The following is a 115343-nucleotide window of genomic DNA, read 5'->3' as shown; positions in this document are numbered from 1 at the left end:
ACTGTTTTTATTTCATCCGCAGAGGTAGCCGACTATGAGTTAGTGGGTAAAAATAGTATTATTGTTTATGCCAAAACAGAGGGCACTGCAGAATTAATATTATTAAACGATGAAAATAAAGAAATCACAAAGAGAACCGTTGTTGTAAACAGCATCATCAATGCTGTAAATAAAAGAATAAATATTGAGTACCCTAATAGTAAAGTTGAAATTGATAAAATAGAGACTAGCTACGTTCTAACTGGAGAAGTTGCGTCCGAAGAGGCTAAAGATACTATCGTCAGTATTGTGGGGGAAGCGATTGGTAGCAAGAAAGAAACGATCGGTAAGGAACAATATTTTAGCACGCCCGATTATTCTCGTCTGATTAATAAGATAAGCGTTACACAATCTAATCAAGTGAATGTCAAGCTGACCATTGCTGAGGTCACCAAAGACTTCACTGAGAATATCGGCATAGATTGGAATACGGTAGGAGATGCCATTGGTTCATTCCAGTTTATAAAATTCAATGCCAATGGGATTAGCACACTCGTTCACGCCATCAATGATGAATCAATTGCACGGATTTTAGCTGAGCCCAATCTCTCCGTCTTATCGGGCGAAAGCGCGTCATTTTTGGTTGGCGGTGAAATACCAATTGTCTTATCAACAGAAAATAGCCAAACAGTCACTTATAAAGAATTTGGCATCAAACTCAATGTTGGTGCAAAAGTCAATGAAAGCAAACGTATACGTATCCTTCTAAATGAAGAGGTCAGCAGCATTGACAAGCTATTTGATGCTAAGGGTGGGGATTCTTATCCTTCATTGAGAACACGCAAAGCCGCGACTACATTAGAGCTGGGGGACGGAGAAAGTTTTATTTTGGGTGGCCTTATCAGCAACACAGAAAGAGAATCGCTCAAAAAAATACCCTTTATAGGCGATATACCGATACTAGGTGCATTCTTCCGTAATGCGCATACCGAACAAAGACAAACTGAATTAGTCGTGATCGCGACAGTAAACCTGGTAAAACCAGTATCAAAGCAAGAAGTGGAACTACCCGGTTTCATGCAAACATCTACCCTCGAACGTCTCTTTAATTTCACCCATATTATGGAGATTAAAAGAGAAAAAATGGCAAAAGAATTTATGCGTAAAGGTGGTTTTATAAAATGAAATTATTAATAATGATTGGAGTACTGCTCAGCTCCAATTTATCTCAAGCAAAAATAATAATAAATCCGGTTGAAGACGACTATTCCTTTACTTTAAAAAAGGGAAAAAACACTGTTAAAAGTAAGACAGCGTGTAAAGGAAAAAAAGGATATAAGCCCTGTACTTATCAACATAATGACTATCGTTCAGTAAAAAATAGTGCATTCGGGTGTGCTGTTAACAACAACAAGAAAAACGCTAGTGACAATGGTGATGTATGCAATTAATTCTTAACAAGGATCTGATCAGTAGAAAAGAGCGCAAGGTAAAGGATAGCATCACGATTATTTCTAATAGGCATTGGCTCATTGAGGTAGTTTCCGAACAAATTCGGCTTGCCGACATGAATAATATTAATGAGATCAACAAAGATATTTTCAATGTACCGTCTGTTAGTTTATCGGATCAAACCAGCGGTGTTATTGTTGACATCGGTGATAATAGTAATGTTGATGAACTATTGGCTTTAGCAAATAACTATATCTCGCGTCACTGCTGGTGTGTATTAGTAGGTGATGTTGACTCAATCTCTATCGCGCAACAGCTAACTGAACGGGGGGTTTTATACTTAAATATACAGTCACAATCAGCGGAGCTAACACAACTTTTACTTAAAGGTATTCAGGTAGAAAAAGATAGAAAAGCATTCTTTATCAGCGTGCTTGGCTGTAAAGGAGGAATAGGCACGACCCTACTTAGTTATCATTTAGCACATGAGGTCGTTCAAATAAAAAAATTACCCACTTTATTATTGCAAGGTAATAACGGTTCACAAGATCTTGACCTTATCACAGAAAAGAAAATAGCAAGTGATTTAACTGAGTATCAGAAAAACTTTGACCTCATGCAAAGTAAAGATAAAAATCTAAATGACATTAGCACTAAAGAAAGTCATAAGTATAACTTTGTCGTATTTGATCAACCAATTCATAATTCGACAAAAGAAAAACTGACTGATTATGTTGAATATTCCAACTGCATTATTATTCTACTGGATAATAGTATGACATCAGTTCGCACTGCTAAAGAATTCATCGACATTCACTCAAGATTCAAGAGGGATAACAAACGTGGCATTAAATTAATTATTTGCTTAAATGAAAGTAGAGTCGTCACAAAAGATATGCTAGATACATCTGACATACCGTCTTTATTAGGTCGGAAAATTGATATCAAGATCCCTTATATAAGCAAAGAAAATAGCTCAATCAGTGACAAAAAATATTTTGGTCGTCGAAAAAAACTAATCACTGAATTAACCAAACAAACACTAGGCATGCGAACTGACACATCCAAGTGTAACATTGCATGGATTAATAGCTTCACAAAAACATTAGCAATAAAAAGGTAAATAATGAAAATATCATTAACCACACAGGAAATTATTCGAGAAAAAATGTTGGCCAACATTGATATTGATAAAGTAGAATATCTTATTAATGACTATGCCAAGCTTAACAACCTAATCTCACAAACTTTTTATGAAATATTTAATGATAACGAGCATCAGTTAACCACCCAAGATCAGAAAAATATTATCGTAATGATTACAGATGAAATAACGGGGTTCGGGCCGCTAAGAGAATTGATGGAAGATGATTCTATTAGCGATATTATGGTCAATGGACCTGACAAAGTATTTATTGAACGTTTTGGCTTAATCAGTTTAAGTCATCAGCGCTTTATTAATAACAAGCAACTAACAGATATTACCAAACGCTTAATGCAACGGGTAAACCGCCGTATAGACGAAGGTAGACCTCTTGCTGATGCTCGGCTTATTGACGGGAGCCGAATCAATGCCGTAATAAATCCCATTGCTTTAGATGGTACTGCTCTTTCTATCCGAAAATTTAGTAATAATAAAAGAAAGTTAGAAGACTTAGTCGATATGGGCGCAATGAGCAGTGATATGGCAAATTTCCTCATTATTGCAGCCAGTTGCCGAATAAATATTGTTATCTCTGGCGGAACAGGATCGGGCAAAACGACTTTACTCAACGCATTATCAAAGTATATCTCTGAAAATGAAAGAGTGATTACATTGGAAGATGCAGCAGAGCTAAATCTTGAACAACCTCATGTTGTACGGATGGAAACACGCTTAGCTGGCCTGGAGAATACTGGGCAAATTTCTATGAGAGATTTGGTTGTTAACTCCTTACGTATGCGGCCTGATAGGATAATTATTGGAGAGTGCAGAGGCGAGGAAACATTTGAAATGCTCCAGGCCATGAACACGGGCCATAATGGCTCGATGTCAACACTGCATGCAAACTCACCTCGTGATGCGATTACTCGATTGGAAAGTATGATCATGATGGGGCCAGTTAACATGCCTATATTAACTATTCGACGTAATATCGCATCTGCGATAAATCTTATTGTTCAAGTTTCCCGGATGAATGACGGCTCGCGCAAGATATGCTATATCAGTGAAATTATGGGAATGGAAGGTGAGAATGTCGTTCTACAGGATATATTTACATTCAAAGCCAATAAAGAACGTGATGAGGAAGGCAAGATTCAAGGAAAATTTACTAATCATGGTTTATTGAGTCGTTCTTCAGTAAGAAGAAATGCTGATATTTTCAATTTATCAAATGAGCTTATCAGTATATTCCCCTTGGTGAAATAATGACTTATTACATATTGCTTTTTTCTGGCATTATTTTATTCGCACTAACTAACTTAAAATGGATAAAAATAAAAAAATTCATTAGTAATGCTGAATTCAAACCCTCAAAAGATAAAGTGCATTTTCTTTCATTTTACAGAAGGATATTATCAGAATGGACCAGTTACATATCAAATATTATCATCGAAAGAAACAACAAGCATATAATCGCTCCGGTTATATATTCAACTTTAGTTTTCATTTCTAACTTATATTGGTTTCATATAGATAATATTTTTGTTTTTATCTTCACCATTAGCAGCATCGTATTCTTTCAATTGAAGATTTCAAGAAAGATTCATCGGTCTCATTTTAACAATGACTTTCCTGAGGTCCTATTGATGATTAATATGGCCGCCAGCAGTGGTGCGAGCATTAATCAAGTATTAGAGCGCTGTGGCAATGAAATAAAAGGGCCATTAGGCAATGAACTCAATTTAATTTGCCGAAAACTGAATGTAGGAGAATCCCCAGAGTCTGTTTTATATGACTCCTATAAGCGATTTAACTACCCAGAGTTCTTTTTTCTTATCACTATAATCTTACTGAATCTTCAACAAGGTGGGCAATTGAGGGAACTGACAAGCCGGCTGTCCTCGGTGACCACAAAAAATAAAACAGCCGAACAGAAAAAAGCTGTGATGACTGCACAAACTCGGATGTCTGTGAACATAATATCACTTATGCCAATATTATTTTCATTACTTCTTTATTTTATTGACCCAGCCACAATGAATTCAATGTGGGACCACCCTATTGGTCGGATGATTTTTTATTACGTAATCGCCAGTGAAATTGCTGGGCTAGTAATAATAAGAAAAATGCTGAGGAAAACATTATGAAAATAGCGTTAATTATTATAATATTATTTTTCATCAGTCTGTTTTTCACAAAAAAAGCAAAATCAAATAAGATTTCAGTTTATTATAAAATAATTAGCCGAGAAAAAATTGACAATGAAAAAGAGCATAAGCACCAAGAAAAGAAGTTATCAAACTTCATCAACCTCCCATTCATTTTGCATAATATCACTTATTTTAAGATATTAATAATTGCAACAGCTATAGTAATATCGATTTTATTTATCGCTACAGATATTATATCCATAAACCTCAATACATTGATGATTATCGGTCTTATTACTGTTGCAATGATGATTACTCTTCCAAAGATAATTATAAGTAACTACATTAATAAAAGAACGACGTCTATCCTTCGAACACTCCCTTTCTTTATCGATATTACAGCAGCTTGTGTTCAATCGGGGATGACGATAGACAGCTCACTAAGCTATACAGCAAAAAAATTTCAAGTAATAAACACCGATTTAAGCTCTATCATTTCCAATATGAATAAGCGTGCGGAAATTAATGGGTTAGACAGCGCCATTAAAGAATTACACCAAAGTTCAACTGCAACAGAAATAAGAATGCTTTGCAGTACATTACAATATAGCATTAGTTTTGGCTCTACCGTTTACGACCAGCTTATTCAGTTATCCCAAGACATCCGAGAAATGCAGTTATTAATTACAGAGGAAAAAATTAGTAAGTTATCGACAAAACTAACAATACCATTATTCATTTTCATCCTAATCCCTTTTGTTGTTCTCGTTATATCACCAAGTGTATTGGAGTTAATCACATATGTTCAAAACAATTAAGTCCACCATGGCAATTTCTATTTTCATCTTTCTAATTAATGGTTGTACATCTAATACTTTTAATCAAAAAGAATTTACTTACCGTGAAAGCCTTTTACTTAAAGCTAATAACCATGGTGGACTCATCAATTTATATCGGGAAAAGTTAAAAACAAGAGAGGATGATACCGTTAGAATAAAATTGGCAAATGCATATTACCTTGCTGGAGATAGCAAGTCATCATTATATTACTTACAATCAGTCACTGATAAAAAAACCGAATATTTTCATCTTATAAAAACCAAAAATCTTATCAATCAAAATGAAACTATTGCCGCAGAAATTGCAGTCAAAGAGCTACTGACTATCGCACCTAATAATGCCGAAGCCCATAACTTGAATGGTATTGTATTGGCTGATAGTGGTGATATGCAAAAATCTGAAAAAGCCTTTGAACAAGCCAGAGCTTTATTTATTAACGATGAAATAGCAATGAATAATATCGCTGTCGTGGCAATGCTTGATAATCGTTATACCGACGCAGTGAGAATACTGTTACCGGACTATTTGGCCGGCAATAGAAATTCGCAAATTTTACATAACTTAGTATTTTCACTTATTAAATTAGGTGACACACAATATGCCAAAAAGATAGTAATTGCTGAAAAAATGGCAACCGAACCTGATGAGTTGTTATTAGCATTGAGACAAGTAGAGCATCTTCACCAAATAGAAATTAGCGATAAAGGTATATGATGTGTAAAAAAAAATGGCTATTTTATCGTTCAAATACCGGTTCTGTTACTATTGAATTTAGTATAGTCTTCGTTCTATTTATATTCACTTTATTATTCTCAGCAGAAATATCACGTCTTATCTATATATCTGCCAGCCTCGATCTGGCAGTTTCAGAAGCAGCAAAAACAGCTAAGAACAAGGAAATAAATAGTGAGTCATATCAGTCGATATTTAATAGCAAGATCATCGAACAGCAAGGTATGTTCGGAAAATTCATTAGCCCAGACAACACTGTCGCAACAGTAGAATTTGCCAATAGCATCGCAGATATTACTTCAAAAAAAATGACCACACATCACTCTACTCAGAAGTTAGCACGTTATAGCGTACGTTATGAATATAAGCCCATATTGTTTCCAATCCCCTCAATTTGGGCTAATAGCTTATTATCTCGCGAGGTGATCTTTGTACAAGAAAATGAGTAATAGCAAATTTATAGTTAACTGTCATGGAACTGTTATCGTTGAATTCGTTTTTGTTGTTTTCATTATTACATTACTAATAAAGCTAATGATTTCAGTCGCCGCATATCAATCTACGGTGGGTAAATTAGACCGTATCTCATACTCTATTGCCGGGATAGTCAGAGAACGGGGGAGTTTATACGCTGATGATATTCAATTGACGCAAAATCAGGTTAGCGAGTTGAAAGTTCTCTCCGAAGAAATGCTACTTCGCTCAGGCTTGCAAAGAAACGATATAGCAATGACAGTAGAGACATTGCATTTTCATGCCACACCTCCTGAGATTAAAAGTATTGATAATAATAAAACGTTGTCATTTAGCATGGGTGCCTGCCAACCCACTCAACCTCTGCATAAAATGATAGCATTATCACCCTATACCAATACAGGTCGCTGGTTACCATTATATCAAGTGACATTATGCTTATCTGCCTCACCTTGGTATACCACGCTATTCAGTGTTGGAGCGGGGGGGAGTACCGCTATTTCCATAAAATCATCTGCGGTGACGATTGAACGCTAGTTCTTATTTTATAGGGATATCATAATGAAATTAAAAAAAATACTTATGCTTTATAAGAAGTATATTGCTCATAAATATAAGTCAATTTTTCTATTTATAACCAACAAACAAGGTTCGATTTTATTGCCTTTTATTCTTATTCTCCCCTTTTTTATTGGCTTAATATTTTTATCTTTTGAGGTTTCACATTATTTACAAAAAAAAGCAAAACTATCTGATGCTATAGAGCAAGCCACACTCGCGCTAACCGTCGAGAATGATGATATTCCAGATGCCGGTCAAGAAAGTAAAAATCGGGACTTGGTGAGCCAGTATATTCATGCGTACTTGCCATTAGAAAATTTCTCGACACCAGAGATTGAGATAAATAATTATTGTGGCCAGCTTGTTTATAAGGCGAAAATGTTTATGAATTACTCAGCAAAATTTTTAGCTAAGACTCCTATCACTAATAAAATAAAAACGATAGATATAGTAGATACTGCTGTGGCAAAAAAAACAATAATACATGACCATAATGAAAAAACTGATGTCATCTTTGTTGTAGATTATTCTGAATCAATGGAGAAAAAGTTTAAGAACAATATTTCTAGCATTAAAAAAATAGATGTTCTAAGAGAGATATTTATCAGGGTAAATAATACTATCTTACGAAATGCAGATATTCAAACCATTGGTTTTATACCCTACTCATGGGGGACCAAAAGGAAAACAATTGAAAATAATCAGACACAAGAATATTGTCATTTTCCTTTTATCGCTAAAGAATATAGCAAAAAAAATGATTACTTTAGGAAATATATTGCATCTAAACTACGTGAAATATCAGGCCTTGAGAACATAGAAAAAGTTTATGATATTAAATATGCGGACATTGACTTATTTGATGAAAGACACTCATACTTTTACGATCGGATAAGAACCTTACCAGTTGATTATAAAAGTGAGGCAGAACAACTCTATAATAAAATTCGTTATATTTATACTGCTTTAACCCAAATTAAAATCATAGGTGAAACTATAGATTATGATGCAACGATTAAGTCAATAAACTCAGATGCTAAATATATCGACATTCCAATAAAAGATATAATAAACGATGAGATTTGTCTAAATTTATCAGATGCATATTCGTTAGAGGACTATCAAGACACCAATATTATTAATTCGATGTTAGATATGACACCTATTGGTGGAACACTTACTAGTTCAGGTATTCTCTATGCAAATAATTTATTCAGAAATAACAATGATGATGACAAAGAGAAATTAATGATAATAATCTCTGACGGGGTCGAGAGTTATGATGAAAAATATAGAGAAAACCCAGGGTTTTATATTACTAAAAAACTGATCGATAAAGGTATGTGTGAAAAGATCAAAGATAATAATATAAAGATGATTTTTATTGCTATTGACTATGATCCGGAGAAGATTCAGGACCCCAGAAGATATATTGATTGGAAAAAGTGCGTTGGCGAAGACAATTATTACGAGGCAGATAATGCCCATCAGTTAGAAGTCGAGCTGATGGGGGCTCTAGGGGTTCAATCCTCCAACGAAGTTGGCCGCAACACACCTAAATAACGATAAGCAGGTGCGGTGTATTAGCCACCGCACCGGTTGCAAACTATTTAGCGCTGCCAGCAGCTTCCATGCCAACGAGCCCAACTTTGAGATAGCCTGATTTGCGTAACGCATCCATCACGCTCATTAAGGTTTCATAATCCACCACTTTGTCTGCTTGGAAGAAGATCGTGGTTTCTTTATTGGATTGGGTCACTTTATCCAGCGCTGCTGCTAACGTATCGCGGTCAACTTGCTGATCACCGACATAAAGCTGGTTATCCGCCTTAACCGTCAGGAATATCGGTTTCTCCGGCCGTGGTTGTGGTACTGCTGACGATGCAGGCAGATCGACTTTTATATCAACAGTTGCCAATGGTGCTGCAACCATGAAGATGATCAGTAATACCAACATGACATCAATGAAGGGGGTCACGTTAATTTCGTGTAATTCACCGCTTTCATCGAGGTTATCATTCATCCGCATCGCCATAAATCACCCCGCACGCAATTGGTGAGGCTGCTTAGATGACTTTGCTTCTGCGCTGCTGTTCAGGTCAAGGTCACGGCTTAACAGCAATAACACCTGTGCTGCAACATCACCGACTTGTGCACGATAAGAACCAATCAAGCGAGCAAAGATATTGTAGATAACCACCGCAGGGATTGCCGCGACTAAGCCTAATGCTGTCGCCAACAGAGCTTCAGCAATACCGGGGGCGACAACGGCCAAATTCGTGGTCTGGGAATGTGCAATACCAATAAAGCTGTTCATGATGCCCCATACCGTGCCAAACAACCCAACAAAGGGTGAGATTGCACCGATAGTGGCAAGGAAACCGTTGCCTTTACCCATTTGGCGGCCAATAGCAGCAACTCGACGCTCTAAACGAAAAGCCGTACGTTCTTTGATGCCGTTGTTGTCGCTCGATTCCGCCGATAGCAAACGTTCATTCTGAGCTTCACGCAGTAATTGGCTGCTGATGCTATCTGCGGCAAACACTTCCGCTCGTTCGGATGCAGTGTCCAAATCAGTCACTGCGCCAATAACTTCATGTTCTTGTCGTAAACGGCGACGTGCGCGATATAGCTCAGTCCCTTTAGAGAACAAGATGGTCCAAGTGACAATTGACGCTAATACCAAGCCAATCATGACACCTTTAACCACCACATCGGCATGCTGATACATACCCCAAACAGATAAATCCATCGCCAAACCTTGTGGAGCAGGCGCAGTCAAAGGCTGGACCATCGGTGTAGGGCTAACATTTGTATTGATTGCGGCTTCAGCGGCGGGGGTAATTTCAGGTGCCGGAAGCGGGGTCGATGTTGCTGTTGTTGCTTCTGTTGAGGTTGCTGACGCAACAGATGAAGCAACGGCGCTACCGTTACTTGGTGCAGCCTGCACATGACCTGCTAAACCGGCCACCAGCAATAATGCCACCACCCCTGTCATCACTCGACCTTTGGCGAATGACTTTTCATTAATTTCTTTGCCAGCTGTTTTCACGCTGTGCCTCCACCCAATATGCATTTCAATTTAAGGACGAAATCTAGGTGCCGATCATATCAAACAAATGAGGGATTGATAGTAATTATCATTAGTGTTTACGCCGTTTTTTTGAGAAAAAAAAAGAATTCGCCAAATATCAGGGACTACGTTACTTAACGAGCAGGCTTCAATTGTTGGCTGTACAGCGCAAGTGACACTAATCGTAAACAGAGGTCATTAATTGATTTAACACGGTGATATATTGGCAACATCGAACGTCATTGCTTATAGCCCTCTAATAAATATCCTATTTCGTCACATACACAGCATTTTCCCATGATAAAACCACAGAATATAGCGGGTCACCCTCTTGAGTTTTTTTCATGCTAAAAGCTACGTCCACGCACCATTCATCATGTTAACGTACTAAATAACGTCCCCTATACATGCTCGCCAATGAAGCTTGGGCATCGCTGATAAAAAGGTCATAAGGAAATCATGTCTGCAAACAAACCAACCTCAGAAAAACTTGAAACACACCTGGTCAGCGCGGGCAGGCGTAAAAAATTCACCCAAGGCTCGGTCAATACCGTGATTCAACGGGCATCATCTTTAGTTTTCGACACCGTTAAAGCAAAAAAACATGCCACTATCAATCGGGGAAATGGTGAACTCTTCTATGGCCGTAGAGGCACTCTTACTCATTTCTCCTTGCAGGAGGCGATGACTGAGCTGGAAGGGGGCGCAGGTTGCGTCCTATATCCTTGTGGCGCAGCTGCAATCAGCAATGCGATTTTGTCCTTTGTTTCCGCAGGTGACCATGTACTGATGACGGGTTCGGCCTATGAACCTGCACAAAGTTTCTGCGATAAAATTTTGACGCGCATGAATGTCACCACCACCTATTTTGACCCGATGATTGGTGCCGGTATAGCTGACCTCATCACACCAGAAACCAGAGTCGTGTTCCTGGAGTCTCCCGGCTCCATCACCATGGAAATACAAGATATTCCAGCAATGGTTCGCGCAATTCGTGCCGTTTCGCCGAATATGGTCATTATGATGGACAATACTTGGGCTGCAGGTGTGCTCTTTAGAGCGCTGGATTTCGATATTGATATCTCCATCCAATCAGGAACTAAATATATTATTGGTCATTCCGACGCGATGTTGGGGATCGCAGTTGCCAATGCCCGCTGTTGGGAGCAACTACGGGAAGATTCATATCTGATGGGGCAAATGGTCGATGCTGATACGGCCTATCTGGCAAGCCGTGGGCTGCGCACACTGAGTGTTCGTTTAAAGCAGCATGAAAAAAACAGTATTGAGATTGCCAACTGGTTAGCTCAACGCCCAGAGGTCGCGGCGGTCTATCACCCTGCACTGCCGAGCTGCAAAGGACATGAATTTTATCTACGCGACTTCACTGGCTGTAACGGTTTATTCTCTTTTGAATTAAAAGAACAGTTATCCCAAGAGCAGTTAGAAACCTATCTCGACCATTTCACCCATTTCAGCATGGCTTACTCATGGGGCGGTTTTGAATCCCTCATTCTGGGTTATCAGCCGAAAGATATCCGTGCAATCCGCCGATATGAAGGTGAAGAGCTTAAAGGGACCTTGTTCCGTCTGCACATTGGCTTAGAGAATGTTCAAGATTTGCAGGACGACTTGACGGCAGGGTTTGAGCGCATTAAAACAGTGTAGTAAACCACCTCCTTCATCATGATGTGTCAATGCGCGGTGACAGCACCCGCGCATTAATTCTCTCTTACAAAAATAATATCAATAGCACGTAGATAGACACTCAAAATTCATTTATTGAGGATAAGATCAATGTGGATAAGCGCCAATGCGGATACACTATATTGCCCTTATAAACATAAGTCGTTAAGGTCCTCATCGTGACTGGCATTAGCACTTAAAGATAATATCCTCACACGATAGGCGAACAGGAATAGAAATGGATGTATTACACGAAATCCTAAATGCCTTATGGCAGCAGGATTTTAGTAAACTTGCTGATCCAAATGTGATTTGGGTCATTTATGGCATTCTCTTTACCACCCTATTTTTAGAAAACGGTCTGCTGCCAGCTTCTTTCTTACCCGGTGATAGCTTATTGCTATTGGCAGGGGCCTTAATCGCCAAGGGCGTCATGGGGTTCTTACCCACCCTTATCATTCTGACCTTGGCGGCCAGCCTCGGTTGTTGGCTAAGTTACTTGCAGGGATTATGGTTAGGCGATACCAAAGTCGTCAAAAGGTGGCTGCTACAATTACCGGTTCATTATCGTCAACGTGCCCATACCTTGTTTGTTCGCCATGGTTTGGCAGCCCTGATTATTGGCCGTTTTCTCGCTTTTGTGCGTACCCTGTTGCCCACACTTGCCGGTATTTCTGGCCTGAACAGTGCGCGTTTTCAATTCTTTAACTGGCTCAGTGGGCTGTTATGGGTTGGCAGCGTCGTGGGGCTGGGCTTCGCGCTGAGCCACATCCCGTTAGTTAAGCATTATGAAAATCAGGTCATGACCGCACTGATGATTTTACCGATTGTTTTGTTATTGGTCGGTTTGGTCGGCACACTGGTGCTGGTGTGGTGTAAACGTAAAAGCGCGACGGAATAACGCAACCGTCATACTCAGTTGGTGCGCAACTTGGCAACCTCTTCGCTGGGGGTGTGGCCGAAGTAACGTTTAAATTCACGACTGAACTGTGACGCACTTTCATACCCCACTTTGTTTGCGGCGGTGCTGGCCTTTAGGCCGTCGTGTAACATCATCATCCGCGCACGATGCAACCGATAAGATTTCAGATATTGCAAAGGAGAAGTATTGGTTACCGCTTTAAAGTTGTGATGGAATGCAGAAACACTCATATTCACATCGGCGGCTAATTGCTCCACATTAAGATTATCTGCAAACTGATGTTCAATCCGCCGTAATGTCTTTGTAATTTGATTAAAGTGCCCGTGTCGATTCACTAACGCCTGCAATGCCCCACCGCACTGACCACAAAGCACATAATAGAGAATTTCACGCACAATTTGTGGCCCTAAGACTCTGGCATCACGGGGTTGGGACATCACATCTAGCAACCGTTCGGTAGCACACAGCATTTCATCTGTGAGCGCAGATGAGTTAACGCCTGACGCATTACCGAAGGGTTTGTCCAGCTCATCATCACCAATATCGATGAGTAAATCCTGTAGCATTTGGCTATCGATATGAATTGAAATGCCCGCCAGTGGTATTTCTGGGCTAGCAAAAGTTTCACATTCAAACGGCAATGGCACTGTCAAAATCAGGTAGTTTTTCGGGTCATAACGAAACACTTTACTGCCCAAATAACCGACTTTATGCCCCTGGAATATAATCACCACACTGGGGGTGTACATGACCGGTGTACGCGGCTGATGAACGGTGGAGTACAGGATTTTCACCTTCGGTACTGCGGAAAGTGTTAAGCCATTACCCTTTGCCAAACGGGTAATCTTCTCCGCCATCTGCGCTTGAATATCATTCACCTCTGTCATTATGCTTTCACCTGCTTCTGCTATCTAAGGCAATCTATCATCGGAAACGATCTGACATAAATTGTGCCGTATTTATCGTGTTTTCTACAGCGCTTTGGAGAAATAGGCAAGAGCAAGGCAGAAATGTGCATTGAGGTATCACGCTAAGTTGCCGACAATGGCTGACAATAAAACTGACAACACAGGAAGACAAATTATGCAAAACTTTACCCTTCATACCCCGACTAAGGTGCTGTTTGGTACTGGCCAGATAGCGCAGTTGAGCAAAGAAATTCCTGCTGATGCCCGTATTTTGATCACCTATGGTGGCGGCAGCATTAAGCAAAATGGCGTGTTAGACCAAGTCCATGATGCACTGAAAGGCTTTGATTTCTTGGAGTTTGGCGGTATTGAACCTAACCCGACCTATGAAACATTGATGAAAGCAGTTGAGCTTATCCGCGCAGAAAAGATCAACTTCCTGTTAGCTGTGGGTGGAGGCTCAGTTCTTGATGGCACCAAATTCATTGCTGCGGCCGTCAACTATCCGCAGGATCCCTGGCACATTCTAGAAACGACAGGCAGCGCTATCACTGAAGCATTGCCGATGGGGTCAGTATTGACCTTACCCGCGACGGGATCTGAAACCAACAGCGGCGCAGTTATCAGCCGTCGTAGCACTGGTGACAAACAACACTTCTTCTCACCACATGTACAACCACTGTTTGCCATATTGGACCCTGTGGTCACCTATAGCCTGCCACCGCGTCAGGTCGCTAATGGGGTAGTCGATGCATTTGTTCATACCATTGAGCAATACCTGACTTACCCCGTTGATGCAAAAGTACAAGACCGTTTTGCTGAAGGTCTGCTATTAACCTTGATTGAGGATGGTCCTAAAGCGCTGACCGACCCAGAAAATTACGCTGTACGCGCCAATATTATGTGGAGCGCAACCATGGCATTAAATGGGCTGATTGGTGCTGGTGTGCCGCAAGATTGGGCAACCCATATGCTCGGCCATGAACTCACCGCTCGCCATGGCCTCGATCATGCACAAACACTGGCCGTGGTATTGCCTGCACTGTTGGTGGCGAAAAAAGAGCAGAAACGCACCAAACTGCTGCAATATGCCGAGCGTGTATGGGGTCTGCGTGAGGGAACTGAAGATCAACGCATTGATGCCGCGATTGAAGCCACTCGTCATTTCTTTGAAAGCATGGGTGTCGCGACTCGCCTATCTGCCTACAAACTCGATGGTAGTTCCATTCCTGACTTGATCAAGAAATTGGAAGAGCATGGAATGACTCAACTGGGTGAACACGGTGATATCACGCTAGCAGAGAGTAAACGTATCTACGAAGCTGCTGTCTAAAATGATGTAATGGGAGCCGCGTAGGCTGGCCCCAGATCATGGCTGAAGGCATTGCGCAGATGTCATGTTTTCAGCCAACCAGTGATTCATTATTTTCGCCTTCCATAGTGGGCGAAATTATTATTTACTGCTAGGCTTTGGATTATTGCCGCACATTACGCTCCTCCTATCTCAGTGGCAGGCCAGTGCCAATGATAGACCTGTTAACGTTGATAATTTCCCACACGCGATAAATACCAACCAAGCTAATAATTATGATGATCACGACTAAACTTACACTATCGGTCACCGGGCTGGAGTAGCCCAGTCTGTAAGCTAAGGAGATAAACATGTCGACGCAACCCATTATCAAATTGCACGATGGCAATCTGATGCCACAACTTGGCCTTGGCGTTTGGCAGGCAAGTATTGAAGAAACGCAGCTTGCTGTCAGCAAGGCTTTAGAGGTGGGCTATCGGTCGGTGGATACCGCGGCTATTTATAAAAATGAAGAAGGCGTCGGCAAGGCAATAAAAGAGGCAAACGTCGCCCGGGAAGAGCTATTTGTGACCACTAAACTGTGGAATGATAGCCAACGTAACCCAAAACAGGGGCTCGAAGAGAGCCTGCAAAAACTTCAGCTCGATTATGTCGATCTCTATCTCATCCATTGGCCGGTTCCCGCACAGGATCATTATGTCAGTGCTTGGCGTGAACTTATCGCCTTAAAAGCACAAGGTTTGATCCGCAGTATTGGCGTCTGTAACTTCAATATCCCGCATCTACAACGATTGATTGATGAAACGGGGGTTGCGCCTACGCTCAATCAGATTGAACTGCATCCACTGCTACAACAGCGCCAGATCCATGCTTGGAATGCCACTCATCATATTGCAACTGAGTCTTGGAGCCCCTTAGCGCAAGGAGGCCAGGGTGTTTTTGATCAAGAGATTATTCGCCAGTTAGCGCAAAAATACAGCAAAACGCCGGCACAAATTGTGATCCGATGGCATCTTGATTGCGGGCTGATTGTGATTCCAAAATCAGTCACACCAGCGCGTATTAAGGAAAATTTCGACGTGTTTGACTTCAAACTGCACAAAGATGAGTTGACGGCAATTTCGAAGTTAGATTGTGGTAAACGATTAGGGCCAGACCCGGCTGTCTTCGGGTCTGACGGCTGATTCAGATGTGATTTTCAGCTCAATGAGGTTTTGTTTTGCCTTTGCTCGTCCCTGACGGCTTATTCACCGGCGCTCTATTTGCGCCGGTTTTACTACCTGCTGATTTAGGTGCTGTTGCGCCACTAGCTGAAGGCGGTTTTTTCCCCGCTGGCACGGCATGTGTTCGACCACCAGGCTGACGCTGACGAGTGATTGACGTATGTTTAGTGAGCGCTGGCGTATGATGGCGCAGCGCACGGCGAGCTTCACGTTGCTCTTCAATCGTCGCTGCGGGTACCAAGCACTCACGGCGGCTACCAATCAGGTGCTGCATCCCCATATCGCTTAATGCATCGCGAATCATTGGCCAGTTAGCTGGATCATGATAGCGCAACAATGCTTTATGTAACCGCCGCTGGCGATCGCCTTTTGGCACCACGACATCTTCACTTTTATAACCAACTTTCGACAGCGGGTTTTTACCGGTGTAATACATGGTGGTGGAGTTCGCCAATGGCGAAGGATAGAAGTTCTGCACCTGATCCAAACGGAATCGGTTTTTCTTCAACCACAGCGCCAAATTAACCATGTCCTTATCTTCCGTCCCCGGATGGGCAGAGATGAAGTAAGGGATCAAATACTGCTCTTTACCCGCTTGCTTAGAGTAGGTATCAAATAGCTCTTTAAAGCGTTGATAGCTGCCCATGCCCGGTTTCATCATTTTGGAAAGTGGCCCTTCCTCCGTGTGTTCCGGCGCTATTTTCAAATAACCGCCCACATGGTGGCTGGCTAATTCTTTGATATAACGTGGGTCTTCAACTGCAATATCGTAACGTACCCCTGAGGCAATCAGGATCTTTTTGATCCCTTTCAAATCACGCGCCCGCCGATAGAGGGAAATGGTCGGCTCGTGGTTGGTGTCCATGTGCTGGCAAATATCAGGATAAACGCAAGATGCGCGGCGGCACGTTTGTTCAGCACGCGGTGATTGGCAACGTAACATATACATGTTCGCTGTCGGGCCACCTAGATCGGAAATAATGCCGGTAAAACCAGGCACTTTATCGCGAATCTCTTCGATCTCGCGAATAATGGAATCCTCTGAACGACTCTGAATAATACGCCCTTCATGCTCAGTAATGGAGCAGAATGAACAGCCGCCATAGCATCCGCGCATGATGTTAACCGAGAAGCGAATCATGTCGTACGCTGGGATAGGTGATTTCCCATAAGAAGGATGCGGCACACGCTGATAAGGGAGCCCGAAAACGCTGTCCATCTCGTCTGTGCTCAGCGGAATGGCTGGCGGATTGATCCAAATATAGCGGTCGCCATGTTTTTGCATCAATGCACGAGCGCAACCGGGGTTCGTTTCATGATGCAAAATCCGCGATGTATGCGCATATAACACTTTGTCTGCTTTCACTTTTTCATAGGAAGGCAGCAAGACATAGGTTTTCTCCCATGGCTTGGGCTTGGCGGCACGCACAGTAACAGGTTTAGCTTCCGGCTCAGGGATCTCATTCGTTGCGCAGGGTAAATCTTCGCCATATGGATTGGGGATAGCTTCAATACGGCCGGGGTTATCTATACGGGTAGAATCTACCCCACTCCAGCCTGGTAGCGCCGTTTTGCGCATCACGACCGTGTTACGAACATCTTGAATGTCGGCGATTTTCTCACCGGCTGCCAGACGATGCGCAACTTCAACCAGTGGCCGCTCGCCATTACCGTAGACCAACATATCTGCTTTCGCATCCACGATAACCGAACGGCGTACTGTGTCTGACCAATAATCGTAATGGGCAATGCGCCGCAAGCTGGCCTCAATACCGCCGAGCAAGACAGGCACATGGCTATAGGCTTCTTTGCAGCGCTGGCTATAGACCAATGTGGCACGGTCTGGTCGCTTACCGCTTTCATTATCGGGCGTATAGGCATCGTCATGACGCAACTTTCGGTCAGCCGTGTAACGGTTGATCATCGAGTCCATGTTTCCGGCGGTCACACCAAAAAACAGATTCGGCTCACCAAGGCGCATGAAATCATTTTTATTGGTCCAATCTGGCTGAGCGATAATGCCCACGCGGAAGCCTTGGGCCTCTAGCATCCGACCAATGATAGCCATTCCGAAACTTGGGTGATCAACATAAGCATCACCAGTGATGACAATAATATCGCAGCTGTCCCAGCCTAGTACGTCCATTTCCTCCCGTGACATCGGCAAGAATGGCGCAGTGCCGTAGCATTCAGCCCAATATGGCTGATAGGAGAATAGGTCACGTTCTGGTTGGATCAGGCTGGTACTCATGGCAACACTCTTCGAATTGGGGAAAGTTGAGGTGGTTCGGGTTAAGAAATCATCACCGGGCGGGGATTATACGCATTTATCCATTAGAAGAGGAAGGATAATGGTGGTTTTGGTTTCAATTTCAATGAGGGTTGGATCTAGTTTCGGTTGAAGACCGGATCTGGTTTCGGTTGCTATTCGTTCGGTGATCACTTTGCCTGTGTCGCCTCAACCGAGTCGGGCCGCAGGGCGGCGGCCCAACACCTGCGCCTTTGCGCGAAATATTGTGGCTTCGCCATCCCCTCCTGCAGCTTGCCGGCTTATCGAACCGGTGCTGACTCGCTCCCAGCTCGACAGCCCCTTTCGCCGCGTCCATGCGGCTCATTCGGCCTGCAAGCTTTGTCGGCAATTTTTCTGATTGCGCTTAAGGTCAAGACCCAAGACCTAAAAATCATGGTGTTGACCTTGAAGTTTAAAAGCACATTTGAGCTGCCGAATGAAGAGTGAAGGCAAGGAAAACGGGCAGGACGCCCGTTTTAGGCGCCATGAGCAGGGATGCGAATAAAGCCGTCCGTCAGCCGAAACGATGAGTGAGGGAACCTGCGAAGCAGGCAAGCGATACGTGCGCAAGCGCGGGTTTCCAAAGGGGCCACGCTCATGGCCCATTTGGCGATTAAGGTGCGTATTCTTTCTACGGTGCTGCCGCCGTCACCAACTGCCCCGCTGAACCGCGATCCGCCATCTCAAGCGTTTGGCTGTGGAACAAGAACGGGAAGTGTTCAGAAGACACTTGATTGAAATACACCAGCAGCTCCACATCACCATCAACCCAGACAGTATCTTTCCAACCGCGATCTTCGGCCATTGCAGATGCGCCGTTTACTTTCTTCACTAAGAAAGAGACGCCTTGGATATGGAATGCTTGTGGCATATCAGCGTGTAACGTCCAACGTTCCCAAGTCCCTTGCTGTGCCTGAGCATCAACGCGCCCCATATCCCAGATAACGCCATTGATACCCGGCAAATCATCCCCCAACCTGAACTCGCGTGAACGAACCACGCTGCCATCTAGAATCTGATCAGCGAGTAAGCGCATAGGGAGATTATCAGTCACTAATGGCAGCAAGCCCGTCGGTTTTAAGGTCAAAACCAAGGTAGAAATCAAAATACTGGATGGCTCAAATAAACCGCGCAGGCGATCCATAATGCCAGCGGAATCGCCCGCAGTGATGGAGACTTCACTGCCTTGCGACATATCGATGACAACTTCACGCCGCTCGCCTGGGGCCAGCGAAAGTTGCTGCACGGCGACTGGCGCGGGCAGGAACCCTTGGTCACTGGCAACAACATGGAGTGGGCGACCATCACTAAGTTGTAAGGTATAACGGCGTGAGTTAGAGGCATTAAGTAAACGTAAGCGCACCCAACCACGAGAAACTTCTACAAACGGGCTTTGCACTCCGTTAACCAGCAACGTATCACCGACAAATCCCCCTTTAGCAGGTGGGTCGTATTCCGGTACGCCAAAGTTATCTAGCCGCTTATCCTGAATAATAATCGGGAAATCATCAACGCCGTAATGGTTCGGCAAAGGCATCCCTTTGCTAGTGGCATCTTCCACCAGCCACATACCCGCCAGCCCGTTATAAACATGCGGAGCCATGCGGTTGGGTGTATTAGCATGATACCAAAGGGTCGCCGCCGCTTGCCTTATAGGTAATACCGGCGACCAATCGGAACCAGGAGAAATCATACGGGCCGCGCCCCCCATTAACGTACCTGGGACTTGCAGCCCACTTATCGTCATGGATACCGGCTCAGTCAAACGATTGCTGTAAATGAGTTTGACGTCATCGCCACTGAAAACCCTGACGGTCGGCCCCAAATACATGCCGTTAATGCCCCAAACAGCCGCTTTCTGACCACCACTAAATGCCCAGTGCGCTCGCTGTAAGGTCAAAAACAACGGTTGACCGCGACGGGACTCCAGCAAAGGGGGAACTGGTAGCGAGGGTTGTTTGGTGCTATTAGCCTGTGCCCTCAATGGCAACGAGCCAGCACCTAGCGCTAAGCCCGTGGCCTGAATGAACTGGCGACGACTGAGTGACATATCTTCTCCGTGAAAACCACAATCAAATCTACTGCAATATTTTGCCTGACTGCGAATAACGCTGAAGCACGGCAAAACGCTCACGGCCGAGGCCGCTTAAATGAAAACCCAAATTTCACTTCAACCAAAATTCGCTTGAATCAAGGCCAATTTCAATCTTATAGCGAGGCGTACTCACTGACCCGCCGCAACTAATAGACTACTTTTCAATCGCCGCCTGTTGTGACTCTTGGGCAATTTCCGCATCGAGTTGCTCAATTTTAGCCAGCATTAAATTGCGACAATGCTCTGACAACTCGCGCACTCGCTCTTTGCCATAACCTGAGGTATCTACTGGCGGCATGATTTCTACAATCACTTTGCCGTTGGACCAACGATTGAGGTTGATGTGGTTTGTGCTCGAGACACAAATCGGCACAATCGGCACACCCGCAGCTATAGCGGCATGAAAAGCGCCGGTCTTAAATGGCAATAACCCGCGGCCACGGCTACGAGTACCTTCTGGGAACATCCAGATAGAGACATTTCTTTTTTGTACCTGCTCAACAACCTGAGCGATAGTGCCGTGCGCTTTAGCGCGATTATCGCGATCGATGAGCAAATTTCCGGTCAACCAGTAAAGTGGGCCAAATAATGGCACCCATAATAAACTCTTTTTACCCACGGTCACCGTACCGGATTGAACCACATTCGACATGGTGACCATATCGTAATTATTTTGATGGTTAGCGATATAAATACAGGTGCCGTAATCAGCAGCCTCTTTGGGTATGCGTTGTTCAACCGTAATGCCAAACAGCACAGACATCCGGCCAAATAGATGGGCAAACGTGGCGAGATTACGCGGATTACGCGGCCTAAATAGGCAATAAATAGAACCAAACACACACACCAGAACACAATATAAAACAGCCAGTACCGTGCGCAAAATTAATAACATAACACCCTCTTAAACACTGACTCTTAGACACCTAATCGACGCTAGTATAACGGCTTAGCAACAAAAAACCGCGCTGATTGCTTGCCATTATCATGTTACGCGACAACGCGCGCAAAATGCGCGCGCCGCCTGTTACATTTACCCGCTAGTACCTTTTTACCCGCTAGTCCCTTTCTGAGATTCCAGTCACTTAGGATATTAGGCATCACCCTCTGCTGGTGCTGCCGGCGCTGGTGCATCAATATCTACACGATCAATACGTTGCAGCCCTCGAGGCAACGGTGAACCTTTACGGCCTCGTTCAGCACGGAATTTCTGCAAATCTTCAGGTCGTAGCGTTAATTTACGTTTCCCAAAGTGCAGTGTCACTGAAGTTTGCGGCGGCAACACAAATAGCCACGCCAGACGATCTTCACCTGCGGCCGCTTGCGCGCCAGGAATTGATACAATCTTATTCCCTTTACCTTTTGATAATTCAGGTAAATCAGCAACAGGGAACATTAACATACGCCCAGCAGCCGTGATGGATAACAACATATCATCTGGGCCATGAATTTCTAATGGCGGCAGTGCCTTAGCATTCTCCGGCAACGTGATCATTGTTTTACCGGCTCGGTTTTTAGCAACCAAATCATTGAAAGTGCAAACAAAGCCATAGCCCGCATCCGAAGCCATTAATAATTTCTGGTCATCCGGAGCCATTAAGACCTGCTCAATGGTCGCGCCCGGCGGTGGCGTCAATTTACCGGTCAGCGGTTCCCCTTGCCCACGAGCAGAAGGTAACGTCAGCGGATCTAACGCATAACTACGACCCGTTGAATCAATAAACACCACGGGCTGGTTACTCATGCCACGAGCGGCTGCACGGAAGCTGTCACCCGCTTTATAACTTAGCCCGCTCGGGTCAATATCATGGCCTTTGGCACTGCGCACCCAGCCCATTTCAGACAATACGATGGTCACCGGTTCAGAAGGCACAATGTCATGATCACTCATGGCTTTCGCTTCAGCGCGTTCAGTCAATGGCGAACGACGTTCATCGCCATAGGCCTCGGCATCAGCTTGAATCTCTTTTTTGATCAGAGTATTAAGTTTGCGTTCTGATGCTAACAATGCCTGCAATTGATCACGTTCTTTAGCCAGTTCATCCTGCTCACCACGAATCTTCATCTCTTCCAGTTTGGCTAAATGGCGGAGTTTCAGTTCGAGGATCGCTTCAGCCTGCGTCTCAGAGATACCAAAATGCTGCATCAGCAACGGTTTCGGTTCATCTTCAGTGCGGATGATACGAATAACTTCATCAATGTTTAGGAAGGCAATCAATAAACCTTCTAAAATATGCAACCGCTTCAGTACCTTTTCCAAACGGTAGTTCAATCGGTTACGCACAGTTTGACGACGGAAGACCAGCCACTCGGTGAGGATCTCCAACAGCCCTTTGACTGATGGACGATGATCCAAACCGATCATATTCATATTGATGCGGTAGCTTCTTTCCAGATCTGTCGTGGCGAACAGATGGTGCATCACTTGATCCAGATCGACTCGGTTAGTACGCGGAACAATAACTAGGCGAGTCGGGTTTTCATGGTCAGATTCATCACGCAAATCTTCGACCATCGGCAATTTCTTAGCGCGCATCTGGCTGGCAATTTGTTCCAACACTTTGGCACCGGAAACCTGATGCGGCAATGCGGTAATAACCGCACTACCGTCTTCTTTCTTCCACAATGCCCGCATACGTACAGAGCCACGGCCATTCTCGTAAATTTTACGAATTTCATTACGAGGCGTAATGATCTCAGCTTCCGTTGGGAAATCTGGCCCTTGCACGAATTCCAGCAATTCTTCGAGCGACGTCGCAGGTTTATCGATAAGTGCGATCACCGCCTGAGCAACTTCACGTACGTTATGAGGTGGAATATCGGTTGCCATCCCGACAGCAATACCTGTGGTGCCGTTGAGCAAAATGTTCGGCAGGCGTGCAGGCAGCATTTTCGGCTCCTGCATGGTGCCGTCGAAGTTTGGCACCCAATCAACCGTACCTTGGCCTAGCTCGCTCAACAAAACTTCGGCGTATTTTGACAGACGTGATTCGGTGTAACGCATCGCCGCAAAAGACTTAGGATCATCTGGTGCCCCCCAGTTCCCTTGCCCATCCACCAGCGGATAGCGGTAAGAGAATGGCTGCGCCATCAGGACCATCGCCTCATAACAAGCGCTGTCGCCATGAGGATGATATTTACCCAGCACGTCACCCACAGTACGAGCAGATTTTTTGAATTTCGCGCTATTGCTTAGCCCCAGTTCAGACATCGCATAAACAATGCGCCGCTGGACGGGTTTCAAACCATCGCCGATAAATGGCAACGCCCGATCCATGATGACGTACATGGAATAGTTCAGATAGGCGTTTTCAGTAAAGGTGTGCAGCGGTAAGCGTTCTGCACCGTCATGAGTCAAATCACTCATTACTCAAATATCCTCAGACTCTGGAATGGCGATCACTGGGCGTCAGCGGATCGGCACCGCAAGTTTATTGTCGAATTCTGCCCGCGATAGTACCTCATCTGCAGGGTGACTGTCACAATCCGCAGAGAATCTCAATCTTTCCCCTTCAACAGAGTAAATTTCCCCACTGTCGAACTCACTAAAGAAACGAAACAGCCTTAATACATCGCTTTTGTTGCTAAATGAGCAAGAGTGTTATGCATAATTGTACATTTTTCTCTGGTCATGTACCCATTAGCATACTCACTATTCCGAGCCATATATTTATCTGCGCTATCGGTTCCTAGCTATACAAGGATTATCCCAATGAGTAACGTATTAATTATTAACGCAATGAAAGAATTTGCGCACTCCAAAGGCGCGCTTAATCTCACTCTCACTAATGTAGCCGCCGACTTTTTGCAGGAAAGTGGTCATCAGGTTAAAGTCACTACAGTTGACCAAGGTTATGATATTGAAAGTGAAATTGAAAATTACCTGTGGGCTGATACTGTCATTTACCAGATGCCCGCTTGGTGGATGGGTGAGCCATGGATTTTGAAAAAATACATTGATGAAGTCTTTACCTTTGGTCATGGCCGTTTGTATCAAAGTGATGGCCGTACCCGCTCCGATGTGACTAAAGGCTACGGCTCTGGTGGTTTGATTCAAGGTAAAAAGTACATGCTTTCAGTAACCTGGAATGCACCAATTGAAGCCTTTACCGATCCTACACAGTTTTTTGAGGGCGTCGGGGTAGATGGCGTGTATCTGCATTTCCATAAAGCCAACCAATTCCTTGGCATGGAGCCATTACCAACATTTATGTGTAATGACGTCATGAAACAACCTGATATTGAAGGGGATATTCGTCGTTATCATCAGCATTTGGCTGAGCATTTTAACGGTCAGACCGCTTAAATTCTTACCATTAGGTCATTTGAGGCAGCAATGATTACTGTTTTTGCAGAAATAAAAGTTAAACCGGGGCGTCGTGAGGCCGTATTGCAGGCCATTGGGAAGCTTCTCCCTTCAGTGTTAGCAGAAGACGGTTGTGGCGCTTACCGCCCGATGGTGGATGTATCGACTCAGCTCGATTGGCAAAAGAAATCGCCGGATTCTATTTTCATGTTAGAGAAGTGGCAAAGCGTCCACCATTTGGAGTTGCATTTACAGACGCAACATATGCAGCAGCATCATGAAGTCACCAAAGATGATGTGCTGGGTGTGAATATTCATATTCTGGATAATGCGTAACGCCTCACCCCAACGCCATTGGCCTTGCAGCTAGGCAGCAAGCGAGTAAATCCCGATGAGCTGACTCAAGTCAGTGATTCGGGTGCGCGAGTGCCGCTAACAACGCTGCGGCGTCAAGGGCGAAGGGGTATCCCCAAAGCCATTGGCGTTGCAGCTAGGCAGCAAACGAGTAAATCCCGATGAGCTGACTCAAGTCAGTGATTCGGGTGCGCGAGTGCCGCTAACAACGCTGCTGCGTCAAGGGCGAAGGGGATCTTTGAGCCAATCACGCCCCCGCAACCGAATCTGCTCACTCACATAATCCAGAAAACACATAATCCGCGCCGCAAGCTGCGTATTACGATAATAAACAGCGTTGATGGGTTGCCAAGTTTCCAAAATTTTGTCGGGCATGACTTCAACTAAACGCCCTGCTCGCTGATCCTCTCGGGTCATAAAATCAGATAACTCAACGATCCCTTCCCCTTGCAAAGCTAGTAAACGCAGAGTTTCACCACTGGAGGCAGCTAGATTGGGGATGATTGAGGTTCGTCCTGTCGGCAAATGGGGCAATGACCACTGATTGAGAGATTCAGGTTGCGTGAACCCCAACAAGCTATGGTTTGCTAAGTCGTCGATATTGTGTGGTGTACCGTGGCGTTCGAGATAATCAGGGCTGGCGAGGATACGTACTCGACTGGCTCCGAGCAAGCGAGCATGGATCGTCGAGTCACGCAACGCGCCGATACGGATCGCAATATCGGTGCGTTGTTCAAGGAGATCGATATTAAGATCATCGGTATTTAATTCGAGAAGGATTTGCGGGTATAACGCACGAAATCCAGTGACCATCGGCACAATCACGTGTTGCATAAACGGAGCGGCTGCATTCACCCGCAGCCGTCCCGCTGGCTGTAATCGACGCAGCGCAATTTGCTCTTCAGCATCATCTACCGCAGCAATAATCTGCCGCGCATGGCTGAGGAATAACTCACCTTCTTCGGTCAACTCCAAGCGCCGAGTAGTGCGACGCAGCAGCGTAGTGGCCAGTTTTTTCTCCAGCCGGCTTAAAGCACGGCTGATACCCGATGTCGTCTGATTACGCTGCTCTGCAGCTGCCGTAATCGAGCCACAGTCGATCACCGAGGTGAAAGCCTGTAACTCTTCTAACGTCACTTTCATCGATCACACCTCGATTTCAGCGGTATCCCCTTTCTCTTGCAGCCAATTGCGGCGATCTTCGGAGCGCTTCTTCGCCAACAGCATATCCATCATTGCCATGGTCTTATCAATATCATCGTCACCAATGGTCAATTGCACCAAGCGGCGAGTATTCGGGTCGAGAGTGGTTTCCCGTAACTGCAATGGATTCATCTCACCCAACCCTTTGAATCGCTGAACGTTAGGCTTACCGCGTTTACGTTTCAGTTGATCCAACACACCCGCTTTTTCTTCTTCATCCAAGGCATAGAATACTTCTTTGCCTAAATCGATACGGTACAACGGCGGCATCGCCACATAAACGTGGCCATTGCGTACTAACGTGCGGAAATGGCGGACAAACAACGCACACAGCAAGGTGGCGATATGCAAACCATCGGAGTCCGCATCCGCCAGGATACAAATCTTCCCGTAACGGAGTTGGCTCAGATCATCACTGTCGGGATCAATACCGATCGCCACTGAAATATCATGGACTTCCTGCGAAGCCAGTACTTCATCTGATGAGACTTCCCACGTATTGAGGATCTTACCTTTGAGCGGCATGATCGCCTGATACTCTCTATCACGAGCTTGTTTGGCTGAGCCGCCTGCGGAATCCCCTTCCACCAAAAACAGCTCAGTCATGCTCAAATCTTGCGAAGTACAGTCTGCGAGTTTGCCGGGCAAGGCTGGGCCACTGGTCAGTTTTTTACGCACCACTTTTTTCGCTGCGCGCATCCGGCGTTGTGCACTGGAAATCGCCAGTTCAGCTAGCTGTTCTGCTGCCTGTACGTTTTGATTCAGCCACAAACTAAATGCATCTTTTACGACGCCGGACACAAATGCGGCGCATTGACGTGAGGAGAGTCGCTCTTTCGTCTGACCCGCAAATTGTGGGTCCTGCATTTTGACCGACAACACATAGGCACAGCGTTCCCAGATATCATCCGCTGAGAGTTTGACGCCACGTGGCAGAATATTGCGGTATTCGCAGAAATCACGCATGGCATCAAGTAAGCCCTGACGCAAACCATTAACGTGCGTACCACCCTGCATCGTGGGGATCAGGTTAACGTAGCTTTCAGTCAGCAGTTCGCCGCCTTCAGGTAACCATAATAGCGCCCAATCAATGGCTTCCGTGTCCCCGGCAAAAGAGCCGACAAAAGGTACTTCTGGTAAGGTGATCAGGCCATTTACCGCTTCCATCAGGTAATCAGTCAACCCATCGGCATAGCACCAGCGTTGCTCTGTGTTATTCACCAAATCTTTAAAGATGATTTCCACACCAGGGCACAACACGGCTTTTGCTTTTAGCAAATGAGATAAACGAGAAACGGAGAAACGTGGGCTATCGAAGAAAGAGACATCAGGCCAAAAATGAACGCTCGTACCGGTATTGCGTTTACCACAGGTGCCGATAACCTGTAAATCCTGCACTTTGTCGCCATTCTCAAAGGCAATGCTGTAGATCTGGCTATCGCGGCGCACCGTCACTTCAACACGTTTGGATAAGGCATTCACAACGGAAATACCTACACCATGCAAACCACCCGAGAACTGATAGTTCTTATTAGAGAATTTACCGCCCGCATGTAAACGACATAAGATCAGTTCAACCGCAGGAACACCCTCTTCAGGATGGATATCGACAGGCATACCACGGCCATCATCGATAACTTCCAATGATTGGTCGGCATGCAAAATAACATCAATGCGACGAGCGTGGCCTGCTAACGCTTCATCAACGCTGTTATCAATCACCTCTTGACCAAGGTGGTTTGGCCGCGTGGTGTCCGTGTACATTCCCGGACGACGACGCACTGGTTCTAAACCGCTGAGTACTTCAATGGCATCAGCGTTATAGCTGGATTCAGTCATGGTTTGATTAATATTCGGCTAAGGGTTGGAAGGCTTTAGGCGGTCGCTAGCCCTAAAAACGTTACGATCGGGGAGAAAAAGTGATCAAAACCAATAAAGGCATGATTCCCACCGGATTCGACGGTCTGCCGACAAGGGGTGTAATAGGCCACCGCTTGACGGTAATCGAGGATTTCGTCCCCTGTCTGTTGCAATAACCAGAGTAAATCCGGTGATTCCAACGTTTCAATCTGCATGGCCTTCAGGTCATAAATATGCCGAGACTCTAACACATATTGTTGCCCTGTGTAGGGGTTCTCATTTTCGCCCAAGTAATCATTGAGTAGTTCAAATGGCCGCACGGCTGGGTTGACGAGTACAGCAGGGATACTGAAACGCTGAGAAAGCCAAGTCGCAAAATACCCACCTAAGGAAGAACCAACGATACCAATTGACTGCCCAGCTTTATCCATCACGATGTTTTCTAGCATTTCAGCCGCTTCCGCAGGATAAGGCGGTAGCTGCGGCGTCAGCATCTCAATATGAGGATGGTGTATCTGCAACCAACTTTTGAAGGTCGTTGCTTTCGCCGAGCTGGGGGAGCTATTAAAACCATGGATATATAAAAGGGTGCTCATCAATAACCGTCCGCGTCCATGTCCGGGCTGAACTCATCACTGGCTAACCGACGAACCTCAGTTTCAAGTATTCCATTAGGCAGTAAATCGAGGTAGCGCCATCCCGGGGCCACAGTATCAATAGTGAAATTAGTACAGTGAGGTTTGAACTGTACGCAAGTTGAGGGACTAGCCAGTAGGCGTTTGCCGTACCAATCGAGATCCAAATCTTGATGGATATGACCGCACAATAAAGTGGTCACTCGCGGATAACGAGTCAAAACCGCCGCCAGCATATGCGCATTACGCAAGCTGTGCTGATCAAGCCAAGTACATCCTGATGGCATAGGATGGTGATGCAATAAAATCAGCGTATAACGTTCTGGGTGTGCCACCAGACAACGTTCCATCCATTCCAACTGATAGTCGCTAAGTTCACCATAAGGAACGCCAAAGACCTGACTATCCAATAACAAAATTTGCCAGTTATCACCGACTAGAACTTGCTTTGAAGGTGCAATTCCCGCATCTGCCAGTGCATCCACCATCGCGGGCTGGAAATCGTGATTCCCCGGTAGCCATAAGCAAGGTGCAGGTAAACGCGCAATACCCTTCGCAAAATTCTGATAGGCGGCAACAGAATGGTCCTGAGCCAAATCACCCGTGGCGACAATAAGATCAAATGGATGCTGCTCCGCAATAATCGCATCCAATACCGCGCGATAACTGCGAGATGTATTTACACCCAGTAATGTCTCATGCTCACCCGCAAAGAGGTGGGTATCTGTTATTTGTAAAATTCTGACCTTGGCCCCACTCGCCATAGGCAGTTTAAACAGGCTTTCCAAATGGTGTCCTTGTTTTTGCACCCTTTTCTACCCCGTTCTCACGGATATATATGTTCGGTAGGCAAGGCGATAAGTCTGTCTAACAAACCGGAACTGCCACAGCTCCATGCGCCAAACAATAGCGCAACCAGTCAGCTAGAAACTGGTTAATTTGATGCTTTTCGTCCCGTTGATGCAACTTTTTATTCGGATAATCATAACTTGCTTTGAAGCGAGAGATCTGCTGACTGGCACACACTTCCGCGACCTGTGCATCATGATAAAGCCTCACGACCATCGATGGCAGGCTCCACTGATTAACCGCAGGCTCAGTTTGCACAATCTCTACCACCGAAGTGTAGCGGGTTGACTCAATAATTGTCAGCCGATAACTGACGCCATTAACCTGATAAGCGATATTTTCACCCACTTCATCATTCCGCGGTATCAAACGACGTAATTGTGCGAAATTGGTTTCGCATAGCCGCATCATTTCTGGGAAATCAGGTGTATAGCGTTTTATCATTATTATGCTCACTTTCTCTTTACGACTGCCATTCTGCTCTTAGCGAGTGGTGGTGCAACGCCAGCCATTGTAATGCAATGATTGAGGCTGCGTTATCAATAGCACCTTCCTCAACCCAACGACAAGCCTGTTCGCGGCTCACTACATGTACTCGGATATCTTCATTTTCATCGGCTAGCCCATGAATCCCACTGGCCGTCGTCGCATCAACCTCACCGACCATGATCGATAAACGTTCGCTGGTACCGCCAGGGCTGGCCAAGTAACTGAGCACGGGCTTACAACGCCCAATGTGAATACCCGCTTCTTCTTCTGCTTCGCGGCGGGCGACTTCCTCTACTGTTTCACCGTCTTCAATCATCCCTGCAACCATTTCTAATAACCAAGGCGATGGGCTGGTGTCAATGGCAGCAATCCGTAATTGCTCGACCAATACCACTTCATCACGCACAGGATCATAAGGGAGTAACACTGCAGCATGGCCGCGCTCAAAAATTTCGCGCTTAACTTCGCCACTCATTTCGCCATTAAATAAGCGGTGGCGAAAACGGTATAAATTAAGTGAAAAAAAACCACTGTACAGAGTTTCACGTGCAATAATTTCCACGTCGTGCTTGTCGAAAGTCACCGGTGAAGGGTTGGCAGATGACATAGACTGATTTCCTTACTCAGATTAGCGGTCTAAAAAGACAGTTTGATAAAGATTGTTTGACAAACATACTCTGATACCGATTAGTTGACTGAACACATATGTAGCTTTGTGATAGATTTAAGTAAATTAAGGCGAGATGGCACAATCGGCCACCTTATCCCATTGGCAGACTCTGATAGAATCGGCAACAATTCGTCTATCGACAGCTACCATAGTAATATTGCCGCACAACTGCTGCACAACAAGGACTGCAAATGAAGAAACTGCTCCCCCTTCTTATCGGGCTGAGTCTGGCTGGTTTCAGTACCATGAGCCAGGCAGAAAACTTGCTGCAAGTTTATAAGCAAGCCAGGGATAGTAACCCAGATTTACGCAAATCGGCGGCTGACCGCGATGCTGCATATGAAAAAATTAATGAAGCACGCAGTCCATTATTACCACAACTCGGTTTGGGCGCGGGTTATAGCCATACTAATGGTTTCCGCGATGCCTCTGACAATCCCGATAGCAACGCCACCTCAGGCTCCCTGCAACTGACACAGACCATTTTTGATATGTCCAAATGGCGCGCGTTGACGTTACAGGAAAAAACAGCAGGTATTCAGGATGTCACGTTCCAAACAAGCGAACAATCCTTGATTCTGAATACGGCAACAGCCTATTTCAACGTGCTCAGAGCGATTGATAGCCTGTCTTATACCGAAGCACAGAAACAATCGGTTTATCGCCAGTTAGATCAAACCACTCAGCGTTTTAACGTAGGTTTGGTGGCAATCACTGATGTCCAGAACGCCCGTGCTAGCTACGATACCGTTTTAGCGGATGAAGTCACGGCGCGCAATAATCTGGATAACGCGCTAGAAAATCTGCGTCAGATTACTGGCGTTTATTACCCTGAGTTGGCTTCACTGAATGTTAGCCGCTTGAAGACACAGCGCCCAGAAGCCGTTGCTAACCTATTGAAAGATGCAGAGAAACGTAACCTTTCGTTGCTTTCTGCTCGTTTAACGCAAGATTTAGCTCGTGAGCAAATTAAATCGGCTGAAACAGGCTACATGCCAACCGTTAATTTGACAGCATCCTCCTCGGTAACTAATACCCGTTACAGTGGTGGCACACCGAGCACTCAACAAGTCAATAATGATGCTGGCCAGAACCAAATTGGCGTGCAATTGAGCTTGCCACTTTACAGCGGCGGGGCGACTAATTCTGCTGTGAAACAAGCGCAATATAATTTTGTCGGTGCTAGTGAACAGTTGGAAAGCGCTCATCGCAGTGTCGTGCAGACTGTTCGTTCCTCCTTCAACAATATTTCGGCCTCCATCAGCAGCATTAAAGCTTATGAGCAAGTGGTTATTTCTAACCAAAGCTCATTGGATGCCATGGAAGCAGGCTACCAAGTCGGGACACGTACAATTCTGGACGTGTTAACCGCCACCACTAACTTGTATCAGTCCAAGCAACAATTGGCTGATGCGCGTTATAATTATCTGATTAATCAGCTAACTATCAAGTCTGCACTCGGTACGCTGAATATGAATGACCTGACGGAACTGAATGGGGTGCTGGATAAACCAGTCCCAACTTCAGCCACCGCTTTGGCTCCCGATAATGCGAATCAAAATGCCTACGCTGAGGGTAGTAACACGCAATCTGCACCGCGCGCTACCACTGCCAGCCAGACAACAACCGCCACACCGGCAGCAACACGTAACGGCAATCCATTCCGTAACTAATTCGTCGTTTAGTTAGGCTCTCCGGGTGCAGCATTAGGCTGCATCCGGCTTATTTTCAGTCCCTCTTTTCACCCGCACCAAGCATTTTTCGTCAATGAAAAAAGCGAGGCTACTCGCACCATTTCGTATAGCTTTGTAAAGTCTGTTGCTGACCGGCCCTCGCGCTTTAATTTTATACACGTTTCCCCTATCCTATGGACACTTACTGGGAAAGGGCTTCGAATGCCCGGAAATGAGATTACTAATGATGAAACGGACTCAAAACATCAATCAAGAGACTTTCCGTAAATATTGGCGCAGCTATCGCCTTGCGCCGGTAGCTTTGGCTGTCAGCGCTGTATTTATGCTGGCCGGCTGCGAAAAGACCGATGAAACCGTCTCTTTGTACCAAAATGCCGATGATTGCTCTCAAGCGAACCCGTCTAAGAGTGCGGAATGTACGACTGCTTATAATACTGCTTTGCAGGAAGCGGCTAAGACAGCGCCAAAATATGCGACCCGTGAAGACTGCATTGCAGAATTTGGCGAGTCTCAGTGTACTCAGGCCCCTGCGCAAGCGGGTATGGTGCCAACCTCATCATCGACCAGCGAAACAGCTGCGGCTGCACCACAGCAGAGTGGCGGTATGTGGATGCCACTGATGGCCGGTTATATGATGGGTCGGATGATGGGCGGCGGCGCAAGTCAGCCACTGTTCACCTCTAAAGCACCGAATAGCCCGGCGAATGGCAAGTTTGTTGATGCCACTGGTAAAAACTTTGGTTCAGCGACCACAGGCCGCACCATGACTGTGCCGCGTACCGCGATGGCACCGAAGCCAGCCGTGACCAATACCATCACTCGTGGCGGTTTTGGCGAATCAGTCGCTAAACAGTCCACCATGCAACGTAGCGCCGCGACGTCATCTAAAACCAGCACTCGCAGCATGGGTGGCTAAGGTCTGATTAATGAAACGTTTAGCGATTAGCGAACGCCCAGATTGGCGCGAAAAAGCCACTGAATTTGGTTTCCGTTTTCACACCATGTATGGCGAGCCGTACTGGTGTGAAGATGCTTATTACGAGTTCACGCTAGCGCAAATTGAAGAGTTGGAAGAGACCACGGCAGAGTTGCATCAAATGTGCCTGCAAGTGGTTGAGAAAGTCATCAATAGCGATCAACTGATGGCTAAATTCCGTATTCCAAAGCACTGCTGGGATTTTGTCCGTAGTTCTTGGCGAACCCAGCAACCGTCACTCTATTCTCGCCTTGATCTGGCCTATGATGGCGTCAATCCAGCAAAATTGCTGGAGAACAATGCAGACACGCCAACCTCACTGTATGAAGCTGCCTTTTTCCAATGGTTATGGTTGGAAGATCAGATCAATGCAGGCAATTTGAGCCAAGATTCTGATCAATACAACAGCATGCAAGAGAAGCTGATTGAGCGTTTTGTTGATCTGCGTGAAAACCACGGTTTTAGCTTGCTGCATCTGGCTTGTTGTCAGGACAGCGAAGAGGATCGCGGTACGGTGCAATATCTGCAAGATTGTGCACTGGAAGCGGGCCTGCCGACTGAATTCATGTTTATGGAAGAGATCGGCCTTGGAGAAAAAGGACAATTTACTGACCTTGATAACCAAGTCATCAGTAATTTGTTCAAGCTCTATCCGTGGGAATTTATGTTCCGCGAAATGTTCTCTACCAAACTGGAAGATGCTGGCGTGCGCTGGCTGGAACCCGCTTGGAAAAGTATTATCTCCAACAAAGCCTTGCTCCCTCTGCTCTGGGAGATGTTCCCAAATCACCCTAATCTGTTACCGGCCTATTTTGCTGAAGACGATCATCCTGCAATGGATCATTATGTCACCAAACCGTTATTCTCGCGGGAAGGTGCCAATATCCAGATAGTGGAGAACGGTAAAGAAGTGGCACGGGTTGATGGGCCGTATGGCGAGGAAGGCATGATTGTGCAGCAATTCCATCCGTTGCCTAAATTCGGTGACAGCTATACGTTGATTGGTAGCTGGCTGGTGAATGACCAACCATGCGGTATTGGTTTGCGTGAAGATCGCGAATTGATCACCCAAGATCTGTCGCGTTTTTATCCCCATATCATTCTGGGATAAGTTGCTGCATTGATAAGGGAAGGTCATATGGCCTTCCCTTTTTATTTCTAATTCCTAACTTCTAAACGCTGCTACTGGTGCTTCAGTTAGTTCACCACGACCGACAACATACTCAGCGACCCCATTTCAATCCCATCGGTAGGAATTGAAATCGCCTCTTTGCCATCCCAGCTCCCCAGCACGTAAAGCAGGGGTAAATAGTGTTCAGGTGTTGGGTTAGATAAGGCCGCGCCTTCATGCTGCATAAAGTTAACTAATGGGTGATTATCGCCCTGATAGCTCAAATTATCCCGTACGAACTGATTGAAAGATTCAGCCCAAGGATAGGGATCACTTTCTCCCTGCCATCTCACCATCCGCAAGTTGTGTACCACGTTGCCGCTGGCAACAATCATCACACCTTGATCGCGCAATACTGCCAATTTACGGCCTAACTCATAGTGATACTCTGCCGGTTGAGTGCCATCGATACTCAGTTGCACGACGGGAATATCCGCCTCAGGATACATCTTGATCAAGACTCCCCAGCTACCATGGTCCAAACCCCATTCGCTGGTATCCGCCCGTACAGGGATTGGCGCTAGCAGTTGTTGGACTTGCGCAGCTAGCTCGGGCGAGCCCGGCGCTGGATACTCGGTATCAAACAGCGCTTGCGGGAAGCCACCAAAATCATGGATGGTCCGAGGTTTCGCCATGGCGGTTACCGCAGTTCCACGGGTATACCAGTGGGCGGAAATCGCTAGGATGGCCTTAGGACGCGGTAATGTCTCACCCAACGTACGCCATGCCAGGGTGTGACTGTTTTCTTCCAGCACGTTCATCGGGCTACCGTGGCCGAGAAACAGTGCAGGCATACGTGGAGTGTTCATAGAGAATCCTTACGATTAAATAGAAAAGTGTGCTTAAACCATGAGCAACACATTACGCGCTTTTATTCTATTTCACAGCCGGATAACCATGATGATGATGTTCAATAATTTTGAATGGGAAATTAGCTGGGGTAAAAGACCGATTAAGACACTGTTATAGTGGGAGATTACGGGGATTAAAGTAGAACATCACCGGGTCACTGTCTTTTCAGAAAACGAGAGGTAACCCGGTGTTTAATGCTCAACTTTAGCAGCCAATATGCAATAGCAACCAAACTAAATTATTTTGGCTATCTTCTAGCGAGATTGGCGATACGCCACCAGATCATCAATCGTGACAACAGGCATATTATGCAACTTGGCGAACTCGATCACTTCTGGCGCATGAGCCATGCTGCCATCATCATTGGTCAGCTCACACAGCACACCCGCTGGTTTGTAACCTGCCAAGATAGCCAAATCAATTGACGCTTCGGTGTGGCCACGGCGGGATAAAACGCCGCCTGACTGGCCGCGCAGTGGGAATACATGGCCTGGGCGGTTAAGATCGCTTGGTTTTGCATTATCGGCAATGGCTGCACGGATCGTAGTTAAACGATCTGCCGCAGAAACGCCCGTAGTAACGCCTTCTGCCGCTTCAATTGTCACGGTAAAACCGGTTTGGAACTGGCTAGTATTGTTGGTGACCATCATCGGTAATTCAAGCTTCTGACGGTGTTCATCCGTGATACACAGACACACGATGCCGCTACCGTGACGAATGGTTAGCGCCATTTGTTCAACTGTCATCGCTTCAGCAGCAAAAACGATATCACCTTCGTTTTCACGGCTTTCATCATCCAATACCATTACGCCACGACCATTACGCAAAGCGTCGATAGCACGTTCTACACGCTCGAAAGGCGTGCCAAAATCTGAAAGAAGAGTCTGATTCATGGTAAAAAAAACCTCATTAATATTATGGATTACCAGAATCAGGGCGGTCTTGAGGAGTAACAGGCCATTCTTTTATCTATAAAATCTTATAGATAGAGAAATAGCTGAAATAAGGCAGGTGATCTATACCCGACAGTTTTCAAGCGACTGTGTTAATTGTTTCTTGAAATCTAAAACGTGCATAAAACCAGCAGATACCGTTAATCTCTCCCATCCGGACTATAACCGTCGGCCCCGGAATTACACCGGATCTGCTGACCTCTACCCGACTTTCTTTGATAAGAGAAGCAAGGTGAGCGCTCGCGGGCTTTTGCACCACGACGTTGATACGCCGCAACACAATTTACCGCCGGTGGGGACTTACACCCCGCCCTGAGAATAAGTGTATGACTATAGCGCTATTGATTCTTCGGAGCAATTACCAAAATGTAGATGTGTGGAGGTTTATACAATCTTAATCTGGCATTACACTAGAGGGAGTCACTACACCTCTAATTAGGGAAATATCATGATTGACCCGAAAAAAATTGAACAAATCGCCCGCCAGGTGCATGAGTCTATGCCGAAAGGTATTCGCGAATTCGGGGACGACGTCGAAAAGAAAATCCGGCTGGTGCTACAAGCGCAGTTAACCCGACTGGATTTGGTCAACCGTGAAGAGTTCGACGTGCAAACTCAAGTGTTGCTGCGCACCAGAGAAAAACTGGCCTTACTCGAGCAACGTCTGGGTCAATTGGAGGCTAAATTCAATAGCGCGCCTACTGCGATTGAAAGTCCAACCGATGATAACAACAGAGAGAACAAAGCTGCCGAGTGATGTGAAAAATCATTAAGCGGAGACGTTATTACTCTTCAGGGTGCTCATGTAGCACCCTGATTTTATTGTGCTCTTGAACTTAAGAAGGAGGTACTTAGGGGCATTACACTGACAATAAGTCTACGATGGCAGTACCGCTTTCGGCATTCGAGATATCCCAATCCATAGCAGAACAAACATTAGTAACGCGTATAAACTTTTCCAACCAATCATCACCAGCAATACACAACATAGAATACTGCCAATCATCGACATCACGCGCGAGCGCCCGCTCAATAAACGAATACCTGCCAGCATGCACAACAAGTAAATCAACACGAAAATACCGTTGGCATAAACAATCAGTAAATCCAAAGGTAGCGCCAACCAATAAATCAGTAAGGCGAACACTAAGCAACTACCCACAACGGCCGTTAATGCATAGACGGGAGTTTGACCGGCAGAAAGCTGCGCCAGCTTACTTTGTGGACGAACCTGAGCTTGCGACCACACCATGCGGGCAAAGCTTTGAGTATAAATATTGACGCTAGCAAAGCAGGCTAAATAGCCAATAATGCAGGCAATCCACAGCGCATGTTCCCCAAACAGTTGTACCACAATGCCGGGTAATGAAGCCGCAGCAGCTTGTTCTTCACCGTAGGCATGAAAATGCAGCACAGCCACAGTGCATCCCCAATAAACCGCACCCGCGACCAATAGCCCTACGATTAGCGCTCGAGGGAAATCACGTTCAGGATGACGGAATTCTGTCGCCAGATGCGCGAATGCTTCTAGCCCGACGAAGCACCAGAACATCACGGCAAGTGCATTGAACATATTCGGCGGGGATATATCTTGCGGTGATGGCCAAGGGATTTGGGATGGATGAATCTCTCCTTGCCACCAAATAGCCACCACGAAGGCGATGACCAGTAGTGCAATCAAGGTTTGTACATTGGCACTTGAGCCTGCACTGCGCGTGCCGAGCAACCAAATGACCAATAAGGTCACCAGTTGCACCATCAGCAGTTCGCTATCACGCCAACCAAAGGTTGCTTGCCAAAAACCTGCGGCAATCTGTAAAGCAGCGGGGAGGCCTACAGGGATGACGGACAAGAATAACCAGCCAGTGACTTTGCCTAATTTCGGCCCAAAAGCCATAGTCACGAAGTGAGCGGCACCACCCGCGCTGGGGAAGTGACGCCCCAAAGCAGCAAAGGCAATAGCAATCGGGAAAACCAGCACAATCAGTACCGGCCATGCCCATAGGCTGTCATCGCCCGCGAGCATTGCTGCCAGTGCAGGGACGGCAAAGACACCTGTTCCCAGCAGCGAGGTGGACAACAACCCGACTCCCTGTGCGAGGCTTAACTCCTGTTTGAGTCCACTCATTTTATTCTCTACCCAGATCCATTGGCGTTGCCAGTAGGCGTACCCGATGAGCTTACACTGGTAAGTGATTCGGGCGCATAAGTGCCGCTAACAACGCTGCAGCGCCAAGGACAAAAAAGTAGTAATACCCTAAGTCATTGGTGTTGCAGCTAAGCAGCAAACGAACAAGTCCCGATGAGCTGACTCAAGTCAGTGACTCGGGCGCGTAAGTGCCGCTAACAACGCTGCAGCGCCAAGGGCAGTAAAGTATGCAATACCCTAAGTCATTGGTGTTGCAGCTAGGCAGCAAACGAACAAGTCCCGATGAGCTGACTCAAGTCACTGACTCGGGCGCGTAAGCGCCGCTAACAACGCTGCAGCGCCAAGGACAAAAAAGTAGTAATACCCTAAGTCATTGGTGTTGCAGCTAGGCAGCAAACGAACAAGTCCCGATGAGCTTACATCAGTAAGTGATTCGGGCGCGTGAGTGCCGCTAACAACGCTGCAGCGCCAAGGACGACGGGTATTTAGCCGCGACCATTCTTGATCGACTGAATAATATTCGTCGTAGAAACACCATCCTCAAAGTTCAACACCTTCACGTCACCACCGGCGGCCCAAACTTCGGCACTGCCTGCAATTTCATCGGGTTTGTAATCGCCACCTTTGACCAGCAAATCTGGCAAGATATCGGCGATTAATCGCTGAGGGGTATCTTCTTCAAACGGCACAACCCAGTCGACAGCTTCTAACGCACCTAACACGATCATGCGCTGCTCTAACGGATTCACTGGGCGTTTTTCGCCTTTCAATCGTTTGGTCGAAGCATCACTGTTCACGGCAACGATCAGGCGATCGCCTAATTTACGTGCATTAGCCAAATACGAAACATGGCCAGCATGGAGGATGTCGAAAATACCGTTGGTCATCACCACTTTTTCACCGCGCTGGCGGGCTTGTGCGACGGCTTTTTTCAGTTGCTGCTCATTCATTACACCGAAACCGGTTTCAGCTCGGCCACGAATGGCATTTTCCAACTCAATCGGAGAAACCGTTGACGTACCCAGCTTCCCAACCACCACACCTGCCGCCGCATTCGCGAGGAAGCACGACTCTTCGAGGGTATTACCCGCCGCCAAAGCCGCTGCCAGCACACCAATCACAGTGTCACCGGCACCCGTCACATCAAACACTTCCTGAGCCTGGGTAGGTAAATGTAGTGGTGGCTTGCCCAGTTGCAGCAAGGTCATCCCTTGTTCGGAACGCGTCACCAGCAAGGCAGAAAGATCAAAATCAGCCACCAACTTCATGCCGCGAGTGACCAATTCTTCTTCGTCTTTGCAGTGACCGACGACGGCTTCAAATTCAGACAGGTTAGGTGTCAACAGTGTCGCACCGCGATAACGTTCAAAATCGCTACCTTTAGGATCAATCAGCACCGGTACTTTCGCTTTACGCGCCAGTTGAATCATCGGTTGTACGCTGCTCAATGCCCCTTTAGCGTAATCGGACAGGACCAGCGCACCAATTTGTGGAAGCGCTTGTTGGATGCGCTCGAAAATCGGCTGGGGGTCAACGCCACCAAAACCTTCTTCAAAATCCAAACGAATCAGTTGTTGATTACGGGAAAGAACACGCAGTTTGGTGATAGTCGGATGGGTGGGAACCGAGACAAAATCACAGCGCACCTGAACTTCATTCAGTTTGTTGGTCAAGGCACGCGCCGCATCGTCGATGCCGGTTAAACCCACCAAGCGGGATATTGCGCCCAAGGAAGCAATGTTCATCGCCACGTTCGCGGCACCGCCTGGGCGTTCTTCGATGGTATCAACTTTGACAACAGGAACCGGCGCTTCCGGTGAAATGCGGCTGGTAGGTCCGTACCAGTAACGGTCTAACATGACATCGCCCACGACTAAGACTCCGGCGCGACGAAAATCAGGCAGCGTGACTTTCATACGTTTGCCCCCCAATGTGAGCTGTTATTAACCCCGAAATCACCCATCCTTCGCTCCAATAATATTTTCAATGTAAGGATTATGTTCATTGTAAGGTATCGAATAATATCACAGACATATTCCATACCATTAATCACCATGACTTATGCATCAACAGGCGTTGATACCAGCCATTTATGCCAACTAGCCGTAACCTGTGCTCTCTCGGCGACAAAACAGTCAGCAGCGACCTTACTGGATTGCTCCTGCAAGGCTAAATGATGGATTTCATCCCGCATGGTGACGTAGGCACACGTCAGCGCGGTCGCTTCTTCCTGCGGCATAATGTCATAGTTGGCCATCAGTTCAAAAATGCGCACGTTATCTGACCAACGGGTCAGCCTTGGCTCACTGGCGGCATAACGTAACACCAGATATTGCGCAATAAATTCAATATCAGTGATCCCACCTTCATCGGTTTTGATATCAAAAATGTCGCGTTGCTTGCTGCCGAGGTGGTTGCGCATTTTCTCGCGCATTTCTCGCACTTCTTGCTGCAAGAGCGGGCAGTCACGATGACGGCACAAGATTTGCTGGCGGATAGTATCAAACTGTTGCTGCAAGGCATGATCGCCATACACGATACGGGCGCGCACCAGTGCTTGATGTTCCCAAGTCCAAGCCTCATTTTGCTGATAATCAGCGAAAGCCTCGACCGTACTGACCAGCATACCTGCCTCACCCGATGGCCTCAGCCGAACATCAACCTCATACAAAATGCCCGACGAGGTGCGGGTGCTGAATAAGTGCATGACTCGCTGAGCTAAACGCAAATAGAACTGGCGGCCATCGATACTGCGCTCACCGTCAGTCATGGCGTCCAACGGGCAATCGAGCAGAAACACCAGATCCAAATCCGAGCTATAGCCCAGCTCCCATCCACCCAATTTGCCATAGCCGATGACGGCAAAACCACGACCTTCTTGCTGCGATAGGTGGCTTGGCTGACCATAGCGCGCCACCATTTGGTTCCACGCTTGCTGGATAACCGCATCAATAATGGCTTCTGCCAGATAAGTTAAGTGATCACTCACTTTCATCACAGGCAGTGCTTCGGTGATATCACCGGCGGCAATTCGTAACTGCTGCGCCTGTTTAAACTGGCGCAATGCCTCGAGTTGTTGCTCTTCATCGTCTTCAGGAACGCGCAGCAAATATTGACGCAACTCATCGCGATACGCGCCCGGTTCGAGCGGTTGGTAGAATGATTGCGGATCGAGCAACTCATCCAATAACAGTGGGTAACGGGCTAACTGGCTAGCGACCATTGGCGAGGCTGAACACAGTCGGATAACGTGTTTTAACGCCGCATGGTACTCCACCAGCAGTTCCAAATACGTGGTGCGGGTGAGAATACTCAGCAGCAGTTGAATCAGGCGGCTCAACGCAATATTGGCATCCGGACGTGGGCAAATTTCCGCAAACAATCGCGGCATAAGCTGATCCAGAACTTCACGGCCACGGGGGCCAATGGTGCGTTTATCCACATCACGACGGAAGTCATTGATGGTGGTCAGTAACTGGCGACGAGCGGCTTCATCCAGATGCGGCGTCAGTGGCGCTAAATCACACTCTTCCAGCGCATCCTGCCATAAACTTTTGAACAAACCATGACGGGGATCTTCGCCAATATCAGGGGTATCATCGCCAATCAAGTCATCAAACACGCAACGTACCGCTTGCATATGCTGTTCCAGCGCAGCACTCATTGCCGCCCAATCCGCATATCCCATACCCCAAGCCAATCGGGCCTGATTCAGTGTATCGCTGGGTAATGTCTGGGTTTGTTCATCAGCAATGGCTTGCAACAGATTTTCAAGGCGGCGCAAAAACAGATAGCTACCACTCAGATCCGCAACTTGCTGCTCGGGCAGTAGCCCCAGCTCCGCGACAGCCTGTAACGTAGGCAATAAAGCTCGCTGTTGCAGGCGAGGCTCGCGGCCACCACGAATCAGTTGGAAAACCTGCGTGATAAACTCGATTTCACGAATGCCGCCCGCCCCTAGCTTGATATTGTCTTTCAAGCCACGCCGGCGCACTTCACGCGCGATCATCCCTTTCATATTGCGTAGCGATTGAATCACGCTGAAGTCGATATAGCGACGGAACACAAATGGCCGCAAAGTCTGGCGCAGCTCCTGACTGTAGTGGTCTTCTGCGCCGCCCATCAGACGAGCCTTAACCATCGCATAGCGTTCCCAGTCGCGGCCCTGCTCTTGGTAATAATCTTCCAGTGCAGCAAAGCTCAACACTAAAGGACCGCTGTCACCAAATGGGCGCAGACGCATATCCACTCGATAGACGAAACCATCAATGGTTTGTTGATCGAGTGCCTTGATCAACCGTTGGCCTAAGCGGGTAAAGAATTGGGCATTGTCCAACTGCCGCCGCCCGCCTTGCGTTTGACCATTTTCGGGATAGGCAAAAATCAGGTCGATATCTGAGGAAAAATTCAGTTCGCCACCGCCGAGTTTGCCCATCCCCAGAATCAACAGCGGCTGCGGTACACCTTCACTATTGCAGGGCGTACCGAACTCACGGCAACAGGCCTGATAGAGCCAATCACGCGCGGCAACAATCACCGTTTCCGCCAACCAACTGAGTTGCTGCAAGGTATCTGTCGTGGTACTGGTTTGCAGCGCTTGTGACCAGGCAATGCGCACCATGATACGGCGACGAAACAGACGCAAGGCCGCTAAGAGTGCGGCTTCGTCTTGGATTTCACTCAGCACTTGGCTGAGCCATTGGGGATAATATTGCCACTCCTGCGGTTGCGGTGGTTGCTGATGCAACTCCTCCAGCCATTCAGGGTGAATCAGTAGCATATCACTGACAAAGTCACTCAACGCCAAGATGGCGATGTCTTCATCACTTAAACGCTGCGGCGTTGGTAACTCATGAAAGCGCTGCTGTACATGCTGCGCCTGAATCTGTAATTGCGAAGGGAGTGGCAACATATCGAATTCCTTGTATCCCCATCGTACATGACGTGGCAAAGACCTTGGCTTACCGACCTATCAGCCACGTCAATGACGTTGGGTATCTACGCGATTAACGGACAGCACCGTTCAGCCAAAAGGCTGCCTGCGCTAATGCTTCTTTACGGGCGGTATCGCGCCAATGGCCCTGGCGTTCTTTAATCGCCAGTTGCAGACCAAACCAAGCATCGATATACGGGTGCCATTCACTCTGCGGGTAGAAACCTGAGAGTAACTGGAAGGCTATAATTTGCCGGTTCAAACGGGGCAACTGTGCCACATAGCCGTCATCATCCATATTTTGACTAAAGGCTTCTTTCAAATCAGCAGCACTACGGCTCAGCATAATGTCGCAGAAACGCTTAAATGAGCCATCAAACTTAGCTTGTGCCTTTGCATCCATAAATGGCCGCCAGCCTGCGGTGACTAACCACGATGTAAGTGCTAACTTACTTTTTAGATAATCGACGCTATAACAGAGTTGCTCGGCGTTCACATTTTTTGATTCGAGTTGTGGCTCCAGCGCAGTCAATGATGCCCGCAGGTCAGTACTGGCTTTACGTGGCACCAAACCGCCAAAAATCGCCAAAGTTTGGCGTATCATTGCTAAAGCTTCACCGATCATCGCCTTCGCCGCGGGTTCACCACGCAACCACAGCTCTTCATGGTATTGCCAGTGATCCAGCGCCATTTCCAACCCTGCAACCATCCCCTGCTCAACAGTTGATTTCGGTGCTGGCTGCAAAACCAATAGTGGCCGAAGTTCGCGTGGAGGATTGCCTTGTGCCAAGTGATAACCGCGCGCAGCTTTACTCAAATTGCTTTGACGTAAACCACCGATTGGTGCGAGTTCAGCCGCCAATGCCAGTAAATCAGCCTGATTGCCTTGTTTCAGCTCCAGCTCAATTTCGCTCAACGGTTCCGACAGTTTACCCGCATGAGTAGAAGAAATTGCCCCTTGATCCAAAGCAAGCTCAATCTCACTCTCACCGTAAGTGATTACCCACTTCTCACGAGTAAAATCAGTACGGAACAAGGGTGTTAGCGCCGTTTGTAGCTCCGCGATATCCCAACCTTCTGGCCAGATATCTGTCGGGAAGCGGGCCAAGTCGAGTTTGTCGCTATCAATATCGACATTATATTCGGGGCGTTGATGTAAACCGCCGACAATTTTACCGCCGGTCTTCATCGTCATTTCATAACGGCCATCATAGCCACGAATACGCAAACCCATATCATGCTGGCGCAGGCGGTTATCTGCGGTTTCAAAATAGATATTCGTTAGTGTTTGCGGCGCGTAATGCTGGCTCGGCCAAGATGTGAGTCGTTCAGGCAACGCGGCAATGGCCTCTGGCGTAGCCATAAATTTTAGTTCTATTTCAACGGTCATAATTTTATTCACACCGGTATGTTGCGAGATTACGGGCATTATGCCTTTTTCACGGTGATTTGCGTGTTTTACACAAAAAAACCGTGCAGCAGCCCCAAGTCAAACCCTATTTTAACCTGTTTTAGTCAGTCTGCCCTAAGGCTTCATAAGACAATTTTTCACCGCGATAAAAATAGCCAAGTAAGGTGGCTCAAGCCGCGCTGGCTATGAGAGTAAGATAGTTCTCATTCCGGTTTATGCGTTGCGTCGGCAAACTGAACACACTACTATCGTTCCTTAAATTCACTCACAAATGACTCTCTAATGCAGAAAATACGCCTAATTTGCCTCGCGGTGCTTAGTCTCAGTCTCTCTTGGACTGCACACGCCGAAGAAAAACGCTACATCTCTGATGAGCTGGATACCTACGTTCGTAGCGGCCCCGGTAATCAATACCGTATCGTCGGCACGCTGAAAGGTGGGGATGAAGTCACCCTGATAAGCGTTGATGAAGGCACAAATTATGGCCAAATCCGCGATAATAAGGGTAAAACGATATGGATCCCGCTGAATCAACTGAGTGAAACGCCAAGCCTTCGCATTCGTGTGCCTGACCTTGAACAGCAGGTCAAAACGCTGACAGATAAATTAGCTAACATTGATAATAGCTGGAACCAACGCACCGCTGAAATGCAGCAAAAAGTCGCGGCAAGTGATAGCGTCATTTCCGAGCTGCAGAAGGAAAATGAATCACTGAAAAACCAGTTGGTGGTCGCGCAGAAGAAGGTCAGTGCAGTCAATCTGCAATTAGATGATAAGCAGCGCACGATTATCCTACAGTGGTTTATGTATGGCGGCGGTGTTGCTGGGATTGGTTTATTGCTCGGTCTGATCTTGCCGCATCTGATCCCGAGTCGTAAAAAGAATAATCGTTGGATGAACTGAAGCGCAGCTAACAACGCTGCAACGTCAAGATACAAGGCAAACCCAACGTTATTGGCGTTCCAGCTAGGCAGCAAATGAGCGCATCCCGATGAGCTTACATCGGTAAGTGATTCAGGTAAGCGAGAGCAGCTAACAACGCTGCAACGTCAAGATACAAGGCAAACCCAACGTTATTGGCGTTCCAGCTAGGCAGCAAACGAGCGCATCCCGATGAGCTTACACCGGTAAGTGATTCGGGTAAGCGAGAGCAGCTAACAACGCTGCAACGTCAAGATACAAGGCAAACCCAACGTTATTGGCGTTCCAGCTAGGCAGCAAATGAGCGCATCCCGATGAGCTTACACCGGTAAGTGATTCGGGTAAGCGAGAGCAGCTAACAACGCTGCAACGTCAAGAACGAAGGGTTTACATGGAAATCTACTTAGTCGGCGGTGCCGTCCGCGACACCTTACTCAACCTACCTGTCACTGAGCAGGATTGGGTCGTCGTGGGTGCCACCCCAGAGCAATTACTGGCGCAGGGCTACCAACAGGTCGGTAAAGACTTCCCCGTATTCCTCCATCCGGTCAGCCATGAAGAATATGCGCTGGCCAGAACCGAACGTAAATCAGGCCAAGGTTATACAGGCTTTACCTGCTACGCAGCCCCTGACGTCACTTTGGAAGAAGACTTATTACGTCGCGATCTCACTATTAATGCCATTGCTCGTCGCCATGACGGAGAGTTAATCGATCCCTATCACGGTCGGCAAGATTTAGAAAATCGCGTACTGCGCCATGTCTCTGATGCTTTTGGCGAAGACCCGTTGCGTGTCCTGCGTGTCGCCCGTTTCGCGGCCCGTTTCGCACACTTGGGCTTTACCGTCGCACCTGAAACTCAAACCTTGATGGCTGCCATGGCACAAAGTGGTGAGTTATCAGCTTTAACGCCAGAGCGGGTCTGGAAAGAGACTGAAAAAGCCCTGAAAACGCAAAGCCCACAGGTTTACTTTCAAGTGCTGCGCGATTGCGGTGCATTGGCGGTGTTGTTCCCAGAAATTGATCGCCTATTCGGTGTTCCCGCACCGGAGAAATGGCATCCAGAGATTGATACCGGCATCCATACCCTGATGACGTTGGCTATTGCCGCTCAACTCAGTCCTGAAGTGGATATTCGCTTCGCCGCCCTTTGCCATGATTTAGGCAAAGGGCTGACACCCAAGCAATTCTGGCCGCATCATCACGGCCATGGTCCGGCAGGCGTTAAATTGGTTGAGCAGATGTGCCAGCGTTTACGCGTCCCTAATCCAGTTCGTGATTTGGCAAAACTAGTGGCTGAGTATCATGACCTTATCCATACGGTGAATAAGCTTCGCCCAGAAACTCTGCTCAAATTATTTGATGCGATCGATATCTGGCGCAAGCCAGAACGTCTTGAGCAGATGATTATGACCAGTGAAGCCGATGCCCGTGGTCGTACGGGGTTTGAAGATAATCCTTATCCGCAAGGGGATTATTTGCGAGCTGCATACCAAATTGCGAATGGCGTATCCGTACAAGAGGTTGTCGCCAGTGGGCTACAAGGTTTAGCGATACGTGACGAACTAAAACGTCGCCGTCAGCAGGCTTTGGCGCAGTGGAAAGCAACACAGGAAGTCATTTCAGAATAACGGTCTAGAATAATAAAAACCCTGATCATTCAGGGTTTTTTTATGCTTAATATTCGTGGGCGATTACATAAAGACCCAATACACCGCGGCCGCGACCACGAAGCGATAAATAGCAAATGGGACAAAAGAAATACGCTTAATCAGTGACAAGAAGGTTTTGATGGCGATCAGGGCAACGATAAATGCCGTGATAAATCCGACAGCAAACATCGTTAAATCGCCCAACGACAGGAAGTGCAGACTCTTATACAAATCCAGCCCACTGGCTCCCATCATCATTGGCACCGCCAAAATAAACGAGAACTCAGAGGCCGCGTAGCGATTGACGCCCACTAACATCCCACCAGAAATAGTCGCACCGGAACGGGAGAACCCCGGCCACAAGGCAAGGCACTGGAAGCAGCCGATGGCAAAGGCTTGGCGATAAGTAATGTCATCCAGCCCAACCGCTTTTGGATTTTTAGGTTTGAACCACTCAGCAGCCAGTAATAACAAGCCCCCCGCGACTAGGGCATACATCACACTGTGCGGGTTAAATAAAGCTTTGATGGCATTGTGAAAGACCAAACCCAGCCCCACGGCGGGCAACATCGCTAATAAAATGTGGCCTAATGTTAGGTGACCACTGGTTTTCCCTTCATGAGGTGTCGCGCCAAAATGGATACCAATCAGGCCGAACAACCGCCGCCAGAACACCACTACCACGGCCAGAATCGACCCCAACTGAATAATGACTTCAAAGGTTTTTGCTTTGTCGCCAGTAAAGCCCAGCAACTCGCCAACGATAATCATATGCCCAGTGGATGAAACCGGCAAAAACTCGGTCAACCCTTCTACTACACCCAGAACAAAAGCCACAAACAGCGAATACATATCCGTCATCAACGATACCCAATGCCATGTGATAGAAACCAAAAAACGGCAAAACTGCAAACCCAGTGGTTAGCAGAATAATGCCGTTCAAATTCAATATTGATAAAATTATCGCGCCATGCAATCAGACCACAGTATTGATGCAGGGTTGCACTTTTATGTCATCCCAGCAAAAAATAGTCCATCACTTAATTAAGGCGCTGGCCACGTTCAATCACGACGCCCACATTTCTGGCCTGAGCAACCGCTCCCGGTTTACTGACCTTAACTCGCACCCAAGGCGATTTAAAACGCTGTAGCAGCAATTCAGCTATCTCTTCAGCGACCCGCTCCACCAAGGCAAATCGCTGCGATGACACATGCTTTATCACGCTATCACTGATATCTGCGTAACTGAGGCAATCATTCACATCATCACTAGCTGCAGCTTTACGGTTATCCCAGCCCATTTCGATATCGAACACTAACTTTTGTTCAATGGTCTGCTCCCAGTCATAAACACCGATGGTGGTGATAACGCTGAGCTCTTCAATAAATACGATATCCATCACGTCATTCTCTGTTTTTGTGCTCGCCGGATACCACTTCCAGCCGAATATGCGTATTATCCACTGATGTTGGGATTAAAACGATCATTATTCAACAGGGCGGTGTTATGAGTGCTATCGCGCTTGGCATGATTATCTTCGCGTATTTGTGTGGCTCAATTTCCAGTGCGATCTTAGTATGTCGGGTTGCCAAGCTACCAGATCCGCGTGAGCATGGTTCCGGTAATCCCGGAGCGACCAATGTTCTACGCATCGGTGGCCGCACCGCTGCTGCAACAGTCCTGATTTTTGATGTGCTTAAAGGGATGTTGCCGGTTTGGATAGCTTACCTGCTACATGTTTCCCCGCTGTATCTTGGCCTGACCGCCATCGCTGCCTGCCTTGGTCATATTTATCCCGTATTTTTCCACTTTAAGGGTGGCAAAGGCGTCGCCACCGCATTTGGTGCCATCGCACCTATTGGTTGGGATTTAACGGGGTTAATGACAGGGACATGGTTGCTGACCGTCTTACTGAGTGGTTATTCATCTTTAGGGGCCATTATCAGCGCGCTGATCGCTCCCTTCTACGTCTGGTGGTTTAAACCACAATTCACCTTTCCGGTCGCCATGCTTTCTTGCCTGATTTTGATGCGCCACCATGACAATATTCAACGCTTATGGCGAGGAAAAGAAAGCAAAATCTGGGACAAACTCAGAAAGAAAAAACAGAAAACATCCGCCGAAGAAGCTGCCGAGTTGGAAGAGAAAGAGGATTAATGACCCAATAGGCTCGGGGTCTGACGGGGCTTTCTCCGCCTATCAACTTAGCCACCCCGCCGCATCTAGAATGGCTGAGCGGGAGCGAGCCAAGGCGCAAGGAATTGAGAGAGCGGAGCATACATCGGTATGTGAGCATCACGAGATGACGGGGCAGCACAGCCGCAGCCCCGTACAGACATTCGATATATAGCACTCAGACTGCTGGCAGTTCAGATAAGGGCCAACGTGGCCGTACCGATACACTCAACTCGCTGTTCACACCACTTTTCAGCCGAATCAATCCAGCATAAGCAATCATCGCTCCATTATCGGTACAAAACTCTGGCCGAGCATAGAACACTTCACCGCCCCGCTTTTGCATCATTTCAGCCAGTTTTGATCGCAAAGTACGGTTGGCACTAACACCACCGGCAATGACCAAACGTTTGAAACCTGTCTGATCCAGCGCACGCTTAGATTTTATCGCCAGCGTGTCTACAACAGCATCTTCAAATGCACGAGCGATATCGGCTCGAGTCTGATCGTCCGTCCCATTGGCACGGATCGTGTTTGCCGCAAAGGTTTTCAGGCCAGAAAAACTGAAATCCAACCCTGGGCGGTCAGTCATTGGCCTTGGGAAGGTAAATCGCCCCGCCGTGCCCTGTTGTGCCATCCGCGACAACATCGGCCCACCGGGATAATCCAACCCTAATAATTTGGCTGTTTTATCAAATGCTTCACCGGCTGCATCGTCAACAGATTCACCCAATAGCAGGTATTCGCCGATACCGGTTACGCTGATCAATTGAGTATGACCACCGGAAACTAGCAACGCGACAAACGGAAATTCAGGGGCATTTTCTTCCAGCATCGGGGCCAACAAATGCCCCTCCATATGATGGACCGGCACCGCAGGGACACCCCAAGCAAATGCCAATGCTCGGCCAACTGTGGCCCCAACCAATAATGCACCAACCAATCCGGGACCGGCGGTATAAGCCACACCATCGATATCTTTGGCACTCAGATTGGCTTCTTTCAACGCCGCTTGAATCAGCGGCACTGTTTTGCGCACATGATCGCGGGAAGCCAGTTCAGGTACGACACCGCCATAATCAGCGTGTAATTTAACCTGACTGTACAATTGGTTAGCTAACAGACCGGTCTCATCGTCATAGACTGCAATTCCGGTTTCATCGCAGGACGTCTCTATACCCAAAACTCGCATTACATTTCCCATCATTCAGTGCGGCCGATAGTTTAGCATATCAGTGACGCCCGTCATGATTTCTGATCCTAAATTGCACAGTAAAACGCCCTTTGCGGTTCTCTCAGCCCCCAATGTTGTTGATCATGGTCACATTTGAAAATAATGTTGATAAATTCGCTCAATGGGCCTGTTTAGTATATAATCAGCGGCCGTCGTACCCTCAGGCACCAACTTTCTTGTAAAGAATGGGGCGACATCACAGGAGCGTGCCTGTTTCAATTTGCTGTGGTGCTTTACAAAGCAGCATCCATTGAAGTAAAATTCCGCACCATTTTGAGAAGGCTGGCGATTGGCCAGCAGCAAACCGATTTCTATTGAGGTGAGAGGCACATGCCGGTAATTAAAGTACGTGAAAACGAGCCGTTCGACGTAGCTCTTCGTCGTTTCAAACGTTCCTGTGAAAAAGCAGGTGTTTTAGCTGAAGTTCGTCGTCGTGAGTTCTATGAAAAACCGACTACTGAACGTAAACGTGCTAAAGCTTCTGCTGTAAAACGTCACGCGAAGAAACTGGCCCGCGAAAACGCACGCCGCACTCGTCTGTATTAATTCTTCGGGGGTAACCCCATCGCGTCGTTTTTGATGTTCTAAGAACGCGCAGATCGAGTAGTTGCATACGAAGGCCGTGCTTTCCGAAAGGAATGCGCGGCTTGTTCTCGTTTATGGACTGACGACTAGGGGCTTATGGCTGGACGAATTCCACGCGTATTTATCAATGACTTGCTGGCTCGTACCGATATCGTCGATCTGATCGATGTTCGGGTAAAGCTGAAGAAGCAAGGCAAAAATTACCATGCGTGCTGTCCATTCCATCATGAGAAAACCCCCTCATTCACCGTTAACGGTGAAAAACAGTTCTATCACTGTTTCGGCTGTGGCGCACATGGCAATGCTGTTGATTTCTTGATGAATTACGATCGACTCGAATTTGTCGAAAGTATTGAGGAATTAGCCACCATGCATGGGCTGGAAGTGCCTTATGAGGCAGGAACCGGCACCACCCAGATCGAACGTCACCAACGACAAAGTCTTTATCAACTGATGGATAGCCTTAGTGCATTCTATCAACAATCACTCAACGGCCAGACTGCCAATCAGGCACGCGAATATCTCAAGCATCGCGGATTGAGTGAAGAAATCATCCAACATTTTGCTATTGGTTTTGCCCCCCCAGGTTGGGACAACGCCTTAAAACGTTTTGGTCGCGATGGTGAGAGCCGTACCGCGCTGAACGATGCAGGAATGCTGGTGACTAATGATACGGGGCGAACTTACGATCGATTTCGTGAGCGTGTCATGTTCCCTATCCGTGATAAACGTGGTCGGGTTATCGCTTTTGGTGGGCGAATTCTGGGCGATGGAGTGCCAAAATACCTCAACTCCCCAGAAACAGAAATCTTTCATAAGGGTCGGCAGTTATACGGCTTGTATGAAGCACAAGTGAATCATCCCAATCCAACACGTTTACTCGTGGTGGAAGGCTATATGGATGTGGTGGCACTCGCGCAATTTGGCATTGATTATGCCGTTGCCTCGCTGGGAACAGCGACAACTGCGGAACATATTCAATTATTATTCCGCGCGACCGATAACGTAATTTGTTGTTATGACGGCGATCGGGCGGGTAGGGATGCAGCTTGGCGAGCATTAGAGACGGCACTGCCCTATCTAAATGATGGACGTCAGCTACGCTTTATGTTTTTGCCCGATGGCGAAGACCCCGATACTTTGGTACGTAAAGAAGGGAAAGACGTATTCGAACAGCGGATGGAGGAGGCGCAGCCACTCTCAACCTTCTTGTTTGAAACGTTGATGCCACAGGTGGATTTGAGCAGCCCCGATGGGAGAGCCAAATTAAGCACATTGGCATTACCTTTAATCAGCCAAGTGCCCGGTGAAACCTTGCGCCTTTATTTGCGTCAGCAGTTGGGCAATAAGTTAGGTCTACTTGATGACAGCCAGCTTGATAAGTTGATGCCAAAGCAGGTAGAAAACACGAATTCATACCAGCCGCCCCAGCTAAAACGCACAACCATGCGTATACTTATAGGGCTACTGGTACAAAATCCGCAACTGGCAACATTGATTCCTTCACTACAGGGAGTTGAGCAAGCTAAGTTAGCGGGTTTGCCACTATTTATTGAATTGGTTGAGACTTGTTTAGCCCAGCCAGGGCTGACAACCGGGCAGTTATTAGAGCTGTACCGTGATAATAAATTCAGCCAACAGCTTGAAACTCTCGCAACATGGAACCACATGATTGTTGAGGACATGGTCGAACCGACTTTTGTCGATACGCTAGCGAGCCTGTATGACTCCATTTTGGAGCAACGTCAGGAAACACTGATAGCGCGTGACCGAACACATGGATTAAGCGCCGAAGAACGTAAAGAGCTTTGGTCTTTGAATCTGGCTTTAGCCAGAAAAAAATGAATTACCCAACGGCTTAATTGCCGATAAATGTGGGGGCGACTCCCCACAATATGCCGCCATAGCGGGCAGCGGCGACAAAAAAAAGCCCCAAATGCTATTGTTGGCGGTTTCGCCGACCGACACCAACCCAAATACTCTGAAGTGTGGATACCGTCTTATGGAGCAAAACCCGCAGTCACAGCTGAAGCTACTTGTCACCCGTGGTAAGGAGCAAGGCTATCTGACCTATGCTGAGGTCAATGACCATCTGCCGGAAGATATCGTCGATTCCGATCAGATCGAAGACATCATCCAGATGATTAATGACATGGGCATACAGGTACTTGAAGAAGCCCCTGATGCCGATGATTTAATGCTGGCCGAAAACACCACTGATACCGACGATGACGCGGCGGAAGCTGCTGCACAGGTATTGTCCAGTGTTGAATCAGAAATCGGGCGGACAACCGACCCGGTGCGTATGTACATGCGCGAAATGGGCACCGTTGAACTACTGACGCGTGAAGGCGAGATTGATATCGCTAAGCGCATTGAAGACGGCATCAATCAGGTTCAGTGCTCCGTTGCTGAATACCCTGAAGCCATTACTTATCTGTTGGAACAATATGATCGCGTTGAAGCGGGTGAAGCCCGTTTATCTGACCTGATCACCGGCTTTGTCGATCCAAACGCCGAAGAAGATATTGCACCAACCGCGACTCACGTTGGTTCTGAATTATCCTCTGAAGAGATGGATGATGACGACAACGAAGATGAAGACGAAGAAGAAGAGGAAGACGATAACAGCATCGATCCAGAGCTGGCTCGTCAGAAATTCAGCGAATTGCGTGAGCAGTATGAAAACGCGCGCATGGAGATCAAGAAGAATGGTCGCAGCCATGCCAATGCTGCTGCTGAAATTCTGAAACTTTCTGAAGTCTTCAAACAGTTCCGTCTGGTGCCGAAGCAGTTCGACTATCTGGTCAATAACATGCGTGCCATGATGGATCGCGTTCGTACTCAAGAACGTATCATCATGAAACTGTGTGTTGAACAGTGCAAAATGCCGAAGAAAAACTTCGTTACCCTGTTTGCCAGCAATGAAACCAGCGATACTTGGTTCGCGGCAGCAGTGGCTATGGGTAAACCATGGTCTGAAAAACTGAAAGATGTTTCGGAAGATGTGCAACGTAGCTTGCAGAAATTGCGCCAGATCGAAGAAGAAACCGGCCTGACCATTGAGCAAGTGAAAGACATTAACCGTCGTATGTCTATCGGTGAAGCAAAAGCACGTCGCGCCAAGAAAGAAATGGTTGAGGCTAACCTGCGTCTGGTTATCTCTATTGCGAAAAAATACACCAACCGTGGCCTGCAATTCCTAGATTTAATTCAGGAAGGCAACATTGGTTTGATGAAAGCAGTAGATAAGTTCGAATACCGTCGTGGTTATAAATTCTCAACTTATGCCACTTGGTGGATTCGTCAGGCTATCACCCGTTCTATCGCGGATCAGGCGCGCACCATCCGTATTCCGGTGCATATGATTGAAACGATTAATAAACTTAATCGTATTTCTCGCCAGATGCTGCAAGAGATGGGTCGCGAGCCAACGCCAGAAGAACTGGCTGAACGCATGCTGATGCCGGAAGACAAAATCCGTAAAGTGCTGAAGATTGCTAAAGAGCCAATCTCAATGGAAACCCCAATCGGTGATGATGAAGATTCACATCTTGGCGATTTCATCGAAGATACCACTCTAGAGCTGCCGCTGGACTCTGCCACCTCTGAGAGCCTGCGTTCTGCTACTCACGACGTGTTGGCTGGCCTGACCGCGCGTGAAGCGAAAGTTCTGCGTATGCGCTTTGGTATCGATATGAACACTGACCACACTTTGGAAGAAGTGGGTAAACAGTTCGACGTCACCCGTGAGCGTATCCGTCAGATCGAAGCGAAGGCATTGCGTAAGTTGCGTCACCCAAGCCGTTCTGAAGTGCTGCGTAGCTTCCTAGACGATTAATCGTCGCTCGAAGTCACTGCACATAAAACCCTCGGCATGCCGGGGGTTTTCTTTTATGGCCTTAAAACCCTTAATATCAAGCCAATCCTTGCACCCTATTAGCGGCTAGCTCCATTAAAAACCTTAAATTTGCGCATAAAACACCCACCTGATTTATCAGCTCTAGACCGCAGGACAAAAACTACCGTATAATCAGCGCCCAAGCTTGGCCCCTTAGCTCAGTTGGTTAGAGCACGCGACTCATAATCGCTTGGTCACTGGTTCAAGTCCAGTAGGGGCCACCAAATTTTAGCTGTTAAATCAGCACATTAAGTCAACTTTCGAGTTGGCTTTTTTGTTGGCTAAAATGGCGATGGCGATAAAATGGCGATAGATATTCTGGTGATCGGTTCTTAGGGCGAAAAAAAACCTGCTTTCGCAGGCTTATTCTATATCCACAATACACCCTGATTCGTTCGACTTGGATGGGGTGGAGCTGGCTTTGTTTCCCCCGGTGACACAATGATTCTGTCTACCGTTTCGTGCGTAGCGAAAGTACAACTGCAATTTATATTCTGGCACTGGTGATAACGTTCTTTCGTTTTTTCACTCAGGTAACGGCTAGACCGAGCATGTGCAGCGGTCTTACAAAGCGGGCAATGCATCATACTCGTATCCCCTCCTCTCTCTGCTTATGCAAGTATGATAACACTAGAAATGCTTAATAATTAGCTTTATGTGAACTAATTAATCAATAAATCACTTATTGTGAATCTACTCGGCCTCATATGTCACATCCGACAATAACACTTCGAGTGACAATTGTGTGGTGTAGCCGCTGTTGCTCAAGCTGTGCGATACCTTGCTGATTATCCAGCTTTGCTGGTCTATCACGGATTTAAAGCCGTTGACCGCAACCGGGGTTTCAGGGAATAAATCAGCGCGCCCCATAGCAAGGGTGATACTGAATTCAGCCACACCGCGCTGTAGCTTCTCCCATTTAGATTGAGCGGCGCGCATGGCGGCTTTTTGTGTGGCGTAAACCGTGGTGATAGTAAAAACGTTATCCTCAGACCCCACCAGATAATCCCCTTGCTTTTCCTCCACTGGCTTTTTTACTGTTGCTGCTTTGGTGCGGGTCGGTTTGGCTTTGGGGTGTTCCAGCGCGCGGAGTTGTTTAAACTTGGGCTTACGCTGCAACTTAACCTTTTTCGGCTTGGCCGGTTTGGGGTCTTTAGTATGCAACCAACTGGCACTCACACCGGTATACGCGCCCCGGTCAGCAATACTAAAGCTGTGCTGGTCGCCATCTTGTCGGGTGATCGTCATTTGCGGGATAGGTTTACCACTGGCAGTAACACCGCTGCCCGGTTTGATAAACAGCAGACGCCCGGCTTTTACAGCAGCTACCGCGCCATTTAGCGAGGCTAACCGGGTAATAAATTTGGCGTCCGTTTCTTGCGTCTGGTCGATGTGCGAAATAGCGATATCCGCCAGCCCCTCGGCCAGCATGGCTTTCAGGTTGTTGCGCTCGGCCACTTGCGCCACCACTTTCCCCAACGTGGTTTCATGATAAGAGACTTCTCGCCGCGCATTGAGTGAGCCGCGAAAATCAGCACTGCGCGCGCGAATGGTGAGCGTATCCGGCGCGCCATGATGCTCGACTTCATCCACGGTAAAATCGCCTTTACCAATTAAGGCCGACCCTTTCCAGCCTAAGAACACCGACAGCACCGCGCCCCGTTCCGGCATGGCAAGCTGGCCGTCGGCGTCATCCAGTTCCACATCGAGCTGGTCAGCCTCAAAGCCTCGGTTATCGGTCAGGCTTAGTGAGAGCAAACGGTCACGGATATTCTGGGTGATATCTTTTTGATTAATATCCAGCATAAAGTCCGGGGCCATATCCGCACCCGCCGGTAGTGCCATGCCGGTCATCATGAGAAGAATCCCCCGATAGCCGCCTGCGCCTTGCCGGTCATTTCCGTCACCTTACCCAGTAACTCGTCAGCTTGTTGTTGCAGGTCGCCGAACATGGCCGTTAACGACTCATCTACCCGCAACAGGTTGAGGGTGAACTCAATACGACGGGCGCTACCGTCTTCAAAAAACAGTGCGCCGGTCTGGCTCAGGCTCTCGATGACAAACATGCCGTAAATCATGCCGCTACCCTCAACCAGCGGCCAAGCCTTGCCTTGGTCAGCCATCGCCTCAAGGGTCAGCAATGACAGGCGGCCCCCTGTCAGCTCCGGTAATAGCACCCCGGACAAGGTGATTTTTTCATTATCGACACCAAGAAATTGCGCGGACGGGCGCAAACCCACGCGGCTGTTAGTCGGCCAACGATAATCAATATTGCGCCCCATGGTTTGATAGGGTGTGGTCTGACGCATAAACACAAATAAGCCCAGCGATAACATCATGATTAATCACTCTCCATCTGGCCGCGCTGGCGGGCGCGTTTAGTGCGTTCATTTTTGGCAAGGGCATCTGTCATCATGCGTTCGGCATCCTGTCGGCTCATGCCCGGCGGGATAGTGACCTTGATATCATTGGTGGTCACACTGCTATCAACGATGGTGGTGCCGGTATTGGCCGTAACCGGCTGATAACCACCGTACAACACGCCGCCACTGGGTGAGTATCCGCCCGCGTAAGGGTTATCTTTCGGGACGTTATCAGCCAGTCCGGTAGATTTGCTATCAATAACGCCGAGCTTTTCCAGCACCCAGTCAATGCCACTGCGCAGGGTGTTTAGCGCATCCATGGGTAGACTGAGCGCCGCCGCCAGCCCCTCGCCGAATAACTTGCCCGCGTTAGTGGCCGCGTCTAAGGTTTCCTGCGTGGCTTTGACCGGTTTAATCAGGTCAGCGAACCAGTTCGACAACTGTTTCACCTTGTCACTAAACCAGTTAAACACCGGCTTAAGCGGCTCAAAGGCGGCACTGATTGGCCCCATGGCAGCGGTAAATCCCTCGGCCACGCCCGCAATAAAGGCGCTGATAGGCTCCCAATATTTACGGATAAGCAGCCCACCGGCCACAATGACCGCGACCACGGCGGCTATCGGCCATGTCAGCGCGGTGAGTGCCGTGGCAATGGTTCCGGCCATCAGGGAAAACCCGGTACTGAGCAGGCTAGCCCCCGCCAACAACAGGTTAAATCCGGCCATCACCGGCCATGCAATTAACCCCAACGCACCCAGCCCAGCGACCAGCGCCAACGCTGCGCCAGTGACCGTGGTAATGGTGCTGACCAATTCAGGGTTTTTCTTAGCCCATGCCGCCACCTTAACTAGCCAGTCGGTAGTGGTGACGGTCAGCTTACGCAGCGCGGAATCTTGCTTTTCAAAGACTTCAATTTCTAAGTCTTCCCATGCCGAACTCAGGTTTTTCAGGTCGCCGTCGAGGTTATCCATTCTGACCGTGGCGATAGATTGCGCGGTGCCATCGGCATTTTTCAGCTTGCTTTGTTTCTCCGCCAGCTTGCCGTTACCAGCGGCGGCCACCAGTTTCACCGCGCCTTTCATGGCTTCCTCACCGAATATCACTTTCAGGTATTCGGCTTGCTGCGCGGTGCCGAGCTTGTTCTTTTTAAACGAACGGTCAATATCTTTGAGGATTTTCTCCACCGGCAACATATTGCCCTTGTTGTCGCGTGTCGTGATTCCCAGCTCACGCAAGGCTTCCGGCGCTTTACCGACGGGTGCCTGCAACCGACTAAACACGGCGCTGGTACTGGTGCCGGCCATGCTGCCTTTAATGCCGTTATCGGCCAGAACGCCAAGCAGTGCGGTGGTGTCTTCAATACTGGCCCCGGCGGCCTCGGCAATCGGGGCCACATATTTCATCGCCTCGCCCAGCTCTAACAGGTTGGTGTTTGAGCTGGTAAAGCCTTTCGCCATCACATCCGATACACGCTTAATCTGGTCTAGCGGCAGGTTAAACGCCGACTGCATGTTGGTAACAATATCCGCAGCCTCGGCAATATCCACACCGGACGCCAGCGACAGGTTAACCGTGGGTTCCGTCGCCGCCAGAATGGCGTCAGCGTCATAGCCGGAACGGGCCAGCGTGTCTTGGGTTCGTGCCACATCCGTCGGGGAAAATGCAGTGGAACCGCCGATATCCCGCGCCTGTTGGCGTATGGCCGCCAGTTTGGCGTCATTTTTATCCAGCCCTAAAATCGCCTGCGTACCGGACATCTGGCTATCAAATTCCATACCCGGCGCAATCAGTTTTGCCGCACCGTATAACCCGGCGGTTGCCACACCCAGACTGGCCGCGCCCACATTGCGCACCGTGGCGGTGGCCGCTTTTCCTTTCTGGTAGCGGTTACTGATACGGTTGAGTTGTTCCTGTTTCTGGCTCAGGCGTTGCAACTCTTGGCGCTGGCGACTTAGTGCTACTGTCGCCTCGGCAGCGCTGCTGCGTAACCGGCGCTGTTCACTGCTCAGGTTTTTGGTGGCGATACCGTCGGCGTTCAGCGCATCACGCTGGCGCTGCACTGACTGGCGCAGCCCGTTGTATTTGGTTTGCAGTTCGGCTGCTGCGCGCTTGGCTCCCTCCATCAGCCGGGCTTGTTGGGCTGTGGGTTTCTCGGTGTTTTTAAAGGCAATCGCCAACGCCGCCGCATCTTCTTTGGCTTTTTTCAATGCCTGCCCGGTAACGGCCAGTTGGCCGCTGGCCTTGCGGAAACCGTCAATCTTCGCCGCCTGCGCATCGAGCGATTTAATGCTGCTTTGCGTGTTGCGAATATCGCCAGTGAGGGATTTACTGGCGGTTTGAATGGCTTTAAATGGGCGGGTGGCTTGGTCTACGGCTTTGAGCAATACCTGTAACTGTAAGCTCTTACTCATGGTTTACGGCTCCACTTCTTAGCAGGGCTTTATGACGCCAGCGCACCAGCTCGGTGAGACTCAAGGCCCAAAGCTCTGACGGCGGCCAATGAAAAATGGCGGCAATATCCGCCATCAGGTCGTCAACTTCCAATTTTGGGTCGAGCGTTACGCCCCCTGTTTCGGCGACAAAAAACCAATCACCTTGCCCGCCAGTGCCACCAAGTCGGGCAGTTCTAAGCGGCCACATTCGGCGGCGGTCAGTGTGGGGGTGGTGATTCGTGGCAACACGATAATCAGCGCATCAACTTCAGAGTGAGCCACATCAAACAGGCGAACACCGCGCAATGTCCCGGCATTGGGGCGACGGACTTCAATTTCAGTGATTAAGGTATCTCCACGCTTTAATGGGGTATCCAGTACCACCACATTCTCGTTAACCTCGGCGGCGGGTTCAGTTTTAGCAGTTACTTTTTTCATGTTTTTTTCCAATTAATTTAGGGCGGCCAGCATGTGAGCACTGGCCGTCAGGGTTAGCGGCCAATGGCCTTGCGTTGGGCTTCCAGCAGGTCTACGCCGTTAACGATTTCAATCAGGTTAACCACGTCAATCTCCATTACCACTTTGCCGTCAATGGTCAGCTTGTAGTAAGTGCACTGGGTGGACACCTTGGTTTCGGTGTCTTCCCCTTGCTTGGATTCGCCGCCATCAATCTCTTTATGACGACCACGGATTTCGACTTCTACTGCGGTGACTTCGCCGGTGTCGTCACGCTGATAAGCGCCCGCAAAACGCAGCGGAACCGCATCAACCTTGGGCGCGCCCCATTGCTGCAACACAAACTCGTCAAGACCGCCCATTGACCACTCCATGGATAACGCATCGTCATCCAGCCCCAAATCAATCGGCGCAACACCATTCATCCCGCCGCCGCGATAGTTCTCCAGCTTGCGCGTGAGTTTTGGCAGCGTAATTGAGGACACGATCCCCATGTAATCGCGGCCATCGTTAAACAGATTCATTAATTTCAACTTACGTGGCAGTGCCATAAATCAGGTTTCCTTAGCTGTTGACGGCAGCGGCAAAGTTCACCAGATATTTATCGGTGATGCGCTGGCGCAGGGTGAGGTCTTCCAGTGGTGGCACTGGGGTGTAGTCGTAATCAATAAACAGCTTGCCCGCTTTCAGGGTGTCTTTATCGTTGGCGCTGTCGTCATACCAGCAAGTGCCGTCAATAATCAGCCCGGCGGATTTCATTTCGCGGAATTTGGCGTTGATGCTGCCAATCATGTCTTTAACCAGCGTCGGGTGCATCGGGCGGTCAATCGCCCACAACTGCGCCTCGGCCATGGTGTCCGCCAAAATTTGGGCGGTGCGGGTGTAGTTCTCGAAAGCAAATAACGGATCATCAGAGCAGGTACGCGAACCCCAAAACTTGAAGCCGTCTTTACGGATGAGTGTTGTGACGCAGGCTTGGTTTAGCAGGTCGGCATCTGTGCCAACGGTTTGCAAATCCCAGTAGACGCTGGCACTGATACCGGTGACGCCATTCACCCCGACGTTAGACAGGGTTTTATGCCAGCCCGTATCGTTGTCAATCTTGGCGCGCAGACCCAGCGCGCGGGCGGTGGCATAAGCAATATCGGTGCTATTAGCAGTAGTGTTCCAGCTCAGAAAATCCGGCCAGATTAGCATCAGCTCACGCTGGCTGAAATTGTCGCGGTACAAAATGGCTTCAGAAAGAGTCTTGCAACCGTAGGCGCTGATAGGGGTCTGACGCTCAGTGGAACGAAAACTCACGTTAAGATTCTTTTCTGAAAGTAGGAGGCCAACAGAGCGAAAACTTACCGTGAGGTTAAACTTTCCGCCCTAAGGGCCATTTTAATTAATAGAAATGAGCGTTTTACTCTATTTCTCTGACAAAGCGAGATTTCTGTTGGAACTTAAGATCCTTCCAAGGCATCATTCTTTGTTTAGGGTACGTAACATAAAGCCAACGCTTTGCGCGAGTTACTGCCACAAAGGCATTATTACGTTCTTCATCAATTTCTTTTAATGAGTTAGCTCGGTAATCAGGGAAAACACCCTCACACATTCCCATCAAAAAAACGATGTCTTTTTCAAGTCCCTTCATAGTATGAACGGTACTCAATAACAACCCATTTTCTAATGAGTTTTCTGTTAACTGACCAAGGGCTAAAGCATTTCTAAAAGCGACTAAAGAATTTCCCAACCCTTTGCGTTTGAATAAGGTCCAAGCTCTGCTAAACTCATTCAATTCATCTAAACTTAATTTTATCTCTTCAGACTTCCCTTCAGATGGAGCTGTACCTTGACTAATTAAACTAGTTAACTTTTCTTCAAACAAACGAACGAACTTTCTTATATTAGGTTCATCAACGTCTAGGCTATTTATTGAATTCATCAACTCAGAATACAATTCAGCGTTTTCTCTATCCAGATTTTTAGTTTGATTGGCTAAAATATTTAAAACACCATTTGACCATGACGTAGGCGCTATAACTCCCAATAGCGAGCACAACTTTTTACCATCAACCCAATCTTTTGGATTTAGCTTTATGCGAATAGAGTAATCGAGAATTCTTCCAAAAATTGTCGTAGGCTCTAGTTGACGCTCTCCTTTTCTCATGGAAAAATGGATATTATTTTGTTTTAAACAAGCTTCTAGTTTATTAAAAACGAATCTATTCCTTGCTATAACCACCATTTTATCTAAAGATATGTCACCCTCTATTTCAGGATGTGTTTTTAACTCTAAGAGCAGCTTAACTGTAGATGTAATCCATTCAGCCTCAGCTTCTTCCGTATCAGCAGAAACTATCTTAACACCGCCTTCTAAGGCATAATCAAGTTCCGCTTGAGAGTTCGGCTTTAATTTATTCGCAGCCCTAATAATAGCCTTTGCGCTACGATAGTTTTCTCTTAATTCAAACTGAAATGGAGTAAAATCCTCCAAGAAATAGGTGCAAAGATACTCTTTTGAAGAACCATTGAACCCATAAATCATCTGATTCGGATCTCCCACCATGAATACACTGTGGATGACATCTCCGCACAATGCCTTAATAAACTCATACTGGGCTTTATTTAAGTCTTGAGCTTCATCGATACAAACATGTTTGTACTGAGAACGATAAATTTGAGCGATCCAGTTATGTGTTAATAAAATTTTGTGAGCATAAACTAATATGTCATCATAATCTATCCCACCACTATTGACTAAAGATGATTGATAGTCTTGAAAGACCTTCCAAATATTACTGTTTGGATATTTTTCTGTTACATCTGATTCTGTAAATAGCTCACGCTTGATCCTTGAAAATATATCCATATAATTTTGAAGATTTTTTTCTCGACTTTTTAGCTCCTTAGAATCAGAAATATTCAGATATTCATCAATATTTACGCCATCTTCACGTAAGGATTGGAGGAAAACTTCCATTCGATCTTTATCTCGATCATAAATATGAAGCTCTGCAGGTAATCCTACTGTATGCCCATACTTCTCAAGAATACGCTGAGCCACAGAATGAATTGTTGCTATCCAAGCCCTATCTTCCGCTTCAATACAGTCCTCTAGGCGAACAGACATTTCTTCCGCAGCTTTGTTTGTGAAAGTAAGCGCTATCACTCCATCTTTTTTTGTATTCTGCAATATATAGCGAACTCGTTCAGTTAAAACTCGTGTTTTACCAGAACCGGCTGAAGCAAGCACTTGAATCGCTTTATTAAATGGTGCGTGCACTATTTGAGCTTGACTTGATGATAAGTTCAACATCATTATCCCCACCCTTTTAGCTGAGTAAAAGTATCAATAACAGCCTGAGGTATTAATTGTTCCACTGTTTTATTGTTTGGATTTCTTAATATGACATCAGCTAGAAAACCAGCGTAAGATGCCTTGGAGGAACGCATTCTCTTTAGAAGCTCATCATCACTAAGCGCCTCGATTTCTCTAGTTTTAGCTTCATTATAGGCAGCATTACTTCCCCCCCTTGTCTCCGTATTAATCAGAGCCTCGATAATTTCTTGACGCATCCCCACAACATGAATTAACTCAGCCTCAATATCATTTTTAGGTGACAAATAGGAAACATGTAAATTTTTTTCAGACAGAATTAATGATGTGTTTCTTTCAATCTTCCTTAATTGAGATTCAATTTCCGTTTTAGTATTTCCATCGTTATCACTGACAATGCACACAGGAATGCCAAAACTCAATGCCATTTTTATAAATGGCGGGTAGTTTTTCCCAGAAACACTTATACAATTTACTCCAAGAGAAAATGCAGATTTTCTAAAAAAGGCTGAAAACATTGAAGGTATTATTTGTTCTTCAGTAACACCTTCGAATAATATTAGCGCTTTTGAGAACAATAGCTCGCCTCTGAATCGCATAATTTCTCGCTGAAGAATATTTATATCTTCTGGATCTAATCCACTAATTAATTGCGTAGCATTGATAGCATTTGATGTTCTAATCAACCCACGTAAGTTTTCAAGTTCTGACATCCCCACTAAATATGGGGAGTGTGTACTAATGATAACTTGGCCAGGACTATCTTGTAATTGTTGGAAAAGTGTTCTTTGCGCATTCGGATGTAAATGTGCCTCAGGTTCTTCCGCCGCTAATATTGGAAAGAATGGTTCAGCTTCTTTCTCATGGTTTGTCGCCATCAACTCTGTAAATGCTTTCACTGCTAATATAGACGCCCAACTGCGTGTTCCCATACCATGGTATTCCATAGAGAATGAGCTTTTATCAGACTCTCCAAAATGCACGCTGAATCGTTTTGAAAGATCTCTTATTTTTTTTGGAAATGGTGTCAGTTCAGTTTGTCCAGACCCTTCAAATGATTGATTTAGAGTATCAAGATGAATTTTTAAACGTTTAAGAGGTTCGCTTTTATTAATCGCTTCCTTGTTGATTTCGGCAACCATTTTTTCCAATTCTGCTACATCATCATCACCGTATTCAATACTTGATAGAACTCTACCAACAAACGAAGATTTTTCTTTCAACTCATTATGGATATCTCGCTGTGCATCTATAGAAATAAAAGGTATGGACTCGAGTCTCCTTCCCATCTTATTTTTACTGTTAATGCGAGAATCTTGCCAATTTTCGGCATTCGGCCAAACATCTAAATAAAATCGTTCGACGTTATATCCACCTTTAACTCTATCAGGCTTTGCAGTTGTTCGTATTGCTACAAATTGTTTCCCATCAGCCTCTGCTTGTATCGAATCACCAAATTCTTGTTGCCATGATTCTGAAAACTCAGCGGTTCTAATGCCGCGATCTAATGCAATAAAACGCAAGTCAATTGTAATGTTATCTTGTCTCTTTTCATCATCGCCAATATGAAAATCCTCATCAGATAAATACCGAGAATAATCCCCTAATGAAAGTTGCAGGGCTTTTATTATCGATGTTTTCCCTGCGTTATTTTGGCCAAACAATACAGTTACCCGAGGCAAAATAACCTCCACATTGGAGACACCTCTGAATCCACAAATTCGAACAACATCAATTTGGATATTCATTATTCAAGATACCTTTTTTGGCTCATTTGGAGCACTTTGTAAACCGAGGAGCGGGCAATGTTTAATATTCTCGATATATCTGTAGCCCCAATCCCTTGTTCCCTAAGAGCTAAGACCTTTTGTTTATCCACACTAGGTTTTCTCCCAAATTTAACGCCTCTACTCTTAGCTTCTAAGCGTCCTTCGTTAGTACGTTCCAGTATCCGTTGTCGTTCTGCTTGAGCTACAGCGGACAGGATAGTGACTATCATCTTACCCATTGTCCCTTCTGTGCTGATCCCATCATCCAGAAAGCGTATAGCGACACCCATTTCATCAAACTCTTTGATAAGTTGAATCATATCTGACGTATCTCGGCCAAGGCGGTCTAGCTTTTTTATTAGGATGACGTCGCCTTCCTCAATTTTTAGCCGAAGCATCTGGAGCCCTTCGCGATCCATCTTAGTGCCAGTCACTTTATCCGTAAAAATACGATTTGTTTTTACTCCCTCAGCTTTAAGCGCTTTTACTTGCGAATCAAGAGATTGCTGACTGGTGGAGACGCGAGCATAACCAAAGGTTCTCATGGCAAAAATGTCTCCTAAATCGATTTGTGTACATTTCATTCATTATTTGTCTATTATATGACATTTATCGATTTAATGGACACATCTTAACTATTAATTTAAGACGTCTATAAAGTTATAACATTTCGGACGGTTGCAAAAGTGTTACTAAATGCCCGTCAGGCAGGGAGACCGATATGCCCGTTGACTTTCTGACCACTGAGCAGACTGAAAGCTATGGCAGATTCACCGGTGAACCGGATGAGCTTCAGCTGGCACGATATTTTCACCTTGATGAAGCAGACAAGGAATTTATCGGAAAAAGCAGAGGTGATCACAACCGTCTGGGCATTGCCCTGCAAATTGGATGTGTCCGTTTTCTGGGCACCTTCCTCACCGATATGAATCATATTCCTTCCGGCGTCCGGCATTTTACCGCCAGACAGCTCGGGATTCGTGATATCACCGTTCTTGCAGAATACGGTCAGAGGGAAAATACCCGCCGTGAGCATGCAGCGCTGATACGTCAGCACTATCAGTATCGTGAATTTGCCTGGCCCTGGACATTTCGCCTTACCCGTCTTTTATATACCCGGAGCTGGATAAGCAACGAACGTCCTGGCCTGCTTTTCGATCTGGCGACAGGGTGGCTTATGCAACATCGTATTATTCTCCCCGGAGCCACTACGCTGACCCGGTTGATTTCAGAGGTAAGGGAAAAGGCGACGTTGCGCCTGTGGAACAAACTGGCACTGATACCGTCAGCCGAACAGCGTTCACAGCTGGAGATGCTGCTGGGGCCAACTGATTGCAGCCGCCTGTCTTTACTGGAATCACTGAAAAAAGGCCCTGTGACCATCAGTGGTCCGGCGTTTAATGAAGCAATTGAACGCTGGAAAACTCTGAACGATTTTGGCCTGCATGCTGACAACCTGAGTACACTCCCGGCTGTGCGCCTGAAAAATCTCGCACGTTATGCTGGTATGACTTCGGTGTTCAATATTGCCAGGATGTCACCGCAGAAAAGGATAGCGGTTCTGGTTGCCTTTGTCCTTGCATGGGAAACGCTGGCGCTGGATGATGCACTGGACGTTCTGGACGCCATGCTGGCCGTTATCATCCGTGACGCCAGAAAGATTGGGCAGAAAAAACGGCTCCGCTCGCTGAAGGATCTGGATAAATCTGCATTGGCGCTCGCCAGCGCATGTTCGTACCTGCTGAAAGAAGAAACACCGGACGAATCGATTCGTGCTGAGGTGTTCAGCTACATCCCCAGACAAAAGCTGGCTGAAATCATCACGCTTGTCCGTGAAATTGCCCGGCCCTCAGACGATAATTTTCATGAAGAAATGGTGGAGCAGTACGGGCGCGTTCGTCGTTTCCTGCCCCATCTGCTGAATACCGTTAAATTTTCATCCGCACCTGCCGGGGTTACCACTCTGAATGCCTGTGACTACCTCAGCCGAGAGTTCAGCTCACGGCGGCAGTTTTTTGACGACGCACCAACGGAAATTATCAGTCGGTCATGGAAACGGCTGGTGATTAACAAGGACAAACATATCACCCGCAGGGGATACACGCTCTGCTTTCTCAGTAAACTGCAGGATAGTCTGAGGCGGAGGGATGTCTACGTTACCGGCAGTAACCGGTGGGGAGATCCTCGTGCAAGATTACTACAGGGTGCTGACTGGCAGGCAAACCGGATTAAGGTTTATCGTTCTTTGGGGCACCCGACAGACCCGCAGGAAGCAATAAAATCTCTGGGTCATCAGCTTGATAGTCGTTACAGACAGGTTGCTGCACGTCTTGGCGAAAATGAGGCTGTCGAACTCGATGTTTCTGGCCCGAAGCCCCGGTTGACAATTTCTCCCCTCGCCAGTCTTGATGAGCCGGACAGTCTGAAACGACTGAGCAAAATGATCAGTGATCTGCTCCCTCCGGTAGATTTAACGGAGTTGCTACTCGAAATTAACGCCCATACCGGATTTGCTGATGAGTTTTTCCATGCTAGTGAAGCCAGTGCCAGAGTTGATGATCTGCCCGTCAGCATCAGCGCCGTGCTGATGGCTGAAGCCTGCAATATCGGTCTGGAACCACTGATCAGATCAAATGTTCCTGCACTGACCCGACACCGGCTGAACTGGACAAAAGCGAACTATCTGCGGGCTGAAACTATCACCAGCGCTAATGCCAGACTGGTTGATTTTCAGGCAACGCTGCCACTGGCACAGATATGGGGTGGAGGAGAAGTGGCATCTGCAGATGGAATGCGCTTTGTTACGCCAGTCAGAACAATCAATGCCGGACCGAACCGCAAATACTTTGGTAATAACAGAGGGATCACCTGGTACAACTTTGTGTCCGATCAGTATTCCGGCTTTCATGGCATCGTTATACCGGGGACGCTGAGGGACTCTATCTTTGTGCTGGAAGGCCTTCTGGAACAGGAGACCGGGCTGAATCCAACCGAAATTATGACCGATACAGCAGGTGCCAGCGAACTTGTCTTTGGCCTTTTCTGGCTGCTGGGATACCAGTTTTCTCCACGCCTGGCTGATGCCGGTGCTTCGGTTTTCTGGCGAATGGACCATGATGCCGACTATGGTGTGCTGAATGATATTGCTAGAGGGCAATCAGATCCCCGAAAAATAGTCCTTCAGTGGGACGAAATGATCCGGACCGCTGGCTCCCTGAAGCTGGGCAAAGTACAGGCTTCAGTGCTGGTCCGTTCATTGCTGAAAAGTGAACGTCCTTCCGGACTGACTCAGGCAATCATTGAAGTGGGGCGCATCAACAAAACGCTGTATCTGCTTAATTATATTGATGATGAAGATTACCGCCGGCGCATTCTGACCCAGCTTAATCGGGGAGAAAGCCGCCATGCCGTTGCCAGAGCCATCTGTCACGGTCAAAAAGGTGAGATAAGAAAACGATATACCGACGGTCAGGAAGATCAGTTGGGAGCACTGGGGCTGGTCACTAACGCCGTCGTGTTATGGAACACTATTTATATGCAGGCAGCCCTGGATCATCTCCGGGCGCAGGGTGAAACACTGAATGATGATGATATCGCACGCCTCTCCCCGCTTTGCCACGGACATATCAATATGCTCGGCCATTATTCCTTCACGCTGGCAGAACTGGTGACCAAAGGACATCTGAGACCATTAAAAGAGGCGTCAGAGGCAGAAAACGTTGCTTAACGTGAGTTTTCGTTCCACTGAGCGTCAGACCCCTGATATAACCAAAGGCGCGCAGCTTCTGGCAAATATCCGCCAGCGCCGTCGATACCGCCAGATTATCCAGCCCCGGCACACCGAGAATACGCGGGCGCACACCGGTGACTGATTGCGCATCTAACAACGCTTTCATGCCGGTGTAGCGGCCGTTCTCGTCAGCACCGCCGATAATATTAGACGTGGTTTCATCCTCATCTTTACCGGTAGCGACACGAACAACAATGGTCACTGGGCGGGCCTGCTCTGCAATGGCTAACAATGACGCGGCCAGCGTGCCTTTTTTACCGGCTTTACCGGCGGCGGCTAACACATTGGTAATCAATACCGGGGTGTTGAGGGGGAATGTTGCCGCGTCGGCATCCTCGCCGGTGCAGACCATGCCGACAATGGCAGTGGACACAGTGGAAATGACGCGGGTGCCGTCGTTGATTTCGAGGACACGCGCGCCGTGATGATAATCACTCATGGATTAACTCTCTGTTGGTTGAGGGTGAGAGTATGTTGACGGCTTACTGTGCGAGGGGCATCTGATAGGGGATGTGTGGTGGCTGGTACAACGAAAAAGCCCCGCAATCGGGGCCAAGTTGAATAGCTAAACGGCGAGCGGCGGCCAGACTGGCACCTGATAGCCCTGATTGACCGCTTCCACCAATAGCCATTGCGGCAGGTCGGGCAGCTCAATCAGCGGCCAGTTTTCCAGCGTCGTCCATGCGCGATAGGCCGCGCGGGTAGTGGTTAATTCGGTGCGCTCTGCCTTGGTCAACAGAGTATCGTTAATGGAGTAATCAGTGACCATCATGGGGTCAGTCGCCATAATAAAATCATCACGATGGGCGCGAGCCTTTGCCGCCAGTTGGTCGGGGGTTAGCGGTGGCGTTTGAATATCGACCCAACAAGGCTGGGCGTTATTGATACCTATTTCTTTCCCTGTTGGGGCTGCGCAGGTGTATTGGTCATAAATATCCTGCGTGATTTCCATTGCATCACTGGGCCATGACTCGGCCGCAATATAACGTGATTTCATTTCTTCGCGGTAAAGACCAAGCGTGGTAGGCGAAAAATAATATTTCATTCTTAATGTCCTATTGCGTAGATATCAATACCACCGAGTCCGCCGACAGGGGCATGGGTATTTGTTGAGCCGACGGCGTAAACCCGTCCGACAGGGAGAGCGCCTGCCGCTGATGATGACAAGTCTGAAGCTGCTGATGCACCATCCATTCCCCACACGCCTAAACACTCAATCGGAAATGGGGTTAGCCAGACGGCGTTAATCGTTGCGGCGGCGCCCGGAGTGACAACGGAGCATTTTTGAAGTAAAAAACCGTTGGGTAAGGTCAGTGTCCATTTACTGCTATCGGCATTTTTGACAAATGACCAGGCGCTCATATCGGGTATTTGTCCCGCACCGGTTCCGACATCTTTTGCCGCCGCCGTTCCACAGCCGATATTAATTCTTGTGTTAGTCTTGGCGATTTCACCTTTGTTTTTAATTTCGATTAAGTCATTAACCACGCGGAGAGTATCGTTAAAGAGTGCAACGCCTCCGGCGACACCAGAGCTTAATTTAGCTGCATCTCCCAAACCCAAAGCAGTGAGGGCGGCTTGCACAAAAGCGGTATTCGCCAATTGTTGGGTATTATTTCCCGCAGCCGGTGTAGGGGTAGTTGGTTTACCCGTCAGTGCGGGGCTGGCTTTGGGTGCATACTGTGAATGCGGATCAACCGCTGCTAAATGTGCAGTCATCAATTCATCGGCATAGGTTTTAACCTCAATCACCCCATCATCCACGTATTTACGCGTTGCCAGCACCACCGACGGGTCGATTTTCAACGTAACCGCCGCCGTGCTGCTGACAATCAAAATCATCCGAATGGTTTGGGTGCGGCCGCTGCCCTCTTGCAGTTGCGGTTTATAGGTTTCGGCGCAGTTGGCAATGGCAATCAAATCACCGTCTTTATCCAACAAGCCAATTTCTCGAATCCACCACCCGCCCTCAGTTTCAGGGATAACCTGTTCCGCAATAATCTGGCTGGTGTTGACGGGGTCAACGGTCAGCATATTCAGAGCCGCCCGGCGTTGCTCATTCACCAGTTTAATTTGTGCTGGGTTCGGCGTTGGCAAGGTTCCGCCGCCGTCACCAACTGCCATTTGGGTGATTTCTACGCGGGTGCCGAGGGCGGTGGCATTCGCCAGCTTGGCCGCGCCGATATTGGTCAGTAAAGCAAAAAATTTTGCGGTCATGGGTTCACTCTCAGGTTATCAATAATATGGACGGCGGCGCTGGCGTAATCCTCGCCGGTCACGGTTATGGTTTCAGGTAAATACGGGTACACGGTCAGCTCGTCACCGCTGTAACTGCCAGCAGCTACATACAGCGGGCCGCTGCTGTCGAGGTTGATAGACAAACCGATTAAATGGCGGCTGCATGGTTTGGCGTCGTCTATCAGCCGCTCAAGCTCTTGATACATTTCTTCGGTAATGCCGGTTTCCAATACGCCGACATCGAGGCGAAAGGTTCCGGGGGTTTCGTTGGTCTTCCACCATTCAATCACCTTGATGAGATAGCCCAGCGGCTCGACCACGCGACGGATCGCGCCGATGGTGCCTTTGTGTTTGTGGACGTACTGCGAGGACTTCACCACCGCGCGCTTAGTGGCTTCCGGCCATTTCTCATCCCAGCGGTCAACCGACCACGCCCACGCCAGATAGGGCAATAGGGGCAGCGGGCAAGTGTCGGCATTCCACAATTGGCGAATTGGGACAGGGGTATTCTCCAACTCCGCGCAGGCGCGCGCAGCAGCCACTTCCAGCACCGACGAACCGACAGGCAGTAAACGGTCAGTCATCCGTACCCCCGACAGTGATGGTGCTGCCGGTGCAATAAGCGGCTTGGGTTTTATCCAGCACCACGTCAGCCAATGGGGCATTAATCACGACTCGCTGAACGCCCTCAACATGCAGCGCGGCATAGAGTGCCGACAGGCGAATGTCACGACCAAGACGGCGTTGGGCGGTGACAAAAGCGGTTAATTTCTTCTTAGCCGCCACGCGCACCGGCTCCGCTTCCGGCCCCGGATGCAGATAGAGCACCGCGTCAATCTCATAATCTTCAATGCGGGCGGATTGCACCGTCACCCGGTCAGCCACCGGCCGCGTGTTCTCATCATTCAGCGCGGCCTCAACCACGGCCAGCAACTCGTTTGAGGCTTCGCCGTTGCCCTCACGCGATAACACCGTGACCGTGACACAAGCGGGGGTCGGGCTGATTGCAGAGGCATCGGCCACCCGGCCGTCGGCGCTTTTGGCGTGATATTCATACGCGCCCGTTGGCCCGGCGACGCTCAAGCCCTCAAAGGCTTGCGGGATACGCACGCGGAAATCAGAGTCAGATTCCATCACCGCGTCAATCGGCGGAATGGCGGTGGGGTCTGCTGGAATAATCACCAATCGCTCAACGTTATTATTTGCGCCAAGCTGGTCTAAATCACTGCCGACGGCATAGGCCACCATCACCGCGCGGGCCGCGTCATTGACGCGTTGGCGCAATATCACCTCACGGTAAGCGTTTTCCTGTAATAGCTTGACCAGCGGCTCAGATTCCAGCGACAACGTACGGGCCACGGCGGCGCGCTGTTCTTCCGGGTAAAGAGAAATCAGTGTGGCTTTACGCTCGGCCAACAGAATTTCATAATCCAGTTCTTCCACCACAAAAGGCGGCGGTAACAGGCTCAGGTCAATGGTTGCCATAGGGTCAGCTCACAGGGATGGTTAAAGAAAGGGGGGCCGCGCTATCGGTGCGGGTGCCAGTGATATCGACCACCATTTTTCCGTCAAAGGTGGTATCAAAGGTGATGCCCGTCAGCTTGACCCTCGGCTCCCAGCGCAAAATAGCGCTGTAACTGGCGGCCATAATTTGCAGGCGCAGGGCCGAATTTTGTGGCTGGTCAATCAGCTCCGAGAGGAGCGAACCATAAGCGCGACGCATCACCCGCGAACCGACGGGCGTAATCAGAATGTCGGCGATGGACTGGCTGATATGGTCAGCATCGGTAATGGTTTGCCCGGCGTTGCGGTTCATGCCGAGGTATTTTGCTGTGGTCATTGAATCCCCTCCGTATAGCTGCCACCGCGCTGCACTCCGCCGTGGTCATGCTTATCAACCACTACGCCATTAGATGAAAGTTTCCCGCCGGTATGCGTGATATTGCCGCTCATCTTGCCGCCTTGGGTCACATTCAAGGTGGCGGTGGTCAGGTTGTTAGTGCATTCCACTTCGGGTGTGTCTAAAAGGATTTTGACCGAGGCGGCGCAGGTGATATTGGGGGCGGTGGCATTCACCGATTCACTGGCATTGATAACCGCCGTTTTGATGCCGTCAGCCTGCAACTCGCCGCTCTCAGGTTCATAGTGCAACGTGGCACCGTCAGGAAAGGCGATATACAGGCCATTGGCCGAGGCCGACGGTGGCGGGAAGTCATCAGAGAAAATACCCGGCAGCACAAAGGCGGTATCGAGTTCGCCACCGAGGGACAATATCAACACCTGTTCACCCTCGGACGGTGCCCACCATGATCGCGATTGACCAGCGCGCAGCGTCAGCCAGTTTAACCAGCCGGTGGTATTGTCACCCGTCGCTACGCGGCACAGGGCATTGTCGAGATCGACCTCGACCACCGTACCAATACGGATCAGGTTGCGCAGTAGGCGCAGAATTTCAGTGAGTTGGGTTTGAGTGTTCATGGGGAAAGGATGCTTGTTGATAAGCCCCTGTACAATGAACTTCAAATGTGTCATTCGCCACACAACAAACATTAGCGATAGTGATATTATTTGATCAACTTCACTTAAGGTGATAATAATAGTAACAATTTAGAGTGAAAATAGGCTTGCTTAAATGGCAGTTACTGAAAATGGTTCAACTCAATCCAATGGACCCAATAATTCCTCTGGGCGAATAAAGATTTGCTACCATAATCGATGGATTACGGTTTGCTCTATATTATTTTCCTCTGTAGCAACATTTTTTTGCTGGGTTTTTGTTTTACAATTGACAATGAAGCACGGATTTTTGTCATATTTGGGCTTAAGCAACCAATATTTTTTAAAAGAACCAAATTCACTTAAAGATCCACTAATGCTCCACCATATCGGTGAATTAGTTGCAAATGGTACAATACTCAGCCTAGACGATCTTTGGTCATTCCAAAGTAGCTTCTATCAAACAATCATTACGGTACTTATTGCTATTAATGCGATTTTAGGAGCATTCGCTTTTTTCATGGTAAAGCATTCATCTAACGCGATGGCTAGAGAAGAAGCAATAATTGAGGTTAACGCTCACATGGATAGCATTAAATTTGACAAAAGTGTCAAGGCAGTAATTGAAGATAAAGTAGAACGTAAAATTAATGAAAAAATAGCATCTACTCAGTTTGATTTAAATGAGCAAATAGAAACAATTTCAGAAATTGCAGGGGATATTAGTGAGTTAAGAACTTTATCGGAAAAAGTTGATGCTATAGCTAAAGAAAATAGTGAGCTAAAAAGGTATATAAATGTTTTAGCAAAAAATATAGCACTAAAAGATACTGTTGATAATGATGGTGGATCATTTGTTCTAAAAAAGGAGGTTGAGTAAATGGCATTTATCAGAAAAAAACCTACCGAGGACAAAGAAAAAAAACCGGATATACAAAACTTAATTGCTCCCGACGAATTATTGTCTTTTGCTAAAGAAAAAAACATTAAGACCAGCCCACTAGATGTATCAGCCCTGACAAAATTACTTGGCATTACTATGCGGATGGAACCCATGTTAGGTGAAGAGTCAGGATGCCTAAAAAAAGACAAGTCTGGCACATGGATAATGACAGTAAATTCTTTACACCACCCTCATCGCCAGCGTTTTACAATAGCCCATGAAATAGGGCATTTTATCAAGCATGCCATGATTACTGAAGTTTTTACTGATAGTGTTTTCTTCAGAAATGGACAGACAGATCGAATGGAAGTTGAGGCCAATAAATTTGCAGCTGAATTATTAATGCCGGATAGCGATTTTAGATATTATATTGAGAATCATTCTCAGAAAGTATCTGATATAGCGGCACATTTTGAAGTATCATCTATGGCTGTTCGCATTCGTGCTCAACAGCTTGGGTATGATGGACATAATCTATGAAAAATATTAAAAAATTTAAATATTTTCCATTAATCAAAACTAGAGATGCAGAGTTAAAAGCAATATCTCGTCTTAATGATGACATACTCTCTGAAATCCTACCTATATACGAGTTAACAAAGTCACGAAAAACCAAAGTGGCACCTGATGGTGATATCCATCGTCGAATGACACTTATAGCCGAAATTCAGGGTGACAAACCATTTATTCTCGATGTTAGTTCTAATGATAAATATACAAATCCTCAAATAGAACAATTGCTCGATGAGAATAAAGGTTACTATGAGTGGCAATATTTCATAAGTCTCTATAGTGGTTTAAATATAATCCCGATGATTCATCTTTATGATGAAGACGATTTTTCGGAAGTCACTAAATTTGTTAGTGAAATATCTAAGCTAAAATCCACCTTGGCAGTAAGATTGCCATTCAATCTTGATGACTATAAAAAATTCATTACTCCAATAATTGATGGACTAAACGATGGATGTAAAGTTTTCGTTATATTAGATGGTGAGCAAGTTACAAGTAAAGAACAAGAGAATGTCACTAATGGTTTTTTATTTGCTTGTCAGGAAATAGAGGAATTTAATTCGAAAATAGAAGATATAGTAATCTTAACAACATCATTCCCTTTAAGTCCAGCAAAACTGGGTAATGATGATGAAGGTGAGGTTTCAATATTAGAGGAACATATATTCCAGCAGGTTTCTCGAGAATACCCTGTCAAATATGGGGATTACGCATCAATTAATATACAACAGGTGGAAATAAAAGGTGGAACCTTTGTTCCTCGAATTGATATATCATTGACTGAGAAATTCATATATAAAAGATATCGTCGTGATGATGGCAGCTATGTATTATGCGCTCAAAAAATGGTACAAGACAATCGATATATTCCAATTGGAACATGGGCTGATAAAGAGATAGAGCTAGCATCTAAAGGCATGCCATCAGGAATTAGCCCCTCATTCTGGATAGCAGTAAGGATGAATTATTATATCACTACGAGAGTGAAACTACGCTCTTTTTGATAGATTTCCCGATGGCATTCTAGTTAACGTCAGAATGTCATCAGGGTTTATTCTCAAACCTAACTCATTGTAAAATATATCAAAATTGCACTTCAACTTCTCCCGCAAATGTTTTCTTGATATGTTCTTTACAGTTTCTAAATCATTGTTTTTTATAAATAACTCGCAAAGTTCATGTTTTGATTTTAATGTATTATTGGATGTTAGCTTTCTCAAAGTTGAGGTATCTAGTGTACTGGCTAATGTTATTTTTTTATTTTTTTTAAAATGACTCGCTTCTTTTATTAAGAGGATATCATTATTTTCTACTAGAATTATTCCTATCTTTTTTTTACAGTTTTTTTTCACTAACTTTATGTTAGATGGCTCACAAACAACATAGCAATAATCAAAATATTCTTTGTAGCTATCTAATTGATATTCTAGCCTTTCAATAGAATCACCAGAACCTTTTATTTCAAAAATAGATGCTATGTTATTTGTAATAGAAACAACATCAGCTCTCCTTGAGCCATAATTAAAGCGCAGCTCTGAGCCAATAACTGTATCGCTAGATGAATGCTCTAGTAGATATTCAATTAGTTTTATTTTAATTTCAATTTCTTTCATTAAATCAACACGATTTTTATTATTGATAACATATTATTTCATTTTTCTGTTTATTTGTACAGTACTTTGAGTGACGTTTAGATACGTTAATAAATCTTAGGTATAAATGCTAAAAAAGTGATTATTTGCTCTTCTATAATATTTAGCTCACTAGCTGTTATACCCAGTAATGGCCTTTCATCATATTGCACATCTTTGCTGTGCGCGTTTGGACGGTCACGCAGGCCAAAATGATGCACGGCCGCCATTCGTTCCACGCGTCCAGCAAATTCGACCACTGCCGCGTCAGGGCTGCTGTTGGCTTTCATATAGCGCGCGGTGCGCAACTTGGCGAACATTTCCCGCTTAATCCGCCCTTTGGGTTTACGCAGCGGTTGAGATTTACGGGCAGCATACGGGGTGCCGTCTGGCGCTTGCTGGCGTTTAATCCGTTGCTGTTGACTGGCGCGCAGGCGTTTGGCAACTGTGGCCGCCAGCGCTTTGCGCGCCTTGGGTGTCAGGTTGGCAATCAGTCCGGCCAATGCATCATCAAAGGGCTTCAGTTCATTCATTTAATCCGCTCACCGTGGAAGTAAATTTCCGTTGGCCGGGGTATCGTTTCCGACAATTGCGGCTCCAGCGCATGGTTAACATGCAGTGCACCGTCTATCTCTTTCACAATGGTCCGTTCGGTCAATTGCAGGTCGATACGGATATCACTTAGCACATCGCTAATGACATCAACCTTATGAATAAAGCCGGTGCGGCGCTTTTCTTCTGTCGCCATAATGTCAGGTTGATGCTCCCGCAGCCATGCCTGTATTGGCACAAAGAGATAATCAACATCACTGGGGAAATCCTCAATAAACAGCGTCAGCGTATATTGATTCTCAAAAGAGAGCGACGGGGCCAGCGTCGAGACAATGCGCCCGCCATCAACAAACATTTTCAGCCGCTCCGGGTTAGTCTGGAACAGCGGCAGACTGTCGGTTAAGGCTTGGCGTAGCAGTTTGGGTTTTAACATGATGTTGTTCCTGACACTGTTTCACGGCTTCCACTTGCAGCCCGCAGGCCACCAGTGCGGTTTCTAACTGGCGGATATCGGCACTTAAATCACCATTAACCGCCGGACTACTGCCCGGCAGTGGGCAACTGTTCACTGTCGGACAGCCAACGTAAATAATCGTTGGGGCTGGCGAACGCGGGGCGTTGGTGCAGCCGGATAACGTCAGCAGGCAAAGCAGCAGAAAACCAATCACGCAAGGCTTTATTTTCATTGAGTAACCTTTGAATTCTCTGTTCACGGGATAATGACAAGGTGCTGGCGTGGCTCAGTGATTGCCGCAATGCCTGCTCATTTTCTGCCTGTTGCCGGGCCTCATCTTGCAAGCGGGTGATCGCATTGTCTCGGCTCTCAATCCCAGCGGATAAAGTGCCAATCACCAGCTTGGCGCTGTCTAAATCTTTTTTCAGACTATGGGCATGCCATGCCAGCAGCCCCATCATCGAAAGGTATAAAATGACTATTGTGCGCATATCAGACCCCGCTCAGGCAGTACATTTGTTCAGTGGTGCGGCGACGTTCTAGCCCTTTGGTTTTTACGCCATTGACATACACCCAGCGCGGCAACTGATTGCAGGCGCTGCGCCAGTCGCCCTTGTTGACAAAAAAGGCCAGCGTCGAGCGGCAAGCCGCACCGGTGCCGACGTTAAAGGCGAAACTCACCACTGCGTCATACACTGGTTGTGGCATGGCAACCGGCATACAGACGGCGATTGCCTGCTCAACTCGTTGCACATCCGCCACCAGATTGCCCGCCACCTGCCTCTCACTAATCACGCTGCCCGGCTTAACGCCAGCCGTGTGACCGATGCCATTTGTCCAAACGTTGGCGCTGCATTGGTAGGCGTTGAGCTGGCAGCCCTCATAATCGGCAATCAGTTTTAGTCCGGCAGCCGATGTTTTGAGCGTCTGATAGTTTGGCAAGGTGGCGGCCAGTGCAAGAATGACCCCGACCAGACAGCGCTTAACGATTGAGTTCATCGAACACCTCCCGCCTAATACTCAGTTCTTTCAGCAAGAAATAACTCTTGCGCCGGTAATACCAGTTAATAAGACAGGTCGCCGCAGCAGCCAGCGCCGCCACATAAAACGCAATATCTTGCGGACTCAGTGCGCCAATAAACGCTAACAGCAGCGCAAAAACATAAGCTAACGCAGAGCTGATTTTCTCCATTTTCAATCCCATAATTGAACGGTTTCACGTTGGGCCGCCGGGGCCATGTCGGGCAACTCCACCGGATAGCCGTGGGGCAGAATAGCCCCCAGTTCCGACAGCCCCGGATTTGCGTCATAGACTTGCTCCAACACATCTTGCGTGCGGCCGTAATGCCGCCAGCACAGTGCGTCGAGCGTGTCGCCTTGCAACGCGTAAACCCGCATCAGATAAGGCCAATAATGCTGTGGGACTGACCGGCAATGTTACGAATGCTAATCCGCGCATCACGCCACAACTCATCAACCGTGCTTTCAATGGCCTCCGCACGTTTATCACCGCGCGCGCTGGCGTCATAACCGCGATAACGCTCGGCCAGTAGTGCGGCCGTGATGGCACAGACTGCCCGCTGGTACTCGGCCAACAGGATGCTTTCGCCGTCCAGTTGCTCGGCCTGCACCTCGGCCAGTGTTTTAAAGCCCGCGCCCATCTGGTCACGGCGGTACTCGTACAGTTCGGCGTTGACCTCAGAGATTGCGCCCTTAATGGTAAAACGCAGTCGCTCAGCGGTGACGGTTCCCTCAAGGCGCAGCAATTCGCGCAGTTTTATCGGGTCAACCGCAGGCCAGAAAAAGGTATTTTCAATCACCGGTTCAGCCGTTTTGTCAGGCCGGGGCGCGGGGATAACAACAGTGGTCATGGCAACCTCAATATCAGAATGGGTGGGCGGTGGACGACGGCGTTAACACAATAAAATCGGTTGCGGCCATCGTGCCGCCCGGCTCGGGGAGCGTTCGGGTTAGCGGCTGGCGGCGTTCTTTAACTTCACGGCCAACCGCTCAATGTCTTTCTTAACGCCACAACCGGTGTGTAGCTGGAGTGCGCGGTGAAGATGGGACAGGGCCAGTTCGCCCCGCCCACCGTCACGCAACACATAACCGGTCATTTTGTGCAGTTTGGCCCGCACTTGGTCGGGCATATCCTCGTCTTCCATCAGCTCAATGGTTTGCAGCAAATGGTCAACATCAACCGGTTTACCGGTGGCATAAGCGCGCCCGGCCGACTCGGCCACTTCCTCGGCAATCAGGTAAGCTGTCGAGCGGGTAAATCGGTCGGTTGGCACTAACTGGTAACGCAGGGCATAACGGGCGATATCCAGTGCGCCGGGGATATCCCCAGCGTCCAGACGCCAAATCATGACCGTCATTAGAATGGTGTCCTGCGCGCCTTTTCCCTCACTCAACACGCCCGACACCCAAGGCTGGTAATCCGGCAAGAGTTGGCGTTTCAGCTCGGCTTTACGCTCGTTTGAACGTACTTGTTTCAACTTGCGCTTATCTTCATTGAGCTTGAGCAACATCAGCTCGTAGCCGGTGGCGTGGCGCAGCGGATTATCCCGTTGCTGTGAGGCGGCAATAGCCGACTGCCTTATAAAGTGGCGGCGCGCAGGACTGGACATAACTTATTTACTCCCCTTCGCAGTTGGTGCTTCGCCTGTGGTTTCCGGCACGTTTTCCGCGTTGGCTGTGGCTTCCGGTTTAGTTTCATCCGGGTTAGCTGCCACTTTTACTGCGGCAATAATCGCAGCCGCCAGACCATCGTAGTTAGGTGCGTCAGACGCAGCTTTTTTATCTGCGCCAGATTCCGGCTCCTCTTTTTTCGGCGGCGATAGAATCTCGATGTTTTCCACCAGACAGCCGCAGGTGTAATCCTCCACCACATAATCCTGTTTAATGGATTCGTAGTTTTCGATGCGGTCACGCTTGGCGTTCTCATCGATATGGCGGCGGTGCGAGTCTTCCAGCCAGTAAATAGACAGGTTATCGAGGCGGGTGATCATGAATGCGTTTGCCGGGAAGAACGGCACACGGATGGCCGGTAAATTACCGATACGTTTCTGGCTGATAATCAGGTCAGCGGCGAGGGTTTCGCTGTTTTCCTGCTCTTTATTGACGATAGGAAAATACTTATCTTGCATCAATTGACGACCCGTGATGACCACTAGTTCAGGGTCTTCCTGATGCCATTCAGCAATCATGGTATTAGTGGCATCCATCACCAACGCATCCAGATTGACGTAATCGCCACCATGGCCAACACGGATTTTTTCCGATACTACCGTGCCATCTTCTTCAACGACTTTACTCATTACGCGGATTGGCGCATTGAGGCGATATTTTTGTAACCAACCCGGCGCGATATCCTGCAACAGCGGGTTGAGTGCGCGGTTAGAGGTTTTGGCGCGATGGGTGCCATTGAAACCGGCCATGATGCGGTCTAGTGCCTGACGCTTGATAATGGCGTCGCGCAAACGGGTCTGGAAGTCCTGATAACGCGCCCACAGGTCAAGGGTGTTATAGCGGATGTGGAAATCGTAGTTCACCTGCTCACAGAAATACTTCTCACTGTCCAGTGAGGCAAACTCGGCGGTTTCGCGCTCGTCTCCGCCGTCAGTATCGGTGGTACTGGCAACCGAACCATTGACACCAAGGCCGACTTTTTCGGCGGTCAACTCCGATACCGGCACAATATTGATACGGCTCAGAAATTCTGAGGACTCTTGTACGCGGGTCATGATGGTTTGCGTGACGGAGGGTTCAACGTTGAATTTTTTATTCAAGTCGCCGGTTTCTACCCCGTTCAGCTCGGCTTGACGGGTCAGATAGGCATTAAATTTAAAACGGGTTGCTGGGCGCATAATAATCCTGATTCAGTTAAATAACGTGTTAATGAAATAACTAGCGGGCCGCACAACTGGCGGCCAGCGACCCTAACTAGCAGTCGGTCAATACATCGTTTTGATTGTTGCCGCCGGTAGACTCTGGGCGCTTGGTCTGGCTAAAGTTTTCAGTGATAGACAGTTTGGTTTCTAGGGATGTAACGCCTTGTTTTCCCTTTTCAATACTCTGTTTCAGCTCTGTCACTTGGTCAGCAAGTTGCTTCTCAATGGCCGTAAAGCGGGTTTCAATGGTTTCTCCCTGTTCCTGCACATGCACGGCCACGGCATTCACCGCCTCATGCACATCATTAAAACGGGCGTCGTCGGTTGCCTGTTTGCGACTAAACACTGACTTCACCATGTTGAGCAAAGTGACACCCGGCTCGGCCACGTCTTCAAATTCCAGTTGCACTTCAACCGCCGCAGAGAAAAAGTTATCCGGGTGAGATTTACGGGCGGCCAGTGGGTTGTGTTTGGCTTTGGTGCTGAATTCCAACATTTCAGTGCCGAGGCTGGCGGGGTCATCGGTCACGGCCAGACCGACCAGATAGGCTTTACCGGTATTGGCAAAGTTCGGGCGAATTTCCATCGAGGTATAGATTTTCTGTAAGGCTTTGTTCATCTGCACCAAATCGTCGGTTGGGCTGATTTGGGCGAACAACGCGCGCTTACCATTGAGAATGGAATCGTCTTCAATGGTTTCCGCTTTAAGGGCTGATACATCGCCATAACGGCGGAAAGGACTGTCAGGGAAATAACTTTTCAAATGCTCCAGATTGATGCGGCAACCGTAGACGCGCGGGTCAAATGACTCGGCCATTTGGTTGATATCGTCAGCGTCAATCACTCGCCCGTCGCAGGTGTCGCCCTCAACGCCGATACGAAAAAACTTAGAAACTTTCTTAGCCATGAGCGGCTCCATTTAATGTGGGTTGTTTGGTACGGGGCTTAGTTTCCTGACTGAGAGGGGCGGCAACAACGAAAGCCCGTTGTGACGGGGCTGGCACAACAGGGAGGACGCGCAGAGGGTCGGGCTGGTCGCGTAGCCTAATGGCATGAATACGACACCGAGCACCATTATCAGCGACCCACGGCGACAGGCGGCCTTGCTTTACTGGCAGGGCTTTTCTGTGCGCCAGATTGCGGACACGCTGGCCCTGAAATCGCCGACTGTGCAGAGCTGGAAGAAGCGCGACGGGTGGGATGCGATTGCACCCATTTCCCGCGTGGAAACCAGCATGGAAGCACGGTTAATTCAGCTCATCATGAAAGACGCCAAAGAGGGGCGGGACTTTAAAGAAATTGACCTGTTAGGCCGTCAGATTGAGCGACTGGCGCGGGTGAACCGCTACAGCCAGACCGGCAGCGAGGCCGACTTAAATCCGAACGTGGCGAACCGCAACAAAGGGGAGCGCAAGACCCCGGATAAAAACCTGTTTAGCGAGTCAGCCATTGAAAAGCTAGAGTCTATTTTTCACGAAAATATCTTTGATTATCAACGCAACTGGTTTGAGGCCGGACTCGCTCACCGCATTCGTAACATCCTAAAATCGCGCCAGATTGGGGCAACGTTCTTCTTTGCCCGTGAAGCACTGTTGGATGCCATCACCACGGGACGTAACCAAATATTCCTGTCCGCCAGTAAAGCACAGGCGCATGTGTTCAAAAGCTACATTATCGACTTTGCTCGGATGGTTGACGTTGACCTGAAAGGCGACCCGATGGTGTTACCGAACGGGGCACGCCTGTTCTTTCTCGGCACGAATGTCCGTACCGCGCAGAGCTACACTGGCAATCTGTATTTGGACGAATATTTCTGGATACCCAAGTTTCAGGAACTGCGCAAAGTTGCCAGCGGCATGTCATTACACAAAAAATGGCGTACCACCTATTTCTCCACGCCGTCGAGTCTGGCCCACAGCGCCTATCCGTTCTGGTCTGGTGAGCTGTTCAATAAGGGCCGTCGCAATAAATCCGACCATATCCAACTGGATCTCAGCCACAGCCATTTGGCTCGTGGCGCTCTGTGTGATGATGGTCAGTGGCGGCAGATTGTGACGGTTGAAGATGCACTGGCGGGCGGCTGTAACCTGTTTGACCTCAACCAGTTGTCACTGGAATACAGTCCAGCCGAATATCAAAACCTGTTGATGTGCGAATTTGTGGACGATCAAGCGTCCGTCTTCCCGTTCGCCGAGTTGCAGGCTTGCATGGTCGACAGTTTGGAAGAGTGGGAGGACTACAACCCGTATTCGTTGCGGCCGTTTGGTTATCGCCCAGTGTGGATTGGTTACGACCCCTCAGAGGCCAATGGCGGTGACAGTGCAGGGTGTGCGGTGATTGCCCCGCCGATGGTGCCGGGCGGCAAGTTCCGCGTATTGGAGCGCCACCAATGGAAAGGAATGGATTTTGAGGCGCAGGCTAAGCATATCGAAGAATTAACGCAAAAGTATTGCGTGGAATACATCGGCATTGATGCGACTACCGTCGGTCAAGGCGTTTTCCAGTTGGTACGCCAGTTCTTCCCAGCCGCAAGAGAAATCAAATACACCCCTGAAATCAAAACCGCCATGGTGCTGAAAGCCAAACACACTATCAATAACGGCCGTTTGGAATATGACACCGGCCACACCGATATCACGCAGTCATTTATGGCCATTCGCAAGACCATGACCGCCAGCGGCAAAAGTTCGACTTATGTTGCCAGCCGCAGCGAAGAAGCCAGCCACGCCGATGTGGCGTGGGCGATTATGCATGCCCTGTTAAATGAACCCCTCACCGCGACATACGGTGGTCACAGCCCTAACTTCTTGGAGTTTTACGGATGAGTAAGCGCAAAGGCCGCAAGGCATTGAGTCGCCCGGTAACTAATCACACCGCCAGCCAACAGCAGCCGGTGGAGGCGTTCACCTTTGGCGAACCCTCCGCCGTTCTTGATAAGCGGGAAATACTGGATTACATCGAATGCACCGGAAATGGAAAATGGTATGACCCGCCTATCAGCTTTGACGGGCTGGCGCGCAGCTTTCGGGCGGCGGTGCATCACAGCTCGCCGCTGTATGTGAAACGCAACATACTGGCGAGCACTTTTATCCCACATCCAATGCTCAGTCAGCAGGCTTTTAGCCGTTATGCGCTGGATTATCTAGTATTTGGCAATGCATTTTTAGAGGTACGCCGTAACCAACTGGGCGCACCACTGCGACTCGACCCCAGCCCGGCTAAGTACACCCGCCGTGGATTAGAAAAAGATTGCTATTGGTTTGTGCAGAACTGGAAAGATGAACACCCGTTCGCCGCCGGTAGCATTTTTCACCTGATAGAACCGGATATTAATCAGGAGCTTTACGGCCTGCCGGAATATCTCAGCGGTTTAAATTCTGCTTGGCTCAATGAGGCGGCCACGCTGTTCCGCCGCAAGTATTATCAGAATGGTGCTCATGCGGGCTACATCTTGTATATGACGGATGCGGCGCAAAGCAGCAGCGATATTGAGGCGATGCGTAAAGCGATGCGTGACACCAAAGGGTTAGGCAATTTTCGCAACCTGTTTATGTACGCACCCAACGGCAAAAAAGACGGTATCCAGATTTTACCCTTGAGCGAAGTCGCCACCAAAGATGACTTTTTTAATATCAAGAACGCGACCCGCGATGACCTGCTTAGTGTTCATCGGGTGCCGCCGCAGATGATGGGGATTATTCCCAACAATACTGGCGGTTTTGGTGACGTGGCGAAAGCCTCACAAGTGTTTGTCCGTAACGAGTTAACGCCGTTGCAAGAACGATTGAAAGAGGTGAATGACTGGATAGGGGAAGAGGTGATCCGGTTCAAACCTTATGAGCTGATAAGTGAGGAATAAAACCACACAGGCCGCCAAATAAGGCGGCTTTTTTGTGACTGAAAAGTAGGAATTCCAACACCTAGCGCCATACGCCACCAGACGCCCGCCACACCCTCGCCCCCATGCACACACATTGACTTCCAATCCAATAGAACGCAGCACCACGGCCCGCCCAAGATCGATAAATAAGGGTATCAAAACCCTTTGCGCGCAATGCTATCCCCGCCACGCCTGCGCGCTTTGCAGGTCGCATTTCATGCACTTGCATGATCCATTGAGATCCGCGTCGGGACTGGTGCTAAGGGGGAGTTTCTGACTCAGGTTCATCATGCAAAATCATGCACTATATGCATGCATTACAAACCTAAGCTAAGAACCGCCCGATTCGGCGGTTTATAACTAGTTATTGAATAACAGGAAGTGTCGATTGCTGATTTTTTTTAGTGTGATTATTATCAACAGCTTGATGAGTGTTCATATTAAACCACGACGCATGGCTAACTTCACTTAGCGGGAATACAATTGTGGTATCTACATCTTTTAAACCATCATAGTCATTTGTAAATATTATGCTTAATGTATCCTTTTCTCGGTAACCAGATAGTAAAGGCGTAATTGAGATTTCCTGATTTGGCCCTTCTTTTTCATTTGGTTCACTTATTACTTTTACCCTGCCAACATAAACCTTTCGGCTTTGCAACGTAATCAACACATCTTTCCGCCTAGTTGCAGAGTCAAAGAATAACCTACCCAAAGAGCCATTTGGCAACACATCACCAAGAGCAGACAAACGCATCGTTTGAATATAAAAACGCCAGTCGCGAGACTCTTCTTTAACCTCACCATTAGCAGCATCAACCCTACTAATAGGGGCACTTTTCGACACTACTCGTGCAATAAGATGTGCGGATAAAAATGTGGTAACTCTTGATAAGATATTAAAAAATACGGCGCTAAGTATGGATGCCACAGAAATAAGGATTAACCATGATACTACCCGGTTAGATTTTGGATCTTTGCTTGCATCAATCAACCAAGAAGTCCAAGTAGCAAGGTTAAATTCAGGCCAAAACCATTTTATAGTGAATGCGGCAAGAAGAGAGAATAAGACGGCGAAAGTCCCGAATGTCGCCGCCTTTAAGTACAACAGTTGTCCATCATATCGATGCAACCTGAAATACATTCTAAAATTGTGGGTGGAAGTCACAACTAGACACCCACTAACAAGAAGCGGAATAATAAGCAGGGCAAACATCGTTTTTTATTATCCCTTAATTTTGCTCTTGTACTTTTATCGCATCATGTTCAACGATAATCTTCGCAGCTGCACGTAACTCATCCATATCCTCTGATTCGCCACCAACAACTACCCCACCGCGCTCAGTTACACGGATATCGTGTATTCCAGCATCATTAAGTCTTTTGACCATGGGTAAGTAAGACTCGATACCAAACAACTTCATAATTAAATCAGTCATAATAACCTCCTTGCATACTGACCACTTCCTTTGTTATCAGTGAGCTATACGACATTTAACTGCAAGGCTTTTGTTAGAAGCCGAGGTAGCATAAGTACCTTTTAAGAAGGGCGGCAAAGTGTACATGCTATGTGACCATATGCCAAGCAATGCCTGTATTAATAGAGAGTTTTTTATACACTTTTAGTTCCATAAATGTGTGTGAACTCTTGTCATTCATCTCTATCTGTTACTAACTAAAGCCTATCTACACAAAATATGCAAGAGAATCCAACACCTTCATTTGTTAATTATTTAAGTCTCTTTGTAGGGTCATCAAAACCACTATCATCACTATTACAGATGATCTTTTTCTGCTCTGAATAAGAACGTGCCATCTGTTGCACAAGCTCTGCAATCCAAACCAAAGCAATCTCCTTATCATTTTTTTGTCTCTCATCGCCGGTAGTAAGCCGCGCTATCAGATCGATTCTTTCGATTAAGACTATTTCTTCTAATGAATCTGGCACCTCATCCCTCCGTCACATAAGCACTGTACTTACATACAGTATAATATGCATTTAACATGAAAACTTCTATATAAATCTATGGTTTTACTTAAGTAAAAAATTTTGATTTAAATAGCAGTCTGTTGAACAACAAGCCTTTTATGCATCAAAACAGTGAACACCGAGAGTCACACTGTTTATTTAATTACCATTGTGACGCGTCACAATGGTTTAATTGCGCTAATTAATAGGCTATTGATACCTTTGGTCTGCCAACATGCCGCCTCACCCCGCAAACAACACCCATTTGGATCTCCCGGTAAGGTATCGCCACATTTGCCACAACATTGTTTATTCAGCTCGGCTTGTTGTTCTTTTAGTCGCTGGTTATCTTGCCGAATAAGCAGCGCGATATATTCCGGTAAATCGTAAGCGGGCCGGAACAGACGCCGAGCGGCCATGCCCTCGATTAGCATCGCGTACTCTTCCGGCTCCAGTCTGGCGCGAACTTCATTTATACCGGCGGATTTATCACGCTGGCGTTGTGCCTGCTTACGGGTAGTTGCATCAGTTTTAGTCATGGTTTTTCTCTCAGGTAGATTAATCATCAAATTCCGGCCAGTCGGACAAGGCCGGATACTGAATAACATCGCCACCAAACGACATTTTGGCCCCACGGGCTAACGATTCCAGCTCCCAGCGTTGGACACTGATATCTTTCAGCAGTAAATCATTGCGGATTTGGGGGATGCGCTGGCGTTCTTCACGGGTCAAACGGGCTGACGGGGCAATAAGTCGGCCTTTGGTTGGGTTAAAACTACATTGTGTCTTGCTAATCGTTGGCTGTTTCTCTTTAACACGGGCCACAATCGCCTTCACGGCGGCAGTGTCCGACCAGTCAATAACGGCGTCCGGTGGGTATTCCATCGCTATCACAGGCGTTTTAGCCTGCCCGTTGGGGTCATTTGGCGCTTGGGTGTTTCCACCTAACCCACAGTTATTGACAGGACTCCGAGGCGCGCCAGAGGCGCTTTTCAAAGTCAAAAGCTCAACGTCAACGGCACCCGAAACGATGCGCCATTGAGTTGTACGGGTTTCATGAACATGGTCAGCGCCCAAATGCGGCGCGTAGATACCGACGACTTTCTGCACTTCCTCATCGTAGGCGTTGAGTTCATCAGCGACGCGCTTGGCTAAACGGACGGTCTGGTTGCCGCAATTGGTGCCACCTTGCGCGATGATGTAAGCAGCAAAATCACCTTCGTCAGCAGCATGGCGCACGGCTTCCACGGTTTCGTCGAAAGTCTCAGCCAGACTAATAGAGCGGATACGGCGACACTCGCGATAAACCCCCATGGAGGGCAGACCTATCGGGCGAAATTGGGGGATGCGCCACGTTGCCGCCCACGCTGTCACTGCCGCAGCGGAGTCAGTTAGAAGCTCGCCGGTTTCATGGTCACGCTCGCCCTCAAGCGCATAGCCGTCGATATTTTTGGCAATGTATTTAGCGATGTAGCCAGCGGCCCCGCCTTTGTTCATATGCTTGCACTCAAAGCGGTATTTAGCGGCTCCACGCTCGTCACTGTCTTCTTTCAACGCATAACGACGCATGATGTCGATAATCTGTTGGCGCTGGCGACGCTCACAAAACAGCATCATGTGCCAGTGCGGGGTGCCGTCGTGGTGCGGCTCAACCACCCGCATTCCGTAGACGCTTAATTTATTGTCTTTAAAGGCGGTGCGCATTTTGCTCCAAATGTTGCAGAGATAGCGCTGGCCGTCTTTCGGGGAATAGGCTTCATCGTCCCACTTGTGGTTAAGCTGGACTTTCTCGTTATCCCCTTTCCCAACAACGCGGGTCGGGTGATATTTAGATGGGGTAGTGATGGTCAGGAACATGCCGACGTGCTTCTGCTCGGCAGCATATTTTTCAGTAAAAGCGATGGTGTTCATTAGCTCCATACGGCGAATTTCTGGATTAGAGATACTCGCCATGACCTTATCAATCAGGTCGATGCGCTCACCGGTTTCAATATTTTCTAACTGGCAGCTTTTGAGATATTCCAAATTAGACTGGCGACGGGCGAACACTTCCCGGATAGCCTGCTTACTGGCATAAGAAGAGGCCGATTTATCACGGCTAACATTACCGACAGCAATCAATAATGCTTCCCGCCAGCACATACGCTGGGCTTTAAGTTTCCGCTCCCACCATTCGGGATTAACCAGACGTGATAGGCTGGCGATAGCAGACGAGATATCTAACCGGCCTTTCCGGTATTTGCGCCAGTGCATTGGCGTGATATTAAAAGCGCGCGCCATTTTGGCAATATCGCCGTATATCCGTACCTGTGTATCAGCCTGCAATAAAACAGACCTGTCACCCTGATTGGCCTTAATGCATTCATCACAATGATGGTTGTACGCCACCATTAGCTCATCACCGATTTTGCGGGCAAAGCGACGCAGCTCTTTATCATGCATGCCCGCGAGGCTGGCATAAGTTGGGGCATCAGTGGAAAAGCTCATTGACGCACTCAGGCGCATAACATTTTTGTTATTAACCACCTGAATACGCGGCCAGATACGCTGGTCAAAGACAAACATCAGCCATTTGTTAGCGTCGTTTAGCCCTTTATTGGCTAGCAGGTATTCATAGCGAGAAATGAACTGGCTACGCAGGAAGTGAGGCAGGTTATTGATATTGGCTAAAACAGCTTGCCCCTGAATCAGTTGTTCACGGGTAAGCGGTCTTGCTGGTGCAAGGGTTTGGCGTGGTTTACTGCCGGGGTAGGCGTAGGCAGGAACAGCAGCGCCGCTGCCCGGATAAGGCAACGACGGAGTTGGGGCAACACGGCCACGCATATTGTTAATGCTGGTCATAAGACTGAGTGATTATGTGCTCAGCGATTTGGTTAAGCAGTTCAGCAGCCTCTACGCCATTCAGTTCACGATTCAATATTTGATTAGCGATTTCTTCCAAACGCGATGAAACCAGTGCAGCCTGATTTTTTCGCTCATCAATCCGAGCTTCATTTAGTAATAACTCCAGTGAGTTCATAGCCGCAGGCGAGCGCTCATATCTGATTAATTCCGCTGGTTGCTTTGTATTCTTCATCGGTAATTCCTGTTTTTAGGCAATACGAAACCCGGCGAGTAAAACGCCATATATTGCGACTTTGGTTAATTAATAATATTCAGTGTGCAGTCATCATTACTGACAAATGACGGCAACGAACGGGTAAACTCAATTAAGTAATTCAACGCTTCAACTACAGATTCCCTCTCTGCTGGGCTTAATTCTGAAAACTGCATATTCACATGGCGACTTTTTAAGCCAGCATGAAAACAGATTGTTTTACGCAAATGTGCAGGCGATTTATCAAAAGTTTCTTGAGCAACATTTTTTCTATTGCGCAAATATTTTTCTTTTAATTCTGTAATGCGGGCAATACCCGTCATTCTTAATTTTTCAGCTTCCGTTAATTGCAACATATAACCTCCAATCAACGCCCGAATAGACGGCGTAATATTGGCGTCTTCTTTGCAGAGGACAATTCTTGTAAAAGCGCCTTTTGATTACTTCCCGGCTTCCAGCGCTGGCCGTTCTTCAACTCCAGCATACCGTGGCCGAAATGGCGCAGGCTTACCGGGCTTTGCTGTTTTAACAATGGGGCAATAGAAATAATCATAAAGACACCTCAACTCAAACCGGCGACAGCACTCAAGCCGCTAATAACATCAACGGTTGAAGCAAGCGCAGGGGTTGACTGAATGCGACATTGCACTGTCAGACCAATCAGTGACAGATGGCGAATCGCTGTATTGACCGTATCCAGCAGTGACGATTTACGGGAAGCAGTCTTATGATCGCCTTGAACAGCAGCGGCGGCAATCAAGCCAACGGCAGCGGTAGCATGTAGAGCATAAGTTGGGATATTACCGGGACAGGCTTCATTGACTGGCACCGATGGCATGCAATTGATTTGCGCCAACATGGCATCAATCAAGCTGGCGTCTTCTGTTGCGTCAGTGATCGCAAGCAATTCACTAACCGTAAGCTGGTGCGGTTGTTCCGGGTTGAGCTTGTTCCGCAACGTTTGCGCATTCATATCCAACTGTTTCGCCAACTGAGTCAGATTGTGGCGCGTTGGAAACTGGCGGCATGCATTGTCAAAGTGCGGATGTTTAGAAACAGAAAAATCAAACATGTCACATCCTTAAAGTTCACTTAAAGTGAATACAGATTATCAATGATGAGCTGAAAACGAGCATGACCGAATGCATTGCGAAGTTGTTCTTCTTTCCAACGCGCATAGTAAATACGAATCGGGCCACCTGCTCTCTTACATCCCTTGCGAATCATTCGCTTTTCAATTGGTACGCGAGGGTTATCGCCAGTCGTCCAACGGTAAGCGGTACGTTTTGAAACACCCTCAAGTTTTGCGAACATTTCTAAGCTCACTACAGGAGCAGGAATTTTTATAATTGCGATTTCAGAAGCCATGATGCATGATTCCCTATTTGCCAAAGTTTGTAAGTGATGCGCCTCTGTTTGCCAACACCAGCCATCAATTACGTAGGTTTAGCCAAAATATATCTCCATATTGGGAGATAGTAAATAGGTTTTATCAAAATGAGAATTGATTCTTTAGGATGGAGCAACGTAGATGTATTGGATAGAGTCTGTTTGGCATATGGATTTTCTCAGAAAATTCAATTAGCTAACCACTTCGATATCGCGTCTAGTTCGCTGTCTAATCGATACACCCGTGGAGCTATCTCTTACGACTTTGCAGCACACTGCGCACTTGAAACGGGGGCAAGCCTTAGATGGTTATTGACCGGAGAAGGGCAACAATTTGAAGGTAAGTCTTCATCATCGGATACAAAGAGAATAGAAATATTCACATTAAGTGAAGAAACACTCAAAAGTGATGGTTATCTGAGTATTGATGTTCAGCTTTTTGGGAAGCCTTTATCTGATGGAATTGCTGTTCGCACTGATGGAAAACTTCACTTTATCGATAAAGCAGCATCGTTATCGGACGGTTTGTGGTTGGTTGATATTGATGAGTCTATTAGCATTCGTGAGCTAACAAAGTTGCCGGGTAAAAAATTACATGTAGCCGGTGGGAAAGTACCGTTTGAATGTGGGATTAATGAAATTAAATTGATAGGGCGCGTTACGGGTGTTTACAGCGAGGTTAACTAATGGCTGTGCGTAAGAATCCTGCTGGCGGCTGGATATGCGAACTGTATCCTAACGGAGCAAATGGCAAACGAATCAGAAAGAAGTTTGCTACAAAAGGTGAAGCACTAGCGTTTGAACAATACACCGTTCAAAACCCGTGGCAGGAAGAAAAAGAAGAAAGGCGTACATTAAAAGAGCTGGTTGACGCATGGTATAGCGCTCACGGCATCACACTTAAAGATGGCCTCAGACGCCAGCAAGCAATGCATCACGCTTTTGACTGTATGGGCGAACCTCTTGCGAGAGATTTCGATGCGCAAATGTTTTCTCGTTACAGAGAGAAAAGATTAAAAGGCGAGCATGCCCGCTCAAACAGGGTAAAAGTGGTATCACCCCGTACACTAAACCTTGAGCTGGCTTATTTTCGGGCGGTATTTAACGAGCTAAATCGACTCGGTGAGTGGAAAGGTGAAAACCCTTTGAAAAATATGCGACCTTTCCGCACCGAAGAAATGGAAATGGCTTGGCTCACTCATGATTACATCACCCTACTTCTAGCTGAATGTAAACGTCATGACCATCCCGATTTAGAAATGGTCGTCAGGATTTGCCTTTCCACTGGCGCACGATGGTCAGAAGCGGAGGGTATGCGTAAAAGTCAGTTGTCAGAGTATAAAATTACCTATACGAATACGAAAGGCAGAAAGAACCGAACCGTTCCTATTAGCAAAGAGCTTTATGACTCCCTGTCTGGTGATAAAAAAGGCCGATTATTTAATGATTGTTACGGTGCTTTTCGGTCAGCGCTGGAAAGAACAGGTATTGAATTACCTGCGGGACAACTTACCCATGTTTTGCGTCATACGTTCGCCAGTCACTTTATGATGAATGGCGGGAACATTCTGGTTTTACAGCGTGTGCTCGGTCACACAGATATCAAAATGACGATGCGATATGCACATTTTGCGCCTGATCATTTAGAAGATGCAGTGCGTCTTAATCCTTTATCTCAAATACTGAAAATAGCGTAACGAAACAAAATAATGAAACTTAAAAAACTATATTCTTTGGACTTTATACAAAAATTTGAAAGTCACTTAGAGACCGATTTTGAGAGAGAACTATTCCGGGCAAGCCTAAGAAACTATGCCTCTCACGGAAACCCATTAAGATTCCATAACTTTGCCTTTTCGCTTAGAGGCCTGATTGACCATATAGTTAAGAGAAAGTCGCCCGATGACAATGTAAAAAAAGCTCCGTGGTACGTAAGGGAGCATGAACATTATGAAGTTTCTAGAAAACAACATCTGAAATACTGTGCGCAGATGAAAATTTCTAACGAATATCTTGGTGAGGAATTTCTTGAGCAATTAGATGATGGGATTCGCTATATGCTAAAGCTTTACGCGACTCTGAATAATTTTACACATATCAATGAAAAATCTTTACACCCCAATCCACAAAGATTTTTCGAAGATGCAAAAAGTCTTCTGGAAACAGCATCCACAATTCTTAGTGGAATAGAAAGTTGTAAAAGTGAACTTATTGATACATTAGAAGAAAAAATACAAAAAGCAGTCATTTCAACTGCGGTAAGCAGTATTCCGGAAGATCTTATAACTATAGCGAATCATGCATGGGTAGATTATACAGAAGTTGAAGATTTTGGTATTACCTCAATAGATGATGAGTTCATACATATCTATGCGAGCGGCACAGCTTACGTGACACAGGAGTACGGACCTAAAAATGACGGTGCTACGATAGAAGCAGATTATCCGTTTACTTTAAGAATGGTTTCTCACTTAGACTCCCCTGAAACATTCGAGGTCATATCTGATGCTTTAGAGGTTGATACTTCATCTTGGTACGATGATGGAGAGCAAGAAGCTCAAATGATAGAAATGGAAAGAAATACAATTCATCACGTCACCATTCCATCCGTTGATTTCGACTCAGATGAAAGCGCTCCGTTCTAACATTGGATATGCTTAGATGAATGGCGATAAAGTGGCGGCAGAAATGGCATTCATAGGCAAATAGATGCAATCATTGGCAATATAAGTCAATGAAAATTAATGTAAAACATTGATTTTACGCAATTCAGGTAGTGACTCATAATCGCTTGGTCACTGGTTCAAGTCCAGTAGGGGCCACCAAATTTTAGCTGTTAAATCAGTACATTAAGCCACTTTTGACGAAGTGGCTTTTTTGTATCTGGTAGTCGCTATTTTGTATCTGATGGTCAATGCCGCAAAAGTGCCACGCGAGTTTTATACTTATTCGTATAAATCATTAAATATCAGTTCGTAGACTGGCGAAGAACGATGACAGCTAATCTTCTCTATTCAAACATTGCATAACCTGCAACCACGCCGCTTCTGTCTCTTTCCCCTGCTGTTGGAAGACTTGCCGCAACAATTGCATTTGCGTATCAGTTAATTGCGCTTCAAGCGTTTTACCCGATGCAGAGAGTGCTAACTGCCGTACTCGTTGATCGTGTTCAGCAGCGGTAACGTTGACCAGTCCCATAGCCACTAATTGTTTTAGCGGCCCGTTGAGCGCTTGCTTGCTAATTTTAAGAATACCCAGCAGGGCATTAATGGAAATATCTGGATTGTGACCGACGAAATAGAGAATACGGTGATGTACTCGGCCTAATCCGCGCTCAGCCAGTAATTTATCGGGTAGTTCCGTGAACTTACGATAACCAAAATAAAACTGCTCAATGGCCTGATGTAATAAGACGTCGTCTTGAAGCTGAGAATTTTTAGTGGCTGCCATCGAGTTTCGGTCACAAATTAAAAATAATTAGGTCAAGAGTATTGACGTAAATCGCTGTCCATTTTACTTTCCATAAAGGTCAAATGGGTTGACCTTTATGGACGGACTGCATGAATAGAACTACAGCGCATCAGAATAGTCGATTTTCCTCACGGCTGCACGACCTTCACCCCTCACCAATTCGGGAAATATTATCTGTCATTGATAGGCCCGGCATGATTTCTTTTGCGGGTGGATTGCCTGCGGTGGAGAGTTTCCCCCATCTGAATCTCGATGGAATGTCACAATCAATGCTGCAATATGGCGCGAGTGAAGGTGAGTCCGAGCTACGCCAGCAGATTGCAAAAAACTTATCTGCGCGAGGTTTAGCCTGTTCAGCAGAACAAGTACTGATCATTTCAGGCTCACAGCAAGGGATCGATCTGGTCGCTAAGTTGTTTATTGATGCGGGCACGCCAGTTGCGGTTGAATCCCCCACTTATTTGGCCGCCCTGCAAGTATTCCGCTTCTTCGGTGCGCGTTTTGTGGCTTATGATTCAGCGCAACCCGATACTGAGATGCTTAGAACGGAAAAACCCGCGTTCGCTTACACCATTCCGACATTCCAGAATCCAAGTGGCGATTGCCTTGATGCTGTTCAGCGGGCAGCTCTCGCGAAAAGCTGTGATGACCTCATGTTGCCACTGTTTGAAGACGATCCATACCATGACTTGGTTTATGACCCTTGCGAACGAAAACCCGTTTGTGCCCTATTGCAGCATGCGCCGTGGATTTATCAGGGTTCATTTTCAAAAAGCCTATCGCCAGCGCTTCGTTTGGGGTATTTAGTGGCTTCGCCAGAATTAATCCCGTATCTGACACGGTTGAAACAAGCCGCGGATTTGCATAGCAGCCGTATCAGTCAATGGCTTGTCTTGCAGCAACTGCGCGACCCTAAACATGAAAATCAGATGAGTGAGCTAGCAAACTATTATCGAACTCGTCGCGATGCATTTGAAGTCTCACTCCAACGCCACTTTGCTGCATTGGCCCATTGGAAAAAACCCGCAGGGGGTTTGTTCTTTTGGCTTACGTTGAATCAGCGTATTGACACTCGATTACTGCTGCCTATCGCACTTGAAAATAATATTGCGTTTATGCCGGGAGAATCGTTTATCCCAAATGCTTCAGAAGGTTGTGGCCAATTGCGCCTTAACTTCAGTCATGCTACTGAAGAACAAGCAGAATTAGGTCTACAGAAACTGGCTCAGTTAGTTCAAGAGTTTTCATCACGCAGTTCTGTCTAAGATGAGCCCAGAAGCACCCTGTTTCTGTTTTGCTTTATCATTGGTCACCATTTCGTTATTACCCATCCCGAAGGGCAGTCCTACTGCCCTCCTCCCCTGATATCAATAAGTCCTTTTTTATCATAGCTATACCAAAAATTCACGCTGTTACATCATTGTACAAAATTTTCACAATTCAAAAATAGGGTGATGCGGATCTCTCTTTAAGACGATTTCATTGGTCGAGCAAAAAGATCCACTTTATGATTAATTCATAATAGCGAACACGATCCGCATATGCGAACAAAAGGAAACTGACATGTCATTCGAATACATGAACCCCGTGAAATTCTATTTTGGTGCTGGCAAGTTCAAGCAAGCAGGAACGATTGCTGCCACCTACGGCACTAAAGCGCTGATTGTTGCCTCTGATAGTGCTAAACCCACAGGGCAACTCGCCTCATTGCAGGAATATCTCACTCAAGCAGGGGTCGCCTTCAGCGTATTTGATCGTTTTATGCAGAACCCACTTTCAACATTACTGGCTGAAGGGGCTGAGATAGCCAATCGTGAAGGTTGTGATTTAGTCATCGGCCTTGGCGGTGGCAGTGCCATGGATATGGCAAAAGGCATCGCATTTTCAGCCATGAATGAAGGCAGTATCTGGGACTATGTTTATGGCGTAAAACAGGGAACGGCAGCGCTGCCAGTGGTCTTAATCCCCACCACCGCAGGGACGGGTAGCGAAGCAAACCGTACCGCAGTCTTTACCAACCCTGAAACCAATGACAAGAAAGGCTTGGTTAACCCACTTATTTACCCTAAAGCGGCAATTATTGATGCCGAGCTGATGCTGACCCTGCCCAAGCGCGTCATAGCTGGCCCAGGGGCTGATGTGCTGTTCCACGCGTTGGAATCGTTCATTTCTAAAAATGCGCATCCTATGAGTGAGATGTTGTCACTCAAAGCCATTGAACTTATCGCACAAAATTTACCGCGCGTTTATGACGATGTCAGTGATTTGGCGGCATGGGAAAAAGTTACCTTTGCCAGTTCATTGGCAGGCATGGCGATTGATTGCGCAGGAACAACCTTACCTCATGCACTGCAACACCCAATGGGGGGATTATTAAACGTGGTTCATGCGGAAGGTATCGCCGCTATTTATATGCCTTTCATGGAATATACCTGGCCCGCTGCACCGGAAAAATTCGCCGCAATTGCACGAGCAATGGGGGTAGATACCCGTGGTATGACCGTCGAACAAGCGGCAGCCAGTAGTGTCGATGCCGTTAAAAAACTTCTAACGCATATTAATATGACACCAACACTGACTGAATTGGGTGTCAAAGAAGAGCATTTCGATTGGATGGTGAATAATGTTCTCACCACCATGAAAGTTGTACTGTCAAATAACCCTAAAGTCCCAGACGCTGAAACAATCAGAAGTATTTATCAGCGCTGCCTTTAATAAAAATAATAAATAAAATGAGAGGCAATGATTTTATTGTCTCTCGCAGCTCACAAATAGCCTCTACCAGGGAATTCATATGTATATAATTATTGATTGTGGCTCAACAAATACCCGACTGTATTTGGTTGATCAGGAAATGGTGAAGGATAAATATGAAGTTGCTATTGGCGTAAACAGTACCGTTAGCAATGGCAATAACCAGCAGCTAAAACTCACCCTCACTGAGGCAATAAAATCATTACTCAATCAAAATAAACTTTCTTTGCACGATGTCGATTTTGCTATTGCCTCTGGCATGATCACATCTAATTTGGGTCTGTTGGAAGTTCCTCATCTCATTGCGCCAGTTAATATCAATGACTTTGCACAACATACCTGTGAAGTTGAGGGGAATAAAGTCTTACCGATTGACCTGCCTATTATATTCATTCCTGGCGTTAAAAATGATATTGGCGAAGCCACATGGGACAACATCAGAAAGATAGATCTGATGCGCGGAGAGGAAACACAGGCCATAGGTGTTATTTCAAGCATGTCATTAACGCTACCCGCCACTATTGTGGAGCTAGGTTCAACAACCAAACTCATCCACATTAATAAAGAGGGTGCGATTGCGGGCAGTATCACGTCCTTGAGTGGGCAAGTTTATGCTGCAGTCAGAAAGGAAACCTTTATCAATTCGAGCATGATTGATTCTGACAGCAATACTCAGGATTTCTACAGTACAGATATTCTCAAGTATGCCTATGAATGCGTGAACCGAGCTGGCTTACTGCGCAGCCTTCTGTTTACGCGGTTTATCCAATTCTCATTATCGACAACAGCAGCAGAAAGAAAATTCTATTGTGAATCAACAATAGCAGCGGATGATATGAAATTGTTTGATGAAGCAGAAGAGCAAGGCTTCTCACTTACCGGCGATATTATCTTTATCGGTAATTCAGAACGATGCAAGTTATATCAAGGAATGTTAAAAGAAACTAAAGCAATTAAAAACAATATTATCTCTATTACTAACCCTGAAGAAATTGCCATGTTAGGAATAAAAGGCGCATGTTATATTGCTAAGAATTACACTCATGAACATTGTATTTAACTATTTTGTATTTAACTATTTAACATCTCCATATTAAATATAAGCCGTACTTAACTAGCACTCTCGTTTTTAAGTCAGAATGTTGTTAATCAATTGCACATTAAAATTTTACTAACGCAATATTAATCGGTATTAACTTAACCTCTGGGAAATTACTATGTACGTTATCACCATCGATACAGGGACAACAAACACCCGCGTTAGCGTTTGGAAAGATGATGGCATTATTGCCCAATCTTTTCAGGCTGTTGGTGTTCGTGACACCGCCATCAGTGGCAGTAAAAATACGTTAATGAACGCCGTGAAAACCGCCATTGACGACGCCATGAAACAAGCCAACATTAGCTACAACGATCCGCTTATTTTGCTGTCATCTGGCATGATCACGTCTAATGTCGGTCTCTACGAATTAGCGCATCAGATTGCGCCAGCGGGAGTTGCAGAACTCGCTCAGGGGATGGTGAAAGTAGACATGCCAGAAGTCGCTGAGCAGCCAATTTGGTTTGTCCCCGGAGTGCGTAACAACACCGGACTCGTCACGGCAGAAAACGTCGAAGCGATGGATATCATGCGTGGCGAAGAGACAGAAGTCATTGGTGTCATCCAGTCTTTGGACTTACAAGGGCCAGCACTGATTATTTTGCCGGGTTCGCATTCCAAATTCGTTCGAATTGATGAGGAGAACCGGATTACTGGTTGTGTCACCACTATTGGCGGCGAATTATTAGATGTCATTACGCAAAATACGATTTTAGCCAGTTCACTGCAACACGGTTTTGCTGACGAAATAGATAAGACTGCCTTGTTAGAAGGCAGCCGAACGTGCCAAAAAGTCGGCCTTTCACGCAGTTGTTTTTCAGTTCGTATCCTCGACATGTTTGCTCATCAATCAAAAAATGAGAAAGCAAATTTCTTATTGGGTGCCGTACTGTCCAGTGATATTTCCGCCATTAAAAACAGTGATGCATTAAATATCACATCCGATATGACCATTGTCATTGGCGGGAAAAAGATCCTTAAAGAGGCTTTCGCCGCATTGATTAATGATGATGCATTCTTTACCGGGAAAATACGTGTTATCGAAGATAATCCGAAACCGCTATCGGGTCTGGGTATTCTAGAATTAGCACGATTTAAACAGCTTTTGTAATCACTTTATCCTACGAATGAAGTATTAATAGGGCAATCACCATGAATACAACCGTAAAAACAACAGCGGTAGTTGCAAATAAAGTCGGAAAGAAAAGATGGTTTGTTGTATTTCTATTATTAGTCGGCGGTATTATTAACTATATAGACAGGGCAAGTTTATCTATCGCTGCACCTGATATGATGAAAGATCTGAATCTAACCAATACCGATATCGGTTTGATGGGGTCTGTTTTCGCACTGATTTACGCAATGTGCCAACTTCCTTCTGGCTGGCTAGTTGATAAGCTTGGCCCCAAAAAAGTCTACGGCTGGGCCATTGGCTTATGGAGTGGCGCAACCATGCTCACTGGGGCATGTAGCAGCCTCGCCTCACTCCTCTTTGCCCGTGCGTTATTGGGTGTGACAGAAGCGCCATGCTGGCCGGGAGCGGCTAAAATAACCGCCACTTGGTTCCCGAAAAAAGAACGTGCGCTCGCCACCGGTTTTTGGGATGCCGCGTCAAAATGGGGCCCTGCAATCGCACCACCGATTTTGGTCGCCATTATTGTTCCCTTTGGCTGGCGCTCACTGTTTTATATTGCTGGTGCTCTGGGTTTAGTTTTCCTGATTTTCTTTATTTTTCTTTATCATCAACCTGAAAAACACCCAACCATTACTGAAGAAGAGCTGGACTATATAAAAGAAGGTGGTGGCGGTACCGCTGTTGGTAATGCAATTGGTGATGACGGCAAAAAAATAACCTGGGGTTCTTTATTCAAATATAAATGTGTATGGGGAATGATATTAGGCTGGTTCTGCTATGTATGGATGATGAATATCTTCACCACGTTCTTACCACTTTATTTAATGAAAACCCAAAACATAGAGCTTAAGTCTCTAGGTATTTATGCCAGTATCCCTTATTTCGGCGGTATTGTCGGTGCCGTGGTCGGTGGATATATCTCAAAATGGTTAATGGACCGCGAAATATTTAAAGATTCGTTAGTCGCTAAACGCGTCACTATCAGTGTATCGGCTTTATTAGCAGGTATTACCGTAGTCTGTATTCCTTTTGCGACTAGCTTAAGTTCAACGCTTGCATTATTGGTTGTGGCAATGGCATTGCTCTCTGCCCTTTCTGCAACAGGTTGGGCATTACCGGGTGATGTTGCGCCTTCTGCCATGGTCGGTTCAGTCGGCAGTATTCAGAATTTTGGTGGCTACTTTGCGGGTTCGTTATCCCCACTGGTCACTGGGATGATTGCAGATGCGACGGGGTCATACACGCTGGCCTTTGTGAGCGGCGGCATTATCGCTGGGTGTGCAGCACTGTGTTACTGGTTCTTAGTGACCAAACCAATTACAGCAACAAACTAAGTAAAAACAACAGGATGGCACCAGTAGCAATGGGAGATCTCCATTCTACTGGTGAGTAAGACTTAATTCGCCGTTAAGAAGGAAAATGCTTTGATAAAGCAAAAAGTGATTCAAGCCATAGAAGACACTGGCATCATCGCGATTGCGCGCCACATTACACCGGAACAGGTGTTACCGCTGGCACAGGCATTGTATGACGGTGGCATCCGAGTGATTGAAGTGACCTGCAATACGTCTGGATTTTTGCCCTGCATTGAAATGTTGTCTGCTGAATTTGGCGACAAAATGTATGTTGGGGCAGGAACAGTATTGAATCCGATTATGGCTCAATTAGTGATAAACGCGGGTGCCAACTTTGTACTGGCGCCTGACTTTAACCCTGAAGTGGTCAAAATCGTCCACGAACATCAGCGCTTGATGATCCCGGCCGTGGTCACACCCAGTGAAATGCTGCAAGCTTGCCGCATGGGGATTGATCTACTCAAACTGTTCCCTGCAAATGCTTTAGGGGTGAATTATCTCAAAGAGATTCGTGGCCCTCTCGATAACCTTGACCTTATCGCTGTCGGCGGGATCACGCTCGCCAATACTGCCGATTTTGCCAAAGCAGGGGCATTTGCTGTGGGCGTAGGCAGTGAGCTTATCAATAAACAGATGATTGCAGACGGAAATTGGCAAGGCTTAACTGAGCTTGCCGATAATTTCGTCACGACATTCCGCCAAGGCAAATGCCGGTAGATACCGGTACGACGCCCCTGCGGCACAAAAGTGAATCGGCGCCCGGCAGGATAACACTGCCGGAGCTGTGATCAAGGCGTTGATAAAGCGTCTTTTTTTTACGCATTCAGAAAGGTTAGATACGGTATAATGGCAAAAATATTTGTTAAGGCATGCCTTCCATGGACAAGTTTAATCGTTCAGTGGGGCGGGCAATTGAGATCCTCGAGCTGCTCGCACACAGTCCAAATGAATTAACCATCACTGAGATCAGTAAAAGTCTGGCGATCCCGAAAAGCACTGCGTTCGATATCATTTATACGCTGGTCGATAAAGGATACCTTGAAATTGCCGACGAGCGTCTCAAGTCCTATCGGCTTGGGGTTAAGCTATTTCAGGTCGGTTCCGGCTATCGTGATAAAAAGCCATTCTACGATGTCGCGAAATCGGTACTTGAGAAGATTACCGCTCAGGTAAACGAAACCTCGTTCCTAGCGATTGAAAGTGGCGGAATGCTGGTTTATCTGGATAAAGCAGAGAGCGAAAGTTCGGTACGCACATCGTGTAAACTGGGCGCAAATCGGCCGATGTATTGCACCGGTTTAGGCAAAGCGCTGCTTTCTGCTTATTCTGACGAACGCCTGCTCGATATTGTCCGCCGCACCGGTGGAATGCCCCCGATAACCCCCACCACCATTACGACTGAAGAGCGCCTGATTGCAGAGATGAACGAAGCACGCCAACGGGGTTATGCGATTGATGATCGCGAGCACAATATGGATGTCTTCTGTGTAGCTGCACCCATTTACGACGCACATAACGCGCCGCTTGCTGCTATCAGCGTGGCCTGTCTCTCATCAAAAATGATCGGTAATCCAGAACGCGTTAAAGAGCTGGGAACCCTCGTTTCACAAGCGGCGTTATCAATCTCTCAACGGATTGGTTATACCGGTGACCGGTTATATCACGTACGTTAAAGCCTCCCCCTCACTGAATTCACGTTCAGCAACGTGGCTGATCCTGTAAAGGAAATATGCCACGTTAGAATAGCATTGATATCATTAATTTTATTTATACATCACATGATAGGCTTATACTTATCGCAGTCATCAATCACACTATTCTGATCATACAGGAGTTATCGTCATGCTTAATATTGATCGAAAATACCTCATGAATCTTGATGAAAGCGTATTAAAAAAGCAGCGGTTAATCATGCGAGTCATTGCCATTCTGTTGCTACTGGGCGGGATTTTTTGCTTGATTAACCCAATAGCGTCCAGCGTTGTCCTGAGCAAGATCATCGGTATTTTGCTGCTACTCAGCGGGATTGCCCTGATAGTCGGGATGATAGCCAACCGCTCCCATAATCTTTGGCCGATGGTTACCGGCATTCTGCTTGGCGTGGCATACATTGTTATGGGTTATGTATTCGTCACAAATCCAGCGATAGGCATGATAAGTCTGGCCATCGTCTTAGCGGTGCTCTTTGCCTTTGGCGGGATAATGCGGCTCATCACGGGATTCAAAACATGGGGGATGCCGGGTGCGTGGCTGCAAATCCTGCTAGGGGTGCTGGATTTAGTGATCACTTATTTGTTGGTCAGTGCTGGGCCGTTGATGTCAATCACGTTGGTTACCACTTTGGTCGGGATTGAGATGCTGTTCAGTTCATTCAGCTGCTTTATGATTGCAGGCCTCTATAAACGTAACGCTTAATTCACTTCTCTGTCACGGTATCCTTCGCTGCGATACCGTCTCTTTCTCTGTCATATTCATGACGGCTATCACATTCAGTACATCACAATTTCCCAAGCTGCACGCCACCGTCTAGATTTGAATAAAAAATCTCATCCGACCACTTGCTGAATATGCGAGGGCGGCGAGAAATAACAACAACGGTTTGGCTGTATTGAGCTGATTAATAGAGCCAGAAGTACACCCGATGGAGACTGCAATGTTAGCTTACCCTCACCTGCTCGCGCCGCTTGATCTCGGCTTTACCACGCTAAAAAATCGCGTGTTGATGGGTTCAATGCATACTGGTTTGGAAGAATTGCCTGATGGGCCACAACGTTTGGCGGCCTTCTATGCTGAACGGGCCGCCGGTGGTGTTGGCTTGATAGTGACCGGTGGCATCGCACCCAATAAAAAAGGCGTGGTCTATCAGGGGGCATCAATACTGAATGACCCAGCGCAAGTCCCCCACCACCAAGTCGTGACGGAGGCCGTGCATCACGCAGGCGGCAAAATCGCGCTACAAATTCTTCACGCAGGCCGTTACAGCTATCAGAAGCAACCTGTGGCGCCTTCCGCTTTGCAAGCCCCCATCAATCCCTTTGCGCCACAAGCATTGAGCCATGATGAAGTGCTGCAAACCATTGCTGACTTTGCCCAATGCGCCTTGCTGGCCAAACAGGCAGGCTACGATGGCGTCGAAATCATGGGATCGGAGGGCTATCTTATTAATCAGTTCCTCGCAGCCAGAACCAATCATCGTGATGATGAATGGGGCGGCGATTTCACTCGCCGGAGGCGTTTTGCGGTTGAAATTGTACGGGCGGTGCGGCAAGCAACGGGGCCTGATTTTATCCTGATTTATCGCCTGTCGATGCTTGATTTAGTCGAAGAAGGCTCCAACTGGAATGAGATTGAGCAACTGGCATTGGCCATTGAGCAAGCAGGTGCAACGATAATTAATACCGGTATCGGTTGGCATGAAGCGCGTATTCCGACTATCGCCACCATGGTGCCGCGAGCCGGGTTTAGCTGGGTGACCCGTAAATTGATGGGTAAAGTCAGGATCCCGCTGATTACCACCAACCGGATTAATGACCCTTCAGTTGCTGAGCAAGTTCTTGTCGACGGCTGCGCAGATATGGTTTCGATGGCTCGCCCTTTCTTAGCCGACGCTGAATTTGTCCAAAAGGCTAAACAGGATCGAGCCGACGAAATTAATACCTGTATTGGCTGCAACCAAGCTTGTCTGGATCAAATTTTCGATGGGAAGCTCACGTCATGTTTGGTTAACCCGCGCGCCTGCCGTGAAACTGAAATGCCCGTATTACCCACAGAAACACCGAAGCGGTTAGCTGTTGTCGGCTCTGGGCCTGCGGGGTTGGCATTTGCCGTCACCGCCGCCAGCCGTGGTCATCAAGTGACGCTCTTTGATGCCGCCGCCGATATCGGCGGTCAATTCAATATCGCCAAACAGATCCCCGGCAAAGAAGAATTCTACGAAACGCTGCGATATTTCCGCCGTCAGTTAGTACTTCATGGGGTCATCCAGCAATTAAATACGCCAGTGCAACCGCAGCAACTCGCTGATTTTGATGAAGTGATCCTCGCCTGTGGTATCCAGCCACGTTTACCGGCCATCAAGGGGATTGATCACCCGAAAGTGCTGACCTATCTGGATGTCTTGCGTGATAAAAAGCCGGTGGGTGAACGCGTCGCTATTATCGGCGCAGGCGGGATTGGTTTTGATACCGCGGAATACCTCAGCCAATCCGGTGAATCCAGCAGCTTGGACAGCACTGCTTTCAGCCATGAATGGGGAATCGATCAAGCTCTTGCACATCGCGGCGGCTTATCGCCGGCGGGGGCGAAAGTCGAACCGTCGCCACGGCAGATTTTTCTGCTACAGCGGAAAACCAGTAAAGTGGGTGAGGGTTTGGGGAAAACCACCGGTTGGATCCACCGCACCAGTTTGGCCATGCGTGGCGTGAAAATGTTCAACAGTGTGAGTTACGACCTTATTGATGATGAAGGGCTGCATATTACCCTCGCGGAACAGCGCAGTTGCCTGCCCGTCGATACTATTATTATCTGTGCCGGTCAGGAGCCACGCAGGGAATTGCATCAACCCTTGCTGGATATGGGTAAAACGGTGCATTTAATTGGTGGCGCGGACGTCGCCGCAGAGCTGGATGCCCGTAGAGCCATTGATCAAGGGACCCGTCTGGCGTTATCTATCTAGCGTGAATGAATCATAAATAGCGGGTGTGGTGAAAACCACACCCTGTCCTCCAATAATAAATTGCAATGATTAACCCACTCTTAAAATAACCTCAGTTAATTTAATCTGATGAATTATCAATTGAAAAAATATATTTTAAATTAACATAATTAATAACACCCACCAAGTAAGATCAAATAAGAATTATAAGAAAAACAAACTGAACTTACATATCTAATTAGAATAGGATCCCATCCCAATAAATTCTCATTCAACTCCAAATACCAAATAAATTCCATTCATCAACATTTAATTAAAGTAACCTAAATCAACAATAGATACAGGTTATAAGCCACTAACTTAAGTACAGGGATCGTAATTCCAATCATGAAAAATAAAATAAATTCACAAACAATAGCTCAGACAAATATAACTAAAAGTCAGAAAAATGGGCTCTCTGGAATAAATAAGACACCTATTGCGCTGTGCATGACGACAGCTATTTTAATGTTAGGTCATCCATCAGCTATGGCGGAAAATCATTATCGAGTGACTATCGATAAAGATACTGTTCTCAACGCGCATGACCGAGCGGTAGAAGTTACATTAGGCGAAGGTGTATCGCTAACTCTCAAAGACGAAGCTAAAATCCAAGAGACCAAAATCGAGACAGGCAAAACTGTTGCATTACATGATAAAAGTTCTGCTCAGAATATTCATGTTCAGGGCGGTCATCTTCACTTATATGGTAACGAACATGGAGAGGCAGCAATAGCTGAAAATATACATATTTCTTCAGGGGGAGTCACTGTCAGCACAACGGCAACAATCTCTGATACAGTGATTGAATCAAAAACCTTAGATCAAATAGCACCACCGGTTATGTTTCTGAGTAATAATAGTAATGCCCGTGATACTAAAGTCTACGAAGGTGGTGAATTGTTTGTTCGAGGCTTCCCGATATCTGAAAATGATAAAGGTGTAACACTCGAGAACACTCAAGTTGTAGGGAAACTGAGCCTACAGAGTGATGTTACACTAGAGGGCAAAACAGAGTTCTTACCGACTTCAGTATTAGAAACTAAAGGGCATGGGATTCGTAATAATGGCGAATTAATTTTTGGTAGTAATGATGATACCAATATTAACGCGATTATTGATGGGCTAGGTTCATTATCCAAAGAAGGGAGAACGACATTAACCTTATTCGGCGAACGTGACGATAAATCGCCAGACTTCTCTTACTCCGGTGATACAAATATCAATGATGGGACGCTAAAGTTATCTAATGCACAATTCCTCAAAAGTAAAATTAATGGTCAACAAGATACACAACTTATTTTAGAAAACACCACGCTCACAACCACCATACAGGGAGGCAATCTTCTGATTGGTGAAAATAGTGTTTGGAATATGACAGGGAATTCTAACATCAGCGATTTAGTGATATCGAAAACTAGCACTATTAATTTAAGCCCAACAGGAATAGGAAATAAATTAGTCATTAATGGTGATTATATAAGCAAATATGGAACCTTATTATTCCAAACTGAGTTAGAAGGCGATAATTCAATCACTGACCATATCCTCATAAAGGGTAATACCGCAGGTCATACTAGAATTAGAATAGTGAATAGTCATGGTAACGGCGCAGAAACAAAGGTAGGGATTCCTCTTATCGAAGTTTTGGGAATCTCTGACGGCGTATTTGAACAACTCGGGCGTAGTAAAGCGGGCGCTTTTGAATACAAATTGGGCCGTGGTGAGGGTGATCGTAACAAAAACTGGTACCTGCGCAGTAGCTTCGCGGATTACGATGCGGGTAATAAAGAATTAGCAGATGCCAAACCAGACAACAATACACCGCAAGATCAAAAACCCTCTGGCAATGAACTTTTCAATTTCATTGTTAATAATGGGCTTAAAATAGTCGACGATTACACGACGTCCTCAAAAGAACCTGAAAATATTTTAAATCACGATACACCTCAATCAACTGATACTAAATCATACGTTGAAGATTCGAATATAATAGATGTTAATGAATTAACCATACTGGCTGATCACCCCATTGAGAATGTTGATCAAACTAAGCTCATTACAAACAAAATAAAAACCAATTCTCCCCTTCTAAATACAGCTGAGCTCACTGTTGGCCCTCACTATCCAGATGAGAATATGGATGCAGTAAACACAACTGCAGTCAATGATCAAAATGGCACAATATCCGCACCACCAGTGGTGTCAGCAACAGTAGGAGTGCCAACAGTAGTAGTGCCAACAGCAGCAAAATCAGTCTCATCGGCACCTGTGAGTCAACCACAAGTGTATGCTCCTGAAAATGGTAGCTATATTGCCAATATCGTGATGGCGAGAAATATGTTCAATACCCGCTTAGAAGACCGCACGGGCAGCTATCAATATAAAGATGCAATCAGTGGCCAATGGCAAACCTCCAGCATGTGGATGCGCACCCAAGGCGGGAAAAATAACTTTGGTCAGGCTATCGAACAATTAGATGTCCACGGAAAGTATTACTCCGTTCAACTGGGGATGGATATTATTCAAGCGGGTAACGGGCGCATTGGTATGTTAGCCGGATTAGGCAGAGCCACAAACCATAGCCGGTCAAACGTCACTGGCTATTATGCCAACGGTGCGGTGAGTGGATATAACCTTGGTGTGTATGCTTCATGGTTACCAGATCAACAAGATAATACCGGTTTCTATTTCGATACCTTGGCGCAATATAGCTGGTTCAATAATACGGTGAATGGCCAAGAACAAGCGGAAGATAAATATAAATCATCCGGTTTCACCACCTCAATTGAGAGTGGATATACCTTTAAAATGGCGACAACAAGTCAATTGAGTTATTTCATTCAACCTAATGCTCAAATGACCTTGCAGGGAATACAAACTCAAACGCATAAAACCGCCTACGGCGAATCCATCAGCGATGGCAATAAAGGCCATTTGGTCACGCGTATCGGTGCCAAAACCTATCTGCAAGCCATAGATGGCGTAGAAAGCCAATTCACGCCATTCTTTGCTATTAACTGGCGGCACCAGAATCAAAACACGGGTGCGATTATTTCAGGGCAACGTGTTGAGAGCAAAAGCAAAAATAGCACTGAATTCCAGATTGGCGTGGAGAGTAAAATTGAGCAACAACTGCATGTCTGGGCGACAATCGATTATCAGATGGGCCGTTATAATGATAAAAACGCCAATGCCGTAGCTGGTATCAAATATCACTTCTAATACCTACAAAAAACGGATCACTGGATTAATCAGTGATCCGATCAAGTAAGCACATCCCCAAAGTTATTATGGGTTTAGAAATCGCTATACGACATATCCAAACTCCCCGACCCGCCACCCTCTGAACGCGACGAACCGGTCTTCACCGCTTTTAACACCATAAACTTCTGGTTTGAATCCAGCGTTTCACAGTTGCCAAACAAGCGATTAAGTTTGTGGAAGTAATCTAGATGACGGTTACCGACGATCATCAGCTCGCCCCCGACTTTCAGGCAGCGCTTGGCATCACAAAACATCTGCCATGCAACATGATCGCTGACTGCATGCTGTTGATGGAAAGGCGGGTTACAGAGCACCAATTGCAAGCTCTCACGCTCAACCCCATCCAAGCCATGGCTCACCATAAACTCACAACGCGACAAATCTTGCGGGCGGTTATAAGTGATATTCAATTCACTGGACGCAACGGCCATGTAGGACTCGTCCACAAACAGCATTTCTGCCAGCGGATTCTGCTCCAATGCGATTAAGCCAACCACGCCATTACCACAACCGAGATCGGCGATTTTACCGGTGACATCATAGGGTAAGATCTCCATAAAGAAGCGCGCACCGATATCCAGATTATTACGCGAGAAAACATTCGCGTGGTTATGAATCACATACTCGGTATTCGCCAGCGGCCAATCGGTGGTTGCTGGTGCCTCTGTTACTGGAATATCTGCCACTTCACAGTGAATCAAGCGGGCTTTCTTCCATGCCAACGTTGTTTTGGTTGGCCCTAGAATTTTTTCAAATAATTGCAGGGTGGAATTATGTACATCGCGGGATTTCGCACCGGCAATAATCACGGTATCCGGTGCGACTACACGGCGTAAAGCACGCAATTGGTGCTCAAGCAATGCCAAAGCTTTAGGGATTTTAATCACCACCAGCTTAGGGGCATCAGGTAAGTCATCCATGCTGCCCAGCAATGTAACGGCTTCTTCATCCAGACGGTTTAACCGTAGATTATGCGCTGTTGCCAGTTGGCTCATATAAGAGTCACTGACGCTGAATGGTCGATGAGCATGTAAAGCGCAAGCCAACGTGCCGAACTGATCATTAAACACCAGTACTGGGCGGCCATCAATTTGGCTTAAGTCAATGTTTTGTAGCAGATATTCATCTGCTGCTTCCCACGCCTGTAGGGTATTCGAATTTTCTTGTGGCGGAAAACGCTCAAGCTCAAGGCTCTGCGTTTCCAGTAAGAGTTGGCTCATCACCGCTCCTGAATAATAAATTTGGGCTGTTTATCCCCTAAAACGGACGATCAGTAAATTGTTTTTTTACTTAAATGACATTTTAGCGAAACCAAGACCAACAAGACAAAAAATACTCAGCACAATAGAGAGGAGGAAAGCCAAACAGGGAGATTAATTGCATTCATTCGAACTCACCGCGAAGCCATTAGCCAGCATGGGCTGCCTTTGTCTAAACGATAGGAAACCGCTATTATCGCGCTAACATCACTATCACTCGATTTATCAAACTAGCCAGAGCAAATACATATGCAGGAACTCACCTATCTGCAAGGTTATCCAGAGCACCTACAATCTCAGGTACGGCAGCTGATTACTGATCAACGATTGGGGAATGTATTGCGTCAGCGATACCCACAAACGCATGATTACAATACAGATAAGATGCTGTATCAGTACACGATGGATTTGAAAAACCAATATCTGCGCAATGCTCAACCACTGAGCAAAGTCGCCTATGACAGTAAAATTCAGGTGATGAAACATGCGCTTGGCCTGCACACCGCCATTTCCAGAGTACAAGGCGGCAAATTGAAGGCCAAAGCAGAGATTCGCGTCGCAACGCTATTTAAAAATGCCCCCGAAGCCTTCCTCAAAATGATCGTGGTTCACGAACTGGCTCATTTAAAAGAGAAAGATCACAACAAAGCGTTCTACAGTTTGTGTTGTCATATGGAGCCGCAATATCATCAGTTAGAGTTTGATACTCGCCTCTATCTGACGCATTTGGATCTGTTTGGCACCATTTATTAGCTATCGATGGCTAACGAAATAAAACCCATCGGCAACGCTGCGGTCATGATAGTCTGACGAACAAACGTGTTTTTCTTCTGCCAGAATGGAGTTCACTATGATTCGCTTAGCCGTTATTGGCACCAATTGGATCACCGCGCGCTTTGTCGATGCTGCCCACGAAACCGGCAAAATAAAATTAGTCGCTGTTTGCTCACGTAAGCTGGATCAGGCGCAAAAATTTGGCGCTGATTATAACGTCACTGAGTATTACGATGATCTGGACGCACTGGCAGCGAGCGAGCAAATTGATGCAGTGTATATCGCAAGCCCGAACTCATTGCATTACCCACAGGCGAAGCTGTTCCTCAGTCATAAAAAACACGTTATTTGCGAAAAATCATTAGCCTCGAATCTGGCTGAAGTTGAATCACTGGTGGCCTGCGCCCGCGCCCATGAAGTGGTTTTGTTTGAAGCGTTCAAAACTGCCTATTTACCTAATTTCATTCAGTTAAAACAGTCACTCCCGCGTGTGGGTAAACTGCGCAAGGCGATGATTAACTTCTGCCAGTACTCCTCCCGTTATCAGCGCTACCTGAATGGTGAAAACCCTAATACCTTTAATCCGGCATTTTCTAATGGCTCGATTATGGATATTGGCTACTACTGCTTGGCAAGTGCCTTGGCATTATGGGGTGAGCCTAAAGCCGTGCTTGCCAGTGCTAGCTTGCTGCCAAGTGGGGTGGATGCCCACGGCACCGTTTGTCTGAACTATGGCGATTTCGATGTGGCAATCATCCATTCGAAAGTGAGCCAATCAGATATTCCTAGCGAAATTCAGGGTGAAGATGGATCGCTGGTGATTGAAAGTATCTCTGAATGCCAATCTGTTGCCTTTACGCCGCGCGGTAGCCATTCACAAGACCTAACGCAACCACAGCATATTAATACTATGCTGTATGAAGCTGAGGTTTTTGCCCATCTGATTGAGAACCAACAGGTGGAGCATGATGGATTACGGCTGTCATTACTGACATCGCGTATTCAGACGGAGATCCGTCGTCAAACTGGCGTGATTTTCCCTGCAGACAGCCAACCACCTGCAGTATCGCCAAGATAACGACTGTTGCGGCTCAACTGAGTGAACGCGGTCCCCAAAAAAATCTCGTGCGTAGGTAGATCGTTAATATTTTGTGCCAGTGATTGACCGGCAGGCTATTTTCGATTATTTTTGCGCGGCAAAGGGGAGTAACTTCATTGCCGGTTTGCCGTCATTACGGTGCGAAAGCACCCGGTTACCGGGCAACCTCATTAATGTCCAAGTCGCTGTAGAACGATAAGTCTCTATCAGCGTGGTGACATTATTAGAGTTGTAAGTGAGACCTTGCCGGAAGGCGAGGTTTGCTTGCAGCTCAGACATAGCGGCTAGCGTCTTCCGACGTTGGCCGTTTTTGTTTTTATGAGGTTCCTTAATGATGAATACCGTGGGTACTCCCTTACTCTGGGGCAGTTTTGCTGTTGTGGTGACGATTATGCTCGCCATCGATTTACTGCTACAGGGGCGTCGTGGCTCGCAAACCATGACACTGCGTCAGGCCGCTTGCTGGTCATTAGTCTGGGTCAGTTTATCGTTGCTGTTTAACGCCGGTTTCTGGTGGTATTTAGCCGAAACGGTCGGCCGTGAAATCGCGGATAAGCAAGCGCTCGCATTCCTGACTGGCTATCTGATTGAAAAAGCCCTCGCCGTCGATAACGTCTTCGTCTGGCTGATGCTGTTTAGCTATTTTGCCGTACCTGCCAATTTGCAGCGCCGAGTGCTGATTTATGGTGTGCTAGGTGCCATTGTTTTGCGTACCATCATGATCTTTGCCGGCAGTTGGCTGGTGTCGCAATTCAGTTGGATACTCTATCTGTTCGGTGCCTTCTTGCTGTTTACTGGTATCAAAATGGCGTTGGCGAAAGAAGACGACACGCCTATCGGTGAGAAGCCTCTGGTCCGCTGGATTCGTAATCACCTACGTATGACCGATGAGTTGCACGGTGACCGTTTTACTGTGCGTAAAAATGGCCTGCTCTACGCCACCCCCTTGGTACTGGTCTTGATTCTGGTCGAGCTGAGTGACGTTATTTTTGCTGTCGATAGCATTCCCGCTATTTTTGCCGTCACCACGGATCCCTTTATTGTTTTGACCTCTAACCTATTTGCTATCTTGGGCTTACGCGCCATGTATTTCTTGTTAGCAAACGTGGCAGAGCGCTTCTCAATGTTGAAGTACGGTTTGTCGGTCATTCTGGTGTTTATCGGTATCAAAATGATGATTATTGATCTGTTCCACATCCCTATCGGTATCTCATTAGGGGTAGTGGCAGGGATTTTGGCGCTCACATTATTGATTAATGTTTGGGTGAATCATCGCGCAGATCGCCGTTCGGCAGCAGATAAGGCTGCCCATAAATAATGCCCTAAACGCTACAATATATTATGCGGGGAACTGATTTCCCCGCATTTATCTCGCACTTCCATTCCCGAGCCAAATGTTATTGCGATCACATAAATGTAAACGAAATGTTATGCAA

At 47.0% G+C, this 115343-nt stretch carries 111 protein-coding genes, 1 tRNA gene, 2 pseudogenes and 1 riboswitch (1 of these 115 only partly in view); of the genes and pseudogenes, 49 read left to right on the top strand and 65 right to left on the bottom strand.

Going from position 1 to position 115343, the window contains the following annotated elements; translation table 11 throughout:
- The 10 genes in view from DA391_RS02965 to DA391_RS02920 are tightly spaced (at most 24 nt apart) and all read left to right on the top strand, a layout consistent with a single transcriptional unit that may run on beyond the window.
- Positions 1–1164: the 3' portion of a type II and III secretion system protein family protein gene (locus DA391_RS02965; protein ID WP_108087349.1), read on the top strand. It extends 153 nt beyond the left edge of the window; only the last 1164 of its 1317 coding nucleotides appear in the window; its start codon lies beyond the left edge, outside the window; it ends in the stop codon at positions 1162–1164.
- Entirely contained in the window at positions 1161–1430 is a 270-nt protein-coding gene (locus DA391_RS02960) for a hypothetical protein (RefSeq protein WP_050083757.1), read from the top strand. The genes DA391_RS02965 and DA391_RS02960 overlap by 4 nt, the downstream gene beginning before the upstream one ends.
- The gene (locus DA391_RS02955) at positions 1421–2554 is read left to right on the top strand and encodes a pilus assembly protein CpaE (RefSeq protein ID WP_050083758.1); all 1134 of its coding nucleotides are present in this window, start codon (positions 1421–1423) and stop codon (positions 2552–2554) included. The genes DA391_RS02960 and DA391_RS02955 overlap by 10 nt, the downstream gene beginning before the upstream one ends.
- 3 nt (positions 2555–2557) lie before the next feature.
- Positions 2558–3841: a CpaF family protein gene (locus DA391_RS02950; RefSeq protein ID WP_050874834.1), complete on the top strand. Its 1284-nt coding sequence runs from the start codon at positions 2558–2560 to the stop codon at positions 3839–3841.
- Positions 3841–4722, top strand: coding sequence for a type II secretion system F family protein (locus DA391_RS02945; protein ID WP_050874832.1), 882 nt, complete (start codon positions 3841–3843; stop codon positions 4720–4722). Before DA391_RS02950 ends, DA391_RS02945 begins: the two co-directional genes overlap by 1 nt.
- On the top strand, positions 4719–5543 hold the full coding sequence (locus DA391_RS02940) for a type II secretion system F family protein (protein WP_108087348.1): 825 nt from the start codon (positions 4719–4721) through the stop codon (positions 5541–5543). Before DA391_RS02945 ends, DA391_RS02940 begins: the two co-directional genes overlap by 4 nt.
- Positions 5527–6279, top strand: a complete 753-nt coding sequence (locus tag DA391_RS02935) for a tetratricopeptide repeat protein (protein WP_167398157.1) — start codon at positions 5527–5529, stop codon at positions 6277–6279. The genes DA391_RS02940 and DA391_RS02935 overlap by 17 nt, the downstream gene beginning before the upstream one ends.
- Entirely contained in the window at positions 6279–6746 is a 468-nt protein-coding gene (locus DA391_RS02930) for a TadE/TadG family type IV pilus assembly protein (protein ID WP_057645610.1), read from the top strand. Before DA391_RS02935 ends, DA391_RS02930 begins: the two co-directional genes overlap by 1 nt.
- Entirely contained in the window at positions 6727–7308 is a 582-nt protein-coding gene (gene tadF, locus DA391_RS02925) for a tight adherence pilus pseudopilin TadF (RefSeq protein WP_108087347.1), read from the top strand. The genes DA391_RS02930 and tadF overlap by 20 nt, the downstream gene beginning before the upstream one ends.
- 24 nt (positions 7309–7332) lie before the next feature.
- Complete coding sequence (locus DA391_RS02920; protein ID WP_108087346.1) at positions 7333–8895, top strand: TadE/TadG family type IV pilus assembly protein; 1563 nt, start codon at positions 7333–7335, stop codon at positions 8893–8895.
- Positions 8896–8938: 43 nt separating this feature from the next.
- On the opposite strand, the gene exbD is transcribed toward DA391_RS02920, so the two are convergent.
- Both exbD and exbB read right to left on the bottom strand, forming a co-directional pair.
- Positions 8939–9367: a TonB system transport protein ExbD gene (gene exbD / locus DA391_RS02915; RefSeq protein WP_050083766.1), complete on the bottom strand. Its 429-nt coding sequence runs from the start codon at positions 9365–9367 to the stop codon at positions 8939–8941.
- A gap of 3 nt (positions 9368–9370) precedes the next feature.
- Positions 9371–10384 carry a tol-pal system-associated acyl-CoA thioesterase gene (gene exbB / locus DA391_RS02910; protein WP_072096323.1) on the bottom strand — a complete coding sequence of 338 codons (1014 nt, stop codon included), beginning with the start codon at positions 10382–10384 and terminating at the stop codon, positions 9371–9373.
- 480 nt (positions 10385–10864) lie between these two features.
- On the opposite strand from exbB, the gene metC reads away from it, so the two are divergent.
- Together metC and DA391_RS02900 are read left to right on the top strand one after the other, a co-directional pair.
- Positions 10865–12073, top strand: a complete 1209-nt coding sequence (gene metC / locus DA391_RS02905) for a cystathionine beta-lyase (RefSeq protein WP_050083767.1) — start codon at positions 10865–10867, stop codon at positions 12071–12073.
- Positions 12074–12329: 256 nt separating this feature from the next.
- Entirely contained in the window at positions 12330–12992 is a 663-nt protein-coding gene (locus tag DA391_RS02900; protein ID WP_019212541.1) for a DedA family protein, read from the top strand.
- Positions 12993–13006: 14 nt separating this feature from the next.
- On the opposite strand, the gene DA391_RS02895 is transcribed toward DA391_RS02900, so the two are convergent.
- Positions 13007–13900 (bottom strand): AraC family transcriptional regulator, encoded by an 894-nt coding sequence (locus DA391_RS02895; protein WP_050287395.1) that lies wholly within the window; start codon positions 13898–13900, stop codon positions 13007–13009.
- A 196-nt stretch (positions 13901–14096) separates the two neighbouring features.
- Here DA391_RS02895 and yqhD point away from each other — a divergent pair, with 196 nt between their 5' ends.
- Entirely contained in the window at positions 14097–15254 is a 1158-nt protein-coding gene (gene yqhD / locus DA391_RS02890; protein ID WP_108087344.1) for an alcohol dehydrogenase, read from the top strand.
- Positions 15255–15583: 329 nt separating this feature from the next.
- Complete coding sequence (dkgA, locus tag DA391_RS02885) at positions 15584–16417, top strand: 2,5-didehydrogluconate reductase DkgA (protein ID WP_050083770.1); 834 nt, start codon at positions 15584–15586, stop codon at positions 16415–16417.
- Between the two features lie 19 nt (positions 16418–16436).
- On the opposite strand, the gene DA391_RS02880 is transcribed toward dkgA, so the two are convergent.
- The 4 genes from DA391_RS02880 to parC form a co-directional block, all read right to left on the bottom strand.
- On the bottom strand, positions 16437–18707 hold the full coding sequence (locus DA391_RS02880) for a YgiQ family radical SAM protein (protein ID WP_050083771.1): 2271 nt from the start codon (positions 18705–18707) through the stop codon (positions 16437–16439).
- A 670-nt stretch (positions 18708–19377) separates the two neighbouring features.
- On the bottom strand, positions 19378–20796 hold the full coding sequence (gene ftsP / locus DA391_RS02870; protein WP_050083790.1) for a cell division protein FtsP: 1419 nt from the start codon (positions 20794–20796) through the stop codon (positions 19378–19380).
- A gap of 199 nt (positions 20797–20995) precedes the next feature.
- Positions 20996–21736 carry a 1-acylglycerol-3-phosphate O-acyltransferase gene (locus tag DA391_RS02860; RefSeq protein WP_050874423.1) on the bottom strand — a complete coding sequence of 247 codons (741 nt, stop codon included), beginning with the start codon at positions 21734–21736 and terminating at the stop codon, positions 20996–20998.
- 198 nt (positions 21737–21934) lie between these two features.
- Entirely contained in the window at positions 21935–24208 is a 2274-nt protein-coding gene (gene parC / locus DA391_RS02855; RefSeq protein WP_050083792.1) for a DNA topoisomerase IV subunit A, read from the bottom strand.
- A gap of 345 nt (positions 24209–24553) precedes the next feature.
- Between parC and DA391_RS02850 the strand changes: the two genes are divergently transcribed.
- Positions 24554–25147, top strand: a complete 594-nt coding sequence (locus tag DA391_RS02850; RefSeq protein WP_049610469.1) for an NAD(P)H-dependent oxidoreductase — start codon at positions 24554–24556, stop codon at positions 25145–25147.
- Positions 25148–25177: 30 nt separating this feature from the next.
- Complete coding sequence (locus tag DA391_RS02845) at positions 25178–25483, top strand: putative quinol monooxygenase (RefSeq protein WP_050083793.1); 306 nt, start codon at positions 25178–25180, stop codon at positions 25481–25483.
- 237 nt (positions 25484–25720) lie between these two features.
- On the opposite strand, the gene DA391_RS02840 is transcribed toward DA391_RS02845, so the two are convergent.
- The 6 genes from DA391_RS02840 to nudF all read right to left on the bottom strand — a co-directional run bounded on the left by DA391_RS02840 (position 25721) and on the right by nudF (position 31144).
- A complete protein-coding gene (locus DA391_RS02840) occupies positions 25721–26644 on the bottom strand; it encodes a LysR substrate-binding domain-containing protein (RefSeq protein WP_050874425.1) in 924 nt (307 codons plus the stop codon).
- A gap of 3 nt (positions 26645–26647) precedes the next feature.
- The gene (parE, locus tag DA391_RS02835) at positions 26648–28543 is read right to left on the bottom strand and encodes a DNA topoisomerase IV subunit B (RefSeq protein WP_049610461.1); all 1896 of its coding nucleotides are present in this window, start codon (positions 28541–28543) and stop codon (positions 26648–26650) included.
- Positions 28544–28578: 35 nt separating this feature from the next.
- Entirely contained in the window at positions 28579–29160 is a 582-nt protein-coding gene (gene yqiA / locus DA391_RS02830; RefSeq protein WP_019212525.1) for an esterase YqiA, read from the bottom strand.
- Positions 29160–29987: a 3',5'-cyclic-AMP phosphodiesterase gene (gene cpdA, locus DA391_RS02825; protein WP_050083795.1), complete on the bottom strand. Its 828-nt coding sequence runs from the start codon at positions 29985–29987 to the stop codon at positions 29160–29162. Before cpdA ends, yqiA begins: the two co-directional genes overlap by 1 nt.
- A 79-nt stretch (positions 29988–30066) precedes the next feature.
- Positions 30067–30492, bottom strand: a complete 426-nt coding sequence (locus DA391_RS02820) for a DUF1249 family protein (RefSeq protein WP_050083796.1) — start codon at positions 30490–30492, stop codon at positions 30067–30069.
- A gap of 19 nt (positions 30493–30511) precedes the next feature.
- Positions 30512–31144, bottom strand: a complete 633-nt coding sequence (gene nudF / locus DA391_RS02815; RefSeq protein ID WP_050083797.1) for an ADP-ribose diphosphatase — start codon at positions 31142–31144, stop codon at positions 30512–30514.
- A 254-nt stretch (positions 31145–31398) separates the two neighbouring features.
- Between nudF and tolC the strand changes: the two genes are divergently transcribed.
- The 3 genes from tolC to DA391_RS02800 all read left to right on the top strand — a co-directional run bounded on the left by tolC (position 31399) and on the right by DA391_RS02800 (position 34988).
- The gene (tolC, locus tag DA391_RS02810) at positions 31399–32880 is read left to right on the top strand and encodes an outer membrane channel protein TolC (protein ID WP_050083798.1); all 1482 of its coding nucleotides are present in this window, start codon (positions 31399–31401) and stop codon (positions 32878–32880) included.
- Positions 32881–33127: 247 nt separating this feature from the next.
- The gene (locus DA391_RS02805) at positions 33128–33817 is read left to right on the top strand and encodes a DUF1190 family protein (protein ID WP_108088235.1); all 690 of its coding nucleotides are present in this window, start codon (positions 33128–33130) and stop codon (positions 33815–33817) included.
- A 10-nt stretch (positions 33818–33827) separates the two neighbouring features.
- Complete coding sequence (locus DA391_RS02800; protein ID WP_019212519.1) at positions 33828–34988, top strand: glutathionylspermidine synthase family protein; 1161 nt, start codon at positions 33828–33830, stop codon at positions 34986–34988.
- An 86-nt stretch (positions 34989–35074) separates the two neighbouring features.
- On the opposite strand, the gene ygiD is transcribed toward DA391_RS02800, so the two are convergent.
- Together ygiD and ribB are read right to left on the bottom strand one after the other, a co-directional pair.
- Positions 35075–35857, bottom strand: a complete 783-nt coding sequence (ygiD, locus tag DA391_RS02795) for a 4,5-DOPA dioxygenase extradiol (protein ID WP_050083799.1) — start codon at positions 35855–35857, stop codon at positions 35075–35077.
- Between the two features lie 297 nt (positions 35858–36154).
- Positions 36155–36793 (bottom strand): 3,4-dihydroxy-2-butanone-4-phosphate synthase, encoded by a 639-nt coding sequence (ribB, locus tag DA391_RS02790; RefSeq protein WP_019212517.1) that lies wholly within the window; start codon positions 36791–36793, stop codon positions 36155–36157.
- Positions 36794–36991: 198 nt separating this feature from the next.
- Positions 36992–37177, bottom strand: a riboswitch (FMN riboswitch).
- 124 nt (positions 37178–37301) lie between these two features.
- Between ribB and ubiK the strand changes: the two genes are divergently transcribed.
- Positions 37302–37610, top strand: coding sequence for a ubiquinone biosynthesis accessory factor UbiK (ubiK, locus tag DA391_RS02785; RefSeq protein ID WP_057645817.1), 309 nt, complete (start codon positions 37302–37304; stop codon positions 37608–37610).
- Between the two features lie 120 nt (positions 37611–37730).
- Here ubiK and yjeH read toward each other — a convergent pair whose 3' ends face one another.
- The 4 genes from yjeH to DA391_RS02760 all read right to left on the bottom strand — a co-directional run bounded on the left by yjeH (position 37731) and on the right by DA391_RS02760 (position 45325).
- A complete protein-coding gene (gene yjeH / locus DA391_RS02780) occupies positions 37731–38981 on the bottom strand; it encodes an L-methionine/branched-chain amino acid transporter (protein ID WP_108087343.1) in 1251 nt (416 codons plus the stop codon).
- Positions 38982–39487: 506 nt separating this feature from the next.
- Complete coding sequence (gene hldE / locus DA391_RS02770) at positions 39488–40918, bottom strand: bifunctional D-glycero-beta-D-manno-heptose-7-phosphate kinase/D-glycero-beta-D-manno-heptose 1-phosphate adenylyltransferase HldE (RefSeq protein ID WP_049610441.1); 1431 nt, start codon at positions 40916–40918, stop codon at positions 39488–39490.
- Positions 40919–41061: 143 nt separating this feature from the next.
- Entirely contained in the window at positions 41062–43914 is a 2853-nt protein-coding gene (gene glnE / locus DA391_RS02765) for a bifunctional [glutamate--ammonia ligase]-adenylyl-L-tyrosine phosphorylase/[glutamate--ammonia-ligase] adenylyltransferase (protein ID WP_050083802.1), read from the bottom strand.
- Between the two features lie 94 nt (positions 43915–44008).
- On the bottom strand, positions 44009–45325 hold the full coding sequence (locus tag DA391_RS02760; RefSeq protein WP_108088234.1) for an inorganic triphosphatase: 1317 nt from the start codon (positions 45323–45325) through the stop codon (positions 44009–44011).
- A 303-nt stretch (positions 45326–45628) separates the two neighbouring features.
- Here DA391_RS02760 and DA391_RS02755 point away from each other — a divergent pair, with 303 nt between their 5' ends.
- Both DA391_RS02755 and DA391_RS02750 read left to right on the top strand, forming a co-directional pair.
- Positions 45629–46249: a TIGR04211 family SH3 domain-containing protein gene (locus tag DA391_RS02755; protein WP_049610434.1), complete on the top strand. Its 621-nt coding sequence runs from the start codon at positions 45629–45631 to the stop codon at positions 46247–46249.
- Between the two features lie 409 nt (positions 46250–46658).
- Positions 46659–47897: a multifunctional CCA addition/repair protein gene (locus DA391_RS02750; protein WP_108087342.1), complete on the top strand. Its 1239-nt coding sequence runs from the start codon at positions 46659–46661 to the stop codon at positions 47895–47897.
- A gap of 63 nt (positions 47898–47960) precedes the next feature.
- On the opposite strand, the gene bacA is transcribed toward DA391_RS02750, so the two are convergent.
- Together bacA and folB are read right to left on the bottom strand one after the other, a co-directional pair.
- Positions 47961–48779 (bottom strand): undecaprenyl-diphosphate phosphatase, encoded by an 819-nt coding sequence (gene bacA / locus DA391_RS02745; protein ID WP_108087341.1) that lies wholly within the window; start codon positions 48777–48779, stop codon positions 47961–47963.
- A gap of 179 nt (positions 48780–48958) precedes the next feature.
- A complete protein-coding gene (gene folB, locus DA391_RS02740; RefSeq protein WP_049610425.1) occupies positions 48959–49318 on the bottom strand; it encodes a bifunctional dihydroneopterin aldolase/7,8-dihydroneopterin epimerase in 360 nt (119 codons plus the stop codon).
- A 107-nt stretch (positions 49319–49425) separates the two neighbouring features.
- On the opposite strand from folB, the gene plsY reads away from it, so the two are divergent.
- Positions 49426–50076 (top strand): glycerol-3-phosphate 1-O-acyltransferase PlsY, encoded by a 651-nt coding sequence (gene plsY / locus DA391_RS02735; protein WP_049610422.1) that lies wholly within the window; start codon positions 49426–49428, stop codon positions 50074–50076.
- Positions 50077–50272: 196 nt separating this feature from the next.
- Here the strand turns inward: plsY and tsaD are convergent, their stop codons facing one another.
- Positions 50273–51286: a tRNA (adenosine(37)-N6)-threonylcarbamoyltransferase complex transferase subunit TsaD gene (gene tsaD, locus DA391_RS02730; RefSeq protein WP_019212506.1), complete on the bottom strand. Its 1014-nt coding sequence runs from the start codon at positions 51284–51286 to the stop codon at positions 50273–50275.
- Positions 51287–51658: 372 nt separating this feature from the next.
- Between tsaD and rpsU the strand changes: the two genes are divergently transcribed.
- The 4 genes from rpsU (at position 51659) to DA391_RS02710 (ending at position 56038) form a co-directional block, all read left to right on the top strand.
- On the top strand, positions 51659–51874 hold the full coding sequence (gene rpsU, locus DA391_RS02725; RefSeq protein ID WP_001144069.1) for a 30S ribosomal protein S21: 216 nt from the start codon (positions 51659–51661) through the stop codon (positions 51872–51874).
- Between the two features lie 135 nt (positions 51875–52009).
- A complete protein-coding gene (gene dnaG, locus DA391_RS02720; RefSeq protein ID WP_050083118.1) occupies positions 52010–53758 on the top strand; it encodes a DNA primase in 1749 nt (582 codons plus the stop codon).
- Between the two features lie 157 nt (positions 53759–53915).
- Entirely contained in the window at positions 53916–55754 is a 1839-nt protein-coding gene (rpoD, locus tag DA391_RS02715; RefSeq protein WP_019212504.1) for an RNA polymerase sigma factor RpoD, read from the top strand.
- 207 nt (positions 55755–55961) lie between these two features.
- Positions 55962–56038: transfer RNA gene (locus DA391_RS02710), tRNA-Ile, on the top strand.
- Positions 56039–56182: 144 nt separating this feature from the next.
- Here the strand turns inward: DA391_RS02710 and DA391_RS02705 are convergent.
- From DA391_RS02705 to DA391_RS02655, 11 genes and pseudogenes are all read right to left on the bottom strand, one after another.
- Positions 56183–56401, bottom strand: coding sequence for a DNA-binding transcriptional regulator (locus DA391_RS02705; protein WP_072076720.1), 219 nt, complete (start codon positions 56399–56401; stop codon positions 56183–56185).
- A 106-nt stretch (positions 56402–56507) separates the two neighbouring features.
- Positions 56508–57671, bottom strand: a complete 1164-nt coding sequence (locus tag DA391_RS02700; RefSeq protein WP_108087340.1) for a phage late control D family protein — start codon at positions 57669–57671, stop codon at positions 56508–56510.
- Positions 57668–58153 carry a phage tail protein gene (locus DA391_RS02695; RefSeq protein WP_108087339.1) on the bottom strand — a complete coding sequence of 162 codons (486 nt, stop codon included), beginning with the start codon at positions 58151–58153 and terminating at the stop codon, positions 57668–57670. Before DA391_RS02695 ends, DA391_RS02700 begins: the two co-directional genes overlap by 4 nt.
- A gap of 2 nt (positions 58154–58155) precedes the next feature.
- Entirely contained in the window at positions 58156–60588 is a 2433-nt protein-coding gene (locus tag DA391_RS02690) for a phage tail tape measure protein (protein WP_108087338.1), read from the bottom strand.
- Positions 60581–60703: a GpE family phage tail protein gene (locus tag DA391_RS02685; protein WP_004875948.1), complete on the bottom strand. Its 123-nt coding sequence runs from the start codon at positions 60701–60703 to the stop codon at positions 60581–60583. Before DA391_RS02685 ends, DA391_RS02690 begins: the two co-directional genes overlap by 8 nt.
- 32 nt (positions 60704–60735) lie before the next feature.
- Complete coding sequence (locus DA391_RS02680; RefSeq protein ID WP_108087337.1) at positions 60736–61047, bottom strand: phage tail assembly protein; 312 nt, start codon at positions 61045–61047, stop codon at positions 60736–60738.
- A gap of 53 nt (positions 61048–61100) precedes the next feature.
- Positions 61101–61616 carry a phage major tail tube protein gene (locus DA391_RS02675; RefSeq protein ID WP_108087336.1) on the bottom strand — a complete coding sequence of 172 codons (516 nt, stop codon included), beginning with the start codon at positions 61614–61616 and terminating at the stop codon, positions 61101–61103.
- A 13-nt stretch (positions 61617–61629) separates the two neighbouring features.
- Positions 61630–62334 (bottom strand): annotated as a pseudogene (locus tag DA391_RS02670) (phage tail sheath C-terminal domain-containing protein); the annotation flags it as partial.
- Between the two features lie 136 nt (positions 62335–62470).
- On the bottom strand, positions 62471–64369 hold the full coding sequence (locus DA391_RS02665) for an ATP-dependent helicase (protein ID WP_240624783.1): 1899 nt from the start codon (positions 64367–64369) through the stop codon (positions 62471–62473).
- Complete coding sequence (locus tag DA391_RS02660) at positions 64369–66135, bottom strand: ATP-dependent nuclease (protein ID WP_108087335.1); 1767 nt, start codon at positions 66133–66135, stop codon at positions 64369–64371. Before DA391_RS02660 ends, DA391_RS02665 begins: the two co-directional genes overlap by 1 nt.
- A complete protein-coding gene (locus tag DA391_RS02655) occupies positions 66135–66701 on the bottom strand; it encodes a recombinase family protein (RefSeq protein WP_108087334.1) in 567 nt (188 codons plus the stop codon). The genes DA391_RS02660 and DA391_RS02655 overlap by 1 nt, the downstream gene beginning before the upstream one ends.
- A 176-nt stretch (positions 66702–66877) precedes the next feature.
- On the opposite strand from DA391_RS02655, the gene DA391_RS02650 reads away from it, so the two are divergent.
- Positions 66878–69883 (top strand): Tn3-like element Tn3 family transposase, encoded by a 3006-nt coding sequence (locus DA391_RS02650; RefSeq protein ID WP_108087333.1) that lies wholly within the window; start codon positions 66878–66880, stop codon positions 69881–69883.
- On the opposite strand, the pseudogene DA391_RS02645 reads toward DA391_RS02650, so the two are convergent.
- The 7 genes and pseudogenes from DA391_RS02645 to DA391_RS02615 form a co-directional block, all read right to left on the bottom strand.
- A pseudogene (locus DA391_RS02645) lies at positions 69873–70385 on the bottom strand (phage tail protein); the annotation flags it as partial. The gene DA391_RS02650 and the pseudogene DA391_RS02645 overlap by 11 nt on opposite strands.
- A gap of 126 nt (positions 70386–70511) precedes the next feature.
- On the bottom strand, positions 70512–70991 hold the full coding sequence (locus DA391_RS02640) for a tail fiber assembly protein (RefSeq protein ID WP_108087332.1): 480 nt from the start codon (positions 70989–70991) through the stop codon (positions 70512–70514).
- Between the two features lie 2 nt (positions 70992–70993).
- Positions 70994–72163, bottom strand: a complete 1170-nt coding sequence (locus tag DA391_RS24375) for a phage tail protein (protein ID WP_108087331.1) — start codon at positions 72161–72163, stop codon at positions 70994–70996.
- Positions 72160–72768, bottom strand: coding sequence for a phage tail protein I (locus DA391_RS02630; RefSeq protein WP_108087330.1), 609 nt, complete (start codon positions 72766–72768; stop codon positions 72160–72162). Before DA391_RS02630 ends, DA391_RS24375 begins: the two co-directional genes overlap by 4 nt.
- Positions 72761–73669, bottom strand: coding sequence for a baseplate assembly protein (locus tag DA391_RS02625; protein ID WP_108087329.1), 909 nt, complete (start codon positions 73667–73669; stop codon positions 72761–72763). Before DA391_RS02625 ends, DA391_RS02630 begins: the two co-directional genes overlap by 8 nt.
- Before the next feature lie 4 nt (positions 73670–73673).
- Positions 73674–74024: a GPW/gp25 family protein gene (locus tag DA391_RS02620; protein ID WP_108087328.1), complete on the bottom strand. Its 351-nt coding sequence runs from the start codon at positions 74022–74024 to the stop codon at positions 73674–73676.
- Positions 74021–74662, bottom strand: coding sequence for a phage baseplate assembly protein V (locus DA391_RS02615; RefSeq protein ID WP_108087327.1), 642 nt, complete (start codon positions 74660–74662; stop codon positions 74021–74023). Before DA391_RS02615 ends, DA391_RS02620 begins: the two co-directional genes overlap by 4 nt.
- Before the next feature lie 154 nt (positions 74663–74816).
- Between DA391_RS02615 and DA391_RS02610 the strand changes: the two genes are divergently transcribed.
- The 3 genes from DA391_RS02610 to DA391_RS02600 are packed head-to-tail and all read left to right on the top strand — an operon-like array spanning position 74817 to position 77140.
- Complete coding sequence (locus tag DA391_RS02610; protein ID WP_108087326.1) at positions 74817–75560, top strand: hydrolase; 744 nt, start codon at positions 74817–74819, stop codon at positions 75558–75560.
- Positions 75561–76103: an ImmA/IrrE family metallo-endopeptidase gene (locus DA391_RS02605; RefSeq protein WP_108087325.1), complete on the top strand. Its 543-nt coding sequence runs from the start codon at positions 75561–75563 to the stop codon at positions 76101–76103.
- Positions 76100–77140, top strand: a complete 1041-nt coding sequence (locus tag DA391_RS02600) for a beta family protein (RefSeq protein WP_315850850.1) — start codon at positions 76100–76102, stop codon at positions 77138–77140. The genes DA391_RS02605 and DA391_RS02600 overlap by 4 nt, the downstream gene beginning before the upstream one ends.
- Here DA391_RS02600 and DA391_RS02595 read toward each other — a convergent pair.
- The 12 genes from DA391_RS02595 to DA391_RS02540 form a co-directional block, all read right to left on the bottom strand.
- Complete coding sequence (locus tag DA391_RS02595) at positions 77126–77749, bottom strand: sce7726 family protein (protein ID WP_108087324.1); 624 nt, start codon at positions 77747–77749, stop codon at positions 77126–77128. The two genes, DA391_RS02600 and DA391_RS02595, sit on opposite strands and share 15 nt — an antisense overlap.
- Positions 77750–77835: 86 nt before the next feature.
- On the bottom strand, positions 77836–78300 hold the full coding sequence (locus DA391_RS02590) for a phage virion morphogenesis protein (RefSeq protein WP_108087323.1): 465 nt from the start codon (positions 78298–78300) through the stop codon (positions 77836–77838).
- The gene (locus DA391_RS02585; RefSeq protein ID WP_108087322.1) at positions 78297–78752 is read right to left on the bottom strand and encodes a phage tail protein; all 456 of its coding nucleotides are present in this window, start codon (positions 78750–78752) and stop codon (positions 78297–78299) included. Before DA391_RS02585 ends, DA391_RS02590 begins: the two co-directional genes overlap by 4 nt.
- The gene (gene lysC, locus DA391_RS02580; RefSeq protein ID WP_240624819.1) at positions 78691–78960 is read right to left on the bottom strand and encodes an Rz1-like lysis system protein LysC; all 270 of its coding nucleotides are present in this window, start codon (positions 78958–78960) and stop codon (positions 78691–78693) included. Before lysC ends, DA391_RS02585 begins: the two co-directional genes overlap by 62 nt.
- Positions 78860–79264, bottom strand: a complete 405-nt coding sequence (gene lysB / locus DA391_RS02575) for an Rz-like lysis system protein LysB (RefSeq protein WP_108087321.1) — start codon at positions 79262–79264, stop codon at positions 78860–78862. Before lysB ends, lysC begins: the two co-directional genes overlap by 101 nt.
- A 1-nt stretch (position 79265) precedes the next feature.
- On the bottom strand, positions 79266–79772 hold the full coding sequence (locus DA391_RS02570) for a lysozyme (RefSeq protein ID WP_108087320.1): 507 nt from the start codon (positions 79770–79772) through the stop codon (positions 79266–79268).
- A complete protein-coding gene (locus DA391_RS02565; protein ID WP_019079970.1) occupies positions 79756–79965 on the bottom strand; it encodes an HP1 family phage holin in 210 nt (69 codons plus the stop codon). The genes DA391_RS02570 and DA391_RS02565 overlap by 17 nt, the downstream gene beginning before the upstream one ends.
- 2 nt (positions 79966–79967) lie before the next feature.
- Positions 79968–80171: a tail protein X gene (locus DA391_RS02560; RefSeq protein ID WP_020282765.1), complete on the bottom strand. Its 204-nt coding sequence runs from the start codon at positions 80169–80171 to the stop codon at positions 79968–79970.
- Positions 80171–80644: a head completion/stabilization protein gene (locus DA391_RS02555; protein ID WP_108087319.1), complete on the bottom strand. Its 474-nt coding sequence runs from the start codon at positions 80642–80644 to the stop codon at positions 80171–80173. Before DA391_RS02555 ends, DA391_RS02560 begins: the two co-directional genes overlap by 1 nt.
- 99 nt (positions 80645–80743) lie before the next feature.
- On the bottom strand, positions 80744–81403 hold the full coding sequence (locus DA391_RS02550; protein ID WP_108087318.1) for a terminase endonuclease subunit: 660 nt from the start codon (positions 81401–81403) through the stop codon (positions 80744–80746).
- A gap of 3 nt (positions 81404–81406) precedes the next feature.
- Positions 81407–82642, bottom strand: coding sequence for a phage major capsid protein, P2 family (locus tag DA391_RS02545; protein WP_108087317.1), 1236 nt, complete (start codon positions 82640–82642; stop codon positions 81407–81409).
- A 76-nt stretch (positions 82643–82718) separates the two neighbouring features.
- Complete coding sequence (locus DA391_RS02540) at positions 82719–83573, bottom strand: GPO family capsid scaffolding protein (protein ID WP_108087316.1); 855 nt, start codon at positions 83571–83573, stop codon at positions 82719–82721.
- Positions 83574–83718: 145 nt separating this feature from the next.
- Here DA391_RS02540 and DA391_RS02535 point away from each other — a divergent pair, with 145 nt between their 5' ends.
- Both DA391_RS02535 and DA391_RS02530 read left to right on the top strand, forming a co-directional pair.
- Entirely contained in the window at positions 83719–85491 is a 1773-nt protein-coding gene (locus tag DA391_RS02535) for a terminase ATPase subunit family protein (protein WP_108087315.1), read from the top strand.
- On the top strand, positions 85488–86525 hold the full coding sequence (locus DA391_RS02530; protein WP_108087314.1) for a phage portal protein: 1038 nt from the start codon (positions 85488–85490) through the stop codon (positions 86523–86525). Before DA391_RS02535 ends, DA391_RS02530 begins: the two co-directional genes overlap by 4 nt.
- 385 nt (positions 86526–86910) lie before the next feature.
- On the opposite strand, the gene DA391_RS02520 is transcribed toward DA391_RS02530, so the two are convergent.
- The 10 genes from DA391_RS02520 to DA391_RS02475 form a co-directional block, all read right to left on the bottom strand.
- The gene (locus DA391_RS02520) at positions 86911–87762 is read right to left on the bottom strand and encodes a hypothetical protein (protein ID WP_050535839.1); all 852 of its coding nucleotides are present in this window, start codon (positions 87760–87762) and stop codon (positions 86911–86913) included.
- A gap of 16 nt (positions 87763–87778) precedes the next feature.
- Entirely contained in the window at positions 87779–87985 is a 207-nt protein-coding gene (locus DA391_RS02515; protein WP_050535840.1) for a hypothetical protein, read from the bottom strand.
- Between the two features lie 290 nt (positions 87986–88275).
- Positions 88276–88494, bottom strand: coding sequence for a hypothetical protein (locus tag DA391_RS02510; protein ID WP_050535841.1), 219 nt, complete (start codon positions 88492–88494; stop codon positions 88276–88278).
- A gap of 200 nt (positions 88495–88694) precedes the next feature.
- Positions 88695–89054, bottom strand: coding sequence for a hypothetical protein (locus DA391_RS02505; protein WP_050535850.1), 360 nt, complete (start codon positions 89052–89054; stop codon positions 88695–88697).
- 19 nt (positions 89055–89073) lie between these two features.
- Positions 89074–91356 (bottom strand): replication endonuclease, encoded by a 2283-nt coding sequence (locus DA391_RS02500; RefSeq protein ID WP_108087312.1) that lies wholly within the window; start codon positions 91354–91356, stop codon positions 89074–89076.
- Entirely contained in the window at positions 91343–91591 is a 249-nt protein-coding gene (locus DA391_RS02495; RefSeq protein ID WP_108087311.1) for a DUF2732 family protein, read from the bottom strand. The genes DA391_RS02500 and DA391_RS02495 overlap by 14 nt, the downstream gene beginning before the upstream one ends.
- A gap of 65 nt (positions 91592–91656) precedes the next feature.
- Positions 91657–91968, bottom strand: a complete 312-nt coding sequence (locus DA391_RS02490) for a hypothetical protein (protein ID WP_108087310.1) — start codon at positions 91966–91968, stop codon at positions 91657–91659.
- A gap of 11 nt (positions 91969–91979) precedes the next feature.
- Entirely contained in the window at positions 91980–92165 is a 186-nt protein-coding gene (locus DA391_RS02485) for a phage filamentation protein Fil family protein (RefSeq protein WP_012303669.1), read from the bottom strand.
- A gap of 9 nt (positions 92166–92174) precedes the next feature.
- Entirely contained in the window at positions 92175–92684 is a 510-nt protein-coding gene (locus DA391_RS02480) for a phage regulatory CII family protein (RefSeq protein WP_108087309.1), read from the bottom strand.
- Positions 92685–92704: 20 nt separating this feature from the next.
- On the bottom strand, positions 92705–92980 hold the full coding sequence (locus tag DA391_RS02475; protein WP_064515257.1) for a hypothetical protein: 276 nt from the start codon (positions 92978–92980) through the stop codon (positions 92705–92707).
- 129 nt (positions 92981–93109) lie between these two features.
- On the opposite strand from DA391_RS02475, the gene DA391_RS02470 reads away from it, so the two are divergent.
- The 3 genes from DA391_RS02470 to DA391_RS02460 are packed head-to-tail and all read left to right on the top strand — an operon-like array spanning position 93110 to position 95646.
- Complete coding sequence (locus tag DA391_RS02470; RefSeq protein WP_108087308.1) at positions 93110–93688, top strand: phage repressor protein CI; 579 nt, start codon at positions 93110–93112, stop codon at positions 93686–93688.
- Positions 93688–94698, top strand: coding sequence for a phage integrase (locus DA391_RS02465; protein WP_108087307.1), 1011 nt, complete (start codon positions 93688–93690; stop codon positions 94696–94698). The genes DA391_RS02470 and DA391_RS02465 overlap by 1 nt, the downstream gene beginning before the upstream one ends.
- 12 nt (positions 94699–94710) lie before the next feature.
- On the top strand, positions 94711–95646 hold the full coding sequence (locus DA391_RS02460) for a hypothetical protein (RefSeq protein WP_159074551.1): 936 nt from the start codon (positions 94711–94713) through the stop codon (positions 95644–95646).
- A 355-nt stretch (positions 95647–96001) separates the two neighbouring features.
- Here DA391_RS02460 and DA391_RS02455 read toward each other — a convergent pair whose 3' ends face one another.
- Positions 96002–96451, bottom strand: a complete 450-nt coding sequence (locus DA391_RS02455; RefSeq protein WP_098904993.1) for a MarR family winged helix-turn-helix transcriptional regulator — start codon at positions 96449–96451, stop codon at positions 96002–96004.
- A gap of 215 nt (positions 96452–96666) precedes the next feature.
- On the opposite strand from DA391_RS02455, the gene DA391_RS02450 reads away from it, so the two are divergent.
- The 10 genes from DA391_RS02450 (at position 96667) to DA391_RS02405 (ending at position 110733) form a co-directional block, all read left to right on the top strand.
- Positions 96667–97737, top strand: coding sequence for a PLP-dependent aminotransferase family protein (locus DA391_RS02450; protein ID WP_226722953.1), 1071 nt, complete (start codon positions 96667–96669; stop codon positions 97735–97737).
- 298 nt (positions 97738–98035) lie between these two features.
- Complete coding sequence (locus DA391_RS02445) at positions 98036–99187, top strand: iron-containing alcohol dehydrogenase (protein ID WP_057650849.1); 1152 nt, start codon at positions 98036–98038, stop codon at positions 99185–99187.
- Positions 99188–99266: 79 nt separating this feature from the next.
- Positions 99267–100286 (top strand): 2-dehydro-3-deoxygalactonokinase, encoded by a 1020-nt coding sequence (locus tag DA391_RS02440; protein ID WP_050083125.1) that lies wholly within the window; start codon positions 99267–99269, stop codon positions 100284–100286.
- A 157-nt stretch (positions 100287–100443) separates the two neighbouring features.
- Complete coding sequence (locus tag DA391_RS02435) at positions 100444–101436, top strand: 2-dehydro-3-deoxygalactonokinase (protein WP_050083127.1); 993 nt, start codon at positions 100444–100446, stop codon at positions 101434–101436.
- A gap of 41 nt (positions 101437–101477) precedes the next feature.
- Positions 101478–102794, top strand: coding sequence for an MFS transporter (locus DA391_RS02430; RefSeq protein WP_019212497.1), 1317 nt, complete (start codon positions 101478–101480; stop codon positions 102792–102794).
- Between the two features lie 90 nt (positions 102795–102884).
- On the top strand, positions 102885–103532 hold the full coding sequence (locus DA391_RS02425) for a bifunctional 4-hydroxy-2-oxoglutarate aldolase/2-dehydro-3-deoxy-phosphogluconate aldolase (RefSeq protein WP_019212496.1): 648 nt from the start codon (positions 102885–102887) through the stop codon (positions 103530–103532).
- 161 nt (positions 103533–103693) lie between these two features.
- Positions 103694–104488, top strand: a complete 795-nt coding sequence (locus DA391_RS02420) for an IclR family transcriptional regulator (protein ID WP_072084818.1) — start codon at positions 103694–103696, stop codon at positions 104486–104488.
- Between the two features lie 169 nt (positions 104489–104657).
- Entirely contained in the window at positions 104658–105230 is a 573-nt protein-coding gene (locus DA391_RS02415; protein ID WP_050083133.1) for an HdeD family acid-resistance protein, read from the top strand.
- A gap of 238 nt (positions 105231–105468) precedes the next feature.
- Positions 105469–107490 carry an NADPH-dependent 2,4-dienoyl-CoA reductase gene (locus DA391_RS02410; protein WP_108087306.1) on the top strand — a complete coding sequence of 674 codons (2022 nt, stop codon included), beginning with the start codon at positions 105469–105471 and terminating at the stop codon, positions 107488–107490.
- Positions 107491–107856: 366 nt separating this feature from the next.
- Positions 107857–110733, top strand: a complete 2877-nt coding sequence (locus DA391_RS02405) for an autotransporter outer membrane beta-barrel domain-containing protein (protein ID WP_159074550.1) — start codon at positions 107857–107859, stop codon at positions 110731–110733.
- Positions 110734–110807: 74 nt separating this feature from the next.
- Here DA391_RS02405 and rlmG read toward each other — a convergent pair whose 3' ends face one another.
- Positions 110808–111995, bottom strand: a complete 1188-nt coding sequence (gene rlmG / locus DA391_RS02400) for a 23S rRNA (guanine(1835)-N(2))-methyltransferase RlmG (protein WP_050083136.1) — start codon at positions 111993–111995, stop codon at positions 110808–110810.
- Between the two features lie 288 nt (positions 111996–112283).
- Here rlmG and DA391_RS02395 point away from each other — a divergent pair, with 288 nt between their 5' ends.
- A complete protein-coding gene (locus DA391_RS02395; RefSeq protein WP_050286901.1) occupies positions 112284–112787 on the top strand; it encodes a M48 metallopeptidase family protein in 504 nt (167 codons plus the stop codon).
- Between the two features lie 97 nt (positions 112788–112884).
- Entirely contained in the window at positions 112885–113886 is a 1002-nt protein-coding gene (locus DA391_RS02390; RefSeq protein ID WP_108087305.1) for a Gfo/Idh/MocA family protein, read from the top strand.
- Positions 113887–113991: 105 nt separating this feature from the next.
- Here the strand turns inward: DA391_RS02390 and DA391_RS02385 are convergent, their stop codons facing one another.
- Positions 113992–114186: a hypothetical protein gene (locus tag DA391_RS02385; protein ID WP_099462050.1), complete on the bottom strand. Its 195-nt coding sequence runs from the start codon at positions 114184–114186 to the stop codon at positions 113992–113994.
- 52 nt (positions 114187–114238) lie between these two features.
- Here DA391_RS02385 and DA391_RS02380 point away from each other — a divergent pair, with 52 nt between their 5' ends.
- Entirely contained in the window at positions 114239–115225 is a 987-nt protein-coding gene (locus DA391_RS02380) for a TerC family protein (RefSeq protein WP_049609945.1), read from the top strand.
- Positions 115226–115343: the final 118 nt, after the last annotated feature.

The sequence above is a fragment of the Yersinia massiliensis genome (assembly GCF_003048255.1).
GTDB lineage: Bacteria > Pseudomonadota > Gammaproteobacteria > Enterobacterales > Enterobacteriaceae > Yersinia > Yersinia massiliensis_A.
This window is presented reverse-complemented; position numbering and strand designations above follow the sequence as displayed.

What these genes read in the sequence shown, in the direction of transcription:
- DA391_RS02960 (WP_050083757.1), top strand. Translation starts at nt 1,161, where the DNA reads ATGAAATTATTAATAATGATTGGAGTACTGCTCAGCTCCAATTTATCT.
- DA391_RS02955 (WP_050083758.1), top strand. Translation starts at nt 1,421, where the DNA reads ATGCAATTAATTCTTAACAAGGATCTGATCAGTAGAAAAGAGCGCAAG.
- DA391_RS02950 (WP_050874834.1), top strand. Translation starts at nt 2,558, where the DNA reads ATGAAAATATCATTAACCACACAGGAAATTATTCGAGAAAAAATGTTG.
- DA391_RS02945 (WP_050874832.1), top strand. Translation starts at nt 3,841, where the DNA reads ATGACTTATTACATATTGCTTTTTTCTGGCATTATTTTATTCGCACTA.
- DA391_RS02940 (WP_108087348.1), top strand. Translation starts at nt 4,719, where the DNA reads ATGAAAATAGCGTTAATTATTATAATATTATTTTTCATCAGTCTGTTT.
- DA391_RS02935 (WP_167398157.1), top strand. Translation starts at nt 5,527, where the DNA reads ATGTTCAAAACAATTAAGTCCACCATGGCAATTTCTATTTTCATCTTT.
- DA391_RS02930 (WP_057645610.1), top strand. Translation starts at nt 6,279, where the DNA reads ATGTGTAAAAAAAAATGGCTATTTTATCGTTCAAATACCGGTTCTGTT.
- DA391_RS02920 (WP_108087346.1), top strand. Translation starts at nt 7,333, where the DNA reads ATGAAATTAAAAAAAATACTTATGCTTTATAAGAAGTATATTGCTCAT.
- exbD (WP_050083766.1), bottom strand. Translation starts at nt 9,367, where the DNA reads ATGGCGATGCGGATGAATGATAACCTCGATGAAAGCGGTGAATTACAC.
- metC (WP_050083767.1), top strand. Translation starts at nt 10,865, where the DNA reads ATGTCTGCAAACAAACCAACCTCAGAAAAACTTGAAACACACCTGGTC.
- DA391_RS02900 (WP_019212541.1), top strand. Translation starts at nt 12,330, where the DNA reads ATGGATGTATTACACGAAATCCTAAATGCCTTATGGCAGCAGGATTTT.
- DA391_RS02895 (WP_050287395.1), bottom strand. Translation starts at nt 13,900, where the DNA reads ATGACAGAGGTGAATGATATTCAAGCGCAGATGGCGGAGAAGATTACC.
- yqhD (WP_108087344.1), top strand. Translation starts at nt 14,097, where the DNA reads ATGCAAAACTTTACCCTTCATACCCCGACTAAGGTGCTGTTTGGTACT.
- dkgA (WP_050083770.1), top strand. Translation starts at nt 15,584, where the DNA reads ATGTCGACGCAACCCATTATCAAATTGCACGATGGCAATCTGATGCCA.
- DA391_RS02880 (WP_050083771.1), bottom strand. Translation starts at nt 18,707, where the DNA reads ATGAGTACCAGCCTGATCCAACCAGAACGTGACCTATTCTCCTATCAG.
- ftsP (WP_050083790.1), bottom strand. Translation starts at nt 20,796, where the DNA reads ATGTCACTCAGTCGTCGCCAGTTCATTCAGGCCACGGGCTTAGCGCTA.
- DA391_RS02860 (WP_050874423.1), bottom strand. Translation starts at nt 21,736, where the DNA reads ATGTTATTAATTTTGCGCACGGTACTGGCTGTTTTATATTGTGTTCTG.
- parC (WP_050083792.1), bottom strand. Translation starts at nt 24,208, where the DNA reads ATGAGTGATTTGACTCATGACGGTGCAGAACGCTTACCGCTGCACACC.
- DA391_RS02850 (WP_049610469.1), top strand. Translation starts at nt 24,554, where the DNA reads ATGAGTAACGTATTAATTATTAACGCAATGAAAGAATTTGCGCACTCC.
- DA391_RS02845 (WP_050083793.1), top strand. Translation starts at nt 25,178, where the DNA reads ATGATTACTGTTTTTGCAGAAATAAAAGTTAAACCGGGGCGTCGTGAG.
- DA391_RS02840 (WP_050874425.1), bottom strand. Translation starts at nt 26,644, where the DNA reads ATGAAAGTGACGTTAGAAGAGTTACAGGCTTTCACCTCGGTGATCGAC.
- parE (WP_049610461.1), bottom strand. Translation starts at nt 28,543, where the DNA reads ATGACTGAATCCAGCTATAACGCTGATGCCATTGAAGTACTCAGCGGT.
- yqiA (WP_019212525.1), bottom strand. Translation starts at nt 29,160, where the DNA reads ATGAGCACCCTTTTATATATCCATGGTTTTAATAGCTCCCCCAGCTCG.
- DA391_RS02820 (WP_050083796.1), bottom strand. Translation starts at nt 30,492, where the DNA reads ATGATAAAACGCTATACACCTGATTTCCCAGAAATGATGCGGCTATGC.
- nudF (WP_050083797.1), bottom strand. Translation starts at nt 31,144, where the DNA reads ATGTCATCTGCCAACCCTTCACCGGTGACTTTCGACAAGCACGACGTG.
- tolC (WP_050083798.1), top strand. Translation starts at nt 31,399, where the DNA reads ATGAAGAAACTGCTCCCCCTTCTTATCGGGCTGAGTCTGGCTGGTTTC.
- DA391_RS02805 (WP_108088235.1), top strand. Translation starts at nt 33,128, where the DNA reads ATGAAACGGACTCAAAACATCAATCAAGAGACTTTCCGTAAATATTGG.
- DA391_RS02800 (WP_019212519.1), top strand. Translation starts at nt 33,828, where the DNA reads ATGAAACGTTTAGCGATTAGCGAACGCCCAGATTGGCGCGAAAAAGCC.
- ygiD (WP_050083799.1), bottom strand. Translation starts at nt 35,857, where the DNA reads ATGAACACTCCACGTATGCCTGCACTGTTTCTCGGCCACGGTAGCCCG.
- ribB (WP_019212517.1), bottom strand. Translation starts at nt 36,793, where the DNA reads ATGAATCAGACTCTTCTTTCAGATTTTGGCACGCCTTTCGAGCGTGTA.
- ubiK (WP_057645817.1), top strand. Translation starts at nt 37,302, where the DNA reads ATGATTGACCCGAAAAAAATTGAACAAATCGCCCGCCAGGTGCATGAG.
- yjeH (WP_108087343.1), bottom strand. Translation starts at nt 38,981, where the DNA reads ATGAGTGGACTCAAACAGGAGTTAAGCCTCGCACAGGGAGTCGGGTTG.
- hldE (WP_049610441.1), bottom strand. Translation starts at nt 40,918, where the DNA reads ATGAAAGTCACGCTGCCTGATTTTCGTCGCGCCGGAGTCTTAGTCGTG.
- glnE (WP_050083802.1), bottom strand. Translation starts at nt 43,914, where the DNA reads ATGTTGCCACTCCCTTCGCAATTACAGATTCAGGCGCAGCATGTACAG.
- DA391_RS02760 (WP_108088234.1), bottom strand. Translation starts at nt 45,325, where the DNA reads ATGACCGTTGAAATAGAACTAAAATTTATGGCTACGCCAGAGGCCATT.
- DA391_RS02755 (WP_049610434.1), top strand. Translation starts at nt 45,629, where the DNA reads ATGCAGAAAATACGCCTAATTTGCCTCGCGGTGCTTAGTCTCAGTCTC.
- DA391_RS02750 (WP_108087342.1), top strand. Translation starts at nt 46,659, where the DNA reads ATGGAAATCTACTTAGTCGGCGGTGCCGTCCGCGACACCTTACTCAAC.
- bacA (WP_108087341.1), bottom strand. Translation starts at nt 48,779, where the DNA reads ATGACGGATATGTATTCGCTGTTTGTGGCTTTTGTTCTGGGTGTAGTA.
- folB (WP_049610425.1), bottom strand. Translation starts at nt 49,318, where the DNA reads ATGGATATCGTATTTATTGAAGAGCTCAGCGTTATCACCACCATCGGT.
- plsY (WP_049610422.1), top strand. Translation starts at nt 49,426, where the DNA reads ATGAGTGCTATCGCGCTTGGCATGATTATCTTCGCGTATTTGTGTGGC.
- tsaD (WP_019212506.1), bottom strand. Translation starts at nt 51,286, where the DNA reads ATGCGAGTTTTGGGTATAGAGACGTCCTGCGATGAAACCGGAATTGCA.
- rpsU (WP_001144069.1), top strand. Translation starts at nt 51,659, where the DNA reads ATGCCGGTAATTAAAGTACGTGAAAACGAGCCGTTCGACGTAGCTCTT.
- dnaG (WP_050083118.1), top strand. Translation starts at nt 52,010, where the DNA reads ATGGCTGGACGAATTCCACGCGTATTTATCAATGACTTGCTGGCTCGT.
- rpoD (WP_019212504.1), top strand. Translation starts at nt 53,916, where the DNA reads ATGGAGCAAAACCCGCAGTCACAGCTGAAGCTACTTGTCACCCGTGGT.
- DA391_RS02705 (WP_072076720.1), bottom strand. Translation starts at nt 56,401, where the DNA reads ATGATGCATTGCCCGCTTTGTAAGACCGCTGCACATGCTCGGTCTAGC.
- DA391_RS02700 (WP_108087340.1), bottom strand. Translation starts at nt 57,671, where the DNA reads ATGATGACCGGCATGGCACTACCGGCGGGTGCGGATATGGCCCCGGAC.
- DA391_RS02695 (WP_108087339.1), bottom strand. Translation starts at nt 58,153, where the DNA reads ATGATGTTATCGCTGGGCTTATTTGTGTTTATGCGTCAGACCACACCC.
- DA391_RS02690 (WP_108087338.1), bottom strand. Translation starts at nt 60,588, where the DNA reads ATGAGTAAGAGCTTACAGTTACAGGTATTGCTCAAAGCCGTAGACCAA.
- DA391_RS02685 (WP_004875948.1), bottom strand. Translation starts at nt 60,703, where the DNA reads ATGGCGGATATTGCCGCCATTTTTCATTGGCCGCCGTCAGAGCTTTGG.
- DA391_RS02680 (WP_108087337.1), bottom strand. Translation starts at nt 61,047, where the DNA reads ATGAAAAAAGTAACTGCTAAAACTGAACCCGCCGCCGAGGTTAACGAG.
- DA391_RS02675 (WP_108087336.1), bottom strand. Translation starts at nt 61,616, where the DNA reads ATGGCACTGCCACGTAAGTTGAAATTAATGAATCTGTTTAACGATGGC.
- DA391_RS02665 (WP_240624783.1), bottom strand. Translation starts at nt 64,369, where the DNA reads ATGATGTTGAACTTATCATCAAGTCAAGCTCAAATAGTGCACGCACCA.
- DA391_RS02660 (WP_108087335.1), bottom strand. Translation starts at nt 66,135, where the DNA reads ATGAATATCCAAATTGATGTTGTTCGAATTTGTGGATTCAGAGGTGTC.
- DA391_RS02655 (WP_108087334.1), bottom strand. Translation starts at nt 66,701, where the DNA reads ATGAGAACCTTTGGTTATGCTCGCGTCTCCACCAGTCAGCAATCTCTT.
- DA391_RS02650 (WP_108087333.1), top strand. Translation starts at nt 66,878, where the DNA reads ATGCCCGTTGACTTTCTGACCACTGAGCAGACTGAAAGCTATGGCAGA.
- DA391_RS02640 (WP_108087332.1), bottom strand. Translation starts at nt 70,991, where the DNA reads ATGAAATATTATTTTTCGCCTACCACGCTTGGTCTTTACCGCGAAGAA.
- DA391_RS24375 (WP_108087331.1), bottom strand. Translation starts at nt 72,163, where the DNA reads ATGACCGCAAAATTTTTTGCTTTACTGACCAATATCGGCGCGGCCAAG.
- DA391_RS02630 (WP_108087330.1), bottom strand. Translation starts at nt 72,768, where the DNA reads ATGACTGACCGTTTACTGCCTGTCGGTTCGTCGGTGCTGGAAGTGGCT.
- DA391_RS02625 (WP_108087329.1), bottom strand. Translation starts at nt 73,669, where the DNA reads ATGGCAACCATTGACCTGAGCCTGTTACCGCCGCCTTTTGTGGTGGAA.
- DA391_RS02620 (WP_108087328.1), bottom strand. Translation starts at nt 74,024, where the DNA reads ATGACCACAGCAAAATACCTCGGCATGAACCGCAACGCCGGGCAAACC.
- DA391_RS02615 (WP_108087327.1), bottom strand. Translation starts at nt 74,662, where the DNA reads ATGAACACTCAAACCCAACTCACTGAAATTCTGCGCCTACTGCGCAAC.
- DA391_RS02610 (WP_108087326.1), top strand. Translation starts at nt 74,817, where the DNA reads ATGGCAGTTACTGAAAATGGTTCAACTCAATCCAATGGACCCAATAAT.
- DA391_RS02605 (WP_108087325.1), top strand. Translation starts at nt 75,561, where the DNA reads ATGGCATTTATCAGAAAAAAACCTACCGAGGACAAAGAAAAAAAACCG.
- DA391_RS02600 (WP_315850850.1), top strand. Translation starts at nt 76,100, where the DNA reads ATGAAAAATATTAAAAAATTTAAATATTTTCCATTAATCAAAACTAGA.
- DA391_RS02595 (WP_108087324.1), bottom strand. Translation starts at nt 77,749, where the DNA reads ATGAAAGAAATTGAAATTAAAATAAAACTAATTGAATATCTACTAGAG.
- DA391_RS02590 (WP_108087323.1), bottom strand. Translation starts at nt 78,300, where the DNA reads ATGAATGAACTGAAGCCCTTTGATGATGCATTGGCCGGACTGATTGCC.
- DA391_RS02585 (WP_108087322.1), bottom strand. Translation starts at nt 78,752, where the DNA reads ATGTTAAAACCCAAACTGCTACGCCAAGCCTTAACCGACAGTCTGCCG.
- lysB (WP_108087321.1), bottom strand. Translation starts at nt 79,264, where the DNA reads ATGCGCACAATAGTCATTTTATACCTTTCGATGATGGGGCTGCTGGCA.
- DA391_RS02570 (WP_108087320.1), bottom strand. Translation starts at nt 79,772, where the DNA reads ATGAACTCAATCGTTAAGCGCTGTCTGGTCGGGGTCATTCTTGCACTG.
- DA391_RS02565 (WP_019079970.1), bottom strand. Translation starts at nt 79,965, where the DNA reads ATGGAGAAAATCAGCTCTGCGTTAGCTTATGTTTTTGCGCTGCTGTTA.
- DA391_RS02560 (WP_020282765.1), bottom strand. Translation starts at nt 80,171, where the DNA reads ATGCGGGTTTACGCGTTGCAAGGCGACACGCTCGACGCACTGTGCTGG.
- DA391_RS02555 (WP_108087319.1), bottom strand. Translation starts at nt 80,644, where the DNA reads ATGACCACTGTTGTTATCCCCGCGCCCCGGCCTGACAAAACGGCTGAA.
- DA391_RS02550 (WP_108087318.1), bottom strand. Translation starts at nt 81,403, where the DNA reads ATGTCCAGTCCTGCGCGCCGCCACTTTATAAGGCAGTCGGCTATTGCC.
- DA391_RS02545 (WP_108087317.1), bottom strand. Translation starts at nt 82,642, where the DNA reads ATGCGCCCAGCAACCCGTTTTAAATTTAATGCCTATCTGACCCGTCAA.
- DA391_RS02540 (WP_108087316.1), bottom strand. Translation starts at nt 83,573, where the DNA reads ATGGCTAAGAAAGTTTCTAAGTTTTTTCGTATCGGCGTTGAGGGCGAC.
- DA391_RS02535 (WP_108087315.1), top strand. Translation starts at nt 83,719, where the DNA reads ATGAATACGACACCGAGCACCATTATCAGCGACCCACGGCGACAGGCG.
- DA391_RS02530 (WP_108087314.1), top strand. Translation starts at nt 85,488, where the DNA reads ATGAGTAAGCGCAAAGGCCGCAAGGCATTGAGTCGCCCGGTAACTAAT.
- DA391_RS02520 (WP_050535839.1), bottom strand. Translation starts at nt 87,762, where the DNA reads ATGTTTGCCCTGCTTATTATTCCGCTTCTTGTTAGTGGGTGTCTAGTT.
- DA391_RS02515 (WP_050535840.1), bottom strand. Translation starts at nt 87,985, where the DNA reads ATGACTGATTTAATTATGAAGTTGTTTGGTATCGAGTCTTACTTACCC.
- DA391_RS02505 (WP_050535850.1), bottom strand. Translation starts at nt 89,054, where the DNA reads ATGACTAAAACTGATGCAACTACCCGTAAGCAGGCACAACGCCAGCGT.
- DA391_RS02500 (WP_108087312.1), bottom strand. Translation starts at nt 91,356, where the DNA reads ATGACCAGCATTAACAATATGCGTGGCCGTGTTGCCCCAACTCCGTCG.
- DA391_RS02495 (WP_108087311.1), bottom strand. Translation starts at nt 91,591, where the DNA reads ATGAAGAATACAAAGCAACCAGCGGAATTAATCAGATATGAGCGCTCG.
- DA391_RS02490 (WP_108087310.1), bottom strand. Translation starts at nt 91,968, where the DNA reads ATGTTGCAATTAACGGAAGCTGAAAAATTAAGAATGACGGGTATTGCC.
- DA391_RS02485 (WP_012303669.1), bottom strand. Translation starts at nt 92,165, where the DNA reads ATGATTATTTCTATTGCCCCATTGTTAAAACAGCAAAGCCCGGTAAGC.
- DA391_RS02480 (WP_108087309.1), bottom strand. Translation starts at nt 92,684, where the DNA reads ATGTTTGATTTTTCTGTTTCTAAACATCCGCACTTTGACAATGCATGC.
- DA391_RS02475 (WP_064515257.1), bottom strand. Translation starts at nt 92,980, where the DNA reads ATGGCTTCTGAAATCGCAATTATAAAAATTCCTGCTCCTGTAGTGAGC.
- DA391_RS02470 (WP_108087308.1), top strand. Translation starts at nt 93,110, where the DNA reads ATGAGAATTGATTCTTTAGGATGGAGCAACGTAGATGTATTGGATAGA.
- DA391_RS02465 (WP_108087307.1), top strand. Translation starts at nt 93,688, where the DNA reads ATGGCTGTGCGTAAGAATCCTGCTGGCGGCTGGATATGCGAACTGTAT.
- DA391_RS02460 (WP_159074551.1), top strand. Translation starts at nt 94,711, where the DNA reads ATGAAACTTAAAAAACTATATTCTTTGGACTTTATACAAAAATTTGAA.
- DA391_RS02455 (WP_098904993.1), bottom strand. Translation starts at nt 96,451, where the DNA reads ATGGCAGCCACTAAAAATTCTCAGCTTCAAGACGACGTCTTATTACAT.
- DA391_RS02450 (WP_226722953.1), top strand. Translation starts at nt 96,667, where the DNA reads ATGATTTCTTTTGCGGGTGGATTGCCTGCGGTGGAGAGTTTCCCCCAT.
- DA391_RS02445 (WP_057650849.1), top strand. Translation starts at nt 98,036, where the DNA reads ATGTCATTCGAATACATGAACCCCGTGAAATTCTATTTTGGTGCTGGC.
- DA391_RS02440 (WP_050083125.1), top strand. Translation starts at nt 99,267, where the DNA reads ATGTATATAATTATTGATTGTGGCTCAACAAATACCCGACTGTATTTG.
- DA391_RS02435 (WP_050083127.1), top strand. Translation starts at nt 100,444, where the DNA reads ATGTACGTTATCACCATCGATACAGGGACAACAAACACCCGCGTTAGC.
- DA391_RS02430 (WP_019212497.1), top strand. Translation starts at nt 101,478, where the DNA reads ATGAATACAACCGTAAAAACAACAGCGGTAGTTGCAAATAAAGTCGGA.
- DA391_RS02420 (WP_072084818.1), top strand. Translation starts at nt 103,694, where the DNA reads ATGGACAAGTTTAATCGTTCAGTGGGGCGGGCAATTGAGATCCTCGAG.
- DA391_RS02415 (WP_050083133.1), top strand. Translation starts at nt 104,658, where the DNA reads ATGCTTAATATTGATCGAAAATACCTCATGAATCTTGATGAAAGCGTA.
- DA391_RS02410 (WP_108087306.1), top strand. Translation starts at nt 105,469, where the DNA reads ATGTTAGCTTACCCTCACCTGCTCGCGCCGCTTGATCTCGGCTTTACC.
- DA391_RS02405 (WP_159074550.1), top strand. Translation starts at nt 107,857, where the DNA reads ATGAAAAATAAAATAAATTCACAAACAATAGCTCAGACAAATATAACT.
- rlmG (WP_050083136.1), bottom strand. Translation starts at nt 111,995, where the DNA reads ATGAGCCAACTCTTACTGGAAACGCAGAGCCTTGAGCTTGAGCGTTTT.
- DA391_RS02395 (WP_050286901.1), top strand. Translation starts at nt 112,284, where the DNA reads ATGCAGGAACTCACCTATCTGCAAGGTTATCCAGAGCACCTACAATCT.
- DA391_RS02390 (WP_108087305.1), top strand. Translation starts at nt 112,885, where the DNA reads ATGATTCGCTTAGCCGTTATTGGCACCAATTGGATCACCGCGCGCTTT.
- DA391_RS02385 (WP_099462050.1), bottom strand. Translation starts at nt 114,186, where the DNA reads ATGTCTGAGCTGCAAGCAAACCTCGCCTTCCGGCAAGGTCTCACTTAC.
- DA391_RS02380 (WP_049609945.1), top strand. Translation starts at nt 114,239, where the DNA reads ATGATGAATACCGTGGGTACTCCCTTACTCTGGGGCAGTTTTGCTGTT.